Source organism: Shewanella zhangzhouensis (assembly GCF_019457615.1).
Taxonomy (GTDB): domain Bacteria; phylum Pseudomonadota; class Gammaproteobacteria; order Enterobacterales; family Shewanellaceae; genus Shewanella; species Shewanella zhangzhouensis.
Genome location: NZ_CP080414.1, coordinates 2,334,725 through 2,450,067, shown reverse-complemented (window position 1 = coordinate 2,450,067; position 115,343 = coordinate 2,334,725). Strand labels below are relative to the sequence as shown.

General features: G+C 50.2%; 84 protein-coding genes, 8 tRNA genes, 1 pseudogene and 1 riboswitch (2 of these 94 running past the window's edge). Of the genes and pseudogenes, 43 read left to right on the top strand and 50 right to left on the bottom strand.

The features are described 5' to 3' along the window. The 10 genes in view from K0H63_RS10590 to K0H63_RS10545 are tightly spaced (at most 39 nt apart) and all read left to right on the top strand, a layout consistent with a single transcriptional unit that may run on beyond the window. Positions 1-1,113 carry the 3' portion of a methyl-accepting chemotaxis protein gene (locus K0H63_RS10590; protein ID WP_220064655.1) on the top strand. It extends 45 nt beyond the left edge of the window, so 1,113 of the gene's 1,158 nt are visible here — the last part of the coding sequence; the start codon falls outside the window, past its left edge; its stop codon occupies positions 1,111-1,113. 37 nt (positions 1,114-1,150) lie between these two features. Beyond that, on the top strand, positions 1,151-1,519 hold the full coding sequence (locus K0H63_RS10585; protein ID WP_220064654.1) for a response regulator: 369 nt from the start codon (positions 1,151-1,153) through the stop codon (positions 1,517-1,519). A gap of 11 nt (positions 1,520-1,530) precedes the next feature. Then, positions 1,531-1,881, top strand: a complete 351-nt coding sequence (locus K0H63_RS10580) for an STAS domain-containing protein (RefSeq protein ID WP_220064653.1) — start codon at positions 1,531-1,533, stop codon at positions 1,879-1,881. Further along, on the top strand, positions 1,881-4,109 hold the full coding sequence (locus K0H63_RS10575; protein WP_220064652.1) for a chemotaxis protein CheA: 2,229 nt from the start codon (positions 1,881-1,883) through the stop codon (positions 4,107-4,109). The genes K0H63_RS10580 and K0H63_RS10575 overlap by 1 nt, the downstream gene beginning before the upstream one ends. Positions 4,110-4,148: 39 nt before the next feature. Next, on the top strand, positions 4,149-6,098 hold the full coding sequence (locus K0H63_RS10570) for a HAMP domain-containing methyl-accepting chemotaxis protein (RefSeq protein ID WP_220064651.1): 1,950 nt from the start codon (positions 4,149-4,151) through the stop codon (positions 6,096-6,098). Positions 6,099-6,107: 9 nt separating this feature from the next. After that, positions 6,108-6,698, top strand: a complete 591-nt coding sequence (locus K0H63_RS10565) for a chemotaxis protein CheW (protein ID WP_220064650.1) — start codon at positions 6,108-6,110, stop codon at positions 6,696-6,698. Continuing rightward, the gene (locus K0H63_RS10560) at positions 6,691-7,530 is read left to right on the top strand and encodes a CheR family methyltransferase (RefSeq protein WP_220064649.1); all 840 of its coding nucleotides are present in this window, start codon (positions 6,691-6,693) and stop codon (positions 7,528-7,530) included. The genes K0H63_RS10565 and K0H63_RS10560 overlap by 8 nt, the downstream gene beginning before the upstream one ends. Then, a complete protein-coding gene (locus K0H63_RS10555) occupies positions 7,531-8,040 on the top strand; it encodes a chemotaxis protein CheD (protein WP_220064648.1) in 510 nt (169 codons plus the stop codon). A 21-nt stretch (positions 8,041-8,061) separates the two neighbouring features. After that, entirely contained in the window at positions 8,062-9,159 is a 1,098-nt protein-coding gene (locus K0H63_RS10550; RefSeq protein ID WP_220064647.1) for a protein-glutamate methylesterase/protein-glutamine glutaminase, read from the top strand. Between the two features lies 1 nt (position 9,160). Then, a complete protein-coding gene (locus K0H63_RS10545) occupies positions 9,161-12,262 on the top strand; it encodes a bifunctional diguanylate cyclase/phosphodiesterase (protein ID WP_220064646.1) in 3,102 nt (1,033 codons plus the stop codon). A gap of 99 nt (positions 12,263-12,361) precedes the next feature. Here K0H63_RS10545 and K0H63_RS10540 read toward each other — a convergent pair whose 3' ends face one another. The 4 genes from K0H63_RS10540 to K0H63_RS10525 form a co-directional block, all read right to left on the bottom strand. Further along, entirely contained in the window at positions 12,362-13,111 is a 750-nt protein-coding gene (locus K0H63_RS10540; RefSeq protein ID WP_220064645.1) for an SAM-dependent methyltransferase, read from the bottom strand. 97 nt (positions 13,112-13,208) lie between these two features. After that, positions 13,209-14,276, bottom strand: coding sequence for a ribosome small subunit-dependent GTPase A (gene rsgA, locus K0H63_RS10535; RefSeq protein WP_220064644.1), 1,068 nt, complete (start codon positions 14,274-14,276; stop codon positions 13,209-13,211). Between the two features lie 2,191 nt (positions 14,277-16,467). Beyond that, positions 16,468-17,592: an HD-GYP domain-containing protein gene (locus K0H63_RS10530; protein WP_220064643.1), complete on the bottom strand. Its 1,125-nt coding sequence runs from the start codon at positions 17,590-17,592 to the stop codon at positions 16,468-16,470. 227 nt (positions 17,593-17,819) lie between these two features. Then, complete coding sequence (locus tag K0H63_RS10525) at positions 17,820-19,391, bottom strand: methyl-accepting chemotaxis protein (RefSeq protein WP_220064642.1); 1,572 nt, start codon at positions 19,389-19,391, stop codon at positions 17,820-17,822. 606 nt (positions 19,392-19,997) lie between these two features. On the opposite strand from K0H63_RS10525, the pseudogene K0H63_RS10520 reads away from it, so the two are divergent. After that, positions 19,998-20,990, top strand: a pseudogene (locus tag K0H63_RS10520) (IS481 family transposase). 232 nt (positions 20,991-21,222) lie between these two features. Here the strand turns inward: K0H63_RS10520 and K0H63_RS10515 are convergent. Beyond that, positions 21,223-21,462 (bottom strand): helix-turn-helix domain-containing protein, encoded by a 240-nt coding sequence (locus K0H63_RS10515; RefSeq protein WP_220064641.1) that lies wholly within the window; start codon positions 21,460-21,462, stop codon positions 21,223-21,225. Positions 21,463-21,607: 145 nt separating this feature from the next. Here K0H63_RS10515 and K0H63_RS10510 point away from each other — a divergent pair, with 145 nt between their 5' ends. Genes K0H63_RS10510 through K0H63_RS10500 form a run of 3 tightly spaced genes read left to right on the top strand, consistent with a single transcriptional unit; the run spans position 21,608 to position 23,874 of the window. Beyond that, entirely contained in the window at positions 21,608-21,820 is a 213-nt protein-coding gene (locus tag K0H63_RS10510; RefSeq protein WP_220064640.1) for a hypothetical protein, read from the top strand. A 9-nt stretch (positions 21,821-21,829) separates the two neighbouring features. Continuing rightward, positions 21,830-23,008, top strand: coding sequence for a site-specific integrase (locus K0H63_RS10505; RefSeq protein WP_220064639.1), 1,179 nt, complete (start codon positions 21,830-21,832; stop codon positions 23,006-23,008). Further along, positions 23,005-23,874: an HD domain-containing protein gene (locus K0H63_RS10500; RefSeq protein ID WP_220064638.1), complete on the top strand. Its 870-nt coding sequence runs from the start codon at positions 23,005-23,007 to the stop codon at positions 23,872-23,874. Before K0H63_RS10505 ends, K0H63_RS10500 begins: the two co-directional genes overlap by 4 nt. A gap of 12 nt (positions 23,875-23,886) precedes the next feature. Here the strand turns inward: K0H63_RS10500 and K0H63_RS10495 are convergent, their stop codons facing one another. The 8 genes from K0H63_RS10495 to K0H63_RS10460 form a co-directional block, all read right to left on the bottom strand. Then, complete coding sequence (locus K0H63_RS10495; protein ID WP_220064637.1) at positions 23,887-26,979, bottom strand: site-specific integrase; 3,093 nt, start codon at positions 26,977-26,979, stop codon at positions 23,887-23,889. Continuing rightward, positions 26,964-29,237 (bottom strand): hypothetical protein, encoded by a 2,274-nt coding sequence (locus tag K0H63_RS10490; protein WP_220064636.1) that lies wholly within the window; start codon positions 29,235-29,237, stop codon positions 26,964-26,966. Before K0H63_RS10490 ends, K0H63_RS10495 begins: the two co-directional genes overlap by 16 nt. Continuing rightward, on the bottom strand, positions 29,234-29,851 hold the full coding sequence (locus tag K0H63_RS10485; RefSeq protein WP_220064635.1) for a hypothetical protein: 618 nt from the start codon (positions 29,849-29,851) through the stop codon (positions 29,234-29,236). The genes K0H63_RS10490 and K0H63_RS10485 overlap by 4 nt, the downstream gene beginning before the upstream one ends. A gap of 546 nt (positions 29,852-30,397) precedes the next feature. Beyond that, the gene (locus K0H63_RS10480; RefSeq protein WP_220064634.1) at positions 30,398-32,221 is read right to left on the bottom strand and encodes a S8 family serine peptidase; all 1,824 of its coding nucleotides are present in this window, start codon (positions 32,219-32,221) and stop codon (positions 30,398-30,400) included. Between the two features lie 218 nt (positions 32,222-32,439). Further along, complete coding sequence (locus tag K0H63_RS10475; protein WP_220064633.1) at positions 32,440-34,887, bottom strand: zinc metalloprotease; 2,448 nt, start codon at positions 34,885-34,887, stop codon at positions 32,440-32,442. After that, entirely contained in the window at positions 34,887-35,507 is a 621-nt protein-coding gene (locus K0H63_RS10470; RefSeq protein WP_220064632.1) for a hypothetical protein, read from the bottom strand. Before K0H63_RS10470 ends, K0H63_RS10475 begins: the two co-directional genes overlap by 1 nt. A gap of 601 nt (positions 35,508-36,108) precedes the next feature. Next, entirely contained in the window at positions 36,109-36,756 is a 648-nt protein-coding gene (locus K0H63_RS10465; RefSeq protein WP_220064631.1) for a response regulator, read from the bottom strand. Further along, complete coding sequence (locus tag K0H63_RS10460; protein WP_220064630.1) at positions 36,746-39,886, bottom strand: ligand-binding sensor domain-containing protein; 3,141 nt, start codon at positions 39,884-39,886, stop codon at positions 36,746-36,748. The genes K0H63_RS10465 and K0H63_RS10460 overlap by 11 nt, the downstream gene beginning before the upstream one ends. A 376-nt stretch (positions 39,887-40,262) precedes the next feature. Between K0H63_RS10460 and K0H63_RS10455 the strand changes: the two genes are divergently transcribed. Further along, positions 40,263-42,284 carry a cation:proton antiporter gene (locus K0H63_RS10455; protein WP_258405566.1) on the top strand — a complete coding sequence of 674 codons (2,022 nt, stop codon included), beginning with the start codon at positions 40,263-40,265 and terminating at the stop codon, positions 42,282-42,284. 438 nt (positions 42,285-42,722) lie between these two features. Here the strand turns inward: K0H63_RS10455 and fadE are convergent, their stop codons facing one another. After that, positions 42,723-45,170 carry an acyl-CoA dehydrogenase FadE gene (fadE, locus tag K0H63_RS10450; RefSeq protein WP_220064629.1) on the bottom strand — a complete coding sequence of 816 codons (2,448 nt, stop codon included), beginning with the start codon at positions 45,168-45,170 and terminating at the stop codon, positions 42,723-42,725. Positions 45,171-45,407: 237 nt separating this feature from the next. Here fadE and K0H63_RS10445 point away from each other — a divergent pair, with 237 nt between their 5' ends. After that, positions 45,408-46,217 (top strand): class II glutamine amidotransferase, encoded by an 810-nt coding sequence (locus K0H63_RS10445; RefSeq protein ID WP_220064628.1) that lies wholly within the window; start codon positions 45,408-45,410, stop codon positions 46,215-46,217. Positions 46,218-46,292: 75 nt separating this feature from the next. On the opposite strand, the gene K0H63_RS10440 is transcribed toward K0H63_RS10445, so the two are convergent. Genes K0H63_RS10440 through K0H63_RS10430 form a run of 3 tightly spaced genes read right to left on the bottom strand, consistent with a single transcriptional unit; the run spans position 46,293 to position 48,837 of the window. Next, the gene (locus tag K0H63_RS10440) at positions 46,293-47,039 is read right to left on the bottom strand and encodes a DUF3108 domain-containing protein (protein WP_220064627.1); all 747 of its coding nucleotides are present in this window, start codon (positions 47,037-47,039) and stop codon (positions 46,293-46,295) included. Positions 47,040-47,053: 14 nt separating this feature from the next. Then, positions 47,054-47,395, bottom strand: a complete 342-nt coding sequence (locus K0H63_RS10435) for an MGMT family protein (RefSeq protein ID WP_220064626.1) — start codon at positions 47,393-47,395, stop codon at positions 47,054-47,056. A 35-nt stretch (positions 47,396-47,430) separates the two neighbouring features. Then, positions 47,431-48,837, bottom strand: a complete 1,407-nt coding sequence (locus K0H63_RS10430; protein WP_220064625.1) for an ATP-binding protein — start codon at positions 48,835-48,837, stop codon at positions 47,431-47,433. Between the two features lie 159 nt (positions 48,838-48,996). On the opposite strand from K0H63_RS10430, the gene imuA reads away from it, so the two are divergent. The 3 genes from imuA (at position 48,997) to K0H63_RS10415 (ending at position 55,210) form a co-directional block, all read left to right on the top strand. Further along, the gene (gene imuA, locus K0H63_RS10425; RefSeq protein WP_220064624.1) at positions 48,997-49,692 is read left to right on the top strand and encodes a translesion DNA synthesis-associated protein ImuA; all 696 of its coding nucleotides are present in this window, start codon (positions 48,997-48,999) and stop codon (positions 49,690-49,692) included. A 161-nt stretch (positions 49,693-49,853) separates the two neighbouring features. Then, complete coding sequence (locus tag K0H63_RS10420) at positions 49,854-52,118, top strand: Y-family DNA polymerase (protein WP_220064623.1); 2,265 nt, start codon at positions 49,854-49,856, stop codon at positions 52,116-52,118. After that, on the top strand, positions 52,118-55,210 hold the full coding sequence (locus K0H63_RS10415; protein WP_220064622.1) for an error-prone DNA polymerase: 3,093 nt from the start codon (positions 52,118-52,120) through the stop codon (positions 55,208-55,210). Before K0H63_RS10420 ends, K0H63_RS10415 begins: the two co-directional genes overlap by 1 nt. 170 nt (positions 55,211-55,380) lie before the next feature. Here K0H63_RS10415 and trhA read toward each other — a convergent pair whose 3' ends face one another. Beyond that, positions 55,381-56,112 carry a PAQR family membrane homeostasis protein TrhA gene (gene trhA, locus K0H63_RS10410; RefSeq protein WP_220064621.1) on the bottom strand — a complete coding sequence of 244 codons (732 nt, stop codon included), beginning with the start codon at positions 56,110-56,112 and terminating at the stop codon, positions 55,381-55,383. A 582-nt stretch (positions 56,113-56,694) separates the two neighbouring features. Here trhA and K0H63_RS10405 point away from each other — a divergent pair. The 9 genes from K0H63_RS10405 to K0H63_RS10365 all read left to right on the top strand — a co-directional run bounded on the left by K0H63_RS10405 (position 56,695) and on the right by K0H63_RS10365 (position 67,093). Continuing rightward, positions 56,695-58,020, top strand: a complete 1,326-nt coding sequence (locus K0H63_RS10405) for a hypothetical protein (RefSeq protein WP_220064620.1) — start codon at positions 56,695-56,697, stop codon at positions 58,018-58,020. 131 nt (positions 58,021-58,151) lie between these two features. Next, positions 58,152-58,250: riboswitch (TPP riboswitch) on the top strand. Between the two features lie 266 nt (positions 58,251-58,516). Next, positions 58,517-60,529 carry a phosphomethylpyrimidine synthase ThiC gene (gene thiC / locus K0H63_RS10400; RefSeq protein WP_220064619.1) on the top strand — a complete coding sequence of 671 codons (2,013 nt, stop codon included), beginning with the start codon at positions 58,517-58,519 and terminating at the stop codon, positions 60,527-60,529. Positions 60,530-60,547: 18 nt separating this feature from the next. Beyond that, positions 60,548-62,134, top strand: coding sequence for a thiamine phosphate synthase (gene thiE / locus K0H63_RS10395; RefSeq protein WP_220064618.1), 1,587 nt, complete (start codon positions 60,548-60,550; stop codon positions 62,132-62,134). After that, positions 62,124-62,876 carry a HesA/MoeB/ThiF family protein gene (locus tag K0H63_RS10390; protein WP_220064617.1) on the top strand — a complete coding sequence of 251 codons (753 nt, stop codon included), beginning with the start codon at positions 62,124-62,126 and terminating at the stop codon, positions 62,874-62,876. The genes thiE and K0H63_RS10390 overlap by 11 nt, the downstream gene beginning before the upstream one ends. Further along, on the top strand, positions 62,870-63,073 hold the full coding sequence (thiS, locus tag K0H63_RS10385; RefSeq protein WP_220064616.1) for a sulfur carrier protein ThiS: 204 nt from the start codon (positions 62,870-62,872) through the stop codon (positions 63,071-63,073). Before K0H63_RS10390 ends, thiS begins: the two co-directional genes overlap by 7 nt. Before the next feature lies 1 nt (position 63,074). Further along, a complete protein-coding gene (locus K0H63_RS10380; RefSeq protein ID WP_220064615.1) occupies positions 63,075-63,890 on the top strand; it encodes a thiazole synthase in 816 nt (271 codons plus the stop codon). Further along, positions 63,887-65,002: a 2-iminoacetate synthase ThiH gene (gene thiH, locus K0H63_RS10375; RefSeq protein ID WP_220064614.1), complete on the top strand. Its 1,116-nt coding sequence runs from the start codon at positions 63,887-63,889 to the stop codon at positions 65,000-65,002. Before K0H63_RS10380 ends, thiH begins: the two co-directional genes overlap by 4 nt. A gap of 114 nt (positions 65,003-65,116) precedes the next feature. Beyond that, positions 65,117-65,368 carry a chemotaxis protein gene (locus K0H63_RS10370; RefSeq protein WP_220064613.1) on the top strand — a complete coding sequence of 84 codons (252 nt, stop codon included), beginning with the start codon at positions 65,117-65,119 and terminating at the stop codon, positions 65,366-65,368. 6 nt (positions 65,369-65,374) lie between these two features. Next, complete coding sequence (locus tag K0H63_RS10365; protein ID WP_258405565.1) at positions 65,375-67,093, top strand: putative metalloprotease CJM1_0395 family protein; 1,719 nt, start codon at positions 65,375-65,377, stop codon at positions 67,091-67,093. Here the strand turns inward: K0H63_RS10365 and K0H63_RS10360 are convergent. The 8 genes from K0H63_RS10360 to cmoA all read right to left on the bottom strand — a co-directional run bounded on the left by K0H63_RS10360 (position 67,076) and on the right by cmoA (position 76,034). Next, on the bottom strand, positions 67,076-67,981 hold the full coding sequence (locus tag K0H63_RS10360; RefSeq protein ID WP_220064611.1) for a LysR family transcriptional regulator: 906 nt from the start codon (positions 67,979-67,981) through the stop codon (positions 67,076-67,078). The two genes, K0H63_RS10365 and K0H63_RS10360, sit on opposite strands and share 18 nt — an antisense overlap. 332 nt (positions 67,982-68,313) lie before the next feature. Continuing rightward, positions 68,314-69,459, bottom strand: coding sequence for a DUF3541 domain-containing protein (locus K0H63_RS10355; protein WP_220064610.1), 1,146 nt, complete (start codon positions 69,457-69,459; stop codon positions 68,314-68,316). After that, entirely contained in the window at positions 69,446-71,110 is a 1,665-nt protein-coding gene (locus K0H63_RS10350) for a gluzincin family metallopeptidase (protein ID WP_220064609.1), read from the bottom strand. The genes K0H63_RS10355 and K0H63_RS10350 overlap by 14 nt, the downstream gene beginning before the upstream one ends. Further along, a complete protein-coding gene (locus K0H63_RS10345) occupies positions 71,073-72,029 on the bottom strand; it encodes an alpha-L-glutamate ligase-like protein (RefSeq protein WP_220064608.1) in 957 nt (318 codons plus the stop codon). The genes K0H63_RS10350 and K0H63_RS10345 overlap by 38 nt, the downstream gene beginning before the upstream one ends. Position 72,030: 1 nt before the next feature. Continuing rightward, positions 72,031-73,533: a UUP1 family membrane protein gene (locus tag K0H63_RS10340; protein ID WP_220064607.1), complete on the bottom strand. Its 1,503-nt coding sequence runs from the start codon at positions 73,531-73,533 to the stop codon at positions 72,031-72,033. A 26-nt stretch (positions 73,534-73,559) separates the two neighbouring features. After that, positions 73,560-74,279: an ATP-dependent zinc protease family protein gene (locus K0H63_RS10335; RefSeq protein ID WP_220064606.1), complete on the bottom strand. Its 720-nt coding sequence runs from the start codon at positions 74,277-74,279 to the stop codon at positions 73,560-73,562. Between the two features lie 34 nt (positions 74,280-74,313). Then, positions 74,314-75,306, bottom strand: coding sequence for a tRNA 5-methoxyuridine(34)/uridine 5-oxyacetic acid(34) synthase CmoB (cmoB, locus tag K0H63_RS10330; protein WP_220064605.1), 993 nt, complete (start codon positions 75,304-75,306; stop codon positions 74,314-74,316). Continuing rightward, positions 75,303-76,034 carry a carboxy-S-adenosyl-L-methionine synthase CmoA gene (gene cmoA / locus K0H63_RS10325; protein ID WP_220064604.1) on the bottom strand — a complete coding sequence of 244 codons (732 nt, stop codon included), beginning with the start codon at positions 76,032-76,034 and terminating at the stop codon, positions 75,303-75,305. The genes cmoB and cmoA overlap by 4 nt, the downstream gene beginning before the upstream one ends. A gap of 149 nt (positions 76,035-76,183) precedes the next feature. Here cmoA and K0H63_RS10320 point away from each other — a divergent pair, with 149 nt between their 5' ends. The 7 genes from K0H63_RS10320 to K0H63_RS10290 all read left to right on the top strand — a co-directional run bounded on the left by K0H63_RS10320 (position 76,184) and on the right by K0H63_RS10290 (position 86,955). Then, positions 76,184-78,982 (top strand): transporter substrate-binding domain-containing protein, encoded by a 2,799-nt coding sequence (locus tag K0H63_RS10320; protein WP_220064603.1) that lies wholly within the window; start codon positions 76,184-76,186, stop codon positions 78,980-78,982. 190 nt (positions 78,983-79,172) lie between these two features. Further along, complete coding sequence (gene aspS, locus K0H63_RS10315; RefSeq protein ID WP_220064602.1) at positions 79,173-80,948, top strand: aspartate--tRNA ligase; 1,776 nt, start codon at positions 79,173-79,175, stop codon at positions 80,946-80,948. A gap of 123 nt (positions 80,949-81,071) precedes the next feature. Next, complete coding sequence (locus K0H63_RS10310) at positions 81,072-81,818, top strand: YebC/PmpR family DNA-binding transcriptional regulator (RefSeq protein WP_220064601.1); 747 nt, start codon at positions 81,072-81,074, stop codon at positions 81,816-81,818. A gap of 3 nt (positions 81,819-81,821) precedes the next feature. Further along, on the top strand, positions 81,822-82,343 hold the full coding sequence (gene ruvC, locus K0H63_RS10305) for a crossover junction endodeoxyribonuclease RuvC (protein ID WP_220064600.1): 522 nt from the start codon (positions 81,822-81,824) through the stop codon (positions 82,341-82,343). Further along, on the top strand, positions 82,340-82,957 hold the full coding sequence (ruvA, locus tag K0H63_RS10300) for a Holliday junction branch migration protein RuvA (RefSeq protein WP_011759953.1): 618 nt from the start codon (positions 82,340-82,342) through the stop codon (positions 82,955-82,957). Before ruvC ends, ruvA begins: the two co-directional genes overlap by 4 nt. 17 nt (positions 82,958-82,974) lie before the next feature. Then, positions 82,975-83,979 carry a Holliday junction branch migration DNA helicase RuvB gene (ruvB, locus tag K0H63_RS10295; protein ID WP_011759952.1) on the top strand — a complete coding sequence of 335 codons (1,005 nt, stop codon included), beginning with the start codon at positions 82,975-82,977 and terminating at the stop codon, positions 83,977-83,979. 456 nt (positions 83,980-84,435) lie between these two features. Next, positions 84,436-86,955: a TonB-dependent receptor plug domain-containing protein gene (locus K0H63_RS10290; RefSeq protein ID WP_220064599.1), complete on the top strand. Its 2,520-nt coding sequence runs from the start codon at positions 84,436-84,438 to the stop codon at positions 86,953-86,955. A 103-nt stretch (positions 86,956-87,058) separates the two neighbouring features. Here K0H63_RS10290 and gloA read toward each other — a convergent pair whose 3' ends face one another. The 14 genes from gloA to K0H63_RS10220 all read right to left on the bottom strand — a co-directional run bounded on the left by gloA (position 87,059) and on the right by K0H63_RS10220 (position 97,300). After that, the gene (gene gloA, locus K0H63_RS10285) at positions 87,059-87,469 is read right to left on the bottom strand and encodes a lactoylglutathione lyase (RefSeq protein WP_220064598.1); all 411 of its coding nucleotides are present in this window, start codon (positions 87,467-87,469) and stop codon (positions 87,059-87,061) included. Between the two features lie 319 nt (positions 87,470-87,788). Further along, entirely contained in the window at positions 87,789-88,430 is a 642-nt protein-coding gene (gene nth / locus K0H63_RS10280) for an endonuclease III (protein WP_220064597.1), read from the bottom strand. A gap of 31 nt (positions 88,431-88,461) precedes the next feature. Beyond that, complete coding sequence (locus tag K0H63_RS10275; protein WP_220064596.1) at positions 88,462-89,160, bottom strand: electron transport complex subunit E; 699 nt, start codon at positions 89,158-89,160, stop codon at positions 88,462-88,464. Then, positions 89,153-89,800 (bottom strand): electron transport complex subunit RsxG, encoded by a 648-nt coding sequence (gene rsxG / locus K0H63_RS10270; RefSeq protein WP_220064595.1) that lies wholly within the window; start codon positions 89,798-89,800, stop codon positions 89,153-89,155. The genes K0H63_RS10275 and rsxG overlap by 8 nt, the downstream gene beginning before the upstream one ends. 9 nt (positions 89,801-89,809) lie before the next feature. Beyond that, positions 89,810-90,856 (bottom strand): electron transport complex subunit RsxD, encoded by a 1,047-nt coding sequence (gene rsxD, locus K0H63_RS10265; protein WP_220064594.1) that lies wholly within the window; start codon positions 90,854-90,856, stop codon positions 89,810-89,812. A gap of 2 nt (positions 90,857-90,858) precedes the next feature. Then, a complete protein-coding gene (rsxC, locus tag K0H63_RS10260; RefSeq protein WP_220064593.1) occupies positions 90,859-93,510 on the bottom strand; it encodes an electron transport complex subunit RsxC in 2,652 nt (883 codons plus the stop codon). Further along, a complete protein-coding gene (rsxB, locus tag K0H63_RS10255) occupies positions 93,504-94,073 on the bottom strand; it encodes an electron transport complex subunit RsxB (protein WP_220064592.1) in 570 nt (189 codons plus the stop codon). The genes rsxC and rsxB overlap by 7 nt, the downstream gene beginning before the upstream one ends. After that, on the bottom strand, positions 94,073-94,651 hold the full coding sequence (rsxA, locus tag K0H63_RS10250; RefSeq protein ID WP_220064591.1) for an electron transport complex subunit RsxA: 579 nt from the start codon (positions 94,649-94,651) through the stop codon (positions 94,073-94,075). Before rsxA ends, rsxB begins: the two co-directional genes overlap by 1 nt. A gap of 76 nt (positions 94,652-94,727) precedes the next feature. Further along, positions 94,728-96,656 carry an EAL domain-containing protein gene (locus tag K0H63_RS10245; protein WP_220064590.1) on the bottom strand — a complete coding sequence of 643 codons (1,929 nt, stop codon included), beginning with the start codon at positions 96,654-96,656 and terminating at the stop codon, positions 94,728-94,730. Positions 96,657-96,803: 147 nt separating this feature from the next. Beyond that, positions 96,804-96,879, bottom strand: a tRNA-Asn gene (locus tag K0H63_RS10240). Between the two features lie 22 nt (positions 96,880-96,901). Continuing rightward, positions 96,902-96,977, bottom strand: a tRNA-Asn gene (locus K0H63_RS10235). Positions 96,978-97,000: 23 nt separating this feature from the next. Further along, positions 97,001-97,076: transfer RNA gene (locus K0H63_RS10230), tRNA-Asn, on the bottom strand. Between the two features lie 23 nt (positions 97,077-97,099). After that, a tRNA-Asn gene (locus tag K0H63_RS10225) sits at positions 97,100-97,175 on the bottom strand. Between the two features lie 49 nt (positions 97,176-97,224). Beyond that, positions 97,225-97,300: transfer RNA gene (locus K0H63_RS10220), tRNA-Asn, on the bottom strand. A 754-nt stretch (positions 97,301-98,054) separates the two neighbouring features. On the opposite strand from K0H63_RS10220, the gene uvrB reads away from it, so the two are divergent. Beyond that, entirely contained in the window at positions 98,055-100,073 is a 2,019-nt protein-coding gene (uvrB, locus tag K0H63_RS10215) for an excinuclease ABC subunit UvrB (RefSeq protein WP_220064589.1), read from the top strand. Between the two features lie 104 nt (positions 100,074-100,177). Here the strand turns inward: uvrB and rrtA are convergent, their stop codons facing one another. Next, entirely contained in the window at positions 100,178-100,741 is a 564-nt protein-coding gene (gene rrtA / locus K0H63_RS10210) for a rhombosortase (RefSeq protein WP_220064588.1), read from the bottom strand. Positions 100,742-100,788: 47 nt separating this feature from the next. Beyond that, complete coding sequence (gene queC, locus K0H63_RS10205; RefSeq protein ID WP_220064587.1) at positions 100,789-101,481, bottom strand: 7-cyano-7-deazaguanine synthase QueC; 693 nt, start codon at positions 101,479-101,481, stop codon at positions 100,789-100,791. Between the two features lie 190 nt (positions 101,482-101,671). Between queC and queE the strand changes: the two genes are divergently transcribed. Further along, on the top strand, positions 101,672-102,343 hold the full coding sequence (gene queE, locus K0H63_RS10200) for a 7-carboxy-7-deazaguanine synthase QueE (protein ID WP_220064586.1): 672 nt from the start codon (positions 101,672-101,674) through the stop codon (positions 102,341-102,343). A 75-nt stretch (positions 102,344-102,418) separates the two neighbouring features. Here queE and K0H63_RS10195 read toward each other — a convergent pair whose 3' ends face one another. The 4 genes from K0H63_RS10195 to K0H63_RS10180 form a co-directional block, all read right to left on the bottom strand. Continuing rightward, entirely contained in the window at positions 102,419-103,489 is a 1,071-nt protein-coding gene (locus K0H63_RS10195) for a PLP-dependent cysteine synthase family protein (RefSeq protein WP_220064585.1), read from the bottom strand. A gap of 161 nt (positions 103,490-103,650) precedes the next feature. After that, a tRNA-Tyr gene (locus K0H63_RS10190) sits at positions 103,651-103,735 on the bottom strand. Positions 103,736-103,762: 27 nt separating this feature from the next. Continuing rightward, positions 103,763-103,847 (bottom strand) — tRNA-Tyr (locus tag K0H63_RS10185). A 39-nt stretch (positions 103,848-103,886) separates the two neighbouring features. Continuing rightward, positions 103,887-103,971 (bottom strand) — tRNA-Tyr (locus tag K0H63_RS10180). Positions 103,972-104,096: 125 nt separating this feature from the next. Between K0H63_RS10180 and K0H63_RS10175 the strand changes: the two genes are divergently transcribed. From K0H63_RS10175 to K0H63_RS10165, 3 genes are all read left to right on the top strand, one after another. After that, entirely contained in the window at positions 104,097-104,609 is a 513-nt protein-coding gene (locus K0H63_RS10175) for a VC2046/SO_2500 family protein (protein ID WP_220064584.1), read from the top strand. Between the two features lie 94 nt (positions 104,610-104,703). Further along, complete coding sequence (locus K0H63_RS10170) at positions 104,704-104,991, top strand: DUF406 family protein (protein ID WP_220064583.1); 288 nt, start codon at positions 104,704-104,706, stop codon at positions 104,989-104,991. A 135-nt stretch (positions 104,992-105,126) separates the two neighbouring features. Next, complete coding sequence (locus tag K0H63_RS10165) at positions 105,127-107,304, top strand: putative bifunctional diguanylate cyclase/phosphodiesterase (RefSeq protein WP_220064582.1); 2,178 nt, start codon at positions 105,127-105,129, stop codon at positions 107,302-107,304. 51 nt (positions 107,305-107,355) lie between these two features. Here K0H63_RS10165 and K0H63_RS10160 read toward each other — a convergent pair whose 3' ends face one another. Both K0H63_RS10160 and K0H63_RS10155 read right to left on the bottom strand, forming a co-directional pair. Beyond that, positions 107,356-107,817, bottom strand: a complete 462-nt coding sequence (locus tag K0H63_RS10160) for a YchJ family protein (RefSeq protein WP_220064581.1) — start codon at positions 107,815-107,817, stop codon at positions 107,356-107,358. 30 nt (positions 107,818-107,847) lie between these two features. Then, complete coding sequence (locus K0H63_RS10155) at positions 107,848-108,411, bottom strand: YybH family protein (protein ID WP_220064580.1); 564 nt, start codon at positions 108,409-108,411, stop codon at positions 107,848-107,850. 111 nt (positions 108,412-108,522) lie between these two features. On the opposite strand from K0H63_RS10155, the gene K0H63_RS10150 reads away from it, so the two are divergent. Further along, on the top strand, positions 108,523-109,110 hold the full coding sequence (locus K0H63_RS10150) for a Smr/MutS family protein (protein WP_220064579.1): 588 nt from the start codon (positions 108,523-108,525) through the stop codon (positions 109,108-109,110). 193 nt (positions 109,111-109,303) lie between these two features. Here the strand turns inward: K0H63_RS10150 and K0H63_RS10145 are convergent, their stop codons facing one another. Continuing rightward, the gene (locus K0H63_RS10145; protein WP_220064578.1) at positions 109,304-111,196 is read right to left on the bottom strand and encodes a M2 family metallopeptidase; all 1,893 of its coding nucleotides are present in this window, start codon (positions 111,194-111,196) and stop codon (positions 109,304-109,306) included. Positions 111,197-111,372: 176 nt separating this feature from the next. Here K0H63_RS10145 and psrA point away from each other — a divergent pair, with 176 nt between their 5' ends. Together psrA and K0H63_RS10135 are read left to right on the top strand one after the other, a co-directional pair. Next, a complete protein-coding gene (gene psrA / locus K0H63_RS10140; protein WP_220064577.1) occupies positions 111,373-112,014 on the top strand; it encodes a TetR family transcriptional repressor PsrA in 642 nt (213 codons plus the stop codon). A 14-nt stretch (positions 112,015-112,028) separates the two neighbouring features. Next, positions 112,029-114,308, top strand: a complete 2,280-nt coding sequence (locus tag K0H63_RS10135; protein WP_220064576.1) for an acyl-CoA dehydrogenase — start codon at positions 112,029-112,031, stop codon at positions 114,306-114,308. Between the two features lie 228 nt (positions 114,309-114,536). On the opposite strand, the gene pyk is transcribed toward K0H63_RS10135, so the two are convergent. Then, on the bottom strand, positions 114,537-115,343 hold the 3' portion of the coding sequence (pyk, locus tag K0H63_RS10130; RefSeq protein WP_220064575.1) for a pyruvate kinase. 633 nt of this gene lie beyond the right edge of the window; 807 of the gene's 1,440 nt are visible here — the last part of the coding sequence; the start codon falls outside the window, past its right edge; its stop codon occupies positions 114,537-114,539.

The following is a 115,343-nucleotide window of genomic DNA, read 5'->3' as shown; positions in this document are numbered from 1 at the left end:
GTCTCTACTCTGATTCATTTTGAATCGTTAGCATCTATGAGTATTTGGATTGGATTAATCAGCGCTCTGATTAGCTTGATAATATTGTCATATAGCAAGTTCGAGAATATTACTGAAAAAGAAAAAATAACAACAATACCAGTATCAGAGAAAAGACTGTCTGAACCTCAGTATTATCATTCCTTGAAGCCCCTTCTGACACAAGCTCTTCCGATATGGCAACGCCACATAGACTCAGTTAATGATCAGACAACAAAAGCTGTATCAGCTTTATCAGGACATTTCAGCGAGCTAGTCGAACGTCTGTCACACACAGTATCTATTTCATCGATTAATGAATCCGACGATGAACAATTTGTAGTAAAAATTATAAACGAAAGTCGACATAGCCTTAACGAGGCTGTCAGGGTTTTAAGAAGTACTCAAGAAAATAGACATCACATGCTCGATGAAATGAAGAATTTAGAAACGTATACAATAGAGCTCAGTAAGATGGCGACAGATGTTGTTGCTATTGCCAATAGAACAAATTTACTTGCCTTGAATGCTGCGATAGAAGCCGCGCGAGCTGGAGAAGCGGGTAGGGGGTTTTCTATTGTTGCAGACGAAGTCAGAAATCTATCGATGCGATCACGTGAAACGGCAACTAATATGACAGATAAAGTTAAGTCTGTGAATGAGGCAATATCGCGAACGTTCGATATTGCTGAGCAAGCTATGAATCAAGAAAGTGAACAGATTATTGCAACCGAACTGTGTATTGATGAAGTAATTTTACAGTTTGAAAGCATTCTAACTCAATTAGAAGTGCAGTCTAATATGATGCGTGCTGATGTACATGATGTTAAAGAAGCAATTTCTGATGTTATCATTGAGCTGCAATTCCAGGACAGGGTAAGTCAAGTTTTGTCTCAAATAAGTTGTAACTTAATAGAATTAAGTGAGGAAATAAAAGAGCTAAAGGTAGACATGGCTTCAGACGCTAGTGGGATTGATGCAGAGAACTGGCTCAATAAAATGAAGAAAAGTTATACAATGATTGAACAACATTGGGTACATAATGGGGAAAGTGTGAAGAGTAAAGAAACTACAGAAGATATTACTTTCTTTTAAAAGATTGCTTATTAAGTGAGAAGTTGAGGTGGACTAAATGAATAAAACAATTTTAGTGGTAGATGATTCAGCTTCTATTAGGCAAGTTGTAAGTATGACATTAAAGTCAGCGGGATATACTACTATTGAGGCAAATGACGGTAAAGATGCTCTGAATAAGCTTATAGGTAAAAAAGTACACTTAATAATCAGTGATGTCAACATGCCTAATATGGATGGATTGACATTACTTAAAGAGTTAAAAGTTAGACCGGATACAAAATTTACGCCCGTTATAATGCTTACAACAGAATCGGAGGCAGGCAAAAAGGAGCAAGGTAGGGCGGCTGGCGCCAAAGCTTGGGTTGTGAAACCCTTTGTACCACAGCAAATGCTTGCTGCTGTGCAAAAGTTGATTATGCCATAGGATGTATCTTTATGATTAAAGTAGATCAAGGCGAAAATCTGAATGTGAAATTTCTCTCTGGGCCATTAACTATCTATCAGGCTGAAGAATTATTTAACGAAATAAAATCCTGGTTGAAACAAGGTGAACAGTTGATAGTTGATTTAGGCGCGGTAACGGAAATTGATAGTGCAGGTGTTCAATTGCTTCTAATGACAAGTAAAGAGCAAGAAGCACATGGATTATCTTTAAGCCTGGTCAATCATAGTAAGGTGGTTATTAAATGTTTTGAAGCGCTTGGTGTTTTAGCGTTGTTCAGTGATCCTGTTTTCATCGCAGGAAGTGATGACGTCACTTCTATTGGCGAAAAAGGAGATTGCTAATGGAACTTGACGCTGTACTAAGAACATACTTTGATGAATGTGAAGAGTTGCTAGAGGATATGGAGCAGCATCTTTTGCTTTTAGAGTCTGTAAAAGATGAAGACATTTCAGAAAGTTTTAATGCAATTTTTAGAGCAGCACATACTATTAAAGGTTCAGCCGGAATCTTTAATTTTGAGGAAATCGTCAGCTTTACCCATGTTGTAGAAAGCGTTTTAGACAAGCTGAGAAGTAATCAAATTGGCATAAATGAACAGTTAGTTTCTCTTTTGTTTCAGAGTAGGGATCATATTAAAACATTGGTTAATAATGCCGAGTTGGATTTTGAACCAACGCCAGAAACTAGGATGTTAGGCGAAAAATTAGTCGAGGAGTTAAACTCGATTATAGGTAGAAATAACCTCTGTAAATATGATGCTGAGGAAGAGTGCAGCAATCATGAGTCTAAGGTTTTAGCTTTTTCATCTGATAGTAATGTCTTAGAGCGAACAGAAAGTAATGAAGTAGAAAACGACTTCTGGCATATTTCATTGATGTTCGGTGAAAGCGCCTTTAGAGATGGAATGGATCCTCTATCATTTCTAGCATATCTAGACACTTTGGGTAAGATTATTTCTATTGACGCGATACATGAAAGAATACCAGGGGTGCAAGAGTTTGACCCGGAAACATGTTATTTAGGATTTGAGATTCAATTTAAGTCAGATGCAAGTAAACAAGAAATAGAAGATGTATTTGATTTTATACGTGAAGAAAGTGAAATACATATTATACCTCCCCATTCAGAATTAGCTGAATATATTTCATTGATAAATGATTTGCCTGATATAGATATCAGGCTAGGCGAGATTCTTGTTTGTTGTGGAGCATTGACTACATCTGAGCTTGATAAGGCTCTGGCTATCCAGAAAGCGGAAGTTTTTCAAAATGACACTAAACCCATAGGGGAAATAATTTCAGAGAAGAACAGCTCGCTTCAGCCTGTTTTAAATGCAGCCGTAGAAAAACAAGTAAAGATTAGAGATACAATTGCTAAAGAACAAAAGAGCATACGTGTTGATTCTGATAAATTAGACGATTTAATTAATCTAGTTGGGGAGTTAGTCACATCCGGAGCAGGAACTTCGATGCAGGCGAATTTACTTGGTGATAGCAACATGATTGAGTCTGTTTCGATTTTGACTAATCTGTTGGATGAGGTACGAGATGCTGCGTTAAAGTTGAGAATGGTGCCCATTGGAGCTACATTCACTCGTTTCCAGCGTGTAGTTAGAGACATATCAAAAGAGTTAGGTAAAGATATTTCCTTAGTTATAAATGGTGCCGATACTGAACTTGATAAATCAGTAGTCGAAAAAATTGGTGATCCTCTAATGCACTTGGTTCGAAATGCAATAGATCACGGAATTGAATATCCCGCTGTTAGGCTGGACTCGGGTAAAAGCAAAATAGGAACTATTACCCTGAATGCATTTCATGATTCAGGAAATATAATAATTGATATATCTGATGATGGTAAAGGTCTGGATGCTAATATTATAAGGGCAAAAGCAATCGACAAAGGGTTCTTGTCAGATAATGATAATCTTAATGAAGAGGAATTGTTAAACTTAATTTTTGAACCAGGTTTTTCTACTGCGGTAAAAGTCACTAATCTTTCAGGTCGCGGCGTAGGTTTGGATGTTGTAAAAAGAAATATATCTGAGCTTCGCGGTCGAGTTGATGTCAAAAGTGAGTTAGGAAAAGGGACCACAATTAGAATAATTTTACCGCTGACCTTAGCAATAATCGATGGCTTTATAGTAAGTGTTAAGGAACAGGTATTTGTACTTCCACTCGACAGAGTTCATGAATGTGTTGAACTTGAAGAATCAAAAAACTTAAGTTCTGATGTACAGCCACCTCTCTACTTAAACCTTAGAGGACAGGTGCTTCCTTTGATATATCTTCGTGAACACTTCGAAATTGTTGGATTACCACCAAAAAGGCAAAATGTTGTTGTTGTCCAGGCTCACGGATTAATGGCAGGTTTAGTTGTAGATAGATTGTTGGGTGAATTTCAAGCAGTGATTAAACCATTGGGACCACTTTTCTCGAAGGTCAGTAGTATTAGTGGATCAACGATTTTGGGTTCAGGTGAAGTAGCTTTAATATTAGATATACAAGGCATGATAGACGCTGTTGCTCATCGACGAGATGATGATGGCTTAGCACTGTCAAAAAAATAGATATTTAAAAATACTGCAATAAGGTCGAGGTTGAACATTATGTTTAAAAATATTACTCTCGGTAAGAAACTAGGTTTTGGCTTCGGCATTGTCTTATTATTGCTTTTTGCCAACTCTGGTATTTCCTTCAATGGTCTATATGTAGCAGATGATGGTTTTATGGAGTACAGAGATTATGCGAGAAATGCAAATGAAGCTGGCCGAATACAAGCTAATCTCCTATCAATGAGGTTAGGTGTTTTATCTTATTACACAATCTCAAATGATGCAAATCTTCAAATCAAGAATGAACGTTGGAAGACTCTGTCAGAACTTATTCCTGAAGCTAAAGCGTTGATTGTTGAACCTAGTCAGTTAAAAGTCTATGAGCAAATAGAGAGTAAGCTTGAAGTTTACGATTCTGATTTTAAACTAATGGATGAAAAAATCTCAAAGCGAAATGACTTAGTTCTAAATAAATTGGATGTAGTTGGGCCTTTGATGGAACGTAAGCTTTCTCAGATACTGACGACAGCAAAACAGGACGAAGATCTTAGTGCTGCTTATAATGCGTCTATTGCTCTACGTCATTTGTTATTGTCACGATTATATGTTCTAAAATTTTTGGAAGGCAACGAACAGGCTGCCATTCAACGGGTTAAGAAAGAATCAGAAGAGTTTATTAGTTCTTTGGAAGTATTAAGTAATGAGCTCAAGAACGCTGAGCGTAGAGCTCTGCTAAGTGAAGTTTCATCTTTAGCTGAAGATTATTTTCAATCATTCGCTGATGTCACTGCTGTTATTACAGAACGCAATCAGCTTTATAATGAGCTTGGTAAGATAGGTTCTGAAGTTGCAGACCTTATTGAAGATTTGAAACTGGCATTCAAATCAGAACAAGATAAAATTGGTCCAAGACTACAAACCTCAAATGACCGTTCTTTAGTTATTATCTTATCAGTTAGTATTGTTGCATTAATAATAGGTGCCATAATAGCTTGGTTTATAACACGTGCGGTACTGCGCCAAATAGGTGGGGAACCGGATTACGCTGCAGAAATGGTTCGTAAGATTTCGGAAGGTGATTTAACGATTAAATTAGTAACAAGCTCGACGGATAGTAACAGTTTAATAGCTAATATCCAAAATATGGTAGATAGACTATCTCGAATTGTAGGGGATGTAAATAGCGCCAGTGATGCATTGGCTTCAGCCGCAGAGGAGGTATCCGCAACGTCTCAAACACTAAGCCAGGGAGCGAGTGAACAGGCCGCAAGTGTTGAAGAAACCAGTTCTTCTGTGGAGCAGATGTCCGCGTCCATCGAACAGAATACTGAGAATGCCAAAGTTACAGACGATATGGCTGGTAAAGCTGCAAAAGAAGCAAAACAAGGCGGCGAAGCAGTCGCAAAAACAGTTGCAGCAATGAAGTCGATAGCTGAAAAGATTAGCATCATCGACGATATCGCATACCAAACTAATTTACTCGCATTGAACGCCGCTATTGAAGCCGCAAGAGCAGGGGAGCACGGAAAGGGTTTTGCAGTAGTCGCTGCGGAAGTGCGCAAGCTTGCTGAGAGAAGCCAAATTGCTTCACAAGAAATAGGTGAGGTTGCTAAGAGCAGTGTGAGTCTTTCTGAACAAGCGGGTAGATTGCTTGAGGAGATTGTTCCGTCGATTCAGAGGACATCCGATTTAGTTCAGGAAATCAGCGCTGCGTCTATGGAACAAGCATCCGGTGCCACGCAGATAAATCAAGCAATGGAACAACTTAATAGTATCACTCAGCAAAGTGCTTCAGCTTCTGAAGAGCTGGCTTCGACAGCAGAAGAAATGAGTAGTCAAGCACAGCAATTACAACAATTAATGACGTTCTTCAAAACTTCGCACACTAACTCGTTCGAGCGACCTGTAACATCTAAGAGTAGAAAAAGTGTAGTGAAAAATAGGGAACAAGAACAAGCGAAAAAATTCATTGAAGATGAAGAAGCTGAATATGTTAGATTTTAGGAGGGGAATATGAAAGAACATCCTTCAGGTAATACTCTCTCCGTATCAACATATACAGAGGATTCGACAGTAACTCCCTTTCTTGATCAGTTGGAAGATTGTCAGTATTTGACGTTCATGTTAAATCATGAGATGTACGCATTTGGAATCCTTAAAGTAAAGGAGATACTTGAATACGGAAAGGTGACTACTGTACCCATGATGCCGAACTTCATCCAAGGCGTTATAAACCTACGAGGTGAGGTTGTCCCAGTGATTAATCTTGCTCAGCGCTTTAATTTGCCTGCAGCTGAAGTCACTAAACGGACTTGTGTCGTGATTGTTGAAGTGGTTGCTAAAGACAAAACTCAAGTTTTGGGCGTGATGGTAGATAGTGTTTCAGAGGTTTTAGAGATACAGCCACAGGACATACGGGCTGCTCCTGCTTTTGGCGCAAGGATTAATACTGATTTCATTCTTGGTATGGGAAAGCAAAAAGATAATTTCGTTATAATTCTTGCGGAAGATAAGGTCTTATCTGTCGATCAATTGTCTCAGGTAGAACAAGTCTTTGATAATGAGTTTTCGGATATCTTAGCAGATGAACGTAAAGATGAATGACAGGTATGAAGTTTATAATACAGGGATTGTTCTCACTGATAAGGAGTTTATTTTGTTCAGCTCCTGGATGTACAACATTGCTGGAATTCGTCTTGCGTCTAACAAACGGGCGTTGGTAGCAAGCAGGCTCTCTAGTCGTCTTAGAGAGCTTAAGCTTATCAGTTTTGGTCAATACTTCGACATAATTTCATCAACTAACACGCCAGCCGCAGTTGATGAGCGTCAAAGAGCGATTGATTTACTTACAACTAACGAAACATTTTTCTTTAGGGAACCAGCTCATTTTGAGTTTATAAAGGATTTTGTTTTACCAAGAAAGCGTGGACAAACTCTAAGGTGTTGGAGCGCCGCTTCATCTACAGGAGAGGAAGCATATACACTTGCGATGATTCTAGCACGATTTCACAACGGAGATTGGAAAATAACCGGAACAGATATTTGTAGTCGGGTGATCAGTCATGCTCAACAAGGAGTGTATTCATTGATGAGAAGTGAACATATACCAATTGAATACCTTCATGATTATTGCTTAAGAGGGATTGGAAGTAAATCCAACAGCTTAAAGATTAAATCAGAGTTGCGTAAAAAAGTAACTTTTCATAAGGAGAATTTGCTTAATGTTCAATCCAGACTTGGAATGTTTGATGTAATTCTTTTGCGTAATGTATTGATATATTTTGATCTAAAGTCTAAACAGCAAGTAATACGGAATATTATCAGACAAATGAAGTCAGATAGCCTACTGATTGTAGGTCATGCTGAAAGCCTGAATGGTGTGACAAATAATCTCCAGCTAGTACGACCATCTATCTATTCTTTGAAGGTGAGCTAATTGAGATTTATTGAGAAAAGACCTTCATCAACTTTGAGGACACTCAAGCCGGCTGAATTATTTTACGGTAACGGCGATATAATTGTTCATACACTCTTAGGTTCTTGTGTTGCTATAACGATTTGGCATCCTGGGTACAAGGTGGGAGGGATGTGTCATTATTTATTGCCTGTTAGACAGCATTATAGCAACAGTAATAACCATCCGCCAGGTCACTATGGTACGGACGCAATAGAATATTTCTTAGAGAAAGTGAAATTGAAAGGTCTTCGACCGCAATCATTTGAAGTTAAGATTTTTGGCGGAGGGAATATCTTACACGGAGTAGAACAACTAGAACATGCTCAAAATGTTGCGCATGTTAATGTCGAACAAGGGCGTATCCTGTTGAAACGAGCCGGCTTTAATATAAAAATTGAAGACGTAGGGGGCGTGCGTTACCGCAATGTATATTTTGAGTTGATTAGCGGTGATGTATGGGTTCAGTATGGAAAACACACTAAGTCCTAACTACTATGAGGTTAGAACATTATGATAGCAAAACGGTCATCTTCTCACTGTGCTGAACCAGCTATTAAGGTAATGGTCGTTGATGATTCAGCTGTTGTGCGACAAGTTTTGACTCAAATATTGAATGAGGACCATGAAATTAATGTTATAGCCTCTGTCTCAGACCCAATTTTCGCTATGAAACGAATGGAGAATGAGTGGCCCGATGTAATCATATTAGATGTAGAAATGCCGAGGATGGATGGCATTACATTTCTAAAAAAAATTATGTCTGAGCGCCCGACACCTGTGGTGATTTGTTCAACGTTAACTGAAAAAGGTGCTGAAACGACTTTGCAGGCATTGCAAGCCGGCGCTGTTAACATTATTACGAAGCCTAGAGTAGGTTTAAAAGATTTTCTTCTCGATGGATGTAACGACGTTGTGTCTGCTGTTAAAGCAGCTTCAACTGCGAAATTGTCAAATATCAATGCATCCAAGAATGGCCCCCCTAAAAGCAAGTCGGTCATTAAGCATATTAGCACTAGGCTAAGTCGGACCACTCAAAAAGTCGTTGCTATTGGAACTTCTACTGGCGGTACACAAGCTCTGGAAGCAATTCTGTCATCATTACCCTCTGTCACCCCTGGTATAGTTATCGTTCAGCACATGCCAGAGAAATTTACCGAAATGTTTGCAAAGAGACTTGATTCCATATGTGAAATAGAAGTCAGAGAAGCTGTTAATAAAGATCGGGTTCTACCGGGGTTAGCTCTTATTGCGCCCGGCGGCAGGCATATGCGACTCAAGCGAAGTGGCGCTCACTATCTTGTTGAAATTTTTGACGGACCTGTTGTTAATCGCCATAAGCCATCTGTCGATGTACTGTTTCGTTCTGTAGCTGACCAAGCTGGTTCTAACGCGGCAGGATTTATTTTAACTGGCATGGGGGATGATGGTGCTAGAGGTCTAAACGCTATGCGACAAGCTGGGGCTTATACAGTTGCACAGGATGAAGCAAGTTGTATTGTGTTTGGTATGCCCAAGGAGGCGATTGCTTTAGGAGCAGCTCAATCAATTTTGCCACTTAATAAGATCGCAAATGAAATCATGAGCAGTCTTACAGCGGAGCATCTTTGATATGAATATTGATATTTACCCATTTAGAGACAATTCTTTACTTCGCAAGTTAATTAATAAGCGAAGAACTTGGATTACTTTATATGCGGTTCTTACGCTTTCTTTTGAGATTTTACTTTATGCTACTGGTGACTATGTCTTGTTTTATCCCGGTAGTGGAGTGGTATATGCAGCCCTTCTTATTCTTCCGAAACATTATCTATCCGATTTGGTTTTCCTTTCGGGTATTTTTGTTGTTGATTTTTTAATCAAGGTTCTATTTCAAGGGTATCAGGTTCATTTTGCTGTCCCCTTATCAATTTCTTTTATTTTTCAAGCTTGGCTAGGAGCTTATTTGATATATAGATTTGCTCCAGCCTATGTAGTTCCAAAAACATACAAGGGTATGTTGGTTTTCATAGCTGTCGGTTGTCTCATACCCGTTTTGTTAACAAATAATATTCCTGCATTTCTATATTGGTTGGATGGGGAAAGTTATCTACAGACGTGGTTACTATTGAGTTCTCACAGAGCATTATCAGTTTTGTTGATAGCTCCTTTATTTTTATTGTGTGCGGACCATCTTAGAAATAATTATAGCAATGTAAAAATTCGATACAGTTGGGTCGCTTGGCTTACAATCTGCTTAACATCTTTGATTTTATTTATGTCTATCGACATAGATACACATGAATTGATCAACTATAGCTTCCTTCTAATGCCCGCATTCCTTTTCTGCGCTGTTCGTTATAGCTTAGTCTTTAATGCACTAATTTCTTTATCAGTTGGCTTAATCTTTCTACAAAGATATAACATAGTGCACAATATTGCCCATGAGGTAGATTGGTCAGAAAAAATAACATTGTTTGTCTTTGTTTTTTTTAACCACACTATGATTTTGATTATATCAGGAGTTATCTTTGAGAGAGAAGATGCTCTTGCTCGCTCAAATAAAATGAGTCATATCTATCAACTGTTCAGTAACGTTAATCAATTGCTCATTGGTAGAGAGTTGAGTGAGTCCATAGTGTTTAAAAAAATATGTGGTATTATCTCTGAAAGTGTTGATTTTATTTCACTGGCATATATTTCTGTTGTAGATGAAGTGTCTGTTTTAAAAAAACGCGATCCGGGTGTGCTCACTGATTTCCATACCGAAGATATTAACGATTTTAGTTCTGGTGATGCATGTTTCTTGGTTATTAGTCATGCCGGCTGCTTTCTGCATCGTGATTCAGATAATAAACATATTGGAAATAACCCATTTAATAACTTGGATATGGATCAAGAGAGTAAATGCAGCAGGCACTTTTCTATCTACAAAGATGGCGCGCATTATGCCACCTTGTCTATTATTGTAACTTATGAATACTTTATAGATGAAGATGTGGAAAAGTTATTCAATTCTATGGCGAATAATATTAGTTATTCCTTAGGCGTTCTTTCAGAAAGAAACAGGCTTCATGTGATTTCCGAAGCTTTCGAACATTCTAAAGAAGCAATCGTTATTACCAACAGCCATGGTGATATAGTCGACATAAATCCATCTTTCTCATCTTTGACCGGTTATTCGCTTGAAGAAGTAGTGGGGAAGAATCCGAGGTTTTTAAAGTCAGGTGTTGTCAACAACGATTTCTATGAGGACATGTGGGCTACGATAATTGAATATGGACATTGGACAGGCGAATTTTGTAACAGGAAGAAGAACGGTGAAGTATACAATCAGCGTGGAACTATCTCAGCAATAAGAGATAGTGGTGGTGCCGTTAAGCATTTCGTAGGGATTATGGAAGATGTTACTGAGCATAAAAAGCAAGAGCAGGAAATTATACGCTTAGCTAACTACGATATTTTAACTGGTCTGCCTAATAGGAAGATGTTGAATCATCAGTTCGAAATTAAATTGAACGGAATCAATAAAAGTAGTCAACTTGCTGTTTTATTTATTGATTTAGACGAGTTTAAAAACATCAACGATGCATTCGGGCATCAATTCGGCGATTCACTGCTAGTCGCTGTGACTGAGCGTATGCGTTCCTTTATCGGAGTCGATTGCATCTTATCTAGGTTTGGTGGTGATGAGTTTATTCTGATATATGAGGTTGATGAAATCTCAGCTAATGATTTTTCCAGAGAGTTAATAGATGTTGTTAGTCAACCATATTATATTGGTCATCAAAGAGTAAGCATTAGTTGTAGCATCGGGATTTCATTCGCTCCGAGAGATAGTAGATCACTTGATGAGTTGATCGGATATTCAGATGTGGCGATGTATAAATCAAAATCTATTGGTCGGTCGGCTTATTCTTTTTATTCACCTTACATGCGAGCTCAAATTATTGAAAAAGTTGAACTGAGGCATGAAATAGACGACGCCCTTAAATGCAATCAATTTGTTTTGTTTTATCAACCAAAAGTAGATATTAAAAGTAATATTTTAGTTGGCTTTGAAGCGTTAGTCAGATGGCAACATCCCTCAAAAGGTTTGCTCGCTCCTGGAAATTTTGTTTCTATGGCTGAGGAATCAGGTCAGATAATATCTATAGACTATTGGGTACTAGAAGCAGTAGTTATACAATTGAGTAAATGGTTAAGATCGAATGCGAACGTTTTACCGGTTTCGCTTAATATCTCTCTTTCAATCTTTAGAGAGGAGAAATTTACCAAATTTCTCAAAAGTATTTTAAAAGAAAATAATGTCCCAGCTTATTTGATAGATTTGGAGTTAACGGAAAGGGTCGCAATGTTAGACTTTAATTATACAAAGCTAACTTTGAATGCACTAAAAAAGTTAGGCGTTTCAGTTTCGATAGATGATTTCGGGACTGGTTATTCTAGTTTAGCTTATCTTCGAGATTTTCCTATCGATACGTTAAAGATTGATCGTGCATTTATAGCTGATGTTCACTTAGATAAGAATAAGCAAGGCATTGTATCTGCAATTTTAGCAATTTCTCGAACTATGGGATTATCTGTCGTAGCGGAGGGTGTTGAAAGAGATGAAGAGCTTTCATATCTAAAAGATGTGGATTGTGATTGTTATCAAGGTTATCTTTTTAGTAAACCTGTTTCGGTTGCTCAAGTTGAGCAGCAATATCTTAATATTCCAATTATGCTGGATTGATTTGAAATTTTGGATCTTTCACATTATTTAAAGGTTTCACGTAAGATTAAGCCGCGTCGTATTTTGACGCGGCTTTGAGTTGAGTTTAAAGTTATCAAATTAAAAATGTTTAATTAGAGCGAATACCCCCCACCCCAAATACTCACGTGTATAGGTAACATAACGTTTTGGTTCTGTTCGCAACAGGCTTCGAATCTCTTGCGCAAGCTCATCATCAGTGTTTTCCTCAAGCCATCGACGCATGGTGAACCATTTTGCTGCTTCATACCGGTCCCAACCATCTTGATTAGCTAAGACCATTTCGATAACTTCATAGCCATTATCATTAAATAAGGTTATTAATTGCGGAAGTTCAAGATAGTCAGCTTTTGTCTTAGCGAGACATCCACTTGCTACCTCGTCTGTAGGCGGTAATTGTCTCCAGTATGGTTCTCCAATGAGGATAATTCCGTTTGTTTTCAGACTGCGTTTGAGCAGCTCAATGGTGCCAGTAACTCCTCCCGCAATCCAAGAAGCACCAATACAGGCCGCTATATCAACCTTTTCGTTACTGACATAACCTTCTGCATTACCATGTATGAACTTAACTCTGTTAGCAACGCCAAGTTCCTTTGCTCGAGTCTTTGCCTGTTCGCTAAACAATTGACTCATGTCGACACCGGTGCCAAAGACTCCGTAATCGCGTGCCCATGTACACAACATTTCACCCGAACCACAAGCGAGATCGAGCACACTTACCCCATGTTTTAGACGTAAAGCAGCACCAAGGGTTTGGAATTTATCTTCGGTAAATGGATTATGGATACGGTGGTCACTTTCGCAAATATTAAAGATTCTTGGGATGTCCATGATTAAGATTTCCTTGAGAATTTTTAAAAAAAGTTAAATACTGAACAGTATATATAACGTAGATTCTTCTAGTAGAACCGAGAGTAATTAAGCGTAATTACTCACCGCTTCGCACCTTATTTCGGAATGTAGAAGCGCTTCTGCAGAGTTTCCGAAAACTCTTTTCGCGTTTGCGCCTTTCTGCAATTGATTCAGCATTATGTTCTCGCTCGACACTGAGTTTCTGATAGTTAGCGAGCCGTCTTGAGTCGACTTTTCCATCTGCAATAGCCAATTTTACGGCGCAGCCATCTTCACTTTGGTGTTTGCAGTTTTTGAAGTAACATGCTGTTTCTAGTTGTTGTATTTCGTCAAAAAGTGTTTTAATTCCACTGGAGCATTCATCAAGTTGCACTTCACGCATACCTGGATTGTCTATTAGAAGACCTCCATCAGGGATCAAATGGAGGCTTCTAAAGGTGGTTGTATGACGGCCTCTTGCATCATCTTCTCGAACGGCACCTGTTTTCTGGGTGTGATTGCCACACAGACTATTAACTAAAGTTGATTTACCTACACCAGAAGAACCTACAAGCGCTACTGTTTGGCCAACCCCACACCAAGTCCGTAGTTGCTCCACCGAGGAAGCCTCCAAGGCATTGACAGTTTTAACTGACCAGTTGGGATAAAGCATTTGTGCTTGTTGTTGGTAGTCAGAAGCATGAGCGCTTAAATCTGCTTTAGTTAGAACGAGAACTGGAATAACTGCCGCTTCAAGCGAAAGCGCAAGATAGCGCTCTAGCCGTGACAAGTTAAAATCCTGATTGCACGATGTTACGATGAACAATGTATCGATATTAGCAGCTATTAACTGATACTTGGACTCTTGCCCAGCGGCCTTGCGTCGAAACAGACTTTTGCGTTCAAGTAATCTATATGGTTGATAAGTTGCTGAATTGATTAACAACCAATCTCCAACCGTTGGAAAGTCATTGAAGATGGTTGGTTGTAAGATGCTACTGAAGTTAATCCTGTGCACTCCAGAAACACTTATGATATCGATACTATTCCGATAAACAGCAATAATGCGGCCGGGGAAGGTAGATTCCCATTCATCAAGAGTTAGTTGCTGTTGATAGAAGTGACTCCAACCCAGTTGGAGTAAAGAATAGACTGTTTTTGACATATAAAACCCTTCAGATATTTCTATCTAAAAATGAATCCCTAACATCTTAATGTTAGGCAAGTCAGTTGGGTTTCTTCTAACAGAATGAAACCCAGTACTAATACTGGGCAAAGGAAGGTTGTGGGGAGGGAGTGGTGGGGTTTAGACTCCTAAGCCCTTCTTTGCCTTTTCACTAGCTGTTACACAATCCATAAAATCCTCCATTAGTTCAATCTTCAGTGCAGGAACTATAGCAGTTTTCAACGGCAGTATCAATTCAAGAAACCTTTACCTGTCGAGTAAATGTGGAATATAAAGTATAATCACATTAATTATAGTGCATATTGGGCTGGAGTTGCCCATTCAAAGCCACTGCAACCATCTTGGAACGGTTCATGGCGGTTTCTAGGCAACGCTACCTGATGGAGCACTAGCTCTGGCTTTGCAAACTCAACTTGATTTAGGTATTTCCTATGCGACTACTGCTCTAAATGTTTCATATGTTAAAGACCTACGTCCTGATTCAGGTAAAATATTTTGCGAAGGCAGTCATATTCATAGAGAAGAGAGAGATGCGTTACGCGAAGCAAGAATAATGGATAACAATGGGTTGCTATGTACTTATGCAACCGCTACGTTTTCCATCCTACTTTAATAAGTTTGTCAATAGGCTTACGCCTCCAAACTCAATGTCTCAAAGCTATATAATTTTTTATAATCGCATGGGGTATCAATTAAGCTTTAACCTTATCAAACTATAGGGCATAGATTGCGTCACATCACATCACATCACATAAACCAAATTTTATAAAAGATTAGTGAGATAATGAGGGTGCGGTTGATTAATGTTATATCGAGTTATTAAATTATCAATCATAATTGCTCTAGCTGAATCTGATATCTACCCCATATTTAGATGCTACTGTAAGATTAAAAATAAGATCACTTAATTGTATTAGATGATGCCTCCTCGAACGCATTATTTGAGAATGTGAGCTTTACCCATTTTGGTAAGGGTGCCGGATATTCAGTTAGATTTAAGTAAAAAGCGGGACAGATAAAATCTAACATGCCATACCCCCATGCTTTCCTAAAATTCTATGAATATAAAAGCAATTGAAAAGCGGACTTGTAAGAGCTAGACTAACACCTACAGGAAATAATCATTTATGATTGGTGAAAAAACCTTTGGGATTAAAAAATGTTTGTTCGATCATTAATATTATGGTTTATAATAATTTGCATAGAAACAGTCCACGGGATGATTAGGCGACTAACTCTCGCACCTCTAATTGGCGAATCGGCGTCTAATCAGGTAGGAGTCTTCGTAGGCTCAGTATTGATTCTGATGGTTGTTTGGTACTTGTATCCCTGGCTTGGAATTTTTACACGTGGGGTACAATTGATGGTCGGCCTTTTATGGTGTGTGCTTACTTTCTGTTTTGAGATTTTTCTAGGGCTTAGTTTAGGATACAGCCTAGATAAGATATTTATAAACTATAATCCATTTCAGGGTGGTTTAATGTTATTTGGCATGGCAACACTTCTTTTTTCTTTGACTGTTGCTTCTAAGTTCAGAACAAACTGAGCTATTTTATTTAGCAAGCTTATAACTATCTACTCTAAAAATGGAAGCGGATGCAATTAATAATACATAACTAAAAGTGGTTATGAGGATAAAAAGCTTTTGAAAAATACATTCATTATACATCAAGCATTTAAATTAATGTATCCGGTAAGCTAAAATTACATAATAATTAAGAGGCAACTACAAACTATTAAGCTGAATATATATATGAACACTCGGGCAAAAATTTAAATAACACTACCAGTTCTGTAGCGAGTATGACACATTGCTCGAGTTAAGTAACATCGAACGTTTGGTTTATCAGAGAATTCATAGATACATGAAAATTTACTAATATACATATGTGTAGTTAATGCTCCTCTTTTGAATTAATTTAATAAAGTATAGAGTACTTATCCTGGCCTATGGACAAGGTCGAATTCTAAGTCTGGCCATTGTGCGAATTCTTCAACCTAGTTCTAAAGTAAATCGAAGGTGATTAAAATTATAATAGCAGTAATAGTTATACATTTAATTAATAATAGATAAAAAATTACACCATATTACGTAAAACAGGAGTTAGCAAAAATATTCTAGAATGAAAAATAATCAATGAATATATTAAAGTTATTCGCGCTGCATTGGTTATTCATCACAAATTGCTAGTTTAATTTCTAGAAACTCATCTATATTTTGAACAAGTGCCTCTACACAGAGGGGATCGAACAGAGATCCAGACTTACTCTTAATAAACTGCATTGCTTCTTCTAAACTCCAAGGATTTTTATATGGCCGCTTACTCAAAAGTGCATCGAATACGTCAGCCAAACTAACTATTCTTGCTTCAAGAGGAATATCCAATCCTTTCAACCTATCTGGATATCCAGTGCCGTCGTATGTCTCGTGATGAAAGCGAACTATGTTCTTTACAAATGTCATTTCTTCAATTAGCGCTTTATTCAAGTTATAAATTTTCACCACTTCATCAATAATTTCCTCTCCAAAGACTGGATGCTGGTTCATAATATCTCTATCGATTTGAGAGAACGCCTTGTTACTGAAGAGGATTTCGTCTGGGATCCGATATTTACCTATATCATGAAAAGGAGCGTAAAAGCGAATTCTATGAATGAAATCCGTCGTAATTTCAGGATATTTGTTAACTAACAAACGAGCCAAAACTTCACTATATTTACCCATCCGCTCCAGATGTTGAGCCGTCTCAGGATCACGATGATGACCGATTTTCAATGCTACCTGAAGCACTTTATTGAAGTTCGTCCTACTTTCCTTTTCCTGAATATACCTTGAAGAAATAATATGAGATACAAAAGTAAAAAGATCTATTACGTCTTTGCTAGAAAAATAACCTTTACATGTAGCATTAAAAAAAGTAAACCCAATTACATCATCTCGGTATAAAATTGGAAAGGTTAAACTACTTAAAAAGCCATGAGTGGTCAAGCTCACTGCTTGGGGCGTGCCTTGTAACTCAAATATATCATCGACAATCCTATAATTATTGCTTCTCATGATCTTAGAAAGACTTGAGTTAACCCCAATTTCAAACTCTTCAAATTCTAGATGACAATCTGCATATCCTCTTATGTCTTCGCTATGATACGTCGAAATAGTATTATTATCCAAGGCTGCGAGTGAGATACGTCCTAAACATGGATGATATATTCTTGTATAGTCAAAGATTTCTTTCATAAAGTCAATAAAACCATTATCCCTTTGGCCTATCACCTTTAGGTTAAAATAATTCATAAAGTTACCACAAATCCATTAAAGTACACTCGTTAATAACTTTATAAATGTATAATATATATTGTACTTGCTAATTACCGTTTAAATTATGTAGCAGGCTTTTATATTTACATTAAAAAATTAGACTTAGAAAGTCATATCTAAATGTTATTAACGTCATAATTTTAAGATTATAAAATCTAAATGTTATAACTATAAGTTCACAATTTTTAATCAGATTAGCTGTATCAATTCTTTTGAAATTGCAGCATTAAACGTTGAAGATCTTGTAGTTTTTCTACCAATTCACTGGTCTTTTTAACAGATGCCTCACTTAAATCTAAATTTGATACTGATAGATTTTGTATGCTAACTACGTTACTGTTGATCTCCTCGGTAACATTCGCCTGTTGATTAACAGCTATAGCAATTTGGTTACTAGCACCGGTTACATCACTGAGCATAATATTAACCCTTTGTAACACCTCGGAAGTACCAAGAGCTCTCTCCTTACAAACATCCGATAGTCGACTTCCTTTATCCATTGAATTAACAGCTTTGACGGCTGTGACCTGCAAGTGAGAAATCATATTATGGATTTCTTCAGTAGAAGCCTGTGTTTTAAAAGCTAAAGATCGAACTTCATCAGCGACAACAGCAAACCCTCGCCCACTTTCACCAGCTCGAGCAGCCTCAATGGCAGCGTTAAGTGCAAGTAAGTTGGTCTGATCGGCAATATTTCCAATCACCTCAAGTATTTTCTCAATTTCATGACTGCTCACAGATAATTCATTTATAATGTGTTTTGCCTCCTCCAATGCCCTATGTAATTCCGAAATTGAGTCGATCGTAATATTTACATTTAACGAGCCTTTATCCGATAACCGACTAACCTCACAAACTAAATCTGAAGTTTCCAATGTATTTTTTGCTACATCTCGAATAGAATGAGACATCTCCGCAACAGCTTTAACGACAGATCCAGTCTCTATATCTTGTTTAGCTAAGTTGCTTTTAATCTTTTCTTGTCTTTTGAACTCGTCTTCAGCATCACCATGGATACCTTCTGAAGTCTCTATCGCACGAGCAACGATTGCGCGAACTTCCGCCCGATACTTGTATAAAGCTAATTCAATTATCGAATATTCATCGTAATGACCGGTATATATAGATTCCATTAATGGATTATTGTAAGCCTCTGATGCAAGTTCGGTTATTACTTTTAATCGTCGATGATTTAATGCCTCATTAACTCCCATACACAACAATGCAAAAATTATTACAACCCCGCACTGTAATGGCGATGAACCTAAAACTAATAAAATTGAACTAACAAGAATAATTGCAGCGGCTACATATCTTATCCAACCAAAACTGAATCTAGGGAATCTGAGACGGATTGGTTTCTTGTCTTCATTCAATTTCTTATATTGTTGTTCTGCACGTTCAATCCATTCACGTTTAGGTTGCGTTCGTACTGATTGATATTCGATTATTTTGCCGTCAGAATCTGTAATGGGTGTAATGTAAGCAGATACCCAGTAGAATCCTCCATCTTTACGAGCATTCTTTACCAATCCCATCCAGCTGTTACCTGACCTAATCGTTTTCCAAACCTGCTTGAATGCTACTTTCGGCATATCAGGATGACGAACAACATTATGTGGATTCCCAATTAACTCAGTTTTAGTATATCCGGCAACATCACAAAATGAGCTATTCGCATATGTAACAATACTGGTTGGATCTGTAGTGGAAATAAGATTAAGGTCTATTGAAAACTTCGTCTCTTCGCAAGAACTAAAATTGCTTACAATCATCTCGAATTATTCACACAAAATATTTGTGGGTACTTTAACCGTACGCAATATTCAAATCAAGAATAACGATATTAACTAACGCACTTCCCAAATATTTATTTGTAAATAAATATTTTATAAATTTGACCACTTTCATATAAGTAGCTAAGACTATGCAGATTTTCGTTTTTAGTGAACAAATGGAGGTTGTAATACGCGGCACAGGTATTCTGAGCAAAATCCAATTAACGATAATACGAATACTTCTCAATGGTCAATATTGAGTTTTCTCTAATTTACTTAGCCCTAAAAGAAGTTATTCGATATAGATTTCTCAAGGATAGGACCTCTCCCCCAAAATTAAGACCATGACATTGATGAGATTTCCAATACACTGGAGCTAATGGAGATCTCAACATGAAGAAACGCTACACCGAAGAAAAATTATTAAGGCCATCAAACGGCATTGTTCATCAAATCATTGCGCGGATAGCAACGGCGCCAAGGTATTGCTCGGTTTAACTGTATTAGTCGTGACTTGATCTGACACATCATCTTGAAAAGGTGAGAGTTACCCGTTTTGATAAAGGTGTCGAATCTTCAATCAAAACAAAAGAGGTAACTCTCATGCTGCATACTAACAACCCCATCATTAAACACAAAGCAGGTTTACTGAATCTGGCTGAGGAGCTCGGCAACGTTTCCAGGGCCTGCAAGGTTATGGGGGTATCCCGCGACACCTTCTATCGCTATCGTGAGCTGGTTGAGGATGGCGGCATTGATGCGCTTATCAACCGCTCCAGACGCATACCCAATCTGAAAAATCGTGTTGATGACCATATAGAGCAAGCTGTCATTGATTACGCCATTGAGTTTCCCGCCTATGGTCAAACCCGAACCAGCAACGAGCTGCGCAAGCAAGGCGTCTTTGTTTCCGGCAGCGGCGTACGTTCGATTTGGCTCAGACACGGTCTGGAAAACCTCAAGAAGCGCCTGACCGCATTGGAAGCAAAGATGGAGCGCGATGGCATCATCCTGACAGAAGCACAGGTTGCAGCCTTGGAAAAGAAAGCCCGGGACGATGAGGCCTGTGGTGAAATTGAAACCCATCATCCTGGCTATCTGGGCTCACAGGACACCTTTTACGTCGGCAACCTCAAAGGTGTGGGGCGGATATACCAGCAGACCTTCGTCGATACCTACAGTAAGGTCGCCTTTGCAAAGCTCTACACCACCAAAACCCCAATCACCTCTGCCGACCTGCTGAACGATAGAGTATTGCCGTTTTTCGAAGCTCAGGCGCTGCCGATGCTGCGTATCCTCACCGACAGGGGCACCGAATACTGTGGCAAGGTTGAGCAGCACGATTACCAGCTGTATCTGGCCATCAATGACATCGACCACACGAAAACCAAAGCCAGACATCCACAGACAAACGGTATCTGCGAGCGTTTCCACATGACCATTCTGAATGAGTTCTATCAGGTCACGTTCCGCAAAAAGCTGTATAGCACACTGGAAGAACTGCAAAAAGACTTGGACGAACGGCTGGCGCTGTAAAACAATGAGCGCACCCATCAGGGCAAAATGTGCTGCGGTCGTACACCGATGGCAACATGAATTGATGGGAAACGGGTTTGGGCGGGAAAGAATTTAACCCAAATCTAATCTGACAACGGCACCCCAAAATCGGGTAACTGTCAGATCAGGTCTGAGCTAGTACAATTGAGAATAATTCCTACCTTGATACTTTTAGTCCAAAACGACCAAGTTTCCCTAGCTAATAGATTGATTGCACGCCCGTCAAAACAGAGTCGCCAGTGATAAATTACATCATTTTTTCACTAAAAACTTAATGATCTGCAGTATCGTTTTCTTCTACATACATCAATAGCTCCCCTGGCTGACATTCAAAATACTTGCACAATGCATTGATGGTATCTGTGTTAGTCACATTGCCAGGCACGTTGGCGATACGTGTTAACGTGGCACGGCTGATACCTGTCTTTTCACTCACTTCAGACAAGGTTATACGGCGCTTTTCCTTGAAGGCTTTTTCATCAAGCAACTTGATGAGAAGGATTCTTATCATGTTCGATCCATAAGTCATATCTCTCACATATCATATCAAATGAATCATAAATGACGCAAAAAATGCTTGACTTTTTTCATTTGTGATTTATTGTTTACTCATAGGCTGCAAATGAATCATGTATGAGTCAGAACTGGAGGCGGTTATGAGTACCTATCTCACCACAGAAGAACTATCTGCACGGATTAAGTACGACGTTCGCACTATCCGGCAGTGTCTGAAGGACGCTGTTCTGTTTGAGGGTGTGCACTACATCCGACCTTTTGGCGGGCGCAAAATTCTGTACATCTGGGAGCGGGTCGAGGAGTCCATGCTGCTTGGCGCCGCCGCCCACGATCTGATCAATCAGATGAACTAGGAGGACATCATGGGAACAGTGAATAGCCGTGATGGCAAACTCTATTTGGACTTTCGATACAAGGGAGTGCGCTGCAGGGAGCAGACAAGCCTTATCGACAATCCAGCTAACCGCCAGAAGCTCAATAGACTGATGGCACTGCTTGAACAGCAGATGAAAAGCGGCAGTTTTGATTATGGGCACCATTTTCCAAACAGCCCAAAGGCAGAACATTTCAGGCAGCTCGAAAAACTGAGCCAGCTTAAGGCTGTCGGTGGGCGAATGCAGCTTGCCACTTTTGCCAACCTTTGGTTGGCGGAAAAGAAAGTGGAGTGGCGCGCCAGCCAGGTTGAGACGGTTGAAGGCATTCTCAGGTGCCATCTGATCCCCGCGTTAGGTGATTGCATGATAGCCGCTATCACTAAGACAGATATTCTTGGATTTCGCACACGGCTATGTGACGTTGATGCTGCCACTTCGAAATCATTATCGGCCTCGCGCATTAATCACATCATGACATATCTACGCCTAATGCTGAGTGATGCTGCGGAGCGTTTTGGCTTTGACAACCCATGGCGGAATATTAAGGCCCTGCCTATGCCTCGAAGTGATATTCAGCCATTCTCGCTTGATGAGGTCTGCCGCATTATAGAGGGGGTAAGAAGTGATTTTCGTCCCTACTATATCGTTCGATTTTTCACAGGTATGCGGACCGGTGAAATCGATGGCCTAACGTGGGAAAACGTTGATTTTGCCAGGCAATTAATACACATCCGCCAGTCACTGGTGCGGGGGACTCTTGGCCCTACAAAAACACCGGGTTCGTTCAGGGCAATTGCCATGAGTCAGCCAGTATATGAAGCGCTGCTGGCGCAGCGGCAGCAAACTGGGGCCAGGAGTCAATTTGTCTTTTGTAATCGGTGTGGCGCAGCGTTGAATCATCAAAATGTCACCAAACGCATCTGGTACCCACTATTGGAACACCTCAAGCTTGAAAAGCGAAATCCCTACCAGACACGGCATACCGCCGCGACCCTCTGGCTGGCTGCCGGCGAGAGCCCTGAATGGATTGCCAGGCAATTAGGGCATGCGAATACCAGTATGCTCTTCAGAGTCTATTCGCGTTATGTGCCCAATTTACTTGGACAGGATGGTGCGGCGTTCGAGCGTTTGATCCGCAAGGGACAAAACGAAGGAGAGTCAAAATGAATATCAGGTCCAGAGGTACTTCTGATGACTTGGCCTGGGTACACAGGGTCGCACAGAGTGAGTCGTCACAATTATGGCAATTCCGCTGCCTGCGTGAGTCCTTATCACTTGAAGTGCCCCGCGATGTAATGACGGGGGTACGGCCTGAAGGCCAATTGGTGTTGGTGCAGTGGACTGCAGACGGTGAGCGACACATTAAGAAGGTTTTAATTGTTCCAGAAGTGATGGATGAGGTCGCAGTGTATCGCCATTTTTCACTAGTGCCAGCAGGTTGCGAATCCATCATCGTTGATATCTGGGGGATCTTAGGACTTATTCAGGATGCCGCACTGCGACATTTCTATTTGGCGGTATTACTTAATCAGGAGTTGATGAGCCAGTTCTTTACTGCCCGGGCAAGTCGAAGTCATCATCATAATCATGAAACAGGATTGCTGGAGCACAGTCATGAAGTGGCCGTAACAGCCGCGATGCTTTGTTGGCGCTACAATGTAGGTCCCTTGAGTGTTGGTGTAGCGTTTATTGGTGGGCTACTGCATGACATTGGCAAAATTCACCTTTTTTATAATGCCGACACACGGGATGGCATTGCGGGCGCTCATGAGTCCTACAATTTCATGGTATTGGCCGAGCCGTTAGAAGTGCTGCACCGTAGTTCCCCAAAAATATTTGAAGCGTTAAGCAGTTGTTTATCGTTAAAAGTAGGGCGCCGGCATGAGTCTTACATTCCTGCCTCTATGGTTAGACTGTGCGATAACCTGTCGATGGAGGTTTGTCATTGGCGCACGGCTTTTACAGACGTGCCCCCCCATCATTGGTACGCACATTCCGCCATGAATGACCAATGGTATAAACGACTAGGATGAGCTTTGGCGGGACTAAGTCCGTTCCCATTTCCTTATTTGTTCCGCATTGAACAGGATGATTGCCAGTCGGTGGAATAGGGTTTGTAGCGCGGGTGAACAATATTGGCTTATTTTCGCACCGCCTCTGCTTTTTATGTACTGCTGTTCATTTGCATGACGTAAAAACAACAATCCAACTCCATCTGGATATTCACCGGCTTTTGTCAATGTGTAGTGGGTAATCTCAAGATGGTGGTGAGGCCGCCAGCGTGTTGTTGGTTGGCCATATTGGGAGCGAAGCCTTAGATGCCAGCGTTGCCATGGAAAAAGTTGGCTTACAAATCTCATGAACCGCTGAAATTCATCAGCGTTGTCAAAGTAGATCCAAGTATGACTACTGGTGGAATGTGTCAGGCAATATTGAATGGCCCATCGAAGTTCGATTTTTCCTTCTCTACTGCCCTTTATCTTGCTGCAGGTGTTCAGCGCGGATTGAATATCTTTACGGTCATAGATACTTGTTGGCTCGGCTGGCAGCAGAGCACCTGCGCGTCTGGTTGAAAAGAGTCGGCCGATTCCCCGCGGTGTTTTCAACGACCTTAGGGCAAGCGCCGCATCGCGCCAGCGCTCTGTCAGTTCAGATGGAAGTCGATAATGTACCGCGACCTCCTGATAGTCGTGATCTCGCTCAATTCGGCTAAGTACTGCCAGTGCCTGAATGTAGTGACTGCTTTTTTCAACCACATTGTTTTGGGTGGCTGTACTCTGACGAATGCTGTTGACTGGGTTTATAAAAGGCACGAGCCGTTTTCTCAAGAATGGTAGCAGCCGCAACGGGGTTATGGGGCCTGACTTTCGCATCTTTTTATAACGGTAAGGGCTAACTCCAAGTACCATTTTCGCGGTTTCGGCAGGAATTTCTTGTGAATTTGCACCCAAATGGATGCCCAGAAGCAAGTCGGTAAAATGTAAGTAGCTCCTCAAAGTTGTATCTGGCGTGCTATGGCCAGCAAACACTGCCAGGGCAAAATACCTGTCGCGAAGTCGTCCTTCACCAAATATCAGTTTCGTTATGACTTTTCGTTGGGATGGAGTATATGGCAGCAAAGCTTGGATTACTTCAGGCAAGGCGATCAGGTCATCATGGGCAAGCAGCTGCATTCTGGATAGTGCTGTATGACGTAAATGATACAATCGATAATAAATACCGCCGGATAATTGAGACAGCATCTCTTTTACCATCCATGAGATTTGACGGGTGTTTACCACTTCAAAGGGATTTCCTTCTGTGTGAATAAGAAGCTCTGCATATCGGTTATGGCAGGTTAATAAACGTTCGCGAAGGTGGCCTTCCACCAAAGCCTTTTCGTGGTCCGTCAGTAATGGGAAGAGAGGTACTTTTCGAAGAGCGGACTCTGTTTTGTTATGCCCGTGGCGGCTTTCTCGCACAAACAACCAGCCAACAGAGGATGGTTCGATGTCTTTTAGACGGAGTTTGGCTACTTCTCCGGGTCTGAGTCCTGTTCGATAAGCAATGATGAGAAAGCACTTCAACATACGTTTGGCAGTGAAGTTTATGTCTTCCAAATAATCGATTTGGCGCAACAGGGCCAGAAACAGTGGCTCATCAACTATGGCTGCACTCACATGGGGATTAATATCACTCCCTTCGCTTAGCGGTTGGTACAATGGCGGGAGATCAAAATTTTGATGAGCGAATGTGTGTAGGTCCTGAAATCGGCATGCTTTATAGTGCTGTGTTTGCTGACTGTTGGTGCGATTTAAAATTTCTTGATAAAGTTCAAAAAAATCTTCACAGCTCAAACTGTAAAGGTCGACGTCAGCGGTAGCGGCCAACCAGGTGCCTCCAATTTCCGCAAAATACCTATCAGCGGTTGATACTTCGTTTTCCAAGCAAGTCAGGTGGTGAAGTAACCACTGAATTAATATTTCCTCATTTGGGCGAAGATTTGCGTTTGCAAGCGCCTTCAACTTTCTAACAACGTGGCTCTTCACTTGGTTTTTTGCAGTATCTCTCTTAAGTATTTCTCTTATTTGATTCAATAGGTATCGGTTACCTTGCCTCGGGCTGCGTGGTGCAAGTACTGTAGATATATCGGTTCGCTTCTGACCATACCATTGTTTGAATTTGGCAAAGCCATTTATATCGCAGGAGCCTGTTGTACTTTTGAATAACCTCAACCAGTATGCGTTTGGGAGTGATGCGCTTTTTTGCCGCCCCAGAGCAAACTCAACCAAGACTTGCGGTAATTCGATATTGTGTTGCATCTCTGCGAAACAAATACCTCCTTGCCGAAGTTGTGGGAGAGGAATTTCGATTTTGAGTTCAGACTTAATTATCTCAACACATGTCTTGATAGATTTTGGATAACGCCAACTATTTGAACGGCAGTTTAGGAATTGTTTAATTACGCCAAAACTTATCGGGTCCGGGAAAAACTGAACTTCTACCTGCGCTTTATTGGGCCCCAGACCACCATGATCAGTGTAGAGATTACTGGGAAAATCCTTCCCAGGCTTTGGCCTCAATGTAAGCCAGCATAGATCCTTGTTACCACGTAACGGCTTCTCTTCGGTTAACGCTTTTGCCAGCGCAGGCCAAAGAGCAGGTTTGTTTAGACCACCATAGCAGATACAACTCATCAGTAATCTGGCAAAGCATTGCTGGGGATCAGACGTTTGATTGAGAGTATCCAGCCGGCCAAAAGCTTTTGACGCAAAACGGGATGTTCTGAGTTGCCAGGCTAAACTTCTGAGTGGTCGAGCTCTGCGCAAAGTGAGGTGGTCTGCCGGTGGATTAATCTGCCAAAGTCCCTGTCGGTTACCCGTTTCTAATTGTTGGCAGATAAAAGAATACCCTCGCCGGTAGGACGTTTCCGATTTGAGAACCTGTCGCAGAGCCGAGTCCACCTGTGGCCAAATTTCTGCAAATCGATCACATTTCGGTTCCACTTCAAACAGTTCCGGCAGGTAACTTTCGAGTACAGCCAGAGCTTGTTTTATCGTTTGGGTATAGTTTTTTTGGCGAATAGCGGTTCTGGACTGATGCCCCAACAGGCGTACTAATGATTTCTGCTCCATCGGCAGAATTAGTGGGTTTTCCATGCGTCAACCACCGTAATTTTGTGAGTGTTCAACACCACTTCGATTTGCTGGGCGATGCGCTTGAGGTATTGAATTGACAGAGCGCTGTGGCGGCCCATTGATTCTTCACCTACTTCTTCATGCCCCATCCAACCATCGATTTCTGCAGGAGCAATACCGATACACTTTAATTCGCTGCGCAGGTGATGCCGTCCCCAATTGGCTGGCCAAGGTAATTTATCGCCAAGAAATTCCTTTACTCTCGCTGGCGTGAGTTCTTGAGTAATGGTCGGAACAGTGTTCTGTTCATGATGCTTTATAAAAAACAGGAGATTGCCTTTTCCTGTAATTGCGGCGTGGGTTCGGGAGAAGATGTCTTCTGCAATGAGCTGACTGTGCTTTTTCAACTCGTGAAGATGCTTTAGATATTGTTCAAGTTGTTTTACCGCGGTTGCCGGGAGAATCAATGTTCGCGCGGCCAGTCCATGGCGGTTTTCCTTATCGCTTATCCACCAGGAATTGTTGTAGCTGTTGAAATCAGTGTACTGTCCCATTGGTGCGTTAACGTCTCGATGACCAGTTGAGAATGTCAATAGTGCCCACACGTAGCAAACATAGTGATTATGGAGTGGCGCGAGCTCTTCAAGTGAATGCCTGATTGGGCTGGGGATTTGATGCCTCAAAATGCGGAAAAAATTGTGCAAAGTGTTTGAGGGAAGATGTAATGCACTGCCGATTTTCTTATTGGTGGGCTTTGCAGTCGGGAGTTGTGGATCAATTTCAGCCATGTTGAACATGGCCAACACGTACGCGCGGTAGTTTTCAATCAGTTTATCTGCGTCGAAATTGGTGTAGCTTAGCGCTGGTTGGTTTCGGGGGGCTCGCCCTTTTATTAGCCCGACTTCTGCACGGTCCAACCCGTTGTTGAGATACCAGTGCTCCATAAAACGGGTAACTCTTCCAAGGCTTAAACGGCACCGATAGCGCTCATTAATGTTTTGGATTATTGACGCCAGGGATTCCTTGTCATTCTCTGGAGTAAGCCGCCCCTGTAGTATTTTGGGCAACGGCAGAATCAAATGATCGTTTGTTTTTCTGACGCATTTCTCCAGTCGGTCATCCTGTGTGCTTGCTGGGACTGAATGGCCCAAATATAGACAAGGGTGGTTTTTATAGTGCTCTAAACGAAATGTTGTCGAAGGATGTTTGAGTGAGGTGGGATCACGTCCGCAAAGAAGGCTTAATAGTAGTGTTGAGCAAATGTCGGGTTGTACACCTTTCTTAATTCCATTGCTCGAGTAACTAATCAGTTGGCGCACATCCCAGTCTGTAAGTTGATTGTAACTGCAGCCTAATGACAGTTGCATAATGCTCAGTTTTTCTGTCAGACATTGATGCTGTATCGCGCGAACTGCTCTCGATGACGGCGAGCGATTGGCCGCAAAATTTGGTGTTTCTGCGTTTTCCTGTATACGGATTGTTCTTCCCGATTTTACCGACAGACATTCATCCCGTTCTTGGGACGTTGGCGGTTTATGGGGGAAAACACATAGTTCTTCGACCTTGATTTTTGCATCGTCAAAAACATCGATTGGCTCAACTTCGACTATCGTGTCTGTGTCAGACTGGGGCGGGAGCCGGATCTTTCGTCGGCGTCTTTTTGTCCATGACAGTGCATCTCTGATAACGAGTTCGAGATAGCCAAGGCCGTAATCGACGAGGGCAGGGTGCTTTTCCATTCTCAGTTCTTTTAGTTTTGAAACCAGCAGGTGAATGGATGGCGTTTCACCTAAATCTGGCAAGACATCCAATAGCTTTCGATGCATTGGGTTCATGGCAACCAGACGAAGTTCTCTGAGTGCATTTTCATTTCCTGAAACCGAGTTTCGAGGGTCGTAGGTATGACGCATGAAACAGACGACGAGGACAATCGCTTGGTATCCATTAAACTTGGATAACCACTGTGGAGTAGCATTTTTGGGCGCTACGGCTCCAATCGCAGCGGCAAATGGGTATGACGTGAGCCACTTATTTTTCTTCAGAGACACGATTATTTCAGTATCTATTTCACAAGATGGAATAGTGTTCGACTGAATGACCGCCACTAATCGATGAAGCTGTTCAAACTGTGTCCAGTATGCCGTAGGAAAAGCTTGAATGATGTATGAAAGTCGCATTAACAGAGCTTGCTTCTGCGCAGAACCGAACTCCTCAGGCACAAGCAACGTCCCCAAGAATTCCTTTAATTGTTTGCTGATGTTGCGTTCGTGCATGGTCATTTTTCAGGCTCCCAATGCGTCGCCATTTCTGCAATCCAATCGATCGCTTCAGGTGTTGTACCCGATGAAGAAAGACGCTGCCGCTGCTGAACTAAAGCCCCCCTGGACATCGAAAGCAGGTCACAAAAATACTGGTCAGGAAGAGAATCTTTACCGAAATATTCTCGCGAAAAATGCTCAGGCACACCTTGTCGCCAGGCATCGATGAATGCCACTGCATTCTTGGAGTGGAGCGATAAACTGAGTAGTTGAAATAGTGACAACCACGCCTGATTTTCAACCTGCTTTGGGGATAGTTGTTTCTTAAACTCTGCTTCGTAAACGATTAAAGTGTCTTTGGGAGGGTGGCCATCAACCCAGTACTTTGGCGCCCAAACAGGACTGTAGAAGAAGAATTTTCTGGGCCTATGCTTTGCTTGAGTTCCCTTAGGCTTGCAATGCATTTCTGGTACACAGTGTATTGTTTGGAACGCCCATGCCATCCTGATCTTTTCAGGTATAACGTAATCGTTACACAGCCCTGAAAGCGTTTGCATTACCTCGAACGGTCGCCGCGCTGCTGGGTGCAGGGTGAACTCGTGTTTGAGTTGATATTTGAGTATCTCGTGTGCCATCAGAAGTCCATTTCGTGTGAATGCCTACAGCATCTAATCTAGAAAAATTCCCCTGGCTTCCCAAGTTGTGATCAAAAATTGATCATTGAAGAGGTGGTTTTTGTGACCGTGACCACGAGTTTGTCTCTAATTGTCGTTAATGGAACGTCCGAGGGACTTAGACTTTATGCAAATAAAATTAGTTATTTACAGTTGGGGTAAAATAAGTAACGTGCTATTATTAATATCATCACGGCCTGTCACGCCGGGGGTCGCGGGTTCGAGTCCCGTCCGCTCCGCCAATTACCAAATGAGCCTCGTCTGAAAAGATGGGGCTTTTTTGTTTCCATCGTTCCCTTTACTGCCGCGTTCAGATTTTTATTAACTCTCTTTCAGGCAATGCTTAGCGCTGGGCTCTGCGACTATCCTTCTTATTCCAGGTCCTTTCGACTTCCTCAATATTCTCTTAAAGCGCTTTTTCGCTGGTTGCGAAAATCGGCACTGATATACAGGTGTGACCCTGACAAAAAGAGCGCCCTGAGGCGCTCTTTTAACACTGGTATCCGGTTAGTTGAATGTCACGCTGGAAATGTCAGAGCAGTTTGCGGTGCCATCTTCACAGATTTGGTAAGTGTAGATACCGTAAGGGTTATTGAGTGTATCGACGAAGCTGCCGTCGTTGGCAGTGGCGGTAATCACCACGCCATTACGAAACACATTGACCTTGCGGGTTGAGGCGCCTGACCAATTCAGTTCTACCTGTTCGCCGCGTTTGCCAGAGTAAGTAGCCGTGGTTAATTGAATGTCTACTATGGGTTTGGCACTGCAGCTGTTGCTGAGCAAGTATTGATGGGCGTCAGCCACTTTGACGATGCCATAGCCAAAATAGTCATCTCTTCCGGAAGCGCCTGCATCAAATGCCGTTGCTTTCAGCGCTTGCCGAATATCCGTGCCATTACATTCAGGATGATTTGACCAAAGCAGTGCGGCCAAGCCACTCACCGCAGGGGTTGCCATCGACGTGCCACTCATAAAGCCATAATCTGAACCACTTATTTCAACGGTGAGGGTGGCTGCTGAGTGAAGGGCATTCCTATCCTCAAGGGCGGCACCAACGGACGGGATACTGGATGTGGTTTCTGCTCCGAGGGTGCCGTAAAGCATGCCATCAACGTTGTTAACAATCACGGCAGCAATACCACCGGAGGCTTCGCAGTTCATGACTTTGTCATTAAAGGAAATTTCACCACGGTCGATCAAACAGATTTTGTCCCTGGCCTGTGGGTCTATTGCTGCGCCAAGGCCCATGTAATAGCTGCTTCCAGTGACATTGCCTTGCGCTGCGTAACTCATGCCACTGGAACCGAGCACCTGTCCATCGGCAGTGAGTACCGATGCCGATACCATATCGGCAGGGTAGGTGGAGAGGGTATTTACGCCGCCGGCGGTGACCTCCACGCAGGTTGTATCGATAATCTGCTGGTTATTCTTATTACCCTTGCCTGAGTAGATGATGGTACAGGCTGGGAACTGCGAAAAGTCAGCGATTTCATCGTTGGCATCGTTGGCGCCAATCATCATGACTGACTCATAACCTGCGGGATAGGTTCTGACGTTGTTACCATCGTTACCAGCCGCAGCGATGACCAAACCACCGTTTCTGGTGAATGCTTTAAAGGCGCTCTCTTCTGTGCTGTTGGGGCGTCCACCACCAAGGCTCATACTGATGATGTTTGCCCCGGCAGCGGCACACTTCTCGGTGGCAACCGCAAGATCGGACGAATAGCCCCAACCATTTGCGTTAAATACTTTGATGATGTGCATGTCTACACCGGGCGCCATGCCTACCACGCCAACGCCGTTGTCAGCGGCACCTATGGTTCCGGCCACATGGGTGCCGTGGGGGCCGCCATGTTGATCCCAATTGCCCGTACCCGGGTCATTGTCACCGGTGATGTTTTGCCACAGAAAATCGTCGTTGGAGCGGTCAAGACCAGAATCGATTACGCACACCTTTACCCCGGCGTTTGCCTGCAAAGACAGTTGATTCGCCTGAGATTGATAGACGGCATAAGGGGTGATCTGCGTAGTGCGCGGATCGCCAACATCATCGCTGAAGCCCATCAGTTCCCGTTTGGCATCTTCTTCGATGAGTTGAATATGTGGGTTATTCAACAGCCCTTTTACGGTCGCAAGATCTTTGCCGCTGAAGGTGGCTGAGAAAAAGCGATTGCCTTCTGCGTGGATTTCACCGCCGAGTTTTTTGGCGAGGGCTTTTACCACGCCTTTATGCTCGGCATCTACCTGGATCACGTATCTGTCATCGGCGGCATTGGCGGTCATGGCCATACCAATACCCAGCGCTAATAAGGTTTTATTCACTGTTTTCATCTTTGTTCCTGAAAGTCTTTGGTAAATCGCAGGCCATTTGAACAGCGTATTTGAAGTCAATTCCATCGGTTGTTGCTCTAACACTGCGATTGCCTGAAATGTTTGGCCATGCTCGGCGCCAACTGACAACGCGCTGCTTTGGCCTTAAGGGTTTACGTTTTGTGGAAAGGAGAGCGCCTATCCCGGCGCATCTCCACGCGCTTCTCCAAAACCCGCCTTTAGTTCAAGTGTTCACAGCGACCGAATTGAGCACCGGATTTCACTTTGTTTATCAGACCATTGGGGAAGCCGGTCTTAATTGAGCTGCCGTTTTCACACACATAAACCTCTGTCATATCGACATGGTAGGAGATCATGGCGCCGGCGATACCACCGACCATTTTGCTGCCAGAGGCGCTGATGGAAAGTGGGTTATTCATGGAGGAGTTGAGTGCTTCCATCACGCCCTGTTTGGCGAAGAAGTCATCCAGTGTCATCCAGCCGAGTTCTTTGATGTAGATAGCACCAACAAAACCCGCCCAGAAGTCTCCGGCACGACCTATGATGACATCACCGTTGTCACTCATATCGAATGGAATCAAACCAGCGAATTCACCGAACATACTGTGGACCCATTCAACACCCATTTCGTCGCAGGCATTCTGGCCCCAGAGTACAAAGGGCACATCTTCACACCACTTTAAACCGCCAATGTCTGTAAAGGCCGCAGCACCGCTTTTGGTGTGGTTCCACAGCATGACATTGCCTTGCATAGTGCCCAGAGCAACTTGTTTGCCGTCATAAGATGTTGCATTTGCTTCGATGGCACCGATCTGCTCAAACAGATTGATCATCCGGCCCTCTTTAACCCATGCGACGGCTTCCCAGCCATCGAGTGAACCCAGGGCCACTTCACCATTACCTGAAATGGCATGGGCTCGTACCCAGGAATTGATGTTCCAGTCAACATCTTGGGTGTCCAGCTCATGCATGCCTGCTTTCGGCGTCCAGATAAAAGGCACAAGCTCGCCCTTGTCATACTCGTAACACATGCCATTGCCGTCGACATCCTTGTAAGCCAAGCCCACAACCGTGTTACCGGCATCGTCAATGTCCCAGGCAAGTGCGGATTGGGTACCCGTTTGTGAGCTTCCACCACAGGCGTTTCCGGTAAAGTCGCCCAGTGGCATTACGCCTTTGGAGTCAGACCAAATTGCCGGGGCGCTGACGCCGTTGCGGTCCTGGTCTGCATTCACCAGAATTTTGGTGCCGTTGCGGTTCATGCGGCCTGTCTCAGCTGTGACATAATCGGGCAGCATTTCGAATCCCTTGGTCTCATTCCAGGTAAAGCCATAACCCATGATGGTACCCATGGAAGAGCGGCCATTTTTGGCAAGATCCGTCAGGAATGCGTTGACGATGGGGCGGAAGTTGATGCCGTCGTCATAGCCGTTAAAGGTGAGATCGGCCTGCTTCGTTTTGCCCGCTTCGGCAACGATTGGGGTGAAATCACACTGATTGTCAGTGACAGGATCGCTACCCTCATTCTCGTTCCAGTATTCGGCCACCGAGATGATGGGAGTCTGCGTTGTTGGATATCCGCCAACGTGGATCTCTTCGGTGTAAAGCACATAGCTTTGTCCGGGAGTCAGACCGTTGATTTTGAAATAGCCATCGGGGCCCACTTTTCCCTGAGTCAGGTAACCCGACTGAGCGGACACCGCATCCATCAGCGGATCGCTCACGTTGCGGGCAATGATATTGACGCCACTGTATTCGGTCTGGCCGTCCTTGAGGCGCAGTTTGCCTTCAATTGCGCCAAAGCCGGTTTTGTAGGTATCGGTTGGATAGAGATTGGAAATCGACACCCTGTCATCCAGCACATTGACCGTGCTTTGGGCTGTTCCGCCAGCGCCGTTATGGCTGATAAAGGGGAACATGGTTTCAATGATCTCGGGATCTGCAGTATTGGTTGGGCCATACCAGTCCGGCCAGTTATAGGCGTGTATCGGCTCTACACCGCAACCGGCAACGCCGGGGTAGAGTGGCTCAAAGGTGTTGCTGAGGTAACCCAATTGACCATTTGTTTGGGAGTGTGACAGGTTAATCGCATGGCCAAATTCATGGGTAAAGACCCCTGCAACCTGGTTGCCTTCGGTATCGTTAACGTAGACGTTCCAACCGTTAAGTACGGCGGTGGCTTCGATAATCACATTGTTTTCATCAGCAATTTCAGGGAAGGCGATACCCAGTACCGCTGTTTTCGGTACGCCGAAAAAGTCTTCTAGGATACTGCCGTCTGTGTCATACAGTACCCAGAAGCCATAACCATTTTGCTTGGTGTAGATTTCAGCGGCGTTTGCACCTGTCACATCGGCGATGCCGGTTTTTTCCTGAATGGTGCCGGCAATATCAGCCCGGAACGTGGAGGTTTCTACATTGTTCCACTGATCAAAGGCAAATTGGGTAATCTCTCTGGCACGATCGATAGACAAAAACACACTGCCATCGTAATCGTAGGTAAAGGCGGCGCCACCATCGACATAAACGGGAATCGAACCTTTTGAGGTATCCCAGACATAGGGCTTGGGATTGGCGTCATCCGACGTCAACAGTGGTCCTGCGGCCAGTGCGGAGCCTGCGCTCAGCATGCCAAGCATTGCAACAGTAAATTTATTGATTTTCATTATTTCATCTTCCCATTGCTGATCCATTGCTCTGAAACCGCTTTTCCAACCAGGCTCATAAAGTCTGTCGCACTAAAGGCGCCGGTTGTTTTCAGCATGGTGTTTTCTGACTCGGACAACAGACCCTGAGCAAACTCGATGTCATTGAACACACCAAAATTATTGAATTCGTTGCTGACTTTACCGCCCTGAACCACGAATTTGCCGTTAGCCATGCCGGCCGTTGTCCGTAATCCAGTCAGCTTTGCCGCTTTGTGCATAAATACAATGACGGTTTCATTGGTATTCCAGCGGGGGAAGCCCTCTGGCGACACGGCCAGCATCTTAGTGCCGTTGGCATTTCTCTGGGGTTTGGTCAAACCAAATTGGCGAAATGTGTAGGTGGAGTTTTTCTCGTGTTGGCCTTTGGCCGCGTTATTCACCTTGATTGTGACCTCGGTGTAGGGAACGCCCTGGTCTGAAATGCCGTCTGTGACAGATTGAACCTGCCCGGACAGAATGCTTTCGGACTCACTGATGAGTTGTTTCAAATTTTGCGGTTTAAGTTTTGCTGCTTGAGCCGGCGAGCCAAGCAACACCAGCGCGGGAAGCAGCGCCAACAGGTAGGGTTTTAAGTTCATGAGTTATCCTTTTTGCTTATAACTTGGGCTTGGGTAGGGCTACTACCACCGTTCCAAGCTAGCAATTCGGATTTTTGTCAGATATCAGGGAATCCCTGATTTTTTGAGTGTTAAACGTTAGAGGGTGTGGGTTTGGTGTTTTCTGCTGTTGGCGTTAACCAATTTTGTTGGAGCATATTGTATGTTTATTTGTGCTTTTCTGGTTAACGTGTTTATAAATTAACAATATGCAGTGTGTATGTTTTGTTGTATGAGTAAATATCAGCGCTAAAACCTTTTGGCATGCGGCAGAAAAAGCGCTGTAGTGTGAAAAAAATTCAGTTTAAAGCGTTAGTTTGTGGTGAGGTCTGTGGTGGTTAAGTCCTTTTTCAGTCTCTGCTTTGTTTGAGTTTTATATAATACTATCAACGACATGCATTGTTCTTAAATTGTTTTTTATTTGTTACATAGTGTATCGCATGGGGAGTCTGTGGCATAAGATAAGCACTGCAGGAAAATGGCTCACATGAGCTTCACAGTGACACACCATACCCACAATGGGATTTCGGAAAATGTTTACATTCAGTAGCATGGTGCGCTTGGTGTTAAGCATATAGACATTTCAGGGGATAAGCTTTTCTTGCAGCGCAAAACGTACCAGACCTGCAATATCAAATATTTGTAATCTCGCCATTATGTGCGCCCTGTGTGTCTCGACCGTCTTGATACTGACACTGACAGACTCGGCAATTTGTCGGGTGGAATAGCCTTCAGCTATGAGCTGAAGGATCTGTTTTTGTCTGCTGGTTAATAGCTCCAGAAGGGATGTCGCGGATTGATTGGTGGACAGTAATTGATCCAGGAGACTGATATCAATTTCTTTGCTGATGTAGCTGTTGCCCTGCAAGACGTTTCTGATGGCCGGCTCAAGTTCATCGACTGCGGCATCTTTCAAGAGGTAGCCATGTGCCCCGTGTTTCAAGCATTTGGCCACATATTCGACGTTATTGTGCATAGAAAGAATTAAAATTTTTGCCGGTATCCCTTGGTTTGCAATCAGTTTGACAACTTCAATCCCACTTAAGCTTTTAATCGATATGTCCAATACCAGCAGCTTTGGCTTCAGTCGCTTTACCAAGGCCACTGCCTCGAGGCCATCCCCACATTCACCAATCACCTCGATTGAGTCAATGGTATGTAATAAGGTGCGTATACCGGCGCGAACCAGTTCATGATCATCTACCAATACGACGCTATTGTTACTTTTCATAAGGAAACTCAACTGAAATGGAAACACCGCCATTGGGAATGGCTTTGATATTCAAGTTACCATTTTGGGACCTAACTCGCTCCTCAATACCCAGTAGGCCCAAATGGCCACCCTTGCTGACTTTAGAGGAAATGTCATCGGGATCGAAGCCTACGCCGTTATCGGAAACGTCGGCCTTAATGTTGTTCCCATCCAGGTAAAGCGTTACTTCAATTTTCGTGGCATTCGCATGGCGAATGGCATTGGTGACTGACTCCTGAATTACCCGGAATAGGGTAATGGTTAGACTGGGACTCAGTTCCGGGATATCAGCATCGGCATTAAAGATGATGGGATGTGCCAATGGCGATGACATTTTATTTAGCTGGTGGTGAAGACCTGCAACCAAACCGACGTCGTCCAGAAGACTGGGACGTAAATCGAATGAGATTGCCCGTACCTGCTTAATCATGGATTGAATAGTCGTAATGCAGGTATCTATCAGATCCGTGTCATTGGGGTGTTGGCGCCGGAACAGTTGCAGGCTTATCTGAGTAGCAGTGAGTGATTGGCCGAATTGATCATGAAGTTCCCGGGAAATGGATTTACGCTCTTCTTCCTTGGCATATTGCAGGCAGGTGGCAAGATTACGCATTCCTTCAAAAGCGGACTTCAGATGCTGTTCGTTTTGCCTGAGCTTTTCAATAACAGCGAGTTTCTCTTCTTTCAGCGCATTGAGGCGGCGGGTATACCTTTCCCATTTGGCCATCCGAAACCTGTGATAGCTTATCGCCACAAATGCAATGCACACCAGCAACAAGCCGATATAGGTGGTGTTACGCCACCAGGGGGGAACCACTGTGAGGTTGAGTGTCGCCGGTTGGCTCCATGCCTGGTTTACGCCTCTTCCCCGTACTTCAAGACGGTGTACCCCCGGGTCGAGTTTATAGAAATTCAAATGGTGCATGGAGTTCAGCGATATCCATTCGCTCTTGGAAGACATGCGATATTGATAGCTATGACCCGTTGAGCCATAGTCCAACAGGGCAAACTCTACATTCAGCCAGCCCCCCCAGGGGACTGACATTTGGAAAGGCTCCTGAATTGCGGTGTTTAAAATTGGGCTTGTCAGGCTATCGGATAAAATCTGAGTGAATCTGACAGGGAATTGGGTCTCGGGCTCTATGTTGGACATCGCTGTAAAGAGATACACGCCATTATTGGTGCCAAGCAGATTGGTCTTGCCATCGCTTGCTCGAGAACGTTGTGAAAATCCACCCAGGCCGTTCAGTACCCTGTCTGTTGCCTTATAAAAGCGCTTGTGGTCTGCGTTATAGCCGAATAATCCGTCGCTGGTTGTAAACCAAACGTCGCCCGAGGCTCCCGGTAAAATCGATTTTATTGAGTCTGCAGCCAATCCTGCCTCTGGCGTGATACGAACTTCTGTCTCGACACCGCGCTGGTGGAATTCGGCCTTGTGTAAACCGCCGCCATCGGTACCAACCCAGATATTACCCAGGTCATCCTTTGCGATGTCGGAGATGTAATAATGGTTTAATCCACTGTTATGTACCTGAAGACGCTGACAGGACATGTTGTCTTTCTGACAGAGATTCAAACCATTTGAGCGGGTGCCCACCCAGAGATAGGGACCATCTACCAGAAGTGAGGTGATGTAATTTCCACTCAGGGAATCCTGTACTGACGGGTCGTGCTTAAAAGCCGTGAAGGTTTCGCTGTCAGGATGGTATTTGTAAAGGCCATCGCCGCCAATGCCGACCCAGACATCGCCGCTGTCATCGGGTTGCAGTACTCTGACAAAGCCCTTGCCAATGGATCCCGCCTCGTCACGTTGGTAAGAAAAATGTGCTTTAACTGTGCCATTACCAAGCAGGTGCCATAAGCCCTCAGATGTACCAACCAGCAGCTCATCCGTTCCAACAGAAGCAATGCTCAACACGCCGTTAATGTTTTGGGTATACGTACTGGGGGTAAATTTATTCAGCTGTTGGGTGTCCAGATCAAGCCAGTGCAAGCCATGACTGAAGGAGCCAACCCAGGCTTTATTGCTGCCGGATGATGCGTACAGTGCTGCGACATTAGGCAAAGAGAGCGACGTGCTCTTTGCAGTGCCGTTAGCCGATTTATTTCGCTCAGTCACATCCAGCTTATAGGCCCCTCGACCCCAGGTAGCATAAAAAAGCTGCCCGGTACTGTCTTTTACAATGCTGGTAATGGTGTCTTTGGCGCCTTGGCTATCCTGGCTATGTTGATTGAGCTGATTGGTGTCAGGGTCGTAAAACCTAAGGCCTTGGCCAAAGGTGCCTAAAATCAGCTGATTAGCGTCCAGATGTAATGAAATAATCATCAACTCCCACTCAGTACCCAGAACGGGCCTGATACGGCTGACGAGTAAGTTGTCCAGCGTTACTTTGAGCAATCCCTGGCGAGTGCCGACCCATAAATATTTTCCATCCTGTTCAACGATGGAAAATACGTCCTTTATCCCATCGGGCAGTTCTACACTGATGAACCCGTGGGTTTCGCCTGCCCAATATGCGAGCCCACCACCAATGGTGCCAATCCAAAGCCGGTTGTGGCTGTCGACATAAAGTCTGTAAATATAGTTTGAGGGCAGGGATGCTGCGTTTGTGTCTTCTTTAACGTAACGGCGCACTTTTCCGGTTGCCGGATTTAATCGGTTTAATCCAATTTGAGTCGCTACCCAAAGCTCGCCGTCAGGGCCATCAGTGACGTCATAAACACTGTCATTGGACAGTGAATTAATGTCTTCGGAATTGTGTCGGTAATTGGTAAAAGTGCGGGTGTCCGGGTTGAATCGACTGAGGCCACCACTGTTGGTGGAAATCCAGAGGCTGTTGTCCCGACTCAGATAGAGATTGCGTATATCCAACGCCGCGATGGTGCCCGGCGTATCCATATCCGGTCTGAATTTCTCCAGTTGATGGCTATCGTAAAAGAATAAGCCGTCCTGGGTTCCCAGCCACATAAATCCCTGTTGATCAAACAGGACCGCGGAAATGTTGTCTGCATCAAAGTCTAAGTTTTGTGCAATTTTTTCAGGTGCAGACCATGCGTTACCAAGGTGCAACAGCATTATATAAATGATTGTTCTTATTGCCGTAGACATTATCCCCCCGCTAAATATCCCGGCAACGCTATCATCGACAGGCATGAATTACAACATACTGGCAACATGCCATGCTGTTAAAAGTTGTTTCCTTCAATCAGAGAGTTAAATATCCAATGGCGTTGATATTCGCCTGAGGGTTCAGTAACGAATTGCCTCAGTCACACGTTTGCTGTCCGGCTGTTTTCGGCGTTTGGCGGTACTTCTAATCACGGCTAACCATGGCTGTGCGCCTTATTGCTAATTCGCTGAAGCGTGAGGGTGGCAGTGTTATTTGCCCCATGGCGCTCTGCTCAAAAATAGATAAGATGAAACAGACACATTTGGCTGCTAATGTGATCTTATTTTCAGGGATCTTCTGTTCAAGGATTAATACATGGTTGAACATATCACCGGCATTCTGGCACTCATTGGTGTGCTTTCGTTGTTTTGCCAGTGGCTGGGGTGGAAGTTAAGACTTCCAGCCATTTTGCCTCTACTGCTCTGTGGCCTGCTGCTTGGGCCCGGGCTTGGCTTTCTCAAGCCTGATGCCATTTTTGGCGATCTTCTTTTCCCGATGATTTCTCTGGGTGTTGCCATCATCTTATTTGAAGGCGCACTGACGCTTAACTTCAAAGAAATCAGAGACTATGGTCGAATGGTAACCCACCTGGTGACCATAGGTATGGCGGTGACCTGGGTGGCTATATCCCTCGCGACCCATTACTTTATGGGCTTTGATTGGGCGCTGGCGTGGTTATTCGGTGCCCTGGTGGTGGTGACAGGCCCCACTGTGATAGTGCCTATGCTGCGTAGTGTGCGCCCCAAATCGCAGCTTGCCAGCATCCTTCGCTGGGAAGGCATAGTGATTGACCCCATTGGTGCTGTGCTGGCGGTATTGGTATTTGAATATATCGCCGCGTCTCAAAATGCCACCGAGCACATTTTGATGTCATTTGGCTCTATCTTGGCGCTGGGCTTTGGTGTAGGAGCCGCCATGGGATATGTGGTGGGCTGGGTGCTGCGCAAAGATCTCTTACCTCATTATCTGAGAAACACCGCCGTGCTCACCGTGATGCTGGGCACCTTTGTTGGCTCTAATCTGCTGCAGGAAGAATCTGGCCTGCTCACAGTTACCGTGATGGGCATTTGGCTGGCCAATATGCGCGGCGTCGACATCGCCGATATTCTCGAGTTTAAAGAAACCCTGACGGTACTGATGATTTCGGCGCTGTTTATTCTGCTGGCGGCCAGACTGGACTCCACCGCCATGCTGGATTTAGGCTGGGGCGGCATTGGGGTGCTCGCTGTTGCCATGCTGATTGCCCGGCCACTCAGCGTGTGGCTGTCGGGTATAGGCACCAATCTCACGGCGCCGGAAAAGTGGTTTTTAAGTTGGGTGGCACCCCGGGGGATTGTTGCAGCGGCGGTGTCGTCGCTCTTTGCCATCAAGCTTGAAGAGCAGGGCGTGCCCGGCGCCGAGAAAATTGTGCCTCTGGTGTTTTTGATTATTATCGGCACTGTGGTTATTCAAAGTCTTTCAGCGGGCACCTGGGCGCGCATTCTTAAAGTCAAGGCCGACTCAGCCCAGGGGCTGCTACTCTTTGGTGCGTCCAGCTTTTCCCGCGCCTTTGCCAAACTGTTGAAGAGTAAAAACATCAAGGTCACTCTTGCCGATACCAACTGGGACAATATTCGCCTGGCGCGGATGGATAATATTCCGGTGTATTTTGGCAATCCGGCATCGGAACACGCCGAAACCTATCTGGACTTAACCGGCATCGGTCGGGTGTTGGTCGTGTCTCCCTACCGGCAATTGAATCCTTTGGTGAGCTTCCATTTTCAGGATTATTTTGGCGCGGAAAAAGTCTATGGGCTGAATAATATGGAAGGCTCCAGCGCCCGTCATCTGGCCTCAGAAGTCTATATGAAGCGCTTGTGCCTGTTTGGCGAAGGGATTTCTTACGCCAAAATCGCCAGCCAAATGGCAAAAGGCGCCATCTTGAAGAGCACCACTTTGAGGGAAAGTTTCACCCTGGTGGATTTTATGCGCCGCTACGGTGAAAGCGTGTTGCCATTGGTGTATCTGCAGGATGAAAAGCTGCGCATTATCACCGCCGGCAGCGACATCCCGGCCACCGGCATCGAGCTTATCAGTCTTATTCCTGCTGAGTCGCAGCAATACGCCAAAGAGCAGCAAGAGAAAGAAGCGCTTGAAAAGGCGCTGGCAGAGAAAGAAGAAGACGAGCGGGTTGCAGTGGCCAAGGCAATACAAGAGGAGGCAGCCACCTCCGCTGAGTTAACGCCTGCCCCGGATACAGCAATAAATACAGAAAAAGATACAGAACAAGCGACAGACAAAGGGCTGAGTGATAATCGGGATGCCAACGGCGAAGGCAGCGCGCCTGTGAAAGCGTGATGGTCTGAATACCTTGTTTTTGAATGCTTTGTTTTTTGGGTTTCTTGGTTTTTGATTGCGTGCTGTTGTGAAGAAGTGATTGAGCTAAGTTATGTATCGCAGCTTCTGCCCGGCAGCACGCTCAACTGTTGGTTTAAATTTCTATCTGGCGATGTTCCGGGTCAGATTGACAGAACCAGTATCTTGAATCGGTCTGCTGACTGGGAGTGGCAGTTTGATTTAAATAGGTAAGGCCTGGCATGAAATAGAATAGCCATGCCGTCAGCCAAAAAGCTTCTCAATAAATGGCGCATGCAGTGCAGGTTTCAGCAGCGCTGATTGGGGGAAGGTTTAATTGCCGTTCACCTAACCGCGTGCAGCAGTCAGAACATCCCTGGCAAGACGCGGCAAGTAAAAAAGGCGCCCTGAGGCGCCTTTTTCTATCAGAGGTTGCAGCGCTTACGCCGCTTGCTCCTGAGACTTGCTGCCAGTGGTTTGCGCCACCAGCTCGGCTGGGTCGAAGTCGTCTACGTTGATAGACTTCATACGACCAATCTCGGCTTTCTCCAGCAGGGCGATTTCTGCATCAGACAGAATGCCCAGTGCCTTGCCTTCAGCCGCCACCTGATCCAGCCACATGAAGGGCAGACGCTTACCGGCAGCTTTGCATACCTTATCGTACAGCGGCTCGGCAGCGAGGATGTCCTTGAAGGTCTGCTCCTGAACACCCACAGGGTTGTTGTCGCAGGCTTCCCAGAACTGGCCCTGACCGAGACGCTCACGGCTGGCACAAGGGGTTTGCATGATTTTGGCCACCTTGTGGTCCAGTACATCGCTCGGACGCTTCAGTGGACGACCGAAAGGCAGCAGCAGTACGCGCAGCACACCGCCCAGACCGGCAGGGAAATTGTCCAGCAGCTCATCCAAAGAGGCTTGCAGCTTGAACAGGGCATCTTCAACCGCCCACTGTACCAGTGGCAGATCTTCAGTCTGACGACCTTCATCCTGATAACGCTTCAACGTGGCAGAGGCCAGGTACAGCTGACTCAGCATGTCGCCAAGACGGGCAGAGATACGCTCTTTACGCTTGAGGTTACCGCCCAGGGTGGCCATGGCGAGATCAGACAGCAACGCCAGGTTGGCACTGAAACGGTTCATGTGCTGGTAGTAGCGCTTGGTCTTGTCGCCATATGGGGCGTTAGAGAAGCGGCTGCCGGTCAGGCCCATCCACACACTGCGGATCAGGTTGCTGATGGTAAAGCCGATGTGGCCAAAGAGGGCAGCATCGAACTTGTTCAGACCCTGACGCACGTCTTTATCGAAGGCAGAGTCCATTTCGGCCAGCACGTATGGATGGCAGCGAATGGCGCCCTGACCATAGATGATCATAGAGCGGGTCAGGATGTTGGCACCTTCCACGGTAATGGCGATAGGGGCAGCCTGATAACCACGGCCCAGGTAGTTGTTGGGGCCAAGGCACACGCCTTTACCGCCGTGGATGTCCATGGCGTCGATGACGCATTTCTGCATGCGGTCGGTGAGGTGATACTTCACGATGGCAGAGATGACCGATGGCTTTTCACCCAAATCGATACCTGTGGTGGTCAGCGAGGTCACGGCGTCCATCAGATAAGCGTTACCGCCAATGCGCGCCATTGGCTCTTCAATACCTTCCAGCTTACCGATAGGCAGCTTGAACTGACGGCGGATGCGGGCATAGGCGCCGGTTGCCAGGGCTGCGGTTTTCACGCCACCGGCAGAGTTGGATGGCAGGGTAATGCCGCGGCCAACCGACAGACATTCCACCAGCATGCGCCAGCCCTGACCGGCCATTTTCGGACCGCCAATGATAAAGCTTAAGGGCACAAACACGTCTTTACCGCGGGTTGGGCCGTTTTGGAACATACAGTTGAGCGGGAAGTGACGACGACCGGTTTCCACGCCTTCCACATCAGTAGGAATAAGGGCGCAGGTAATGCCGAGCTCTTCTTCGCCGCCGAGCAGACGCTCAGGGTCGCGCAGTTTGAACGCCAGACCCAACACAGTGGCGATAGGGGCCAGGGTGATGTAGCGCTTGTTCCAGGTGAGCTTCATGCCGAGCACTTCTTCACCTTTCCACATGCCTTTGCAGACAACGCCGTAGTCAGGAATAGAACCTGCGTCTGAACCGGCTTCAGGGCTGGTCAGGGCAAAGCAAGGCACTTCAAGACCCTTGGCCAGACGTGGCAGGTAGTGGTCCTGCTGCTCGGCCGTACCGTAGTGCTGCAGCAGCTCGCCGGGGCCGAGGGAGTTGGGCACGCCCACGGTGGATGCCAGCTCGCTGGAAACACCTGCAAGCTTTTGCAGTACACGGGATTGGGCGTAGGCGGAGAACTCGAGACCACCAAACTTTTTCTTGATGATCATCGCGAAGAAGCCGTTGTCTTTCAGGTACTGCCATACGTCAGCAGGCAGGTCTGCCAGCTCGTGGGATACCTGATGCTCGTTTACCATGCGGCACACTTCGTTTACCGGGCCGTCCATAAAGGCTTGCTCTTCGGCAGAGAGACGGGCAGTGGGGTAGTTGTGCAGCTTCTTCCAGTTGGGGTTACCGGCGAACAGATCGGCTTCCCACCAGGTAGTACCGGCGTCGATGGCTTCTTTTTCAGTGGAAGACATCTCGGGCATGATGCCACGGTACACTTTCAGCAGCGGGCGGGTGATCAGGCTTTGACGAATACTGCTGATATTCAGAGGCAGGGCGATAACCAAAAAGATGATGCCGCCCCAAAGGCCAACAACATCCAAGGTCCATCCTGCGGTCAACATAATGGCGGCTGCGGCCGTAGCGGTCAGCAAGGACACCCGCAAATAAGCGCAGGCACCAAGCACCACAAGCAGCGCGATACTCCAAAGTAGGGTAGTCACTCTCGTTCTCCTTTATTCATAACCCTTCTCCAGGCGGGTCATATAAGCGATCCTGATCACAAGTATAGTGTGTGGTCAGACCTGTGTCGCATTAAAAAGTAAATCCAACCGTGAGCGAACACAAGCATTTTTCAAACAAATGTTTAAATTTTTTCGCGCCCTGCGGCATTCCCATCAACAAAGGGCAAAGTTACAATAAGTTAGTTGTTGTATTTGTGACCTTCAGGTGCCTTGATTATGTGTGAATTATTGGCGATGAGCGCCAACGTGCCCACCGACATTGTGTTCAGTTTTACCGGGCTGGCTGAGCGTGGCGGGGTAACCGGCCCCCATGTGGATGGCTGGGGCATTACCTTTTATGAAGGCAAGGGCAGCCGCACCTTTAAAGATGCCTGCCCGTCAAGCGAATCACACATTGCCCGCTTGATTAAGTCATACCCGATTAAAAGCGAAACCGTGATAAGCCACATCCGCCAGGCCAACCGTGGCTGTGTGGCGCTGGAAAATACCCACCCCTTTGACAGGGAACTCTGGGGCCTGAACTGGACTTATGCCCATAACGGCCAGTTGAGTGACTATAAGGGCAAGTTTGCGGTGCGCCGCTTCCGCCCTGTGGGAGACACCGACAGTGAACTGGCGTTTTGCTGGATTTTGGAAAAGCTGGTGGCCCGCTTTGGCGATGAGCGCCCCGAAGACATGTTGCCGGTGTTCGCCTACGTGGCGGAGCTTGCCGAAGAGGTCCGCGCCCTTGGGGTGTTTAATATGATCCTTTCGGAAGGCAACTACCTGATGAGCTTTTGCAGTAATAACTTAAGCCACATCACCCGCCGCGCGCCTTTTGGCAAGGCCAAGTTGATTGATACCGATGTGGTGATTGATTTTGACAAGGAAACCACCCCCAATGATGTGGTTACCGTGATAGCCACCCGGCCATTAACCGACAACGAGGCCTGGAACATCATGCAGCCCGGTCAGTGGCAGCTGTTTTGTAAAGGTGAAGTAGTTGGTGTCGGTGCCGTTGTGGTAAACACGGATACAAACGAATAACCCGGGAACTGCTGGCATAGCGTAAAGATTAAAAAAGCCGGGAATTGCCGGCTTTTTTGTGGCTTTTTTTACCGCTTAAGGATTGGCCGCCAGCGGTGCGGGCGTAGTGTCGATAAAGCGATACCCGGTCAGCTGCACATCCAGCTGTTTGTCGCCTTTTTCAAAGTGAGTCATGCGTACCGGCAGATAGGCCAGATCAGGCGCCATCCACACCACGGTTTTACGCTTCTTGCTGTCACGTATTACTTCAAGGCGCAGGGTGCGGTACTCGGTGCCATCGATATTCAGCACTTCCTCGCCCATGCGCTTGAACGAGTAGTCATCAATCTCGTTGTCTTTCACCATGTGGTATTCGAGTGCGTCTTTGCCTTCAATCAGATCCTGACGGAATTGCAACTGCACCATCATGGTGTCGTAGAGCTTGTTCTCAAACGGCAGTTCAACATGCTCGCCCTTGTAGTTGCTGCGCACGATGGACTTGTCTTTCAAAAAGGCCACCTGCTCGCTGAAATCGCTGCCGGTACCGGTGCGCTGATGGATAAACACCATGGGCTCAAGACCATGGTCGGTGCGGCGGAATTTACTCTTGATACTGCGCTCATCGCTTAAAAACAGCAGACTTAGCTCGCTGGTAAAATTGTACTGGTAGTAATTTCCTTCGGGCGCCGGCAGGCTGAAATGAGCCTTGCCCAGGCCAATATCGCCGTACAGTACCTTGTAGTCGGCTTCAAAGGGCGTCAGTGAGTTTTGGGCAAAGGCGCTAATACTTAAAGCACTGGCACTCAGCAGTGGCAGGGCGAGGGATAACAGAAACTTGCGCATACAGCTCCTTGGCGTCAGTAAGGCAGACTCAATATCAGGGTGGCCATGTCGGGCCGCCACTCATATTCAGACAAGTTGATTTTGCCTTGGTTCACGATAACCCCCTCAAGACGCAGGCTTTCTTGTTGCAGCCGAAAGGGCTCAGTGTCTTTTGGAAAGGCAATTTTTCCCTGGCTGTTTATCACCCTGTGCCAGGGCAGTGCCAGGCTGTCCGGTGCCAGCTTAAGAGCCCGTGATACATAGCGGGCGCGGCCGGGCAACCCGGCAAGGTCGGCCACTTTGCCATAACTGAGCACCTTGCCCTCGGGAATGAGGGTCACTATATGCCAGATCCGGCTTGGACTCAGGCTGGACATCCGTTCACCTTCCAAAAGCAATTCATGCACCTATACTAAATTGCCTTGTCGGCAGCAGCCAGCCTTTTAAGCCGCAACGGCAGCAACAGCTTAACTTCCAACCCGCCAAGCTCACTGCGTCCGGCCGAGACATCGCCGCCGAGCAGGCGCACACACTCCCGCACTATGGCAAGCCCCAGTCCAAATCCGCCCTGACTGGCGTGACGGGCCTCATCAAAGCGGGTAAAGGGATGGAACAGGGTCTCGAGCTTGGTGTCATCGATACCCGGGCCATCGTCCGCCACCGTGATATTGAGCCAGTTATCATCGCAGTGGCTGCTTATCTGAATATGACAATCAGTTCCCGCATATTTAAGGCTGTTGCGCACCAGGTTTTCCAGCGCCCGCTGCAGCAGGCCTTGGTCGGTTTCAAGCTCGATATGCTTGCAGGCGGCCAAATCCTGCCATTCGATATGTTGGCGTGGCGCAGCTTCAAAACGGCAATCACCCAGAAGTGACTGCGCCAGCTCGTGCAGATTAAAGGGCGCACAGCGGGCGGCCTGATAACCACTGGCGAGGCGGCTGTATCCCAAAAGCGTGTCTATCAAGCGGCTGAGTTCGCTGTTTTCGGCATGGATCCGCTTAAGGTAAGGCGAGGACTCTGCCAAATCGCCCTCCAGCAAATCGGCTGCCAGCTTTTGCCGTGCAAGCGGGGTGCGCAGCTCATGGGATACGTCGCGAATAAGGCGCTCCTGGGTGGTGAGGGTGCGCTCAATCACATCCGCCATTTCATCAAAGTCGTGGCCGAGCTGATAAAACTCAGGTTCAGCCGCCGAAAAGTGCTCGCCGATCCGGGTGCTCAGCTTTCCGCTTGCCAGGGCGCGGGTGCCCTGTTGCAACGTCGCCAGCGGTTTGATGAGGTAGTGCCCCAGCAGGCGACTGAACAGCCACAGCACAAATAATCCCACGGTTAAGCGGATCGCCCACAGGCTGTAACTGAGATCTTTGGCTGGGTGCAAATTTGCATTGAGCTGCACCGCCAAAAGCAGAGGGCCGCTGTCATCGAAAGTGGCATAAATCGGCAGGCCGATAATGGGCTTTTGTACCCGATCCCCCAGCGCCTGATCCGGCCCCAGCATAAACCCCAACTTGAATTCAAAGTGCGGATGAACCGGGCGGCCGCTCACGCCTTCAAGGCGGCTGTTAATCACATGCAAACTGAACGACTGCGCCGCCTCCCACTCGGCCAGCGCCTGAGGTGAGCCGCGTTTCACCATGGCTTCGGCCTCCCGGGCCAACACCGACAGCTGCGCCTTGGTTTCTTTGGGCAGCACCAACAGCTGATGCAGCACCATGGCTTCAATCAGACTGGCCAATAACAGAATCACCAACAGCGAGGAGCCGAAATAGCCAAACAGGCGCCATTGCAGTCGGGCAAAGGGGTGATGGCGGGACAACTTCATGACAATCGCACAGACTTATAAATAAAAATGATTCGCATTATACACCTTGCCAATTCAGATCCCAGAGGATTGGCAAGTTTGTCAGAATTGCTATACTGTATAAATATACAGTTATTGGTGGTTTGGATACCAAAACCCGGTTCAGACACAGGTGCCCCCATGAAAACCAGTCCACAAGAGCTTTCCAAACAACTTGGCCGCCAGGATATCTGGCTTGGACAACAAACCTGCCAGCAGCCCGGTTATGCCACCGGCTTTGAAGCACTGGATGCCGCCTTGCCCGACAGCGGCTGGCCGCGCCATGGGGTGTGTGAACTGAGTTGCCCGGTGCCGGGGTCGCAGTCAATGCTGCTGTTAACGCCACTGCTCAGGTGCATACAGGGCGAAAACGACACCCCGGTAATTTTGGTTGGCGCTCCCTGGCAGTTGAATCCGCAGTACTTATTGCAACATGGACTGCAGCCGGAAGGCTTTTGCCTGGTGGATGTTAACGCGCGTAAAGACAGACTCTGGGCCATGGAGCAGAGTCTGGCCAGTGGTGGTTGCCGTTTGTTGCTGGGCTGGCTTGACCGTTTAAGCCTGACCGAAGCCCGGCGTTTACAGCTGGCGGCGGAAAAGGGCGGCTGTCTGGCCATTATTCTGGTGACTGACGCCACTGAGGGTAATCCTTTGCCGCTGCGTTTGGGGTTAACCCCGGGCGGTAACTCAGACAGGCTGGAACTCGCCTTACTGAAACGCCGCGGCGGCAAACCGCAGGACAGTTTGCAGATTGAGGGGCTTTCCCCACTGCTGGCACGCTACTTACCGCCGCAGCCATCCATGCAGGTGGTGCAGGGCCCCTGGGGCGGCGCCTGAGCAGGAGGATGATGTATGTCGTTTATCCGTGATTGCCTGTGCGTCCATCAAAGACACTTGTTTCAGCAGAGCCTGTGTTTGCATCAGAGCCTGTTCGTTCAGCAGCGCTGCTGTTTGGCCCGCGGGCTTAGCCGTCATCAATCTGTTTGGGTTAAAGGTTAATGCGCTGGCTTGGTGTATGGCTACCCCATTGGGAGCTGGATTATCTGCGCCATGTGCAGGGGCTGGCGCCATCCATGCCGCTTATTTTGTACGATGTGGCAAAGGCGCGGGTGCTTAAAGCCTGCGCGCAGGCGGCCAGTGCCGGGGTTATGGCAGGTCAGAGCATGGGCAGCGCGGCGCAGCTGTGCCCCAATGTGCAGCCATTTCCCTTCAACCTCTCGCTGCACCGGCAAGGCTGCGACTGGCTGTGTCGCCACGGCTACAGTTTCAGTGCCCGCCTGGTGCCGCCTCCTGAGCCCGATACATTTTTTGCCCGTTGCCACGATGTACTGCTGCTTGAAACCGGCTCTATGGCAAAACTCTTTGGCGGCGAAGCGGCGCTGGCAAAGGCATTGGCAGCCGCGCTTGAAGGGCTTCACTGCAACTTTGCCATGGCCTTTGCTGCCACGCCGTTGGCAGCGGGTATGCTGGCCAAAACCCGGCCCAGTCTGGCTTCAAAGACGCTGCAGCCAGTGTTTGCCAGGGCTGCAACGTCGCAATCGGCTCTCAAGGTTTCAGCTTCAAAATCGGCATCAAAAGCGATTGCTGAGCCCAAAAGCGCAGCTGAGGCTGTGTCACGGCAATTATCGGCGCTGCCAATCTCAACCCTGCCTGTGCCTGAGGCGCTGCTTTTTCGTTTGGAGGGCATGGGACTTGAGCATATAGGTGCGCTGCAGGCTTTACCCGCCGCCGAGCTTGGGATCCGTTTTGGTCCCGAATTTGTGCTGCTATTGGCAAGGCTTAACGGTAAGCAGCCCCATCCCCAGAGCTTTTACTGCCCGCAGGAAGAGTATCGTCAGCGGCTTGAGCTGATGTATGAGGCCGAGAGCCTCAATGCTCTGGTGTTTGTGCTTGGGCGTATGTTTGCCGAGCTGGCACTGTTTTTACGTCAGCGACAGTTGGCGGTTTCGATGCTGGAGCTGGTGCTGCATTACCGGGCAACCTCCACAGAAACCACAGAAACCACAGAAACCTCCGAGATCACAGGTAGCCCAAAGGCAAGTCTCGGTCAGGGAAGCGTGACTGGCGCGCTATCCAGAGCTTCGGATAAAGCTGAGTCGATTCAGTCCACAGCAGAGGTTCATGAAGCGCGCCTGTCGCTGGCATACCCCTTTGCCGAATACACCGCCGATGGCCTGTTGGCCCTGTGCCGTTTGCAACTGGAGCGCTTTACGCTGGCGGCGCCCGTAGTGGCACTGACGCTGCACCGCTGTCACTTTAGCCCCAGAAGTGCGCCGCCGGCAGGAGCCATCGAAAACAGTCACAGAGCCAGTCTGAGTTTGCTGGCCCGGCTCGAAGCCCGGCTGGGGCAAGACAGGGTAAAGCGCCTTGGCGCCAGAAAGGCGCTCTTGCCGGAGCACAGCTTTTGCCTGCAGCCGATGTCGGCACCTGTGGCGGTTGCCTATACGGCTTTGCCTGCATCATCTTTGTCAGCCTCATCTTTAGCTGCAAAGCCTTCACGCCCGCAGTCAAAGCCAACTCCGACCAAATTGACCCAGCCAAAACTGACCCAGCCAAAACTGACAGAGGCTAAGCCAACAGAGCCATTCACCTCATCCATGCCAGCGCGGCAACGCGCAGCAGCTGCCGGTATCACTCCTGCAGCAGATAAAAAAGCCGCAAACACGGCTGGTGCTTCGAATGTCATCCACACAGCTTTTACTCTTCCAGCCGCTCGAGCCGGTAGCCAGGCAAATTCTGCGGCAATGGATGGGGCGAATGATGATTCGATGACTGAGGGCATAGCGCCGCGATTCGCTTCAAACATTACAGCTACGGATTCAACAGCTACGGGCTTAGCAGCGGCCAATGAGCCCGTTACGAAGAGCGATGCAGCGACTGCTGTGATGGAACTGAGCGAGTCAGTGACAAAAGCCGCAGCAGCCAATAAGTCTGCGGCCACACAGGATGTAGCCACAGAAGGGCTGTCACTTGCCTGCCGCCCGCCCTGGCTTTTGGTGGCGCCTGAAGCGATTGCAGAAACCGATGTTGAGCTGCTGCGCGGCCCGGAGCGGCTGCGTGAGCCCTGGTGGCATGGCAGCCAAACCGTGGCGGCTCAAAGCGTAACTGAGCTTGATACTGGCCAGGTAAGCGAGAGTTTGCCAAGCGGGAAACCTATGGGCGCGGCGCGGGACTATTATCTTGCCCGCCACCATGAAGGAGGCCTGTGCTGGGTGTTTCGCCGTGAGGGCGAGCCCGGACTTTACTTGCAGGGCTGGTTTTGATGTACGCCGAGCTTCATGCTATCAGCAACTACAGCTTTTTACGAGGCGCGTCGCACCCACACGAGCTGGTGGCCGAGGCGGCGCGGCTTGGCTACAGTGCCATCGCCATTACCGATGAGTGTTCGGTGGCCGGTGTGGTCAAGGCGTACATGGCCGCCGTGGAGGCTGGAATAGCGCTGATTGTTGGCAGTGAATTTCGGCTGCCGGAAGGCACCTTTGTGCTGCTGGCCACCAGCCGGGCAGGTTATGGTGCCCTGTGCCGTTTGATAAGTCGTGGTCGGCGGCGGGCCCCCAAGGGGGAATATCGCATCAATCTGGACGACCTGTTATCGCCGTTGCCTGACTGCGTGCTGCTGTGGCGCCCGCCAATGCCCCAAAATCCGGGGGCGGACATTGCCGCGACCGAGCGGCAGTGGTTTGCTACACAAAAGCGGCTGGCAAAGCAGCTTGCGGCCTGGCAGGGGCGGCGCTATTTTCTGGCGGAGCAGTGTCTTGAGGCCGCAGGCAGCCTGTGGCAGCGCTATTTGAAGCGCCTCTCTGATTTGTGCGACATCCCCTGCGTGGCAGCAGGAGATGTGCGTATGCACAGCGCGGTGCGCCAGCCGCTCTTGGATGTACTCACCTGCATTCGCTTGGGTATCAGGCTTGATGAAGCCGAAGGGCATTTGTGCCAGAACGCTGAGCATTACTTGCGGCCCCTTGGCAGCATCCATCGCCGTTATCCGCAGGAGTGGATTGCCAACACCCAGAAGATTGCCAGCCAGTGCCGGTTTTCGATGGCTGAACTCAGGTACGAGTACCCGGCCGAGCTGGTGCCTGCTGGCTTAAACGCCAGTGAATACCTTGCCCGGGAGGTGGCCAAAGGCGCCCGGCGCCGCTACGGCTTGACGGTGCCAACGGCGGTAAAACGCCAGTACCTGGCCGAGCTTAAGCTTATCCATGAGCTTGAATACGAGTATTTTTTTCTCACCATTTACGACATAGTCCGCTTCGCCAGACGCAAGCGGATTTTGCATCAGGGGCGCGGCTCGGCGGCCAATTCGGTGGTGTGTTTTTGTCTTGGGATCACCGAAGTGGATCCCACCCGGGTCAATATGCTGTTTGAGCGCTTTATTTCCAAAGAACGCCACGAGCCGCCGGATATCGATGTGGACTTTGAGCATGAGCGCCGCGAAGAAGTGATCCAGTACATTTACCGCAAATACGGTCGCCACCGGGCGGCGCTGGCCGCGAGTGTGATCACCTATCGGCTGAAAAGCGCCATGGGGGAAGTAGGCAAGGTGCTGGGGCTGGACAGAGAGCTGGTGGCGAGACTCATTCAGGGCATTGACAGGCGCGATCCGAGTCACCCCTGGCGCGAACAATTGGCCGCACAGTTGCCTGGCGCCGACATGTTTGGCTACCTTGTGCAGTCCTTGCTCGGGTTTCCGCGTCATTTATCCCAGCATGTAGGCGGCTTTGTGATTTCCGCCGGGCCACTGGCCGAGCTGGTGCCGGTGGAAAACGCCGCCATGGAAGACAGAACCGTGATCCAGTGGGATAAGGACGATCTGGAGGCGCTGGGGCTACTGAAAGTGGACGTGCTGGCGCTGGGGATGCTAACTGCCATTCGTAAGTGTTTTGAGCTTATCAGTCGTCATCAGCAGCCCTTTGGCATGCGGTCAATCAAAGCCGAAGATCCCAATGTCTATCGTATGCTCAGCCGCGGCGACAGCATGGGGGTGTTTCAGGTGGAGTCCCGGGCGCAAACGTCCATGCTGCCAAGGCTCAGGCCTGCATGCTATTACGATCTGGTTATCCAAATTGCGATTGTGCGCCCTGGGCCAATTCAGGGTGACATGGTGCATCCGTTCCTGAGGCGCCGCAAAGGACTGGAGGCGGTGACTTACCCCAGCGAGGCAGTCAAAGCCGTGCTTGAGCGCACCATGGGGGTGCCGATTTTTCAGGAACAGGTGATCAAGCTTGCCATGGTGGCCGCAGGTTTCAGTGGCGGTGAGGCGGATGCGCTGCGCCGGGCCATGGCCAGTTGGAAGCATACCGGTAAGCTGTGGCCCTTTGAGCAAAAACTGCTGGATGGTATGGCCGCACGGGGCTACAGCGAAGATTTTGCCCGGCAGATCTTTCGCCAAATTCAGGGCTTTGGCGAGTATGGCTTTCCTGAATCCCACTCGGCAAGCTTTGCGCTGTTAGCCTATGTCTCTGCTTATCTTAAGTTTTATCACCCGGCGGCCTTTTGCTGCGCGCTGCTGAACAGCCAGCCGATGGGGTTTTACAGCCCATCGCAGCTGTTGCAGGACGTGCGTCGTCATGGGGTGGAGGTGTTTGATGTGTGTATCAATCACAGCCAGTGGGACAGCAGCCTGGTGAAGACTGCCACCGACTTTGGGATACGGCTCGGATTCAGGCAGGTTAAGGGCCTGAAAGAGCAGGCTATGCAAAGGTTGGTTGCCGCTCGCCCAGCGGCGGGTTTTGCGCACTTGAGTGAGGTCAGCGTCTTGCTCGACAGGCACGCTTTGGAGCTGCTTGCTGCTGCCGATGCCTTCAGGTTACTCAGTGGCCACCGATTTCAAAGCCGCTGGCAATTGTCGGCCCGCCAGGCAAGCCTGCCACTGTTTGATGACTTACCAGAGCCGCTGCTGCCAGGAGGCGCAGAGCCAAGCCTTAGTGCCCCCAATGCGGTGCAGTGCCTCAAGGCGGATTATCGCAGCAAGGGGCTAAGTCTGGGGCAACATCCGATGGCATTGTTGCGAACCGCTGGTTTGCTTGGAAAAACTTTGACAGCAAAAGCGCTTGAGGACACCCGTCATGGGCAGCTGGTAACTGTTGCCGGTGTGGTGACCGGCAGGCAGCGACCCGGTACTGAATCGGGCGTTACCTTTATTGCCCTGGAAGATGAAACTGGCAACACTAACCTGATTGTGTGGATGGGCACAGCAAGGGCGCAGCGAAAGCCGTATTTGACATCAACCATTTTGAAAGTAAATGGCACAGTGGAACATGCCGATGGCGTGACCCATGTGGTGGCAGGTCGGCTTGAGGATATCTCGCACTTGCTCGATAGCCTCAAAGTGGCCTCGCGGGATTTTCACTAGCACTGAGCGCTCACAGGGAAGCTGAGCGTCAACGTCAACAGAGTACCGTTATCGGCAAGCAGATTGGTGAACAACAGGCTGGCGGGCATAGGTGTTTGGCAAACCACTGGCATAAAGAGGAACTGCATTTGCGTCTCAGTTTTTATGCCATTTGGTGCTCTGACCTTTGCTTACTGGCCCTTGGGGATCACCGTGAGGTAAATGCACAGGAAGTGACTGATGGCGCCGCCAAGCACAAACAGGTGCCAAATGGCATGATTAAAGGGAATGCGTTTCACCGCATAAAACACCACTCCCAGGCTGTAGAACAGGCCGCCGGTGAGCAGCAGGGTAAAGCCGGTGTCGGTCATGCCTGCGATCATCTTGTCGAGCACCGCCACACACAACCAGCCCATTGCAAGGTACAGCACCAGGCTGAATGCTTTAAAGCGATGTAAAAACAGAAGCTTGAATCCAATACCGCCAAGCGCAAGTAACCAGATAGCAGCCAGTACCCAATCGACACCGGCGCCTTCAAGGGTAATGAGTACAAAAGGTGTGTAAGTTCCCGCAATCAAAAGATAAATGGCGCAGTGGTCAAACAGTTTGAGTTTACGCTTAAGTGCAGGTGATTTGGCCCAGTGATAGGCGGTAGAGCAGGCAAACAGCAGCACCATACTCAGGCCATAAAGGCCAACGCCCAAGGTTTGCAGCAAACTCAAATGGCCGATGCTGTCATACAACATGGCCGCTGTGCCAAGCAGCGCCGCCAGCACGCCAATGCCGTGGCTTAAGGTATTGGCCAGTTCTTCCCGCTCGCAATAAGCGGCTGGGCTGGCGCTGCCATAAGCATCCGTGGAGGCATTTTTCGGAGCATTAACGGGAGCGGGATCTGATACGCTGCTGGCTTGCATTGACGGCATTATGAACTCTTGGGACAGGGCTTAGCATTAGAGTCGTTAATCTAACATTCACTTTCCGCAAACACCACAAAAAAGAGTACAAGTGTACGCTTAAATATTTTTATCTGTTTTAAATCAATGCATTGAATAGGGCGCCTTGGGGTAAGGCAAAATCTCACCCCTTTAAGATTGGCAGCAGGCTGCGCGAGATGATAACCAATCAGGAACTTTTGCAGCTTGGCTCTGTTCCAATAGCGATATGGTTAGTGGCGGCTTTAAGCGGGTGAATTATCAGGCGCTGCAATTTAGTTCGCCTGGTAAGTTCAACTACTGGTTCCAGGAGAAAAGAAACAACATTGGCACCGGACTCTGGACTCTGGACTCTGGACTCTGGGGACAGTTCACAGTCCCAGGAGCACTGAAGGCTGAAGCTTGAAGCTCGAGAAGGAAACCAAGCCCCGGTAAACCTGCGTGCAGGTTCAGATAAAGTCACGCGTAAGCCCAAGTAAAGCGTCAGCACAAATAAAGTAAAACCGAGCCCAGCCAAAAGGCCAGAAAATCAGGGAAAAGCTCACGCAAGAGCCCAGGGAAAAGGAAAGGCGTTTGACCAACAGCAGTAACAGCAATGACTCCAGCCGTAATCCCCAATTGAAAACACCGGGTATGCAGGAAAGCAGCATTCAATCCGGCGGCCACGAAGCATGTGCTGAAGAGGATAAATCGAACGGATTGGGTGACTCCTTGGCACCTGCGCCGCAGCCTATCCATGCCCATAGGCACGACAGGCTGGATGATGGCTCCGTGGCTTTGCTGAGTTTGTTTGCCACTCGAACCCCGAAGGATGTACCTCAGCTGCACCTGGCTGCACCCGTTTTGCCTGCCCGAGACGGTGACAATATTAAACTTGGCATTGAGCGCACTAACCATACCAGCGGCTCTTTAATGGTTCCGGCCTTCACGGCCTTTATGCAACTTGATGGCGGGGCGCGGCCAGAAACTGCTGAACAAGAAGAAACCGTAAAACAACAAGAAACCGTAAAACAAGAACAAACGGCACAGCAAGATAAAACCCTGGAGCGCGACAGAATCGACGTTAGGCAGACACTGCCGCTTAAATTGCTGCTGCCCGTTACCCTGGTGCACCTTGCAGTTTTGGGGCTGCTTGCCTGGCAGTTGGCACCGCAGCTGGGTTCATTAAGCGCGGCGCTGGATGAGCGCGCCAACCAGCCCAAGGCGTTGCAATCCTATTTGGTGTTCAGCACGCCAAAACAGCCAATTGAACAGCCGCCAGAGGCGAATCCATCGGACCCCGCTGCAGTCAAACCTCAATCCGAACCCGAACCCGAACAGGTTAAGCGTGAACAAGTGAACGAGCAAAATGCGCCCATCGAGCCAGCCTTGTCTACAGCGCCAAAAGAGCCTGCCCCTATCAAAGATGAACCGCTCCCAGCACAGCCTGCAGTTGAATCGGCGCAGAAGGCTCGGCGGGAATCTCTGCCGCCGATAGAGACGCCCGCACCATCTGAGCACAGTCAGCTTGATTTCTCGACTCCCGCCAGCCGTTTTGTGGCGCGCCAAAACGCTCAGGCGTTGAATGCCTTATCGCAGAGTTACGCCGACGAGCAGACCGTTCACATGAATGCGGCGGGGCGTGGCATGTCGGAGCTTCTGCCCGAGATGGAAGTGCTGCTGGTACCAAGTGCCGATGATTTCTATAAACCCAATACCCTGGACTCCGACATAGATCCCAATCGCATCGTAAAATCCGGCGATACCTGCTACCGGGTGGTGAAGGTGCCAACGCCCATTAATCCCCATGCCGAGAATCTGGGTTTTCCATTTCGCTGTGGTGAGGACAGGGTAAAAAAGGCGCTTAAAGAAGGTATCAACAAGTACCTTGCATTGATGGGCAAGCAGGATTTGCGTTGAACTATTTTCATCCTAATGACTTTAGATTGGGCAATGTTCATGAAATTAAAGTAATTAATGCCTCATTGCTTTCGTGAATAAATTTCCCATTCGTGGCTATTGTCATTGGCCTTCGCTTAAGCCTATACTGCCAGCACTTGTCGGAGTGCCTTAGGGCTGAGACCGTTTATTCGGGATCCGTTGAACCTGATCAGGTTAGAACCTGCGAAGGAAACAAGCATCAAATCCACCCCAGTTAGTGTCAGCAGCTTAAGCCGGAAAATAAACCGGAAGATAAGCCGAAAAATGAGGCGAAAGCCCGCCGCAAACTGATGACCAAGTGGCCAGCAACGCAAAAACTCAGCTGAAAAACGCGGAGAGTTTGCCAGGCAACCGGGGTGAATGAGACGCCAGACAGCGCTGAAAACACTGCAAAACTGTCGTCGCCGCTGATTCAACTGCTCAATTTTCTCCCCCGACAAGCAACTCCATTTTGAAACCAAAAGTGAGATTGCTGATGTCAAACCGCCGCGAAACCCGTAAAGCCGCCCAGGACTTTATCGATAACTTAAAGCCGCTATTGCACCCCAATTCCGAAAAGATTTTCATTGAAGGCTCCCGGCCTGATATCCAGGTGGGCATGCGTCAAATTCATCAAACCGATACCCGTATCGTGAACACCCGCGGCGAAGAAACCTTCGAAGCCAATCCGCCCATCAAGGTATACGACTGCGCCGGACCTTATTCAGATCCCGATGCCGACATCAATGTGCGCCAGGGGCTGCCCAAGCTGCGTGAAGACTGGATTTTAGCGCGTAGCGATACCGAGGAGCTAAACAGCGCCTCATCCAACTTTACCCAGCAGCGCCTCGCCGATGAGGGGCTCGATCACCTGCGTTTTGACGTGCTGCCAAAGCCGCGCCGCGCCAAGGCGGGCAAGAGGGTCACCCAGCTGCACTATGCCCGTCAGGGTATTATCACCCCGGAGATGGAATACATCGCCATCCGTGAAAACATGGCCCGCGATGAAGTCACCGACGAGCAGCTTAACCGCAAAAAGCCAGGCGAAGCCTTTGGCGCTTTGGTTGGCAAATCCATCACCCCTGAGTTTGTCCGGGACGAAGTGGCCCGTGGCCGGGCGATTATTCCGGCCAACATCAACCACCCGGAAGCTGAGCCTATGATCATCGGCCGCAACTTTTTGGTGAAGGTGAACGCCAATATCGGCAACTCGGCGGTGACGTCTTCCATCGAGGAAGAGGTGGAAAAGCTGGTGTGGTCTACCCGCTGGGGCGCAGACACCGTGATGGACCTGTCCACCGGCCGCTATATTCACGAGACCCGCGAGTGGATAGTGCGCAACTCGCCGGTGCCCATTGGCACAGTGCCCATCTATCAGGCGCTGGAGAAGGTCAACGGCATCGCAGAAGATCTAACCTGGGAAGTGTTCCGCGATACCCTGATTGAGCAGGCCGAGCAGGGCGTGGATTACTTCACCATCCACGCGGGCGTGCTCTTGCGCTACGTGCCCATGACCGCCAAGCGGGTTACCGGCATAGTGTCCCGCGGCGGCTCTATCATGGCCAAGTGGTGTTTAAGCCATCATAAAGAAAACTTCCTTTACACCCATTTCCGTGAGATCTGCGAGCTTTGCGCCGCCTACGACGTGTCACTGTCGCTTGGGGATGGCATGCGCCCGGGCTCCATTGCCGATGCCAATGACGAAGCCCAGTTTGCTGAGCTCGAAACCCTTGGCGAGCTTGTGAAAATCGCCTGGGAATACGATGTGCAAACCATTATTGAAGGCCCCGGGCATATCCCCATGCAGCTCATCAAGGAGAACATGGACAAGCAGCTTGAGCACTGCGCCGAGGCGCCGTTTTATACCTTGGGCCCCCAGACCACCGACATAGCTCCGGGCTACGATCACTTCACCTCAGGCATTGGCGCGGCGATGATTGCCTGGTACGGCTGCGCCATGCTCTGCTACGTAACGCCCAAAGAGCACCTCGGCCTGCCCAACAAGGAAGATGTAAAACAAGGCCTTATCGCATACAAGATTGCCGCCCACGCAGCCGATGTGGCCAAGGGGCATCCCGGCGCGCAAATTCGCGACAATGCACTCTCCAAAGCACGGTTCGAGTTTCGCTGGGAAGATCAGTACAACCTCGGGCTGGATCCCGATACCGCCCGAGCCTATCACGACGAAACTCTGCCGCAGGAGTCGGCCAAGGTTGCCCACTTTTGCTCCATGTGCGGCCCCAAGTTCTGCTCGATGAAAATCACCCAGGACGTGCGCGACTATGCTGCCAGTTTGGAGAATGCAGCCAGCTTAGAGAATCCAGCCAACAAGAACCCCGACGCTGTGCAAACGGTGGAAGTGGGCGCTGCTGACAGCTATTCCAAAGCAGAAAGCTATGCCAAGGCGGGTATGGACAAGATGTCGGCCACCTTTAAAGAAACCGGCAGCGCGCTTTACAGTGAGGCCCACGTCGATGCGGCGCGCAAGGCCGAGCAGGAACTGGTGTAAATGGGCGAGGGCAAGGCTATGGCTGCAAATCCCTTGAATGAAAGCGAACTGGCGGCAAGGCCAGTGGTCTGGACCATCGCCGGCTCCGACAGTGGCGGCGGCGCCGGTATTCAGGCCGACTTGCTGACGCTGCATGACCTTGGCTGCCATGGCTGCAGCGTGATAACCGCCATCACTGCACAAAACTCGGTGGCGGTCACGGCGGTCGAGCCGGTCAGCCCGGCCATGCTTGCGGCTCAGCTTGAGGCATTGAAGGCAGATTTGTACCCGGCAGCGGTGAAAATCGGCCTTATCGCCAATCAGGCGCAGCTTGAGTTTCTCGCGCACTGGCTTGGCGATAATCTGCCTGGCGTGCCGGTTATTCTTGACCCCGTGATGGTGGCCTCATGCGGTGACGAGTTGCAGCAGGCGGCATCGAGCGATCAAGGCGCGGCGTCTGCCAGCGGGCTCGATTTCAGTCCCTTTGGCGGAAAAATCAGCCTTATCACCCCCAACAAGGCGGAGCTGTCGCACCTGACCGGCAAGTTGCTGGCGGATGATGATGCCCTGGCGATTGCCGCCGACATACTGTGGCGCCGCTTTGGCGGCAGCGTGCTTGCCAAAGGTGGAGATTGTCCCTGGCAGCAGTCGAAGGCCAGGGATCTGTTGCTGCTGGGGGATATCGCTACCATTTCTCCGCTGCACAGGCGTCAGGGATTTTGGCTCAGCGGTGAGCGGGTCGCGACTGTGCACAATCACGGCAGCGGCTGCACGCTTTCAAGTGCCATTGCCGCCTTTGTCGCCAAGGGGTTGGTGCTGCCCGATGCGGTGCTGCTGGCCAAAGCCTATGTATTTGAGGGGCTCAGGCAGGCAAGCGCTGTAGGTGCAGGCCCCGGACCACTGGCCCGAACCGGCATGCCTGGGTCCCTTACCGCTATGGCATCGATTCATCGCTTGCATGAGAGCCGCAGTCACAGGGTGCCAACCAAGGGGTTTACGCGCCTTGGGCGTGATGTGGGCGTTTATCCTGTGGTGGCCGATATCGACATGCTTGAAGGATTGCTTGAAGCGGGTGCCAACACCATTCAGCTGCGCATCAAGGGCGAAATTAGCCCGGGCAGCGCGGCTGAAGCGGACATCATCCGCGCCATTGCCCTTGGCAGGCAGCATAAGGCGCGCGTCTTTATCAACGACCATTGGCGCCTTGCCATCAGCCATGGCGCTTTTGGGGTGCATCTTGGGCAGGAAGATATAGAGACAGTGCCGCTGGATGCCATCGCTGAAGCTGGCATGGCCCTTGGGCTGTCGAGTCACGGGCTGTTTGAGGCCTTGCTGGCACTTGAGCTTAACCCGAGCTACCTCGCCCTCGGGCATATTTTTCCCACTACCACCAAGGAAATGCCTTCCAAACCACAGGGGCTGGATACGCTGGCACTGCTCGCGAAGATTGTCAGCACAGCTGTGCCAACCGTGGCGATTGGTGGCATAGAGGCGGGTAATTTACCCAAGGTCGCTGCTACTGGCGTGGACAGCATTGCCGTGGTGCGTGCTGTGACCGAAGCAAGCGAAGCGGCGGCGGCCTTTCGCGCACTCGCTGATGCCTGGGAGAAGCGAAATGCTCGCTGATAAAGACTTTATCCGCTACTCGCGGCAAATTCTGTTACCGGAATGCGGCGAAGCCGGGCAGCTCAGATTAAGGAGCTCCCATGTGGCCATAGTGGGTGTGGGTGGCCTTGGCTGTCAGGCGGCCATGCTGCTGGCCGCGTCAGGAGTGGGGCATTTGTCACTGTTCGATGCCGATAGTGTGGAGCTTTCAAACCTGCCACGCCAGCTGCTGTTTTGCGACGCTGATTTGGACAAAGCCAAGGCCGGGGTCGCGGCCGCTCGCTTACAGACTCGAGAACCAGGCTTAAAGGTATCTGTGTGCGGCGAGTTTAACAGTGAGACGTTAACTCAGCTCGATAACGCAGGGCTGGTGCTTGATTGCACCGATAACTTTGCGGCGCGACATCTGATTTCCGCGTACTGCGCTAAACAAGGCAAAACGCTTATCAGTGGCGCCATTGCCGGTTTTGACGGGCTGTTGTTTGTGCAGCGGCCCGGTGAAGGCGGCTGCTATCAGTGTCTGTTCCCGCCAGGCACCACTTCGGCGCAAAACTGCGCCTCTGTCGGGGTAATGGGGCCCGCTGTGGCCATTGTCGCCTCGATGCAGGCACAACTTTGCTTGAATGAACTGCTTCAATTTCCCTGCGAGGCTGGACGCCTGCAACGTTTCGATTTCAGGCATTTTCGCTGGCATGAAGCCAGGGTGCCTGCCGATCCCCTTTGCCCGGTTTGCGGAAAGGACAAGGAGCGCAAGGCATGCTGAGTATCAGTGTTAACGGACAATCCCATCCCATATACGACGGCCAGGATCTGGCCAGTTTGGTTAAACATCACTGCCAGCGCGATAGCCATATCGCGCTGGTGCTCAACGGTGAAGTGGTACCGCGGCATCGCTGGGAACATATTCATCTTAAACACAATGATGCAGTTGAACTTTTTGCAGCAGTGGCAGGAGGCTGAAATGCTGAAAATTGCAGAAACGGAATTTGGCTCCAGGCTGTTTACCGGCACAGGCAAGTTTGCTTCGGGTAAGCTGATGCAGGAAGCCATTGCTGCCAGCGGCAGTGAGCTGGTTACCCTCGCCATGAAGCGGGTGGATTTTAAAGCCGGCAGCGATGATATCCTGGCGCCGCTGTTGGAGCGCGGCGTGCGGCTGCTGCCCAATACCTCCGGTGCCCGTAACGCCAAAGAAGCGATATTCGCCGCTAAGCTTGCCCGTGAAATGCTGGGCACCGAGTGGCTGAAGCTTGAGATCCACCCGGATCCCAAGTATCTGATGCCAGATCCCATGGAAACCTTTGCTGCCGCTAAAGAATTGGTAAGCCAGGGCTTTAAGGTGCTGCCTTACGTGCATGCCGACCCTGTGCTGTGCCGACGCCTGGAAGAGATTGGCTGCGCGGCGGTCATGCCCCTTGGCAGCCCCATTGGCTCCAATCAGGGGTTGGTCAGCCGGGAGTTTTTGAAAATTATCATTGAGCAGGCGAGCATTCCTGTTGTGGTGGATGCGGGCATTGGCGCGCCTTCCCACGCCTGTGAGGCGATGGAGCTTGGCGCCGATGCAGTGCTGGTTAATACCGCCATTGCCTCGAGTGCCGACCCTGTGCGTATGGCCAGAGCCTTTGCGCTGGCAGTGCAAATTGGCCGAGAAGCCTATTTGGCCGGGCTTGGCAGTAAAAGTCTGCATGCCCACGAAACCAGCCCACTGACCGGCTTTTTGAACACAGACTCATCCGCCACGGGTTTGGTAAATTCAGGCATGGCGGAAAAGCTGTCATGAGCCAGGGCTATTTCTCTGAGGCATTTGCGCGCCTGAACCCCGACAGTTTGCGGCTTAAGCTCTACTCGGCCACAGAGCTGGATGTGGAGGCGGCGCTGCGGGCACCGGCGGGTAATCTGAATGCGCTGCTGGCACTCTTGTCGCCTGCCGCCGAGCCTTATCTTGAGCAGATGGCACAAAAAAGCATGCAGCTCACCCGTAAGCGCTTTGGTGCCAGTGTGGGTATGTACCTGCCGCTGTACTTATCCAACCTGTGTGCAAACGAGTGTGATTACTGCGGCTTTTCAATGAGTAACCGCATTAAGCGCAAGACCCTTGATGAAACCGAACTTACCCGCGAAATGGCCGCCATCAAGGCCATGGGCTATGACTCTGTGCTGCTGGTCTCCGGCGAGCATGAAACCAAGGTTGGTATGGGCTATTTCCGCAAGGTGTTGCCCGAGGTAAAGCGCGCATTTTCCTACGTGGCGATGGAGATTCAGCCGCTCAGTGAACCTGAATACCGCGAGCTGGTAACTCTCGGGCTTGATGCGGTGATGATTTATCAGGAAACCTATCAGCGCGCGACCTACGCTGAGCATCACACCCGCGGCAAAAAAATGGATTTTATCTGGCGCCTGGATACGCCCGACAGACTGGCGCTGGCCGGGGTCGACAAGATTGGCCTTGGGGTGCTGCTGGGGCTCGATGACTGGCGTCTGGATGCGCTTTTGATGGGTTATCATCTTGATTATCTTGAGCGAAAATACTGGCGTACCCGCTACAGTATTTCACTGCCGAGGCTCAGGCCCTGCACCGGCGGTGTGGCGCCCAAAACCGAGATAAGCGATAAAGGTTTGGTGCAGCTTATCTGCGCATTCAGGCTGTTTAATGAAGCGCTGGATATCAGTCTTTCCACCCGCGAGCGGCCTGAATTTCGTGACAATCTGTTTGCCCTTGGAATAACCCAAACCAGCGCAGGCAGTGCTACATCGCCGGGGGGCTATTCCGAGCCGGATACCCATTTGGATCAGTTTGAAATCAGTGATGACAGAAGCTCAGCCCAAATCGCGGCCGTGCTGAAATCGAGGGGGCTGAACCCTGTGTGGAAAGATTGGGAATCCCAGTGGTAAATGAGCCGTCATTCGCCGCTCTGCGGTGCATTTTTGCTGGCGTTTGCGGCTATTTTGGCCAATAATTGACCCGATCATCAAAAGCCATTTGTGAAATTTATTCTGGAGGAAGCCATGCAAATCCCACCTGCGTCCGTATCGGGTATCAGTGGCTTTAACAGCGCTCAAAGTGGATTGACTCAGGCAACCATTGATGTGGCGCGCAGCGAGCCTGCCCAGCAAAGTGCCGAGCTCAAGTCAGAAGCACCGGATAAAACCGACGCCCTGGTCAGGGCGACCCAGTCGGTTAATCAGGCTGAGGCTTCGGCCGAAGTGATTGAAACGGCCGACGAGACAATTGGCACCATCATAGACATTAAAGTGTAAGTTGCCATGTCCTCCCCGGCGCTGTCTGTCAATCATGCGGCGTCAAACGGCGTTGCCCGGCCATCCTTCGCCGGGCATCCTGATACCGCTGAAGCTGCGAGAAATTCATTCTCGTCGGCGTCTGTTGTATCCGAAGTCTCGTTAAAATCCCCGTCAAATAATGCTTCTTTCCACGGAGCGGCTGCATCCGGCATCACACCGACTGCGACCTCTGTTGGCGCTGCATCCAGTTCGGTGGGCAATAATCAGGTATTAAAATCATCACCGTCTTCAGCGATTTTGCCATCAGCACCGGTAGAGTCCGGGCGAACAACGGGACTAGTCAGACCCGCTGCGTCAGGGGCACGGCAAGGTGGCTCAGCACCGACTGCGTCGGCTAATCCCGGTTTTAATCTGATCACCGGCGCACAGAGTATTAATGCTTTGCCGGGTAGACCGTCCTTTGCTTCAGCCATTTCTGCTCAAGGCTATTCTTCTGCCAATCAAGGTTATGATGTTCGGTTAAGCCCGGCTCAGGGCACTGGTTTTACAGGCGCTGGCGAGTACTCGGTTGCAGATATCTTCATTTCTCAAAATCAGGCTGCCGATAATGGTGTGGCAATGAGTGGGGCTGTGACGGGCCGCGCTGTCAGTCAGGATGGCGGGGGAGCCGGTTCGAACGCAGTTTTTGATGCAGTCTCCCCTCTGGGTGCTCAACTCGGACGAGAAGATGCGTCAGGTTCAGCTGTCTCTGACCAGGAATCTCAGGAGGCTGCCAAGGAAGCAAGGCAGCAACAGCTTGCTGAGGCGCTGGGTGGGGAGAGCGGTTCTACATCTGCACTAAGGGCAGCCGAGCAGCAAGCGGAACAAGACAGCAATGCTCAGGCAATGGCCCGCAAAAGCGCCATGGAGCGACGTGAGCAGGTAAAAGTACGTCAGCAGGAAATGGAGGTGCGTCAGCTTGAAGCCAGACAAGCAGAAGTACTGGCACACGAGAGAGCCCATGCTGCCGTTGGTGGACAGTTTGCCCGCGCGCCCAATTTTGAATACGAACTCGGCCCCGATGGTAAGAGATACGCCACAGGGGGAGAGGTGTCGATTGATATTGCCAGCGTCCATGGCAATCCTCAGGCGACCATCAATAAGATGCAGCAGGTATATGCCGCTGCCATGGCGCCGGTAAATCCGTCGCAAGCGGACCTTAGCGTGGCGGCTGAAGCGCTCAGGAAGATTGAACTGGCCAAGGACGAGCTGGCTTCAGAGCGGTTGGCGGCAATGCCTACTCAGGACGAACTTTCCCCGTTATTGGATGCTCAAAACGCCATTGATGAAGTACCGGTGTTCGAGCCGGTTACCCCTTCTTTGGGCACCAACCTGGATAAATCTGGTGCTTTAAGCAAAGAGCAGGGTGACAGTGGCTTTGTTGATGCATTGTCGGCACGTATTACCGCCGCTTTGGCGCAAACCTTTGAAAGGGGTAGCGAGGGAGCTTCAGCAGAGAACCAGATTAATGATGACATAGCCACTGAAGGTGACCTAATTGCCGCCGATACCGGGTTGGATGGCTCTGGCACGGGCTCTGATAGCTATGGACAGGCACAGGATAATTCACGTACCACAGATATCAGTAAGCTTGGGCCACCGAGAGCGATTCTGGCGTATCTTGATACAAACGAGAAGACGCAGACCGAAAACGATAAGTCTCAACGCAGGGAGAAGACATCATCGTTACTGGCGCTGGCATGAGATACCGTGCTGGGCAAGAATAAGCAGCTCCAACGCCTCACCCGCAGGTCCCTGATCGTCTCTGTTGGGGACAACCAGATTTATGGGGATCTTGCGGCTTTCGCTTCCGGTCAGATACAGTCTTACCAACTCACCAGACACCAATTCTTTTTCTACCAACTCTTTTGGTAGCCAGCAAAATCCACTGCCCGAACACAGAATGGCTTTCGCTTCGTGGAAATTACTCACTGTCCAGCGCTGCTCTGCTTTAAGCCAGCCAATGTCTTTGTTGGTTTTGGCGGCGGTGTCACGAATAACGATTTGCAGGTGTTGGGCGAGAAACTTGTCGTCCTGGATCTTGGGCTCGGCGGCAAGTGGGTTGGAAGGGTGACACACTAAAATCAATTCGACGACGCACAGCGGCTGTGCCAAATGTCCCTTGGGGGGATTACCGCCGCACAGCGCAATATCGACCTTGTTTTCTTCCACCAGCTCATGGGTGCCATTAAGCACCGAATCTATCACAGAGACCCGGGTACCTCTGCCATTGGGTAAAAAAGCATTGATGGCTGTGATGAGCTTATCCATGGGATAAACAATTTCCCGCGCTATGGTCAGACTGGGTTCCCAGCCACGTTCAAGGTTGCCAGCAAGTTGCTCGAGCTCCATGACTGACTGGGTGATGTAGCGGCTGCGCCTGAGCAGCACTTCACCACGGGGCGTCAGGTAGGCTTTGCGTCCCCTAACTTCCAGAAGCTCTACCCCCAGCTGATGCTGTAGCTTGGCAACGGCATGGTTAAGGGAGGATTGGCTCTTGTTTAGCGCTGTGGCGGCCTGTGCATAGCCGCCATGGTCTACGACAGCTTGCAGAATACGCCATTGCTCGAGGGTGGATTTTGCTCTGAACATTGCTGCTACATCGAAAGGAGTTTGCTTAATACTGCACTTTCAATTCGATTTTTTGCAATAAAAATATCCGTCAAGCCTGAACAGAAAATCGCTTGGGAGGGCAGTCCTCATTCGCTTAATTTGAATGGTGCCTTGACGATTAATCATTGGAGGGTCCAAAGACCGGCTTTGCGATCTTTGGACTGGCTGCGTGATGTTACCTGACGAGACTGACAGATAGGGTCTTTGTCGTACCTTGCTGTGTCGTTGTTTACATCATCAGCGATGCGTTGCGAGTGATTCTATTGGTTTGGCTTTTCTTGCTTTGGTGGCTTTTCCTTTTTTTGCGTCTTTTATTGTTTTTTTGACTTGGGGCTGGACGACGCTTTGGGAGCAACCATTTTCGGCAGATACTTTTTGGTTGCTTTGAGCTCTGCCAGATAGGGTCCCGGGCTTAAAGTATCTGGCCATTGCAACAGCATCATGGCCAGCATGTTTCTATGCTCTCCCAGTGCCAGGTCGGGATTGCCCCTTGGCGAAGGTATGATGTCGTGTTCTTCGTCGAAGGCTTTAACGATATGGCGGCGCGTCTTGGTAACGGCTTCACTGTCGCCTTTGCCTGCCAGTAAAAAGCTGACACCGACTTCGGCGATGATGTCGTCGGTGGCATCTTTCAGGATCCGGTCAATATTGGCCTCGAAATAATCCAACACCCAGGCAAACTCGCTGGCATCTACGGGCGTCTGATAATAACCACTGGCTGCAAACACAAAGTGGGTCATGCCGTAGAGTTTGTTACGAAATTGCGCTTTATCCAGGCGTTGGTCGCGTGCGGCGGGGTACACCTTATTAAAGGCTTCCCGATAGTCTTTAAGGTAGTCGCCAACCCCCAGCTGTTTCGCCCAGTAAACATAGTTGGCAAGTTGCGCAGCCCAGGACTTAATCATTTCAGGTGAGGTCAATCCACGCTTAAGATCTGTCGCCTTTAATGCAGCGATCATCCTGTCGTGACATGGGCCTTCGAGGCCAAATTCATCGATACGGCTGGCAAACCTGAGCAGTACATCGGTGTAAAACAAAAACTCAGGAAAGTCTTCGAGGGCCTTTTTGCGCGCACTTGCCCGTGGGCCTCGACCAAGCGCCTCAATGGCCTCTTCGGCTGCGGAAGTAATAAAGCCGGGCTTATCCAGGTTACAGGCATAAAACGCCTGAGACTCGGTCACGGCGAACAAATCGACCAGGGCTGCATTGGCATATTTGTCATCACCTGTCATGCGATACATGCGTATGCCGTAATGGCCCTGCACCCGCGGCGGCAACTCAAACAGATTGGCTTCCAATTGCTGTTTGATAGCCTCATATACCGCTGTCGTACCCATGGGCTCAAGAGCTTTGTGGCTGCTGTGTTCGGTATCTGCGGCCTTGCTGTTGGCGGCGTTGGCTGCGGGTAAAAGGCAGGCACAGAGCAGCAAGGCACAGGATTTGTTAGCGAAGGTCATCGGCAATACTCCTTATCAGTTCATCGGCGGTGTAACTGTGGCCGAGGAGGGAGGTGAGTTGTTGCGACAAAGATTGGCGGGTTGGATTGACCAGCAGCAGTTCAAAGGCCTGTTCATCGGTCATTTGCTGGTGGTCGGTGATAAAGCGGGAGAGTCTTTGTTGCCACAACTCGCGGTAAAGCAGGGGGCCTTGTTGCACGAGCGATATGGTGCTTTGGTACTGAGCGTCTACATTCGGCCATTGCCCCTCAAAATGTTCTGCAAATCTGTCTATTCCGGCGGGCTTATTTCGATAGAAATCCAGTGCCAGCACTGAGCGATAGTAGTTTTGGGCCAGGCGATGGGCGTCGACTATCGCTTCCCTTGGTGTAGCCGCGGGCAGTCGGCTATCAAGTTTACTCGCCAGTTTTATTGTGAGCCAGTTGGCCGCGAGCGCGCGGCTGTCATCATATTCACTCTGCCGCGCCAGCAAATAGTGGCGCTCTACCTGACTCATGTTGGCAAGGGCACTGGCAAAAGCATGGATAAAATCTTCAGCGGCACTGCGGCCCTTCAGGACATCGGGTCGGATTAACCGTCCCTGACTGAATTGACGGGTAAATACACCGGGGCGGGTGAGCTGAAAGTCCGGGGTTTTGCCCGTGGCAATGACAAGCTCACCAAGGAGTCGGTCATCAAGCCAGAGCCTGAGGTGATTGTTGCTGAGCCAGTCGAATCGAATGCCGAACCTTTGCGACTCATCCAGCAGTGTGTTTAACAGCCAATGGCTGTCAATGGGAGTGCGCTTGCCGTCGGCCTGCTTCAGTGCCCGGCCAATGTTCCATGGAGCCAGTGTCTTATCGGGGCGTGTGGCCTGCAAGAAGGCGAGCGCCGTTTCCGGTGTGGCGAAGAAGGTGTCTTTGAGTGCAAGGCTCAGGTAGTCTGTATAGCCTTGCTGAACGGCCTGAGCGTGTCTTATATCATGAATAACATTCATGGCACCTAAGCTCAACTCTTGCGCCCTAACTTGATAGGCTTTCCAGGCACTCTCACGGCATTCCTCATTGATTTGCGCGCTAAGGTAAACCGCTATCTTTTGACTTATCTGTTTTTCTGATGATTTATTTTCATCATCGATTCTGCAGCTGTTATTGGGCTCTAAGCTGAATTCTCCCTGCTTGTGACCAGTCATAAAACTGGCCTCAGCGGTGTGCAATCTGGCTTTGTCGGTGGCCGACAATCGCTGACGTATCAGCCGCTGCATTGCCTGCCCCAGTGCGGCTGCGTCGCCTTCGCCATGGATTTGCAGCCTGTGGCTGAGCTGACTGAACGCCGCCATCTGGGTGATTTGGCTGATTTCATCGGCAAGTCGGATTTGGCAGTTAATCAGGAGATCGCGGCCATCTTTCGAAAGGGGCTCATTGAGGTATAGGCTGACCTGGGACGATATATTGTTAAAGCCCAGGCTGAGCCTTTCAAATTGCGTGGCTTGAATGGCGGCAGCTTGCGGGTTATGAATGCCGCTCAGCTCGGCTGGATTGAAGGTCGCTTCGAAGTCACTTGCCAGGGTGAGCTGCTGGCATTGATCTGCCAGTAGCATCACAGGATTGGCAATCGCCGCACTGCACCAGAGACTAGCAGTCAGCGTGAGCGCCGAAATGCACTTTGGCATAGGCCACCCTGTCATTCACTTCCATAAACTTGTTGCCGAGCGATTCCACGTGCTTCAGTCGTGGCAGCAATCCCTTACCGTTGGCGATTTGAATGGCAAGGCCGGGGCGGGCGTTGAGCTCCAGCAGCAGTGGGCCTTTTTCGCTGTCCAGCACCATGTCGGTACCAAGATAACCAAGTTCACACATTTCATAGGCGCTGGAGGCCGTGGTGAGCAAGGTATCCCAGTTGGGCACCTGAATGTCCATCAGGCGCTTGCCGGTGTCAGGGTGAAACTCGATGGGCTCATTAAACTGTACCGCTCTGAGGCCTTTACCTGTCGCAATATCGATTCCGACACCCACGGCGCCCTGGTGCAGATTGGCCTTGCCATCCGATGCGGCAGTGGACAGGCGCAGCATGCCCATCACGGGGTACCCCTTGAACACAATCAACCGGATATCCGGTACCCCTTCATAGCTGTAGCCATCGAACACAGGGTCAAACTGGATAAGCCCCTCTACAATGGCGACATCGGGTTTGCCACCAAGGGAGAAGAGGCCACTCAAGATATTGGATACATGGCGGTCGATTTCGCTGGGGGTGATCTCATTGCCACTGGGTTTATAGTAGCGACCGTTTTCAACCTTGGTGATTACCAAAATTCCTTTGCCACCGGAACCTTTGGCGGGTTTAATCACAAAGCCGCTGCGTCCCTGTACCATTTCCGGGATATCGGCGATTTCGTGCTGCTCCTGCACCACACCAATCAAGTCGGGTACGGCAATATCGTTGGCCAGGGCAAGCTGCTTAGTGGTGAGCTTGTCGTCCACCCGCTGGTAGTACTTTCGCGGGTTATAGCGACCAATAAAGTCGATGTTGCGCTTATTCATGTTGAGCACGCCGGCGCGGCGCAACTCCCAAGGCCAGGCAAATTTCATTTTATTCTCCCGCCAGGGGTTTGAAGCGCTTGAGTTCGAGCAGGCGATAGCCTGTGTATTGGCCCATCAGCATCACCAGCGCCAGGATCACCAGGTGGATCCCGAGGAAGTTGAACACCCAGTGCTGCACCCAGCTGGCGCTCATCGCGAGGTAGGCCAGGGTCGCGACCAAAAGGCTGCCGCCGCCCTGAAGCACGACTTCTTTGGCGCCTTCTTCTTCCCACAGGATAGACATACGCTCAATGGTCCAGGCGAGGATGATCATCGGGAAGAAGGTAATGGTCAGGCCCTCGCTGAGGCCAAACTTGTAGGACAGCAGGGTAAAGATACCTATGATGCCAATCACCACTATGATGACCGCCGATATTCGTGAAATCAGCAGCAGGTTAAGGTGCGACAGATAAGAGCGGATCATCAGTCCACAGGCCACAATCAGCAGGAATCCAACCAGGCCGGTGAGCAGGGTGGTTTGAATAAAAGCCAGTGCAATTAACACCGGCATAAAGGTGCCAGAGGTTTTAATGCCGATTATCACCCGCAAAAACACGACCATCAGCACGCCGATGGGGATAAGCAAAATCCCTTTGAACAGGCTCTGCTCTTCCAGCGGTAATTGGTAGAGTGAAAAGTCCAGTCCCTGAGTGGTTTCCATCATGTCGATAGAAGTGGCAAGGGCGGGGCGGGTTTCCATCAGCATGGAAAAGCTTACCTGTGAATTGCTGCCGCCAATCACATCCAGTACCGACTTGCCCTGACGTTCCCACAGCAGCAAATTGTCGGGGCGACCTTCTTTGCCTGTGGTGGCATCAAAGAGGTACCACTCACCCTGGTCGTACACTTCCACAAAGGGGACCAGTTGCTGGCGGCGGCGCTGATCTTCCAGAAACAGGGCTGAGACTTCGCGGGCGGGAACGCCCTTGGCAGCCAGCAAGTTGATAAAGAGGCGGCTTGGGGTTTGGGCTGTCAGCAGAAGCGCGAGATTCTGGCTCTTTTCTGTCCCCACGAGGGTCACCAGTTGGCGGGCGTAGGAGAGGTTGGAGCCACTGCGCTCCCATGCCGCATCGATGACTTCCTGAGCGGCAGTCTGCTCTGTGGCGGCCCAGACAGGCGCTTCGGGCGCGGTTGGTTCAGTATTCTCTGCCAACCGAGAGATGCCGGTGGGAACCAAGGTGACCTTATAGTAGAGGTCCTGTTGCCCAAGTACTGCACGCTTGCTCCAAAGGGCGCGGCGGCCATCGGCATCGTCCATGATGGACAGGCCAAAACCAGCCGACGTTGTGTGCTCAATCAGCACTTCAAAGGCGGGGTCCTGAGGTAAGGCGAGGGATACTTCACTCTCGCCGCCCTGGCCGATAAAGCTGACCTTTGCATCTATCGCCCAGGTGTTGACCTGCTCACCCGGCAAGAAGGGTACCCTGTGCTCCACACCGCGATAAATACTGCTGGAGATCCCAAGGACAACCAATAAAAAAACGAAAATATAAAATGGCTTACGTGAGTGCATCTGCGCTCCTTTGCTCTTGAGATCTGTTACTTTCCGTGAATGAACTGCTGGCTGACATCCACAACAGCGATGTCTTTGATAAATTTACGGCCGAGCAGCAAGGGATAATCCAAATGGCTGCGGTCGGTGAGGTTCAGATCAGTTTCGGCGCTGTATTTGCCGATTTTAAGGTGGGCGTGAATTACGGGGCGGCGATCGTCGGCATCGCCTTCCTGTTTAATGCGCACAAAACGCACTACTTTTGACTCGAAGGTAGATGCAGGTTTGGATTCGCCCTGTACCATCACATCGAAGCGCACCCACTGTTCGCCATCTCGCTCAAACAGGAGGATGTTGCGGGCATCCAGTGATGAGCTTTCAGCGCCTGTGTCTATGCGGGTATGAAAGCTGGCTTTAAGTTCGTCGATAAAGACTTTTTCCACTTCACCCAGCATGAACTTATCGCCAATGGCACTGGGTGGACACTCCAGCGGCACGGCAGTGGTGGGTGCCATTGGGCTGGCTTTCTTCAGTGAAGCAAGATTTTTATCCAGGGCGGCGATGGCGCTGTTCAGTTCAGAAAGTTGGGCTTGGGTATCCAAATTTCCCTTATCGATAACGGCCATCATACGCGCTTCACTGTTGTCGAGGCTGACTTTCAGCTCGTCGGCATTCACCGGGGCAGGACCTGCAACTTCGGGTTTGGAGGTAGTGCTGCAACCTGCACATAGGGCGATAATGGCGACGGCCAGGGTATGTTTGAACATAGTCTTTGCTTCCCTTTCGTTAGCGGTTCTTGTCTCAGTCTGCATCCTGTGGACTGCGGTTCTTTACCGCGATGAAGGTAGCCCGTTTGGGTGCCGGATAACCTTCTACTGTGAGGTTGATGTCCTTGGGATCCAGATAATCCACAAGCGATTTGTTTTGCATCCATGGGGTACTGCGCTGCTCCGCAAGGGAGGTCACATCCACATTCACACAGCGCACATCGGTAAAATCACATTTCTCAAGCCACAGCTTAAGTGCATCAATTGATGGTAAAAACCATACATTATTCATCTTGCCATATCTATCTTGCGGCACCAGAACCGTGTCTTTATCGCCATCTACCACCAAGGTTTCCAACACAAGTTCACCACCCATTCGCAATTGATCCCTAAGTTGTAACAAGTGATCGATGGGGGAACGTCGGTGATAGAGCACGCCCATGGAGAACACAGTATCGAAGGCATCCAGTGGCGGCAGCTCCTCTATGCCCAGAGGCAAGAGGTGTACTGGCAGCTCGGTATCTATCAGGCGCTTAATGGCTTCAAATTGGCACAGAAACAGTGCCGATGGGTCTATGCCTACCACCCGTTTGGCTCCGGCCCCCAGCATGCGCCACATGTGATAGCCACTGCCACAACCCACGTCCAGTACAGTGCGATTGGTCAGAGGGCTGATATGGGGAGCAACCCTGTCCCATTTCCAGTCGCTGCGCCACTCGGTATCGATGTGAATGCCATGCACATGGAAGGGGCCCTTGCGCCAGGGCTGTAGAATCCTGAGCAGGTTTTCCAGTTTCTCGGTTTGGCCGCTGTCGAGTTGCTGCCCGTCGCCAATAGTCACGCTGTCTTTCAAATCAAGGAATTCAGGGGCCGGATAGTGCAGCTTTGCCAGCACCTTTTCCCATTTGGGCAGGTTGCCGTGTTTATGCTGGCGTTGCCACTCACCCAGAATAGCGGGCAAAGACTCGAGCCAGTGTTGCAATTGAGTATCGGCGATTTGGCGATAAAAACTTGAGAAACTGATCACTTGATAGCCACCATAGAGGCAAAATTAAAACATTGGAACCAAAGGTCCGCCTGGGTGAAACCGGCTTGGTTCAGTCGGGTTTTGTGCTGTTCCAGTGTGTCGGGGATAAGCACATTCTCAATGGCGCTGCGTTTTTGACTGATTTCCAACTCGCTGTAACCATTTGCCCGTTTGAAATCGAGGTGCAGCGAGTCCAGTAATGCCTGGATATCGCCGCCTTCAAATTTGAGCTTTTCAGACAGCACCAGGATACCGCCGGGGTTCAATCCCTGATAGATGCGTGCCAGCAGAGTGTCTCTGTCGTTTGGCGGCAAAAACTGCAGGGTAAAGTTAAGCACCACCAGAGAGGCGTTTTCAAATGTTTGATTGCGGATATCTGCCAGCTGAAAGAAGACTTTGGTGTCACTCACGTAAGCGGAGAGGTTTTCTTCAGCCCGCATCAACATAGGTTCGCTGTTATCGATGGCAAAAATGTGGGCGTTGCGACCTTCGATTTTGCGGCGGATGGCAAGGGTCGCCGCTCCCAGAGAACAGCCCAGATCATAAACATTGGAGCCTGGCGTGACGCAGCGGTCAGCAATTTCACCAATTGTGTTAATGATTTGCGTGTAACCGGGCACTGAGCGGCGGATCATGTCGCCAAATACTCCGGCAACGCGACTGTCAAACTGGAAGTTACCCTGGTGCTCGCCTGGCTCGGCGAACAGTGTGTCCTGTTGATTGGTCATGGGATTCTTATCTCACAATATAGCCTTGTATTTTAACGAAACGCTTTTCTGACCAGCAAGGGCGCACTGGCTATTTCGTGGAAATTTATGTCTAATATATCGTTAAGTAACATTCCCTTTACGCCTTTTTGACCTTTTGGGTGTGCCCTTTGAAGCTTATTCTGCGACTGTTTTTTTTCCTCAGCCTCCTGATACCTTCCGTGCTCCATGCCAGTGAAAAGCCTTTGGTGCTGGTGATGGGAGAAGACAGCTATCCATTTCAGTTCCTCGATGATGATGGCGAACCACAGGGATTATTGGTGGAGTTGTGGAAAGAGTGGTCGAGGGTTAATCGTCGCCCGGTGGTATTTGTCGGCAGGGTGTGGCGCGATTCGGTTGCGCAGTTGGAAGAAGGGCGCGCCGATGTTCATTTGGGGATGGCGATCAATCCTGAGCGCGAAGCCAAGTTTGCTTTTGCAAACGCCATTTCGGATGTCAACACCTACGTCTACCTGCATAAACAATTGCAGGGGCGTACAAAACTTGAAGAACTTCAACCCTTCCAAATAGGCATAGTGCAGGGCTCCACCTTTGAGCAGGAGCTCAGCCGCCGCCAGCCAGGTCTGGTGTTTCGCTATTTCCCTACCCGCGATACCCTGCTTGAAGCCGCATACCGGGGAGAGCTTGTCGCGTTTGCCGGGATGGAAGGGTATATGCGCGATCAGGCGTTGCAGCAGAAACTCGCGGCTGAGTTTCCCATTAATACCCGGGTATTGGTGCGCGAGACCAAACTTCATCCTGCGGTCAGGCAGGGCAACAATGCGCTTATCCGGGAGATAAACGAAGGCTTTGCCAATGTTGCCGACGATTTTGTTCGCAAGCTCGAGCGTCGCTGGCTGGGGTATCAGCGTCAGCAAAGTGGTCTTGCTATCGCCATGCAACTGGGGGTTGAGCCCTTTGTCGACCTGGGTGGCGATGGTCAGCCCCACGGGCTTTACGTTGATATCTGGCGGCTGTGGTCAGAAAAAACCGGCATCCCCATTAACTTTATCCCCGGCGATATGAACGGCAGTCTTGAGGACGTACGTTCGGGGCGCGCCGATGTGCATATTGGCTATCCGGAAAGTGAGGATATGAATACCGGGCTCTACCGCGCCTGGCATATGTACACTATCAAGAGTCGGTTGTTTTTGTATGGCGATCAAAGTCATGAGCTGGACGCCCTAAAGGGCAAACGTCTGGGTGTATTTCCAACAGCGCCTTATGTGGCAGAGCTTAAGGCCGCCTTACCCGACACCCAAATCCGTTTCTATCAGGGCATGGACGAAATGCTCGCCGCTGTGCATCAGGGGGATATTGTCGGGTTTGTGGCGGCCGCCGCCTGGACCCAACATTACTTGTTGCTCAATCGCAGCTGGTCTGAATTCCATCAGGTGCCTTCCCTTGAGTTTGATACCGAAATCTATGCACTGATCCGTCAGGGAGATCAGGGGCTGGCAAATCGAATTGCGTCGGGATTTAACATGATTGATTGGAAAGAGCTGGCAGACATCGAACAAAAATGGATGCTCAACAGCCGCGATCATGTGTTTTTGAAAGACAAGGAACATTTAGAGCTAACAGACAATCAACGGCGTTATCTGGATGGGCTTGGTACCCTGCGGATGGGGTTTCTTGAAAACTGGGGGCCGATGGAGTTTGTCGATGAGCAGGGTAACTTTGCCGGTGTTAACTCCGACATTGCCCAGATGATAGAAACCATGCTCGGCATCGAAATCCAACCCGTGCCATTCAAGGAATGGAGCGATCTGATAAGCGCCCTTGCGAAAGGCAACATAGATATCGCGGGCAGCGTGGCAAAAACCGCCGAGCGGGAAGGGCAACTGGGATATTCAGACCCTTACTGGCCCTCGGCCTGGGCACTGGTGAGCCCTCTGGAAAGCGTCACCGTATTCAACCTTGAACAGCTGGAAGGTCAACGTTTGGCGGTAGTAGAGGGATATCAGATTATCAGCCGTTTGATGGCTGAATACCCCGGCATCAAGTTGGTATTGGTGCCCGACAGTCAATCGGGGCTGCAAACGGTTGCATCCGGTAAGGCCGATGTGTTCCTTGAAAAGGTAGTGACAGTCGCAAGCCAATTGGGCGCAGGTCAGTATCAGCAACTGAAAATGTCGCTGCTGGCAGATTTTGCGGATCAGAAAAGCCACATCGCGGTGTCAGCGAAACACACGGAACTTCTGCCTTTTATCAATCGGGTCATTGCCAAACTGGATAAGGCCAGGGTGCAGGAAATCTACAGTCGCTGGATGGACATTAAGCTCGATACCGGCCTGGTCCGTTATCAGCGCTATATGAAGGGCGTGGCGGTTGCCTTGGCACTGCTGACCCTGCTGGTGCTGGTGATTACTGTGATTAATCGGCGCCTTAAAAGCGAAATCCAGGCCAGAAAAGAGGCCGAGTCCCGTATTGCCCATCTGGCGAGCCACGACCCGCTAACCGGCTTGCCAAACCGTATGCTGCTGGACGACCGCCTTAAACAGGCAACCTTGTTCCATTGCCGTGAGCAGAGTAAATTTGCGCTGCTGTTTGTGGATCTCGATGGCTTTAAAGAAATCAATGATACCGAGGGGCATGTCACAGGGGATGCGGTGCTGGTTAAGGTGGCTAACTTGCTGGACGAAGCTGTCAGAAAGTCCGACACAGTGGCACGGTTTGGCGGCGATGAGTTTGTGGTGATGCTCAACAAAATTCACGATCTCGACAGTGTCTGTCAGGTGGCTGAAACCCTGATTGCCCGCATTGGCGAGCCATTGAATATCGGCAAAAAGACCCTCAAGCTGTCGGCCAGTATCGGTATTGCCATTTTCCCGTCCGACAGCGACAACCCCATAGGCCTGATGCAAAAAGCCGATAAAATGATGTATTTCGCCAAACAGGCGGGAGGTAATGGTTATCGCAGTGCCTGAGAGTGTCTTTTTTTTGCGCACTCGTCGCATTTTGCTGGCCTGGGCCTCTGGTCAATGGCAAAAACTTGCTGGATACTTCACCGACCAAAAGTGAAGTGCTTTGGCTCAGGGCATTCTTTCTCTATAATGCCCAGTCACAATTTTCAATCAGATTTCCGCCGCACCGGTGCAGGAAAAAGGATAACTCTCAATGCGCAGTCATTATTGTGGAGACGTTAATAAGTCTCACGTCGGACAAGAAGTCACCCTCGTTGGCTGGGTAAACCGCAGCCGCGACTTGGGGGGTGTGATCTTTTTGGATCTTCGCGACCGCGAAGGTTTGGTTCAGGTGGTTTACGACCCCGATCTGCCAGACGTGTTTGACGTAGCCAGCAGCCTGCGTGCGGAGTTCTGTGTTCAGGTTAAAGGTGTAGTACGCCCACGTCCTGACAGCCAGGTGAACAGCCAGATGAAAACCGGTGAAATTGAGGTGCTGGGCAAGGCGCTCACCATCATCAACGCCGCCGACCCACTGCCACTGAGCCTGGATAACCACCAGAACAACAGCGAAGAAGCCCGTCTCAAGTACCGCTATCTGGATCTGCGCCGTCCCGAGATGGCCCAGCGTCTGATTTTCCGCGCCAAGGTGACCAGCTTTGTGCGTCGCTTTATGGATGGCAACGGCTTCCTCGATATCGAAACTCCCATCCTGACCAAGGCCACCCCGGAAGGTGCCCGCGACTATCTGGTACCAAGCCGTACCTATAAGGGTCAGTTCTTCGCGCTGCCACAGTCGCCACAGCTGTTCAAACAGCTACTGATGATGTCAGGTTTCGATCGTTACTATCAAATCGTGAAGTGTTTCCGCGACGAAGACCTGCGCGCCGACCGTCAGCCTGAATTCACTCAAATCGATATCGAAACCTCGTTCATGAGCTCTGATCAGGTGATGGAAACTACCGAGCGTATGATCCGTAACCTGTTCCTCGAGCTGATGAACGTGGATCTGGGCGAATTCCCGAAAATGACCTGGGATGAAGCCATGCGCCGCTTTGGCTCCGACAAGCCGGATCTGCGTAACCCGCTGGAACTGGTTGATGTAGCCGATCTGCTTAAAGCCGTTGAGTTTGCCGTATTCTCCGGCCCAGCCAACGACGAAGAAGGCCGCGTTGCTGCGCTGCGTATTCCCGGCGGCGCCGAGCTGTCACGCAAGCAAATCGACGACTACACCAAGTTTGTGGGTATCTACGGTGCCCGCGGTCTGGCCTGGATGAAGGTCAACAACCTGGCGGCGGGCCTTGAAGGCATTCAGTCACCTGTGGCCAAGTTCCTGAATGAAGACATCATCAAGGAAATCATTGCCCGTACCGGCGCCGGTGATGGCGATATCATCTTCTTCGGTGCCGACAAGGCCAACGTGGTTGCTGAGTCCATGGGCGCCCTGCGTCTGAAAGCCGGTGAAGACTTCAAACTGCTCCAGGGCGAATGGCGCCCACTGTGGGTGGTTGACTTCCCGATGTTCGAGAAGGCCGATGGCCGTTTCTACGCGGTTCATCACCCATTCACTGCACCACGGGGTGTAACCGCAGCCGAGCTTGAAGCCAACCCTGGCAAGGCCGTGTCCGATGCCTACGACATGGTACTTAACGGCGTTGAACTGGGCGGCGGCTCTGTGCGTATCCACAATGGCGACATGCAGTCTACCGTGTTCCGCATCCTTGGCATCGAAGACGAAGAAGCCAAAGAGAAATTCGGCTTCCTGCTGGACGCACTGCGTTTCGGTACGCCACCACATGCGGGTCTGGCCTTTGGTCTTGACCGTCTGGTGATGCTGATGACCGGCGCCAGCTCCATCCGTGACGTGATGGCCTTCCCCAAGACCACCACGGCGGCCTGTCCGCTCACCAACGCGCCGGGACATGCCAACCCCGACCAACTGGTGGAACTGGGCATTGCGGTTCTGCCGAAAGAGCCGAAACAAGACTGATAGAGTCACAAACAAACCGGGGCGCATGCCTCGGTCTGTTTTTACGGCCACTGCATTTTCCCCAGGCGCTGTTTTTCGTTAGTCTGGACAGTGGTCATCTATCCGCATTTCAAGGAGATTTCTATGGCAGGTCACAGCAAGTGGGCCAACATCCGACACCGTAAAGCCGCCCAGGATGCCAAGCGCGGCAAACTCTTTACCAAACTCATTCGCGAGCTGGTTGTCTCCGCCCGTGAGGGTGGTTCAGATGCCGATGCCAACCCCCGTCTGCGTGCCGCCATCGATAAAGCCCTGTCTGCCAATATGACCCGAGACACTGTGGAGCGCGCAGTCAAACGTGGCTCGGGTGAGCTCGATGGCGACAATCTGGAAACCCTTATCTACGAAGGCTACGGCCCCGGCGGCACTGCTGTGATGGTCGAGTGCATGACGGATAACCGCAACCGTGCGGTGACCGGGGTGCGCAATGCCTTCAATAAGTCCGGTGGCAACCTGGGTACCGATGGCTCGGTGGCCTATCTCTTTACCAAGCGCGGGGTGATAAGTTTCGAGCCCGGCACAGATGAAGATGCCATTATGGAAGCTGCCCTTGAGGGCGGCGCCGACGATGTGGTCATCAACGATGATGGCAGTGCCGATGTGTACACCACGCCTGAGGACTTTGGCGCCGTGAAAGACGCCCTTGATGGCGCGGGTTTTACCTCGGTGAACGCCGAAGTGACCATGGTGCCATCCACCCGGGCGCTGCTTGATGGCGACACCGCTCCCAAATTCCTGCGGCTTATCGACCAGCTTGAAGATCATGATGATGTGCAGGAGGTTTACCATAACGCCGACATCCCCGATGAGGTGATGGAGACGCTGGAATAATCCATGGCCATTATTTTAGGGGTCGACCCGGGTTCCCGCATCACAGGTTATGGCATTATCCAGTGTCAGGGACGGCATCAGCGCTACCTTGGCAGCGGCTGCATTCGCACCTCATCGGATGAACTGCCTGACAGGCTTAAACAGATTTTCGATGGTCTGCAGGAAATAATCCGCCAGTACCAGCCAAGCCAATTCGCCATCGAGCGGGTCTTTATGGCCAAAAATGCCGATTCGGCATTGAAGCTCGGCCAGGCGAGGGGCGCCGCCATTGTGGCGGCTACTGTTGCAGGCTTGCCGGTGGCCGAATACAGCGCCACCCAGATTAAAAATGCCGTCGTGGGCACAGGCCGGGCGCAAAAGGCCCAGGTGCAGCACATGGTGCAGCAGATGCTGAAACTCCCCGCTGCGCCCCAGGCAGACGCCGCAGATGCACTGGCGGTTGCCATGTGTCATTATCACACCCATCAAAGTCTGGTGGCCCTCGGTGGGCGCGCCAGTGTCAGAACATACGGAAGATACAGATGATAGGTCGTTTAAAGGGCATTTTGGTTGAGAAACACGCCCCAGAGGTATTGATAGATGTGGGCGGTGTTGGCTATGAGCTGCAAATGCCGCTGACCTCCTTTTACGAGCTGCCACTGCCTGGCGCCGAGGTCATTGTTTATACCCACTTTGTGGTCCGCGAAGATGCCCAGCTGCTGTATGGTTTTATCCATAAGGAAGAGCGCTCACTGTTTCGTTTGCTGATCAAGGCCAATGGTGTTGGCCCCAAGCTTGCGCTCACCATTTTGTCGGGCATGACCGCCAAGGAATTCATCGGCTGCCTGGAGCGTGACGATATCGCGACCCTGATCAAGTTGCCCGGTGTGGGTAAAAAGACCGCCGAGCGTCTGCTGGTTGAGATGCGCGACAAACTCAAGAGCCTGATGGAGGCCTCCATGGGCGCCGAGCGCGAGTTTGTGCTCAAGAGCAACTTCACCCCGGCGCCAGTGGCCGCTACGGTGGAAGAAGATGCCATAGCCGCACTCTTGTCACTGGGTTACAAACCGCAGCAGGCCAGCAAGGCCGTATCCAGTGCCTTCCAGGAGGGCATGGATCCCGAGCAGCTTATCAAGGCTGCACTCAAGTCCATGCTCTAAGGTGAAAGGGGAATACCATGATTGAGGCCGACCGGCTTATTCAGCCCCAGGATCTGGGTCAGGAAGATGTGATTGACCGCGCCATGCGGCCAAAATTGCTCGATGAATACACGGGGCAGGACGATACCCGCGCCCAGCTTAAAGTCTTTATTGAAGCGGCCAAAAAGCGCGGCGAAGCCCTGGATCATATGCTGATCTACGGCCCGCCAGGCCTGGGTAAAACCACTCTGGCCAATATCGTTGCCAACGAAATGGGGGTGAACATCAAGTCCACCTCCGGGCCTGTGCTGGAAAAGGCCGGTGATTTGGCGGCGTTGCTCACCAATCTTGAAGAAGGTGACGTGCTCTTTATCGATGAAATCCACCGCTTAAGCCCTGTGGTGGAGGAAATCCTCTATCCGGCGATGGAAGACTATCAGCTGGATATCATGATAGGTGAGGGGCCGGCAGCACGCTCCATCAAGCTGGATTTGCCGCCATTTACGTTGGTGGGCGCCACGACCCGCGCAGGCTCGCTCACATCGCCCCTGCGAGCCCGTTTCGGCATTCCGCTGCGGCTTGAGTTTTACAATGTCCGCGACCTGTCATCCATTGTTGCCCGCTCGGCCAAGGTGATGGATGTGCCCATGGATGAAGGCGGCGCCGAAGAAATTGCCCGCCGCAGTCGCGGTACGCCCCGTATCGCCAACCGGCTGCTGCGCCGGGTGCGCGACTTTGCCGAAGTGAAACACGATGGCGCCATCAGCCGCGCCGTTGCCCAGTCTGCGCTGGATTTGCTCGATGTCGACAGCGAAGGCTTCGATTACATGGACCGCAAGTTGCTGCTCGCCATCATCGATAAGTTTATGGGCGGTCCTGTGGGGCTGGATAACCTTGCCGCCGCCATCGGTGAAGAGCGCGAAACCATCGAAGATGTGTTGGAGCCGTTTCTTATTCAACAGGGCTTCGTACAGCGCACACCCCGGGGACGTATTGCTACTGCCCGAGCCTACAGCCACTTTGACCTCATCAAACCTGACTGACTAAATCAGCTCAAACACTGCGTAAAAAAAGAGACCTCAGGGTCTCTTTTTTATGGGACAAGGGTTTATGTCCTTCGCTATTCATTAACAGAGTCTGTTAATTTCGTTATCAAAGCGGCCTTATGGACGAATTTAAGCGATATGAGTCACAGAAAAAGTGTGATCGAGATCACATATATTGCTCTTTGCATTGTTAACGGGTTGCTGGCCGGTTTGCTGATGACATGAGCGCTTGTGACAGACTGTAACTGCATATTTGAATAAATATTCAGTAATAAACAAAATTAAAACATTGCCACATACAAAACGGAAAACTTAAGTGAACATAAGTGTTTCATTGGAAATGAAATGTTAAGAGTTTGAGGGTTTGACGATTCTCTGCTGCTTGGCGAGTATCGGGTCTGCGCCAAATTCAAAATCTTACAGGCGCAGTCAAAATAAGCAGGGAGTTAAATCATGTTAAAAACCACGAGAATCGCCTGGGCGGTCAATTGTGTTCTGTTGGCCACCAGTGCTTCTGCTGTCGTGTCCAGCCAGGCGTTTGCTGAAGAAGCTCAAGCCAAAGACGTAGAGCGTATTGCGGTAACAGGTTCACGTATCCAGCGTCAGGATATGGAAACTGCTTCTCCTGTCACAGTGATCAGCGCCGATGCCATTCGCGCTGAAGGCTTCACCTCTGTTGACCAAATGCTGCAGGCTCAAACCTCCATGGCGGGTGCCGCCGTGGGTTCAAGCACCAACAACGGTGCAGACGGCGTAGCGCAGGTAGACCTGCGTGGTATGGGCGCTGAGCGTACTCTGGTACTTCTGAACGGTCGCCGCATGGTGAACTCAGGTTCAGGCGCAGACAGCGCGGTAGATTTGAACTCCATCCCAGTTGCCATGATTGCCCGTGTAGAAATCCTGAAAGACGGCGCATCTGCTGTATATGGCTCTGACGCCATCGCCGGTGTGGTGAACATCATCACCAAGAAAGATTTTGAAGGCTTCCAGTTCGATTTCAACGGCAGTGGCACCGACAAGGGTGACGGCGAAAGCGGCGAACTGAGCATGCTCTACGGTTTCAATACCGACAACGGTGGCAACTACACCTTTGGTGCGGCTTACTCTGAGCGCCGTGGTGTTATCCAGGCCGATCGTGAGTGGACCGAGCCAGGTTACAGCTCATTCATCCCTACCGGCTCTCTGGAAGGTATGGTGAAAGACGCCAATGGTAACTGGGTTGACCGTAACACAGGTTATGACTTCACCCAGGACAGCTGGTATCAGACACCAAGCAAGCGTTACAGCCTGTTTGCCAACATGACTCAGGAACTGGGTGACGATCTGCTGCTGACCGGTGACATCCTGTACACCAAGCGTAAATCTGATCAGCAAATGGCTGCTCAGCCAGCTGACATCATGCTGGGCGTATGTGGCGAAGAGGGTATCGATGCCGCACGTTGCATCACTTTGGATGCCGATATGATTGCCGCAGGTATCGGTCCTGATGACACTGGCCGTGTAAACTACCGTCGTCGTACTACCGATGTAGGTCCACGTATCTACAATCAGGACACCGACACCCTGCGCGCCTCTCTGGGCCTGCAAGGCTCTCTGGACATCAACACCGGCATGACCTGGGACCTGTCTTACACCTATGGTAAGAACAAGGCCGAGACCTGGGTTGAAAACTCCATCAATGCCGTGAAGATGGAAAACTCCGTCTACAACAACCTGGACTCATGGCTCAGCGGTCAGCCGCTGCCACAGGATATCATCAACGACATCGGTTTCACCGAGCGTAACGATGGTGGTAACGAGCAGCACGTGGTTGCCGGCGTACTGAGCGGCGAATTGTTTGACCTGAGCGCTGGTGCGGTTGGTTTTGCCATCGGTGCCGAATACCGTTACGACAGCGGCTACTACAATCCCGATCCTGTGATTGTGGCCGGTGAGGGCACTGCTGCTCAGCAAGACCCAACTGATGGTAACTACGACGTATTCTCAATCTATCAGGAAGTGAGCGTGCCTTTCACTGAGAAACTGACCGGTGAATTTGCCCTGCGTTTCGATGACTACTCTACCTTTGGTAAAGCTTCTACCTGGAAAGTGGGTCTGACCTATGAAGCCACTGACGACCTGATGCTGCGTACCGTAGCTGCCACCGGTTTCCGTGCACCCAACGTTGCAGAGCTGTTTGGCGGTAACACAGGTTCTTACGATTACCTGGATGACCCATGGGGTAACGAGCAGGACCCACAAATTCTGGTGAACTACACCTCAGATCCCGATCTGAAGCCAGAAGAGTCTGAGTCTTACACTGCCGGTCTGGTGTACTCTCCAAGCTACATCGAAGGTCTGTCTCTGACCCTCGACTACTGGCGTTTCCGTGTGACCAACGCTATTACCCGTCTGGATGCACAGAAGGGTCTGGATGACTGTCATGCCGGTATTCTGAGCGCCTGTGAAACCTTCAAGATCACCGCTGAGGGCGATCTGTCGAACTTCACCAACCCGCTGACCAACGTGGGTAGCCAGAACACCAGTGGTATCGACTTCAACCTGGCCTACAACTTCGAAGCCCTGAATCTGGATTGGAAGATCAACAACGATCTGACCTATCTGCTGGAGTTCGAACAGGACAACGTTGCTTACGAAGGCACCAGCGATGGTAACTTCGGTGGTTATGCCAAGGTGCGTAACAACTTCAGCATCCAGGCCGGCCAGGCCGACTGGAGCCTGATGTACTACAACCGTTTCATCGGCGAAACCGAATGGCTGGGCGACCGCAATGAGACTGTAGACTCAGTGCTGTACCACAACGTGGTTGCAACTTACTTCATCAACGACGATGTGACCGTATCTCTGGGTGTGAAGAACCTCACCGATGAAGAGCCATCCTACGTGCCAAACGGCAGCGACGGCGGCACCATTCCTGAAGTATTTGACACCATCGGTCGTCAAATCTACGGTGGTCTGACGATGAAGTTCTGATAACCATCAGACACTGAATAAGCAGAAACAAAAAAGCGCCCCATGGGCGCTTTTTTATTGCGGGAACGAGAGCCTGAGTCAGTATGCCTCGCCCCGGTAAAAATCAGCCAAGGCCTTGCATGGCGGATTTCATCTGGATGAGTTCAATCTTGTAACCATCGGGGTCTTCCACGAAAGCGATTTCGGTGGTGCCACCGGCAACAGGACCCGGCGCGCGGGTCACTTTACCGCCGGCCCTGGCGATGTCTTCGCAGGCCTTGTAAATATCAGCTTTACCGATGGCAATATGGCCAAAACCTGTGCCCAGATCGTATTTATCGGTATCCCAGTTCCAGGTGAGTTCAATCACAGCTGCGCCCTTGGCTTCTTCGCCATAGCCCACAAAAGCCAGTGAATAACGATACTCAGGATTTTCTGAGGTGCGCAGCAGCTTCATGCCCAGCACTTCGGTGTAGAAGGCGATGGATTTTTCAAGATTGGCAACCCGAACCATGGTATGAAGAATTTGAGACATTTGGGGTTCCTTTAACGGCAGTAAGATGGCGGCCAGTATAGCAAAAACGTACTGCATACAGGGAACAAAAGGAGAAATCTGAAGCAACTCACAGTTTGACAGTGTGGTGTTGGCTAAAGCCACAATGGCATCGGATAATGCCGTATAAGTTCACCAAAGGAGAAGAAGATGAAAACTGAACTGAAAATGGCTGTGGGCACTGTAGCTGTGATTGGATTGTTCTTCGCTGCATTTGCAACCTCCATGTTTTAAGCCGATTTATACGAAAAACGCCGCAACTGGTAACAGTTTGCGGCGTTTTTCATTTCAGGGTCCCAGCTTACTCGTCTGGGTAAACCTTGTCCTTGAATTCGCACAGATCTTCGATGATGCAGCTGCCGCAGCGAGGTTTGCGGGCAAGGCAGGTGTAGCGTCCGTGCAGAATAAACCAGTGGTGTACGTCCACTTTAAACTCGGCCGGCACCACCTTGAGCATCCGCTCCTCTACCTCGACCACGTTCTTGCCGGGCGCAAACTTGGTGCGGTTTGCCATACGGAAGATATGGGTGTCCACGGCAATGGTAGGCCAGCCAAAGGCGGTGTTAAGCACCACGTTGGCGGTCTTTCTGCCCACACCGGGAAGGGCTTCCAGCGCTTCACGGTCTTCAGGCACTTCGCCGCCGTGCTTTTCCAGCAGGATTTGCGACAGCTTCACCACGTTGATGGCTTTGTTATTAAAAAGCCCGATGGTTTTAATATACTCCTTAAGCCCCTCGACACCAAGGTCAACTATGGCTTGTGGGGTATTGGCCACTGGAAACAGCTTATCGGTGGCCTTGTTCACACTGACATCGGTGGCCTGCGCCGACAGGGTGACAGCCACAAGCAATTCAAAGGGGGAGGAAAAATTAAGCTCAGTCTCTGGCTTGGGGTTATTGGCTCTAAGCCGGGTTAAAATTTCCACTCGCTTTTGGTTATTCACGGTATCTCTTACCTTACTCAGTCTGCCGTATTCAGCCTACTTTGGTTATCCTGGCTCGGGTGATGGCGGGCGCGGCTTCGGGCGCTGGCTTCTTCGCTTCCAGGCGCTTATCGATAACATTTTTAGCGGCAATCAAGAGTCCCATAGCGATAAAGGCGCCGGGGGGCAGCATTGCCAGCAAGAAGCTGTTATCCACCTGCCACAGCTCAATACGAAGAGAGGCAGCCCAGTCGCCAAGCAGTTGGTCGGCGCCATCAAACAGGGTGCCCTGACCGAGGATTTCCCGCACCGCGCCCAGCACGGCAAGCACGGCGGTAAAGCCTACCCCCATCATCAGACCATCGAAGGCGGCGGCGCCCACGCTGTTGCGGGATGCGAAGGCTTCGGCGCGGCCTATGATGACGCAGTTAGTCACAATGAGCGGCAGAAATATCCCCAGCGACAGGTAAAGGCCGTAGGCATAGGCGTTGATAACCAGCTGCACTACTGTCACCAGGGCGGCGATGATCATCACAAACACAGGAATGCGAATTTCCTTGGGGACAAATTCACGAACCAGGGATACGAGCACGTTGGAGCCAATCAACACGGCAACAGTGGCAAGACCAAGTCCAAGGGCGTTGGTCAGGGTAGCTGTGACCGCAAGGAGTGGACAAAGCCCCAAAAGCTGCACCAGCCCCGGGTTATTTTTCCAAAGCCCTTGCCAGGCAATCTCTTTGTAGTTACTCATCTGCATTGGCTCCGTTATCACAGCCCAGAGGCCTGTTAAACCACTCGGCCTGATTGGCACTGACAAGGGTCAGGGTACGGCTTATGGCCTTGAGGTAGGCCCTGGGGGTAATGGTGGCACCGGTGAACTGGTCAAAGTCACCGCCATCCTTTTTCACCTTCCAGCGGTCACTTGTCTTATCGGAAAACACCTTGTCGTTAAATGACAGTACCCAGTTGGACTTGCGCAGCTCAATCTTATCGCCAAGCCCCGGCGTTTCCTGATGGGTAAGGGTACGGACACCAAGCACCTTGCCATTGAGGTCTACCCCTACAATAAGGCGAATATTGCCGTTATACCCATCAGGGGCAATGGTCTCTATGGCAAGCGCCACTGGCTCATTGGCATTGCTTGCCAGATAAACCGGCATCGGCTCGTCTGTGCCCAAAGCGTCGGCGTTATGGATCAGAATGCAGCTCATGCCAAGGTCATTGTCATGAAGCTCATCGGGCACTATCTGGTGCAGTATACGGGTGAGCTCAAGACGTTGCTGCTCGGCAATCTTGTCTTTGGTAGCTTCGTTCACCAGGGCGACCGCTGCGGTACAGATAAGCGCAAAACCGCTTAAGAGGAGTCCGTTTTTGATGATGGATTTTTGCATCGCCAGGTCCTACAGGCTGCCACGATGGCCATAGGCCCGGGGCTTGATGTAATAGTCGATTAGCGGAGCGCAGAGGTTGGCCAGCAATACCGCAAACGCCACACCATCGGGGTAACCACCAAAGGTGCGGATCAGATAAACCAATACCCCTATCATGGCGCCAAAGAGCAGCCGTCCGCGAGGACTGGTGGCGGCGGTCACAGGATCGGTGGCAATAAAAAAGGCTGCCAGCATGGTTGCGCCACTGAAGAGGTTAAACAGGGGGCTGGCGTGGGTGTCTGGCGATGCGCCAAAGCCAAAGAGGCTGCACACAAAGAGGGCGCCGATGAGCCCAGCGCTGATGTGCCAGCGAATGGTTTTGGTGGCCAATAAAAACAGGCCGCCGCACAGATAAGCAAGATTCACCCAGAACCAGCCTTCACCTGTGCTGCCACCGCCGAAGATGGCTTTTTTCAGGCTTTCATCGGCGGTGAGCCCCATGGACAGATCGGTTTTCAAGGTGTCCAGTGGGGTTGCCATGGACACGCCATCAATCCCAAGCGCGAAGTCAGCTGCGCCCTGAGCTGAAAAAATGACTTCAATGGCATCCAGAATGCCTGCGCTGCTTTGTGCCAGCGTGCTGGGGACGGCCCATGTCGTCATCAGTACCGGGAAAGACACGAGAAGCAGTACATAGGCGGCCATGGCGGGGTTAAAGAGGTTTTGCCCCAAACCGCCATAAAGCTGTTTCACCATCACGATGGCGAATACCGTACCTATGACCACCAAATACCAGGGGGCGAGCGGCGGAATGGCGACACCAATCAAGAGCGCGGTAAGCACAGCACTCTGGTCCATCAAGGTAGCCGATATCGGGCGGTTTCTGAGCTTAAGCACCAGAGCTTCGGCGGAAAGGGCCGTCGCAATGGCGAGACACACCTGAATAAAGGTGCCCCAACCAAAGAAATAGCATTGGACAGCGAGGCCCGGCAGGGCAGCAAGAATGACGCGCTGCATCACGGCCGAGGTTTGGCTGTCTTTGCGCACATGGGGTGATGATGCAATCTTAAACGCCATGATTATTCATGCTCCTTGGCGGCTTTTTTGGCCTTGGCTTTGGCGACGGCCGCAGCAATACGGGCTTTTTTAAGCGCATCGGCATCTGTTGGTGGAACCTCTGAAATACCTGTATTTGAGCTGTCTTGGGTGTTTCCACCTTGTTCTGATACTTGGCTTTCAACCGGCGACTTGTCAGCGGCCTTATCGGTAAAGGAACTGTTCGCGAGTGCTTGGGCATCAGTCTCCAGTGCCTGGGGGTCAGCCGCTAGAGACTCTTCAGATTGAACGCTGCCAGTTTCTGCAGTATCTGACTGTCTTCCTTCACGTTTCGCCGCTGCCTTCGCCTTGGCTTTTGCTACCGCAGCGGCCACTCTGGCGGCCTTGTCATCAGGTTTGTCGTTTAGCTTGCTCGCAAGAGTACTTTCATCTGTTTGTGGGGAACTTGCTTCAACGCCGCCCTTATCAGTTTCAGCGGCCATATCCGTTTGGGGAGCGCTCTGTGCAGCACTCGCCGCCGACTTCTTGGCTTTAGCTTTGGCAACGGCTGCAGCAACTCTGGCTGATTTGGTATCCATTGGGTCTGAGTCTGAGCCTGAGTCGGCTACCGGCGCCGCCGGCGCTGACGAAACTGACTCCGGAGCGGCATTTTCATCGGTACTCCTGGCGGCCTTTTTGGCTTTTGCTTTGGCGATGGCCGCGGCTACAGCGGCACGCTTGGGATCCTGCTCCTTCGCGTCAGCCTCTGCATCCGCTAGCTGCACTTCAGACACCTTTACTTCTGGTGCCTGTTGGGAGGATTGGATGTTGCCTTCGGCGGTGTCTGCAGCGGCTGTATTGCTGTTTGCCGCCAGGGCTGCTTTTTTAGCCTTGGCGCGGGCAATCGCTGCGGCGACAGCGGCCTTTTTCGGATCTTCGCTGCTTGCTGATTCGGACGCTAACTCAGGCTTGGCCTGTGTTTTTACGTCGGCGTCAGCTTCCGTAATCCCGGTGTTAGCAGCGGCCTTGGCGGCTTCCTGCTGGGCGGCCTTCTTTGCTTTGGCTCTTGCTATGGCGGCAGCGACACCGGCTTTAGGATCGGCGGCTGAAGCTGGTACACCCTCTGGCGAGTCAACGCTCGGAGCGGCAGTTTGCTCCTGGGCGGCTTTTTTGGCCTGCACCCGGGCGAGGGCGGCGGCGATGGCGTCTTTTTCTCCCCCGGCCATGGCCGCTTTACGTTTCTCTGCGGCCTCTTTTGCCTTGGCTTCACGGGCCGCTTTTTCTTCTTCAAGGCGGGCAATGCGGGCTTCAAATCGCACTTTTGCGCGCTCAGCACTGGCTTTTTCTTCCGCCTGTTGGCGAATGGCGGCCTTGGCAACCCGATAATATTCTACCAGGGGGATGTCACTGGGGCAGACATAGCTGCAACATCCGCACTCGATACAGTCTTTGAGGTTATAGCTTTGTGCCTTGTCGTATTCTTCCGCTTTGGCGTGCCAAAAGAGTTGCTGTGGCAGCAATGATGCGGGGCAGGCAACGGCACATTCGCCGCAGCGAATACAGGGTTTCTCGGGCGGCATCTCGGTGATTTCGAGGCCGTTGGGCAACAGCAGACAGTTGCTGCCCTTCAAAATCGGGACCTGGGTATCGGCCAGGGTGTAACCCATCATAGGACCACCCATGATGATCTTTTGGGCCTGCGCTGCACGAAAATCACAGTGGTGGAGGAGATCCTCTACCTTGCTGCCGATTAAAGCCCAGTAGTTTCCGGGTTTGGTTACCGCGTTGCCGGTGACGGTAACGACTCTTTCTATCAAAGGCTTTCCTTCGATGACAGCATCGCGGATTGCATACAGGGTACCCACGTTGTGCACCAGGATACCGAGCTGAGCTGGAATGGCGCCGGAGGGCACTTCCTGTCCGGTAACAATCTGAATGAGCTGCTTTTCACCGCCTGAAGGATATTTGGTCGGGATTACAGTGACCCTGACAAGTCCCGCCGGTAACTGGCTGCGATTGACGGCGGCCCGCATGGCTTCAGCGGCTTCGGGCTTGTTATCCTCGATGGCGATGATAATGCGTTTGGGCGCAAGGATACGGTGCACTATGCCAATACCCGCGATAATCCCATCGGCGTGCTCGCGCATCAGGCGATCGTCTGCCGTGATGTAGGGTTCACATTCAACACCGTTGACTATCACCAACTCTATTTCGCTGGCCGGACTTAATTTAATGTGGCTCGGAAACGCGGCGCCGCCCATACCGGCGATGCCGGCATCCTGAATTCTTTTGACCATTTGGGCCGGGGTCAACTCATCCAAAGCTGCGCCTTGGAGTTCACACCATGTATCCTGGCCATCGGCTTCCAATACCAGCGTCAGTATGGGCAGGGCGGATGCATGGTTGCTCGGCCGAGACTCAATGGCTTTTACACTGCCTGAAGTGGGGGCATGTACCGGTAAATAGCCAAAGCCCTGACCCTGAGTCAACATTTGCCCTTTAAGAACGGTATCACCCGCCTTTACGGCGAGAGTGGCCTGTTCACCAACCTGAGGCAGGGGAACCAGGTATTCATCAAACAGTGGCAGTGTGGCAATGGCAGTGCCATTGGAGACGGATTTCATCTCGGGTGGATGAATACCACCGGGTGAGCGCCACAGCGTACCCTTATCCAATTGTTCCAAAAGCGTCAGCACTGTTTATCCTCTTCGAGCTGCATCACGGGAATGGCACTCAGTTTCCAGTTCCAGGTCTTGATGTCCTGAGTGACAGGGAGCATGTCGATGCAATCGACGGGGCAGGGCTCGACACAGAGATCGCAGCCGGTGCAGTCCTGGGTAATGACGGTGTGCATCAGTTTACCGGCGCCGACGATGGCATCCACCGGACACGCCTGAATACACTTGGTACAACCGATACACTCGTCTTCGCGAATGTAGGCAACCTTTTTGACTTGCTGCTCAGTTATGGCAGACAGGGGCTGAGGTTCAACTCCCATCAGCTCAGCGATTTTTTCCATGGTGGCGGTGCCACCGGGGGGACATTTGTTGATTTGGTCACCGCCGGCAATGGCTTCAGCGTAGGGGCGGCAACCAGGATAGCCACACTGACCACACTGAGTTTGTGGCAGCAGGGACTCGACCTGATCTACCAGAGGGTCGCCTTCGACTCTGAATTTAACGGCAGCAAAGCCCAATATGGCACCAAATACCAATGCCAGCAGGCCCAGTAATACAACGGCTATCATGACTGCAGACATTATTTCACCAAACCGGTAAAGCCCATAAAGGCCAGTGACATCAGCCCGGCGGTGATCATGGCAATCGCGCCACCCCGAAAAGGCAGGGGCACATCGGCCGCTGCCAGGCGTTCACGCATGGCTGAGAAGAGGACGAGCACCAAAGAAAATCCCACCGCGGCGCCAAAGCCATAGATGGCTGATTCCAGAAAATCGTGCTGCTCGTTCACATTGAGCAGCGCGACACCGAGAACGGCGCAGTTGGTGGTGATAAGCGGCAGGTAAATACCCAGCGCACGGTGCAGACTGGCACTGGTTTTTTGCACCAGCATTTCGGTGAACTGCACCACAACGGCGATCACCAGAATAAAACTCATGGTGCGCAGATAGGTCAAATCAAAAGGCGCCAGCAGATACTGGTTCACCAGGAAACTGAGAACGGAGGCCAGGGTCAATACAAAGGTAGTCGCCATCGACATGCCGATGGCAGACTCAAGCTTGCCTGACACCCCCATAAAGGGGCAAAGTCCGAGAAATTTTACCAAAACGAAGTTGTTGACCAGCACAGTACCGATCAACAACAGGAGATATTCACTCATCGCAAAAAAGCATTAGCGGTCGGTGCCGGGTATTATCGGCTTTTTGAGTCTCATTAACAACATATCAAATGCAGGGTTAACTCTGGCGGGCCAGTTTCTCGTCAAGCGAGTCTTTGCCGGCGGCAGGTTCTGGTTTGGCAATATAGAAACCTTGCAAACCGTCCACCATAAGCTTCTCTAACGTCAGCTTTTCTTCCTGACGTTCCACACCACAGGCAATGACCCTGACACCGATACGTCTGGCGATGTCTATCATCATGCGCACAAAAAACTTGTTGTTGGCGTCTTGATCTATGGCTTCGCTGTAGGTGGCGTCGAGCTTGATGTAGTCGGGTCTGACTTCCCGGAAAAACTTAAACGATGTAAAGCCCATGCCGAAACGCTCGATAGATACCCGGGTGCCAACACTGTGGATTTCGCGAATAAAGCGGAAACTGCCCTGCATATTGGTTTGCAGGCCACTTTCATTGATTTCCAGTACCAGTCGGTTAGAAATGGTCTTGTGTTTGGTTAGAAGATCCTTAAGCCAGACCACAAAATTATCATCGGTTGCCGACACAGCGCTGATATTGACCCCATAGGCACCGGTCAGGTTTGGGTTATCCAGCAACATGCGCACAGCTGAGAGGACGACCAGCTTATCCAGCTCCTGACTCAGTCCGTGCCTTTCAGCCATGGCTATCACAGTAGCGGTAGGGAGTACCTTGCCTTCTGAGTTAAAGAAGCGGGCAAAGAGTTCGCGGTAGACTTCCACTTCACTGCGGCAGGGCTGTATCGGCTGCTGAAAGAATCGTACTGCGCGTTGGGTAATGATTTCAGTAATAGCCACTTGCCAGCGGTTATCTCCGATTTCCTGATCCTCACTGAACTTCTCAAGCACATGGAAACTGTTAGAACCCAGTGTTTGAGCAATGCTAAGCGCCGCATCAGAGAGACTGAGTAAGCCCACTGGGTCAACGCCACTCTTATAGGGGACGAGTCCGGTATAGGCAACCGACTCCATGGCAGAAGTGGACTGGTATTCATCGAGTAACGTCTTGAGCGGCTCAAGGAATCGTTCTGCATCACTGATAACCAGATTAGGCAGAAACACCGCAAAGTCGGAGCTGCTTATCCGGTAAAATTCGGCATCGGGGAAGGGGCTGCCTGCCTTACGCAAACATCCAGCGACTTTTGCCAGATAGTCATCGCCAGCGGTACGGCCCTTAAGCTGGTTGATAGTACCCAGCTCTGTGGCTTGCAACATGGCAAGGGAACCCAGCAAGTCTTTCTGGCTCTTGGCCAATTCATCCAATTTACGGGTAAAGCGTGCTCTGCTGCCAAAACCTGTGATGGGATCTTGAAATGCTGCACGGGACAGCTTTTCGTTTTCATGATGCAAACCGTCAATCTTTTGCTTCAATGCTTGCCGGGCATCTTCAAATGCGCCTGCAAGGCATTTAAGCTCACCGCCGAGTCTGGATTGCTCAGGGGGCGAGAAGTTAAGCTCCGCCAGTGACTTCACATACTCAGCTGCGTAATTGATTTTACGGGACAGTCTGGACGCACACACCAAAAACAGCAGCAGCGAAGCGGCCCATAAACTCCCAAGGATAAGTAACTGTTCTGAATAGATTTTAACTGCCTTCGCCCGTGGGCCGTTTGTGTCCAACTTCACCATGAGTCGCCCGTCAGGCAAGTTGCGGGTATCACTTATTTCCAGCGGAAACAGGCTTGCCAAAAACGATGCCGGGGTTTCCTGCAATTGTCCGGTGGTGAAGTTGCGACTGCCATCGGTCCCATCGGTGTACTGAAAAAACTGCAAAGTGATCGATTGCTGCAGGTGTTGATAGAGTGCCTTGCCATCACCATGCCAGGAAGCCAATTCAGTGGTTTTGTTCTGATATTGCGTTTCCAGGGCCTTGCCAGCATCCTGCATCAGGCCAAGGTTCTCTTGATGCAACCAAAGTGCGGCACCACCGAAGAGCAAAATAAGTGCGAGGGGGAAAGTTTTGATCAAACTCATGGCTAATTCCATTAACGCCGTTTTGATGATTTTAGCTAAAGAATGTTAAGAACAGCGAAAAGTGTAACCTCAAAGCGGAAAAAACAAAATCCAAATCAACGGGATTTGCAATGCAGTGAGTAGGGGAATGAACAACGTGGACTTCGATGGCTCCCCTGACTGGACTTGAACCAGTGACATACGGATTAACAGTCCGCCGTTCTACCGACTGAACTACAGGGGAATCGAAAAAAATGAAGTGCGATTGGCTCCCCTGACTGGACTTGAACCAGTGACATACGGATTAACAGTCCGCCGTTCTACCGACTGAACTACAGGGGAACAGATTGTATCGCTTTTGAAGTTGGCTCCCCTGACTGGACTTGAACCAGTGACATACGGATTAACAGTCCGCCGTTCTACCGACTGAACTACAGGGGAACAGATTGTATCGCTTTTGAAGTTGGCTCCCCTGACTGGACTTGAACCAGTGACATACGGATTAACAGTCCGCCGTTCTACCGACTGAACTACAGGGGAACAAATTTTTGCGATTAACTTCATGCCCTTAAGGGCGTGTTTCAGAGAGTGGCTCCCCTGACTGGACTTGAACCAGTGACATACGGATTAACAGTCCGCCGTTCTACCGACTGAACTACAGGGGAATCGTTGTAAAACAACTGCTCGCTGAGAACGGAGCGCATAGTAAAACGGGTGGCCTGATGAGTCAACGCTGGAAACCAAAAAAAGTGTGATTAAGTCGTTAAGTGCTCATCTAATGTGCATCGTGGCGCGAAAATCAGCACAATGTTCAGCATTTACCCAGCAAGTGACTGTTTTATGGTGCGAAACTTTCGTTCCTGAGCAGAAAGCTGTCTAAGAATCACTGAGGTTTTAAGGATCAGCGCGCCAGCACCCGGATGCGGCAATTACAGATGTAGTTAAATTACAAACCGACCCGCAGAAGGGCCCCCTGACCTTAACCCTGGCCAAAGCCACGCCCGGTGAGGCTTTCAGGTACTTTTCCACAATTTCTGTGGATAAGCCTGTGAGTTTCACAATAAATGAGGCTGCAAACCCGCATGAATCCGGGATTTGTCTTAAAATGCACCTTCACAGTGCGGCGTAAAAATGTTCAATAAAATCAATGTCAAGTTGTTTGTGGTAGTAGAGAGGGGGGCAATGCCATTGTGACTGAAAATTGTAGAGACACGACAACATAAAATGTGTGCATGAATTTATCAGTGAGTGCTGTACAAGCGTACCAAATAAGTAAAAGGCACCAACCGAGAGCGGTATGTCAGAGAGTTACAAAATACTGTATTAGTCAAAGAGCATATCCTGCTGATTCAGTGCAGTTGGCGTCGAAGGTGCGCTGGTTTACACTAGGAGCCCGGCTTAACGAGGACGAACTTTTCTGTGTCTGAGCAAGTTTTTCAACTTTCTTCCCAGTATTCACCCGCAGGCGATCAGCCTAAAGCCATCGCCAAACTGATCGACGGGCTGGAATCAGGACTCGCCTGTCAAACCTTGCTGGGCGTAACAGGCTCTGGCAAGACCTTTACCGTGGCGAATGTCATTGCCACCCTGGGGCGGCCCACCATTATCATGGCACCCAATAAGACGCTGGCGGCCCAGCTCTATGGCGAGATGAAAGAGTTCTTTCCCAATAATGCGGTGGAATACTTTGTTTCTTACTACGACTACTATCAACCAGAAGCCTATGTGCCGGCATCCAATACCTTTATTGAGAAAGATGCCTCGGTAAACGCCCACATAGAACAGATGCGTCTGTCAGCCACAAAGGCCTTGCTTGAACGCCGTGATGTCATCATTGTCGCGTCAGTCTCCGCGATCTATGGTTTGGGTGACCCTGACTCCTATATGAAGATGCTGCTGCATTTGCGCCAGGGCGACTTTATGGGCCAGCGTGACATCTTAAGGCGCCTTAGCGAACTGCAATACAGCCGCAACGACATCGATTTGCAGCGGGGCACCTTCCGGGTTCGGGGAGAAGTCATTGACATTTTTCCGGCGGATTCGGAGCGGGATGCCATTCGGGTTGAACTGTTCGACGATGAGATTGAGCGCATCAGCGAGTTTGATCCCCTCACGGGTCAGGTGACCAAACGTCTTGCTCGCGCCACAGTGTACCCCAAAACCCACTATGTAACGCCGCGGGAAAAGATCCTCGAAGCCATTGATCAGATTAAAGATGAACTGAGGGGGCGCAAGCAGCAGTTTTTGGATAACCACAAGCTCATCGAGGCGCAGCGTATTACCGAGCGGGTTCAGTACGATGTGGAAATGATGACAGAGCTGGGATACTGCTCCGGGATTGAAAATTACTCCCGATATCTGTCTGGCCGCGCCGAAGGGGAAGGGCCCCCAACGCTGCTTGACTATCTGCCTGCCGATGGCCTGATGATCATTGATGAGTCCCACAACACAGTGCCGCAAATTGGCGCCATGTATAAGGGTGACCGCTCACGTAAAACCACCCTGGTGGAATATGGTTTCCGTTTGCCTTCAGCACTGGATAACCGGCCGCTGAAGTTTGAAGAATTTGAATCCCTGATGCCCCAGACCATTTTCGTCTCGGCAACGCCCGGTAAGTATGAGCTGGAGAAAAGCGGGGAAGACATTGCTGAGCAGGTAGTGCGGCCAACCGGTTTGATTGACCCCGAGCTGGAAGTACGTCCTGTGGCCATTCAGGTTGATGATCTTCTCTCTGAAGTCGCCAAGCGGGTGGAAGTGAATGAGCGGGTGCTGGTGACCACACTCACCAAGCGGATGGCAGAAGATCTCACCGATTACCTCGACGAGCACGGCGTTAAAGTGCGCTACTTGCACTCGGATATCGATACTGTGGAGCGAATGGAAATTATCCGCGACCTGCGACTTGGCGTCTTCGATGTGCTGGTCGGCATTAACTTGTTAAGAGAAGGTCTCGACATGCCGGAAGTGTCTCTGGTGTGTATTCTCGATGCTGATAAAGAGGGCTTTTTGCGCTCAGAACGCTCGCTTATTCAGACCGTAGGCCGCGCAGCCCGTAACGTGAACGGCAAAGTGATTCTCTATGCCGACCGTATTACTGACTCCATGGCCCGCGCCATGGCTGAAACTGACCGTCGCCGCGCCAAACAGATGCAGTTCAATGAAGAGCACGGCATTGTCCCCCGCGGCGTGGTGAAGAAAATCACCGATGTGATGGATGTGGGCGAGAGGTCTGCACCAAGCCGCGGCGCGGCCAAGGTGTCAGGTCGCAGCGCCGGCACAGGTAAACCGTCGATGAAGCACGACCCGCATCAGATTGCCGTGACCATAGATGCGCTTGAAAAACAGATGCATCAGCATGCACGGGATCTGGAGTTCGAGCAGGCCGCCGCGCTCAGGGATGAAATCCATGGGCTGCGCCAGCAGCTGCTGGAAGCTTGAGTCTTAAACAGAGCCTAGCCATCTGAAGGCAAGTGCAAACATGAAAAACGCGCCACTGGCGCGTTTTTTCTCTCTGCTTTGAGATAAGGGGCAACTGGCCGGATTTATGCGGGACTCTTTGTCACATTCGATGAGCAATAGGCGAGATAGGCCACTCCCAGGGCTGTGCCAAGCAGTGCACCCACCAAATGCGACTCGGTAGCGACCCTGGCACCAATCAGGCTCGCCACATCGTTGCTGGCGCCAAAATACTGCTCGTATCCCACTTTTAAACCCAGGCCAATCAGCAGCAGCCAGCCGGATTTAAGCCCGCGCTTAATATCCATCAGAGCACCAAAGGCAAAGAGGCCGTGCAAAATACCGCTTAGGCCCACATACGCCTGAAGGCTTGGGTAAAACAGGTACAGGCCAATACCTTCACCGAGGCAGAGAACAAACAGCAGCAACACGAGCCCGGCCGCGCGGTAATGAAAATGATGCAAGCTCAAAATCACCCAGAAGCCCGCCAGGTTCATCAAGAAATGCCAGTGGTTGGTGTGCAGCAAGTTGCCGCTGATAAGGCGCCAATATTCGCCTGCGCCAATAAGGTGCCTTTGCCAATTAAGCTTCCCATCAACAGGCAAAAAATAGAGCGCAGCACAGAGCAGGGACAGCAGAGCGCCTATCATTAGCAGGCGCTTGTCTATTGAAGGCAACAGGCTTGATGGCAGTAAGCTCAATTGGCGGCCGTCTTGTTGGTAAGTTCTGCGTTTACCGCATCACGATTATTGAGGTAGTCCTCAAGGCCGCGGCGTCGCAGCAGGCAGGCGGGGCAATCGCCACACCCATCGCCACGGATCCCGTTGTAACAGGTCAGGGTTTGATTCCGCACCAGTTCGAGCTTGCCGTAACGGTCGGCCAGCGCCCAGGTTTCGGCTTTATTGAGCCACATCAGCGGCGTGCGAATTTCAAGTTGTTTGTCCATACCCAGATTGAGCGCCTGCTCCATGGCTTTGATGAAATCATTGCGGCAATCAGGATAGCCAGAGAAGTCGGTTTCACATACACCGGTGATCACAGTATCGGCGCCAAGTTGATAGGCGTATATGCCGGCAAGGGTTAAGAAGAGGATATTGCGACCCGGGACAAAGGTATTGGGCAGACCATTTTCCATCAGTTCGTGGGAAACGGGGATGGCGTCTCGGGTGAGGGCGCTGATGGCAAGCTCGCCAAGCAAAGACACGTCCATGATTTTGTGGGACGCACAGCCAAGCTCGTTTGCCAGCGATTTGGCTACGTCAATTTCTTCACTGTGGCGCTGACCATAATCGAAGGTGATGGCGTGTACTTCATTAAACTGAGACAGGGCCTGCACCAGACAGGTAGTGGAATCCTGACCACCACTGAATACGACAACTGCTTTGGACATGGAAAAACCGATACTGAGTTAAACTTTTGGGGATATAGTGTATCCCAGCAGCCGGGCAGCTTCAAAGTAACTGGTTTCTGACGCGTAAAAGTTCCCTTGAATCCGTGGCTGAAATCTTCTATAACAGCCGGCCGAATTGAATGTATGTCGTTTCCCTGCTACGGCAGCGACACCAAACGAGCGAGTCCTGATGACCGAGTATCCCATCAACGAAGTCTTTGAAACCATTCAGGGTGAAGGCAGCCACACTGGCCTGCCCGCCATCTTCGTGCGCCTGCAGGGCTGCCCGGTAGCCTGCCCCTGGTGCGACACCGCCCAAACCTGGGATGTGCTCGAACAAAATAAAGTGGCGCCCGCAGACGTTATTCAGGTGGATGGCAGCATTGGCCGATGGGCAATGCATTCGGCTTCATCTTTAGTGGATGCATTCATTAATAAGGGCTTTTCCGCCAAACTGGTGGTGATCACCGGCGGCGAACCCTGTATGCACGACTTAACGGATTTAACCCAAGGCTTTGAAGCGGCAGGGTTTCATTGCCAGATTGAAACCAGTGGCACCTTTGAGGTGCGCTGCTCAGAGAGCACCTATGTGACTGTATCGCCCAAGGTGAATATGAAAGGCGGCTATCCGGTGCTGAAACAAGCCCTTGAACGTGCCAATGAAATCAAGCATCCAGTGGCTACCGATGCGCACATTGATGAGCTCGATGCGCTACTGGAAGGTGTGGATATCACTGGCAAAACCATTTGTTTGCAGCCCATCAGCCAGAAGGCCCGTGCCACAGAGCTTGCGATGAAAACCTGCATTGCCCGCAACTGGCGTCTATCAATTCAAACCCATAAGTATTTGAATATTGATTGATTAATAGGTCTTTTGCGGAAGTCCTGCCAATAAAAAAGCTCCCACGGGAGCTTTTTTAGTTGAGTCAACAGGCACTCACAGCTTGCCACTTTCATTGAAGGCGGCGAGGGCAGCACTGGCTGCGGTGATATCGCCGATGTGAGAACCCACCCAGTCGCTGTTGTAGTAGGTATCGAGATACCGCTCGCCGGGATCGCAGATAAGCGTAACGATACTGCCGCTTTCGCCGCTTGCCTTCATTTGGGAAGCCAGTTTCAGCGCGCCGTACAAGTTGGTGCCGGTAGAAGGTCCGGTTTTGCGGCCGATTAACGCTTCAAGCCAATACATGGTGGCAATGGAGTTCACGTCCGCGACTTTCAGCATTTCATCCACCACTCCCGGAATAAAAGAGGGCTCCACTCTGGGCCGGCCAATGCCTTCAATACAGCTGCCTTTTTCACAGGTAATGCTGGCGTCACCGGTATTGAAGTAGTCGTAAAACACCGAGTGCTGCGGGTCGACCACCAGCAATTTGGTAGCGAGGCGCTGATAGCGGATATAGCGACCAATGGTGGCTGACGTGCCGCCAGTGCCCGGGCTCATTACAATCCAGCTGGGGATGGGATGGGGTTCGCGCTCCATTTGGCCAAAAATCGCGTTGGCGATGTTGTTGTTGCCGCGCCAGTCGGTGGCCCGTTCGGCGTAGGTAAACTGATCCATGTAATGGCCGTTGAGTTCTCTGGCAAGCTTCTCTGACTCGGCGTAAATCTCGCTGGAATGTTCAACAAAATGGCAACGGCCGCCATAAAACTCAATTTGCTCGATTTTGCGCTTGGCGGTGCTCTTTGGCATCACCGCAATAAAGGGTAAACCAAGCAGGCGGGCAAAATAGGCCTCCGATACAGCCGTGCTGCCGGATGAAGACTCGATAACCGCCGTGCCTTCTTTAATCCAGCCGTTACAAAGGGCATACAGGAACAGTGAACGGGCGAGACGATGTTTGAGGCTACCTGTGGGGTGGGTGCTTTCGTCTTTTAAATAGATGTCGATGCCGTCCAGTATCGGTAACTCGAGCTTAATAAGATGGGTGTCGGCGCTGCGCTGAAAGTCGGCTTCAATTTTGCCGATGGCATTGGCTACCCAGCTGGTGCATATGGGAAGGCTCATGGGGAGTCCTGTGTTTTGCGATACGAGCTTGGATAATATGAAAAATCAACAGGATTTCACAGCGTCAGGATCAAAGCTGGCTGAGATTGTTGCGATTGGCATTAACAGATGTGAAAAGCGAGGTGAATTACAATAGATTCTGCCGACCAAAGCAGACAAGATGGTGGAGGGAGAAGGATTCGAACCTTCGAAGGCGGAGCCGTCAGATTTACAGTCTGATCCCTTTGGCCACTCGGGAACCCCTCCATCATGGCGTAAAGTGAAAGAAACAAGTGGTGGAGGGAGAAGGATTCGAACCTTCGAAGGCGGAGCCGTCAGATTTACAGTCTGATCCCTTTGGCCACTCGGGAACCCCTCCACGAGTTTCTTGCTTTACATTTTTCTTGCGTTGCTGAAGTGGTGGAGGGAGAAGGATTCGAACCTTCGAAGGCGGAGCCGTCAGATTTACAGTCTGATCCCTTTGGCCACTCGGGAACCCCTCCTCATCAGCGGCGGCCATAGTAAGCAGAATCGATAGTCATGTAAAGGCTAAATTTGCAAAAAAGGCTAAAGTTAGGCGCCGATTGGTCGATTAAATGACAACGACCTGTTTTTGTGATGTTTTTTTATGCAGATTGCTGCTGGTTTAGTCAATGAAAGCCAAGTAGGTGACCGTCTTGCCCGTGCCGTTGAAGAGGGGCGCAGGGGCGATTTTGGCTTGATATTGGCAATGTTGTCCCAGGATGCCCGTGATTTTGCAGAGTTTTGGTTATCCACCGATGAATCGGTTGAGCAGAAGCTGCACAAACATTTCGAGCTGCCCCCCAAGCAGACCCTGATCGCCAAACCCGGTGCTGAGGACTGCATGGATAACAGTGGCGTATTCAGAACATTCGGTAAAAAGGCGTTTCATTTAAGCCAGGCACTCTTGCCTGAGCCTGTTGTCATCCGAGGCGACCTTCCTGCTGATATGTTAATTGCCTTGAATAACTGCGCACCTACAGTGCAGCGTCGTTTCTATTCTGACGCACGGCCGACCATACCTACTCACCAACACTTTAACGATATTCTCGAAGCGCAGCGTGCACTCGGAAAACTGATGGAGCACGCAGACAACCGAAATCTGATGGCCATGGTTTGATGCAAGACAGGGTTTGATTTTGCAAATTTGCCTATAATTTGCGGTAGTTGCACCAATTTAACCCGAATACGTCTTCATAAAGGAGTTTAGCGTTATGAAAGCCATCGAAGCGAATCAAGCCGCCAGCGTTAAAGATACCTGCACCGACTGCGGCAGCTTTGTCGATATTGGTGCTGTTATAGCAGCAGAAGATACAGAACTGACCCTGGAGTTTTCAGGTGATGGTGCAGATGCCAAAGCCCAACACCTATGTGATTTGGCGGTAAAACGGTTCGCCAATGTTACCGTGCAGATAGACAGTACTGAGGTAGGTGTACGTCTCAGAATTACCTTTGATGTGGCTGCAGAAAAAATGATTTTTCAATTGGAGCAAGGGCTGTAAAAAATTAATTGTAACGGCTGTTGCTACAAACTAATCAGCTGATGTACAGTCGAAAACCAATAAAAAATAACAATAATTTAGAAAAGGGCGCACAGACGTCCGTCATTTCCCGCACCCTGGGATTTAGGGAACTGAGTGAAAAGGCGTAAATATCAATTTCTGGTCGATCAAATAGTTCACTCTGCTGCCAAGCAGCAAGGTGACTTCGAAAAAACCGCCGAACTGGCGACCGAACTCCTGTGTCAAACACTGGGGCTTTGTGACGCCAGCGTGTGGGCGTTTGATGCACAGCTGTCCAGCCAATATCAGGTTGCACACTTCGGTAAGCACCGACTGGAACCCTGTGCAAGGCGTCCTGCTCAAATCAGCGATTGCCCACTCTATTTGAAAGAACTCGAAAGCCGGCGCCATATCGATGCTTTTGATGTGGCGAATGACCAAAGACTCGTTGAGTTGGCGTCCAGCTACTTTACTCCCAATGGTGTCCATTCGGCCCTCGAAGTGGCTATCCGGATAAACGGTCACATCGAAGGCGTATTGAGTCTTGAGCGCAGCATAGGCGCGCGCTGGAGCGACAGCGAGCTTCATATCGCAAGCCAGGTGGCCGATCAGCTGGCCTTGGCGCTGGCAACCCGCAACACCTACGACAAAGAAGAAAAACTGTCGCTGTTTAAGAGCGCAGTGGAGCAGTCTGAGCAGGTGTTTATGCTCATTAACCTGCACACCGAAACCGTCGAATACGTCAATAAGGCTCATGGAGACATCACAGGTGTGCCTCGGGAAAAGGTTATAGGTCGCTCTTTACGGCAATTGGATTTTTTCACGCAGCACCCACGGCTCGCAGAAGAAGTGCTCGGACGGGTGTTTCGCGGTCTCAGTGCCAAGGGCGAGGTAAAGCTCAAGCGTTACGATGGTCGCGACTACTGGTTGAATTACCAGGCAAGTCAGTTTGTTACTGAGCGTGGTAACTATTATGTGCTGGTCACCTGTGAAGATAACTCCGAGCAGCACAACTACCAACAGGAGCTCGAGCGCCTTGCGTGGCGATGTTCGTTAACCGGGCTCTATAACCGTCTCCATTTCAACCGGGTACTCGACCGGACTCAGCAGGGCCAATTGCTACTGGTTGATTTGGTAGGTTTTAAACGCTTTAACGATACCTATGGTCATGAGCAGGGCGATGCACTGCTCATGGAGATTGCGCGGCGCCTGAGGCACTTCTCTGACATCAATAAGGCCACCGAGATTGCCCGGGTTGGTAGTGATGAATTTGCAATTTTGCTTCTCGGAGAAAAACTCAGTGCCGAAGTCGAATTTATCAGCAATCGCCTGTACCAACATCTTTCGGCGCCGGTACAGATAGGCCGGGAGCAGGTTGACCCCAAACCGGCGCTGGCCATTGTCGATATTGCCTCTGTGAGTAATCTGATAGCGCCATTGACCTGTGCCGACATTGCCGTGCAATACGCCAAGAAGAAGCAGGGCGCTGCCATTCAAATATTCAATAACACCCTGCTCAGTGCCTTTAAAGACGATGCTCAGATAGAGCGTGATTTGCATTCGGCCATTCGAGGCCGGCAATTTGAGCTCTATTATCAGCCGCTGCGCGATCTGCAAAACGATCGCTACACGGGCGCAGAGGCGCTTATCCGCTGGCACCACCCTAAAAAAGGGGTGCTTTATCCCGGGGCGTTTATTGATATCGCCGAGCAATCGGGCCTGATAACCGCTATCGGCAGCTGGGTGCTGGAAGCGGCGTGCCGGCAGCTGAACTTATGGCAGCATCACAACCTGGATATTTCCATGCACGTGAACGTGTCCGCCAGGCAGTTTTTCAGCGGTAATCTCTATGAACAGGTATGGCAATTGTTGACTCGCTATCGCCTCAAGCCCAAGACACTGATTTTGGAGATCACAGAAACTGAGTTGATGGAAGATATACGTTATGCCACCAACCTGTGCCAGGAGCTCGCTGAACTCGGTGTGGGGCTAGCTATCGATGACTTTGGTACCGGTTACAGCTCGATGCGGTATTTAAAACAGTTTCCCATCAGCAAGATTAAAATCGACCGCTCGTTTATCTCCGATCTCACCATCAGCCGGGAAAGTCAGGAGATTGTGAGCGCCATTATTGCCATGGCCAAGGCCTTGAATCTGTCGCTGACCGCAGAAGGGGTGGAAACCCCGGAACAAGAGGCGTTTTTGGCGGCCAACCTTTGCCATCAGGCACAGGGCTTCCTCTATAGCCCTGCGTTGCGTGAAGCGGAGTTCTCGAAGTTTATTGGCCAGGACCGGCTCATTACAGTGCATTAAAAAAGCAGTGCATTAAAAAAGCGCCCATGGGCGCTTTTTTAATGTCTATTGCTACTGGCTTTTCAAACAACAGTGTTTGAGCTTTTTACCGCTGCCACATACACAGGTATCATTTCTGCCGGGAAGCTTAGGTGCATACTGCTTGCCTTTGGTGTAAAACCATTGGCCTTCCTCGAAAACGAATAATGAACGCTCACATATGCCATCCAACTTGCCGGCTTCCAGGTACCAGGCGGTGAAAAACACCTCGCCGCTCTGAGTATCGCTATGGCTGTCGTGTACCGTGAGACCTCGCCACTGCGGCTGTGGGCCTTCGGCCAGTATGGATTCGGTCAGCCCATGAAGGTGGCCCGGGTGATGGGTTGCAATCAAATAGCCCCACATGTTAAGCACGAAGGCGCTGTAGCGAGACCTCATCAAGGCTTCTGGCGTTGGGGCGTGTTTCTTGCCGCAGTGGAAAGGTTCACAGCAGCTGTGATAGCTTCCAAGGCCGCAAGGGCAGGGAGTCGACATAATTTTACTACTCAGCACTCAGGTCAGACGTCAGGGTTTCTTTGCAACATCGGGTGAGCTGAACCTTTGCCCGAAATAGAGTTCGCCCACGGGCTGTGTCTGGTAATAAAACCTGGGCTCGGAGCGGTTGCTGGAATCAATGGAGAGTAACCAGTCGCCATCGGCTTGCTTTCTGGACACAGTGACAAACTTGCCTGCGTATTCACTGACTGGTTCGCCGGTGTCACTGGCCGGGTGGAAGCGAATAAGGTAATAACCAACATCCGTTACCGAATCGCCGGCGCGACTGCGGTCTATCACCCGGAAATCCACTTCGATTCGGGCATTTTTACTGCGGATTTTTCCGAAAAACTTTTCATAAACAGACACAATGGCATCGCGTCCACGAATAATTTCTTTATCGTGACGCTCTGGAATATAGCAGGCACTCTCGGTGTATGCCTTGCCTATCAGGGTGGCATTCAGCTTATCGAAGGCCTCAGAAAAGAGGTCATAGGTTTTATTGATGGCAATGTCGTCAGTCGTTTGCGGGGCGTTGTTTGCCAAAACAGCAAACGAGAGCATCAGGCTCACCAATATCGGAAAAATTCTCATCTGTTTTACTTAAATGACGCTATTATGGGGCAAATATAATGTATGAGAGGCCGTAACCCAAGCGGCATATCTTTACAAAGTGTGTTACTTCCAGCGTTAGAGGATAGCAGCGTGCAGCGTGAAGAACTGGATTTATTCATGGCAGAAATGGCCGATGTGACGCCGCTTAAAGAGGCTGACAGACACCATTTTTTGCAGAGTACCTGTGACGATGAGGCGGCGAAAATGCGTCGGGACGCCGCCGACAGCGACGAACGACTTGATCTGTTACCCATCTATCCCGCTGAACTGACGCGGGTAAGAGGGGATGAGGTCGTTAGTTTCAGCCGTGAAGGGGTGCAGGAGGCAGTATTAAAGCAACTTCGACTGGGCCGCTATGAAGCGAAAGTCCGGCACGACTTCCGTGGTTTAAAGCTGAAAGAAGCAAGAGCGCTGCTGCTTGGCTTGATTGATTCCGCCCTCTTTAGAGGTGATCGGAATCTGTTGCTTATACCGGGAAAAGGGTCGGGCAATCAGCCATTTGAAGCATTGATGAAGTCAGCCCTTTGCACCTGGCTTAGCCGTCTTGATGATGTCAGTGCCTATCACTCTGCGATAAAAGAGGAAGGGGGCGCAGGTGCCCTGTATGTCATGCTGCGTAAGTCAGATGCAGCAAAGGTGCACAGTCGGGAGACCAATCGTAAAGGGGCCCGCCGATGAGTCACCAGTCTTTAAGCAGGGAAACCATGGCGTAAGAAAATCAGGTTCACAACGATATAGTACGAATAAAAAGCCCGGTATCTACCGGGCTTTTTATATTAACCAATAAACGGGCCTGCTGACTTTCATCCCCGGTGCTTAAGCACCTTAAGGATACAGAGAAATCCGGTGCAGCAAGGGCTCATTCAATGTCTCACCAACCACACTGACGATTGGCGCTGGTGTTTTGCTCGTCGAGCCAGGTTTTCAGGGGCGCAAAATAGTCGAGCACGGCGCTGGCGTCCATTTCCTGTTTTCCTGTCACCACGGCTAAGGCTTCAGGCCAGGGCTTACTCGAACCCATTTCCAGCATTTGATTCAGCTTGGCGCCGGCTTCCTGATTGCCATATATCGAGCAGCGATGCACCGGGCCCTTGTCACCGGCCACGTCACACAGGGAGCGGTGGAACTGGAATTGAAGAATATGGGCCAGGAAGTAACGGGTGTAAGGCACATTGCCCGGCACATGGTATTTGGCACCCGGGTCAAAGTCGGCTTCTGAGCGCTCTACAGGCGCCATGACACCCTGATACTTCAAACGCAGATCCCACCATGCCTGGTTGTAGTTCGCCGGTGTGATTTCACCGCTGAATACTTTCCATCGCCATTGATCAATCATCAGACCAAAGGGCAGGAAAGCAACCTTGTCCAGGGCTTGCTTTAACAGCAGACCGATGTCTTTTGATGCATCGGGAACCGTGTCCAGCAAACCAATCTGCTGCAGGTACTTGGGGGTGATGGACAGGGCAACTGTATCGCCAATGGCTTCATGGAAGCCATCGTTAGCGCTGTTTTTAAAGATAAAAGGCTGATTCTTATAAGCACGCTGGTAGAAGTTATGGCCCAGCTCGTGGTGGATCACAGTAAAGTCTTCAGCGGTTTTCTGAATACACATCTTGATACGGATATCGTCCTCGTTATCCAGATCCCAGGCAGAGGCGTGACAGACAACATCACGGTCTTTGGGCTGCACAAACAAAGAACGGCTCCAGAAGGTGTCTGGGAGCTTGTCAAAACCCAGTGACGTAAAGAAGCTCTCGGCCTGCTGCACCATCTTGTGCTCATCGTATCCCTGTTTTGCAAGCAGGGCTGTCACGTCATAGCCCGGGTCAGCATCCTTTGGTGCAACGAGTGGATAAATGGTGCCCCATTGCTGGGCCCACATGTTACCCAGGAGGTGCGCTGGGATGGGACCTGTTTTGGGCACCACATCGTCCCCATATTGGGCGTTGAGCTCGCCACGGACATAACAATGGAGCGAATCATAAAGCGGCTTTACCTGGCCCCAAAGGCGGTCCAGCTCGGTGGAAAATGCATCAGGCGCCATATCGTATTGGCTGCGCCACAACTCAGACAAATTGGCAAAACCCAGGTCTTTGGCACCTTCATTGGCGAGTACCACTTCGCGTTCAAACAGCGGACGCATGGGTTTGGCAATCTCACGCCAGCCAGCCCAGATTTCTTTCAAAAGTTCAGGATCACGGGATTCGGCCATCAGGGCAGAGAGCTCTGGCTGGGTCAGGCAGCGGCCATCGGCAAAGCAGTATTTGCCTTTGCCATAGAGACCGTTGAGCTGGGCGACAATACCGGCCAGTTCCGCATTTTTGGCCGGGTCGAGTGGCGAGGGCAGTACCAGTGCGCTTCTGAGCATATTGAGCTTACGGGCGTTCACGGCATCTAGCTCAACGTTGGCGAATTTGGCAGCTTCAGTGGCTAATCGTACCGAAGTAGCGGTAACCTTTTCGTTAACCGCGGCTGATAAGGATGCAGTGTCTTCGGTGATAAAATTACTGTAAATCCACTCTGCACGGTTAGCCTCGAGAGACAGCGCGGCAAGCTCTGCTTCGGCCTGATTGATAAAATCAACGGCATCCTGGGTAGATACGGTAGAGGATACCGCAGTAACGGCAGCAGCTTCTTTATTAACAGCAACAGTTTGCTGTTCGTCCTGACAGGCGCTGAGGCCGAGTGCAAGGGCTACACCCAAGGCGAGTTTGGCTGGGCGTAACAGTGTGTGAACCTTATTTGGGGTATTGGCTTGGGTCATCTTGTTGCATCCTTGTTATTATCGAACGGCAAAAGTCTAACGAGCACACACAAAAATTACTATGTGAATTCAAACTTAATTCCCGACAATGTAAACAGGTGTTCAGATTTCGTTTGACAAGGCATTTACCAGTGATTAATTTAAACGAGTGTTTTAAATTAATCATAGGTCACGGAATGGCGAATCGATCCGACACCAAAACCCGAATTCTTGATGCCGCGGAAAAGTTGTTCGCAGAGCGGGGCTTTTCAGAGACCTCCCTGAGGCTCATCACCAGCAAGGCGGAAGTGAACCTGGCCTCGGTCAACTATCACTTCGGCTCCAAAAAAGAGCTTATTCGTGCTGTGCTTGCCCGTTATCTCGACGTGTTTATGCCAGGGGCATCCACAGAGCTGACAAAACTCGTGCAAAGCAACGAAAACGCCTCTCTGGAAACCATTTTTTCAGCCTTGGTAAGACCGCTTCTGGATCTTAATAAAGTACGTACCGAAGGCACTCGAATTTTTCTGCAACTCCTTGGCCGGGGCTACATCGAAAGCCAGGGCCATCTGCGCTGGTTTATCACCACCCATTACGGTGAACATCTGGACCGCTTTGTTCAGGTAGTCAGCCAAAGTGCACCCCATATACCGCCGGCAGAGATGTTTTGGCGTCTACACTTCACCCTGGGAACAGTCGTCTTCACCATGGCATCGTCCGATGCCCTGATGGAAATTGCTGAAGCCGACTTCAAAGAGCAGAACGATATTGAGTCTGTGATCCGTAAAGTCATTCCCTATATGGCCGCCGGCGTTGCCGTACCGGTCAACAAGGCATAACAGGAGTATTTGCCATGACCATCTTGTTGTTATTGATAATCGCTGCGGTGATAGTGCTGTTTGCGGTGAAAGATTTGCGGATGAAGTTTATCACTCAGCCGGTTTTCGCCTTTTTTAAACGAGTGTTGCCACCGCTTTCTGACACAGAACGTGAAGCCATGGAAGCCGGTGATGTGTGGTGGGAAGGCGAATTGTTCCGCGGCAAACCAAACTGGGAAGCCCTGCACGCCTATGGCAAGCCAACGTTATCGGCCGAGGAAAAAGAGTTTCTCGACAATCAGGTGATGACCGCATTGTCGATGATTGATGACTTTGACATCGTTCATAATCGCAAAGACTTACCGCCGGAGCTGTGGGACTACTTCAAGAAAGAAGGCTTCTTCGCGCTTATCATTCCGAAAAAATACGGCGGCAAGGGTTTCTCTGCCTATGCAAACTCCACCATCGTTGCCAAACTGGCGAGTCGCAGTGTCAGCGCTGCGGTAACCGTGATGGTACCCAACTCACTGGGGCCCGGTGAGCTTTTGACTCACTACGGTACCAAGGAGCAAAAAGATTTCTGGTTGCCCGCGCTTGCCAAAGGTGAAGAAATTCCCTGTTTTGCCCTGACTGGCCCTGAAGCTGGCTCTGATGCGGGTGCTATCCCGGATGTTGGCGTGGTGAAAAACGGCGAGTTCAATGGCGAGGAAGTGCTTGGCGTCGAACTGACCTGGAACAAACGCTATATCACTCTGGCTCCTGTTGCGACTGTGTTGGGTCTTGCGTTCCAAATGAAAGACCCAGATGGACTGCTCGGTGATAAAAAACACATCGGCATTACCTGTGCGCTTATTCCAACCAGTCATCCCGGCGTTGAAATCGGTAACCGCCACAATCCGCTGAACATGGCCTTTATGAACGGTACGACCCGTGGTGATAAGGTGTTTATTCCGCTGGATTGGATAATCGGTGGTCCTCAGTATGCAGGTAAAGGCTGGCGTATGCTGGTTGAATGTCTGTCTGCAGGTCGGGGTATTTCGCTGCCTGCGCTGGCAACAGCATCTGGTCATGTCACTACCAAGACCACTACGGCCTACAGCTATGTGCGTAAACAGTTCGGTATGTCCATCGGTCACTTTGAAGGTGTGCAGGAAGCGTTGGCCCGCATCATAGGGAACACCTATCAGCTGGAAGCGGCCCGTCGTCTGACCACCACGGGGATTGATCTCAAGGTTAAACCCTCGGTGGTGACTGCCATTGCCAAATACCATATGACAGAGATGGGCAGGGCAGTGATGGACGATGCCATGGACATTCAGTCCGGTAAGGGCATCCAGCTCGGACCCAAAAACTATCTGGGCCATGCTTATATGGCAAACCCCATCTCTATTACGGTTGAAGGCGCCAACATCCTCACCCGTAGTCTGATGATTTTCGGACAAGGCGCTACACGCTGCCATCCCTATGTTCTGGCTGAGATGGAAGCCGCCGGCATGGAAGACGTAGATGCAGCTCTGGAACGCTTTGACGATTTGCTGCTCGGCCACATGGGTTACGCAACCCGTAATGCCTTCTCTAGTCTGTTCTCAGCCCTGACCGGCAGCCGCTTTGCCCAGTCACCTGTGAGTGGTGATACCAAGCGTTATTATCAGCACATGGGCCGCATATCGGCAGCGCTGGCTATTATGACCGATATGGCGATGCTTATCCTCGGTGGTGAACTGAAGCGCCGTGAAATGCTCTCGGCCCGTTTGGGTGATGTGTTGTCTGAGCTTTATCTGGCATCGGCGACGCTGAAGCTTTTTGAAGACAATGGCCGCCAACATGATGATTTGCCCACTGTACATTATGTGATGCAGACCCGCCTGATGAAGGCAGCAAAGGCGCTGGAAGATGCACTGAGAAACTTCCCGCTGCGTCCGGTAGGCTGGCTCCTGCGCGCATTGGTGTTCCCACTTGGTAACCACTTTAAAGGTCCATCAGACAAACTCTCTACTCAGGTCGTTGAAGCCATGCTTAAACCCGGCCCGGCCCGTGAGCGTCTGACGTTCCTGTGTCCATCATTTGATGGCGACAAGGGCGGTATCGCCGAAGTAGAAGAAGCCTTCCTGGCACAGTACGAGTGTCGCAGCATATTCAAAAAACTGCGGGCGGCTCAAAAAGAAGGCAAGTTGAAAGGCAAAGGCATCAATGCGCTATTGCTCAGCCAGGCGGTTGAACAGAGCGTTATCAGTCAGGAAGAGCATGACAAAGTGCTGAAGGCTGACGAACTGCGCCTGGCCGCTATCAACGTTGACGAGTTCAGTGCCTTGTAACAGCTAAAGCCAAGCCTGTGAAAGTTGCGTCTTAAACAAGCAGACTAACAGGTTTGAATAGAAGAAAAGGGTACGCGAATGCGTACCCTTTTATATTGGTGAGACCTGTGACCTTATAGTCGTTGGCATCCGTTCAATGGGAGTTGGGAAAAAGAATTCCCACAAAAATCGCAGCTAAAAAATAACCCGGCGTAAGCCGGGTTATCAGGACTAGATGACCAGCTGCGATTAAGGCAGGATCAGTACCTTGCAGGTGTTGGTGCCACCGATAGTTTCCATGACATCACCCTTGGTCATCAGCACCATGTCACCACTGCCGAGGTACCCGGCAGCACGTACCGCTTCCAGTGCCTGGGCAGCAACTTCATCCGCTCTGAAGGATGTAGAGTCGAAATACACGGGCTGAACACCACGGTACAGAGCCATCTTAGCCAGAGTGGTTGAATGACGTGACAGCGCGATGATGGGCAAAGATGAACTGATACGGCTCATCAGCTGTGCAGTTGCACCTGACTCCGTCAGGGCGATAATGGCTTTCACGCCATCCAGGTGGTTAGCCGCGTACATGGTTGAAAGCGCGATGGTTTCTTCAACCGATGTAAAACGCTCATCCATGCGGTGCTTGGACACTTTGACGCTGGGGTGAGATTCTGCGCCCACACACACGTTGGCCATGGCGCGAACGGTTTCTTCGGGGAAGTCACCGGCGGCGGTTTCAGCAGACAGCATCACCGCATCAGTACCATCGAGCACAGCGTTGGCCACGTCCATCACTTCGGCGCGGGTTGGCATTGGGCTGGTGATCATCGACTCCATCATTTGAGTCGCAGTGATAACCACGCGGTTCAGCTGACGGGAACGGCTGATAAGCTTCTTCTGCACGGCTACCAATGCAGCATCACCGATTTCCACGCCCAGGTCACCACGGGCAACCATCACGGCGTCGGATGCCAGGATCACATCATCCATGGCTTCTTCAGAGGCAACGGCCTCGGCACGTTCAACCTTGGCAACAATCATGGCGTTGGAACCGGC

Excerpts from the sequence above, each read along its gene's own strand:
- ruvB (WP_011759952.1), top strand. The coding sequence starts at position 82,975 with ATGATTGAGGCCGACCGGCTTATTCAGCCCCAGGATCTGGGTCAGGAA.
- K0H63_RS10575 (WP_220064652.1), top strand. The coding sequence starts at position 1,881 with ATGGAACTTGACGCTGTACTAAGAACATACTTTGATGAATGTGAAGAG.
- K0H63_RS10310 (WP_220064601.1), top strand. The coding sequence starts at position 81,072 with ATGGCAGGTCACAGCAAGTGGGCCAACATCCGACACCGTAAAGCCGCC.
- rrtA (WP_220064588.1), bottom strand. The coding sequence starts at position 100,741 with ATGATAGGCGCTCTGCTGTCCCTGCTCTGTGCTGCGCTCTATTTTTTG.
- K0H63_RS10170 (WP_220064583.1), top strand. The coding sequence starts at position 104,704 with ATGAAAGCCATCGAAGCGAATCAAGCCGCCAGCGTTAAAGATACCTGC.
- K0H63_RS10360 (WP_220064611.1), bottom strand. The coding sequence starts at position 67,981 with ATGTTCAGAGCAAAATCCACCCTCGAGCAATGGCGTATTCTGCAAGCT.
- K0H63_RS10570 (WP_220064651.1), top strand. The coding sequence starts at position 4,149 with ATGTTTAAAAATATTACTCTCGGTAAGAAACTAGGTTTTGGCTTCGGC.
- K0H63_RS10290 (WP_220064599.1), top strand. The coding sequence starts at position 84,436 with ATGTTAAAAACCACGAGAATCGCCTGGGCGGTCAATTGTGTTCTGTTG.
- K0H63_RS10585 (WP_220064654.1), top strand. The coding sequence starts at position 1,151 with ATGAATAAAACAATTTTAGTGGTAGATGATTCAGCTTCTATTAGGCAA.
- K0H63_RS10380 (WP_220064615.1), top strand. The coding sequence starts at position 63,075 with ATGCTGAAAATTGCAGAAACGGAATTTGGCTCCAGGCTGTTTACCGGC.
- K0H63_RS10435 (WP_220064626.1), bottom strand. The coding sequence starts at position 47,395 with ATGTCCAGCCTGAGTCCAAGCCGGATCTGGCATATAGTGACCCTCATT.
- K0H63_RS10515 (WP_220064641.1), bottom strand. The coding sequence starts at position 21,462 with ATGATAAGAATCCTTCTCATCAAGTTGCTTGATGAAAAAGCCTTCAAG.
- rsgA (WP_220064644.1), bottom strand. The coding sequence starts at position 14,276 with ATGTCAAAAACAGTCTATTCTTTACTCCAACTGGGTTGGAGTCACTTC.
- queC (WP_220064587.1), bottom strand. The coding sequence starts at position 101,481 with ATGTCCAAAGCAGTTGTCGTATTCAGTGGTGGTCAGGATTCCACTACC.
- K0H63_RS10560 (WP_220064649.1), top strand. The coding sequence starts at position 6,691 with ATGAATGACAGGTATGAAGTTTATAATACAGGGATTGTTCTCACTGAT.
- rsxB (WP_220064592.1), bottom strand. The coding sequence starts at position 94,073 with ATGTCTGCAGTCATGATAGCCGTTGTATTACTGGGCCTGCTGGCATTG.
- K0H63_RS10245 (WP_220064590.1), bottom strand. The coding sequence starts at position 96,656 with ATGAGTTTGATCAAAACTTTCCCCCTCGCACTTATTTTGCTCTTCGGT.
- K0H63_RS10175 (WP_220064584.1), top strand. The coding sequence starts at position 104,097 with ATGCAGATTGCTGCTGGTTTAGTCAATGAAAGCCAAGTAGGTGACCGT.
- K0H63_RS10135 (WP_220064576.1), top strand. The coding sequence starts at position 112,029 with ATGACCATCTTGTTGTTATTGATAATCGCTGCGGTGATAGTGCTGTTT.
- psrA (WP_220064577.1), top strand. The coding sequence starts at position 111,373 with ATGGCGAATCGATCCGACACCAAAACCCGAATTCTTGATGCCGCGGAA.
- thiE (WP_220064618.1), top strand. The coding sequence starts at position 60,548 with ATGGCTGCAAATCCCTTGAATGAAAGCGAACTGGCGGCAAGGCCAGTG.
- K0H63_RS10155 (WP_220064580.1), bottom strand. The coding sequence starts at position 108,411 with ATGAGAATTTTTCCGATATTGGTGAGCCTGATGCTCTCGTTTGCTGTT.
- cmoA (WP_220064604.1), bottom strand. The coding sequence starts at position 76,034 with ATGACCAATCAACAGGACACACTGTTCGCCGAGCCAGGCGAGCACCAG.
- K0H63_RS10475 (WP_220064633.1), bottom strand. The coding sequence starts at position 34,887 with ATGAAAATCAATAAATTTACTGTTGCAATGCTTGGCATGCTGAGCGCA.
- K0H63_RS10545 (WP_220064646.1), top strand. The coding sequence starts at position 9,161 with ATGAATATTGATATTTACCCATTTAGAGACAATTCTTTACTTCGCAAG.
- K0H63_RS10550 (WP_220064647.1), top strand. The coding sequence starts at position 8,062 with ATGATAGCAAAACGGTCATCTTCTCACTGTGCTGAACCAGCTATTAAG.
- rsxA (WP_220064591.1), bottom strand. The coding sequence starts at position 94,651 with ATGAGTGAATATCTCCTGTTGTTGATCGGTACTGTGCTGGTCAACAAC.
- K0H63_RS10365 (WP_258405565.1), top strand. The coding sequence starts at position 65,375 with ATGTCCTCCCCGGCGCTGTCTGTCAATCATGCGGCGTCAAACGGCGTT.
- K0H63_RS10445 (WP_220064628.1), top strand. The coding sequence starts at position 45,408 with ATGTGTGAATTATTGGCGATGAGCGCCAACGTGCCCACCGACATTGTG.
- K0H63_RS10390 (WP_220064617.1), top strand. The coding sequence starts at position 62,124 with ATGCTCGCTGATAAAGACTTTATCCGCTACTCGCGGCAAATTCTGTTA.
- K0H63_RS10505 (WP_220064639.1), top strand. The coding sequence starts at position 21,830 with ATGGGAACAGTGAATAGCCGTGATGGCAAACTCTATTTGGACTTTCGA.
- ruvA (WP_011759953.1), top strand. The coding sequence starts at position 82,340 with ATGATAGGTCGTTTAAAGGGCATTTTGGTTGAGAAACACGCCCCAGAG.
- K0H63_RS10430 (WP_220064625.1), bottom strand. The coding sequence starts at position 48,837 with ATGAAGTTGTCCCGCCATCACCCCTTTGCCCGACTGCAATGGCGCCTG.
- K0H63_RS10340 (WP_220064607.1), bottom strand. The coding sequence starts at position 73,533 with ATGCACTCACGTAAGCCATTTTATATTTTCGTTTTTTTATTGGTTGTC.
- K0H63_RS10480 (WP_220064634.1), bottom strand. The coding sequence starts at position 32,221 with ATGAAAACAGTGAATAAAACCTTATTAGCGCTGGGTATTGGTATGGCC.
- K0H63_RS10415 (WP_220064622.1), top strand. The coding sequence starts at position 52,118 with ATGTACGCCGAGCTTCATGCTATCAGCAACTACAGCTTTTTACGAGGC.
- K0H63_RS10160 (WP_220064581.1), bottom strand. The coding sequence starts at position 107,817 with ATGTCGACTCCCTGCCCTTGCGGCCTTGGAAGCTATCACAGCTGCTGT.
- thiC (WP_220064619.1), top strand. The coding sequence starts at position 58,517 with ATGTCAAACCGCCGCGAAACCCGTAAAGCCGCCCAGGACTTTATCGAT.
- ruvC (WP_220064600.1), top strand. The coding sequence starts at position 81,822 with ATGGCCATTATTTTAGGGGTCGACCCGGGTTCCCGCATCACAGGTTAT.
- K0H63_RS10195 (WP_220064585.1), bottom strand. The coding sequence starts at position 103,489 with ATGAGCCTTCCCATATGCACCAGCTGGGTAGCCAATGCCATCGGCAAA.
- K0H63_RS10500 (WP_220064638.1), top strand. The coding sequence starts at position 23,005 with ATGAATATCAGGTCCAGAGGTACTTCTGATGACTTGGCCTGGGTACAC.
- K0H63_RS10465 (WP_220064631.1), bottom strand. The coding sequence starts at position 36,756 with ATGAAAAGTAACAATAGCGTCGTATTGGTAGATGATCATGAACTGGTT.
- K0H63_RS10440 (WP_220064627.1), bottom strand. The coding sequence starts at position 47,039 with ATGCGCAAGTTTCTGTTATCCCTCGCCCTGCCACTGCTGAGTGCCAGT.
- thiS (WP_220064616.1), top strand. The coding sequence starts at position 62,870 with ATGCTGAGTATCAGTGTTAACGGACAATCCCATCCCATATACGACGGC.
- K0H63_RS10490 (WP_220064636.1), bottom strand. The coding sequence starts at position 29,237 with ATGACCATGCACGAACGCAACATCAGCAAACAATTAAAGGAATTCTTG.
- queE (WP_220064586.1), top strand. The coding sequence starts at position 101,672 with ATGACCGAGTATCCCATCAACGAAGTCTTTGAAACCATTCAGGGTGAA.
- K0H63_RS10565 (WP_220064650.1), top strand. The coding sequence starts at position 6,108 with ATGAAAGAACATCCTTCAGGTAATACTCTCTCCGTATCAACATATACA.
- K0H63_RS10370 (WP_220064613.1), top strand. The coding sequence starts at position 65,117 with ATGCAAATCCCACCTGCGTCCGTATCGGGTATCAGTGGCTTTAACAGC.
- K0H63_RS10350 (WP_220064609.1), bottom strand. The coding sequence starts at position 71,110 with ATGCCAAAGTGCATTTCGGCGCTCACGCTGACTGCTAGTCTCTGGTGC.
- K0H63_RS10540 (WP_220064645.1), bottom strand. The coding sequence starts at position 13,111 with ATGGACATCCCAAGAATCTTTAATATTTGCGAAAGTGACCACCGTATC.
- rsxD (WP_220064594.1), bottom strand. The coding sequence starts at position 90,856 with ATGGCGTTTAAGATTGCATCATCACCCCATGTGCGCAAAGACAGCCAA.
- K0H63_RS10460 (WP_220064630.1), bottom strand. The coding sequence starts at position 39,886 with ATGTCTACGGCAATAAGAACAATCATTTATATAATGCTGTTGCACCTT.
- K0H63_RS10420 (WP_220064623.1), top strand. The coding sequence starts at position 49,854 with ATGCGCTGGCTTGGTGTATGGCTACCCCATTGGGAGCTGGATTATCTG.
- K0H63_RS10485 (WP_220064635.1), bottom strand. The coding sequence starts at position 29,851 with ATGGCACACGAGATACTCAAATATCAACTCAAACACGAGTTCACCCTG.
- K0H63_RS10335 (WP_220064606.1), bottom strand. The coding sequence starts at position 74,279 with ATGTTCAAACATACCCTGGCCGTCGCCATTATCGCCCTATGTGCAGGT.
- thiH (WP_220064614.1), top strand. The coding sequence starts at position 63,887 with ATGAGCCAGGGCTATTTCTCTGAGGCATTTGCGCGCCTGAACCCCGAC.
- K0H63_RS10510 (WP_220064640.1), top strand. The coding sequence starts at position 21,608 with ATGAGTACCTATCTCACCACAGAAGAACTATCTGCACGGATTAAGTAC.
- K0H63_RS10455 (WP_258405566.1), top strand. The coding sequence starts at position 40,263 with ATGGTTGAACATATCACCGGCATTCTGGCACTCATTGGTGTGCTTTCG.
- K0H63_RS10470 (WP_220064632.1), bottom strand. The coding sequence starts at position 35,507 with ATGAACTTAAAACCCTACCTGTTGGCGCTGCTTCCCGCGCTGGTGTTG.
- aspS (WP_220064602.1), top strand. The coding sequence starts at position 79,173 with ATGCGCAGTCATTATTGTGGAGACGTTAATAAGTCTCACGTCGGACAA.
- K0H63_RS10345 (WP_220064608.1), bottom strand. The coding sequence starts at position 72,029 with ATGAAATTTGCCTGGCCTTGGGAGTTGCGCCGCGCCGGCGTGCTCAAC.
- K0H63_RS10355 (WP_220064610.1), bottom strand. The coding sequence starts at position 69,459 with ATGACCTTCGCTAACAAATCCTGTGCCTTGCTGCTCTGTGCCTGCCTT.
- K0H63_RS10530 (WP_220064643.1), bottom strand. The coding sequence starts at position 17,592 with ATGAATTATTTTAACCTAAAGGTGATAGGCCAAAGGGATAATGGTTTT.
- K0H63_RS10580 (WP_220064653.1), top strand. The coding sequence starts at position 1,531 with ATGATTAAAGTAGATCAAGGCGAAAATCTGAATGTGAAATTTCTCTCT.
- K0H63_RS10275 (WP_220064596.1), bottom strand. The coding sequence starts at position 89,160 with ATGAGTAACTACAAAGAGATTGCCTGGCAAGGGCTTTGGAAAAATAAC.
- K0H63_RS10495 (WP_220064637.1), bottom strand. The coding sequence starts at position 26,979 with ATGGAAAACCCACTAATTCTGCCGATGGAGCAGAAATCATTAGTACGC.
- K0H63_RS10525 (WP_220064642.1), bottom strand. The coding sequence starts at position 19,391 with ATGATTGTAAGCAATTTTAGTTCTTGCGAAGAGACGAAGTTTTCAATA.
- gloA (WP_220064598.1), bottom strand. The coding sequence starts at position 87,469 with ATGTCTCAAATTCTTCATACCATGGTTCGGGTTGCCAATCTTGAAAAA.
- rsxG (WP_220064595.1), bottom strand. The coding sequence starts at position 89,800 with ATGCAAAAATCCATCATCAAAAACGGACTCCTCTTAAGCGGTTTTGCG.
- trhA (WP_220064621.1), bottom strand. The coding sequence starts at position 56,112 with ATGCCGTCAATGCAAGCCAGCAGCGTATCAGATCCCGCTCCCGTTAAT.
- imuA (WP_220064624.1), top strand. The coding sequence starts at position 48,997 with ATGAAAACCAGTCCACAAGAGCTTTCCAAACAACTTGGCCGCCAGGAT.
- K0H63_RS10145 (WP_220064578.1), bottom strand. The coding sequence starts at position 111,196 with ATGACCCAAGCCAATACCCCAAATAAGGTTCACACACTGTTACGCCCA.